Genomic DNA, 111,635 nt, shown 5'->3' on the forward strand with positions numbered 1-111,635 from the left:
GAAAACGCGGTGAAGTTCATCGACAGCGTGAAGCTGGCGAGCCACCTGGCCAACGTGGGTGATGCAAAAACGCTCGTCATTCATCCGGCATCGACGACGCACCAGCAGCTCAGCGCCGAGGAACAGGTATCGGCGGGCGTCACCGCCGATATGGTGCGCGTGTCGGTTGGTATCGAGCATATCGATGACATCAAGGCTGATTTCAGCCAGGCTTTCGAGAATTTAGCATGACCCGGATGGACCATAGATCGATCATTTCCGACACTACACAATATTTTGAATCGAACGAGCCGTTACAGCTCGAACTGGGAGGGGAGCTGCCCGGAGTGAGGGTCGCTTACCGTACCTGGGGTACGCTAAACGCAGAGAAAAGCAACGTGATTCTGGTCTGCCACGCGCTGACCGGCAACGCCGACGCCGACAGCTGGTGGTGCGGCATGTTCGGTGAGGGACGGGCGTTCGACGAGACTCGGGACTTCATCGTATGCAGCAACGTGCTTGGAAGCTGCTACGGAACGACCGGGCCGATGTCGGTGAATCCGCTGAGTGGCAGGCACTACGGTCCCGATTTTCCGCGCATTACCATTCGCGACATGGTGAATGTTCAGCGATTATTGCTTCGTTCGCTCGGCATCGACCGGATCCGGCTCATCGTTGGTGCATCGCTTGGCGGGATGCAGGTGCTCGAATGGGGCGCAATGTATCCCGAAATGGCCGGGGCGCTGATGCCGATGGGCGTTTCGGGTCGTCATTCGGCGTGGTGCATCGCGCAGAGCGAGGCGCAGCGGCAGGCTATCGCCGCCGATGCGGAGTGGCAAGATGGCTGGTATGATCCGGAGGTGCAGCCACGCAAAGGACTTGCCGCCGCGCGGATGATGGCGATGTGCACCTACCGCTGCTTCGAGAACTACCAGCAACGCTTTGGCCGCAAGCAGCGCGAGGACGGCTTGTTCGAAGCCGAAAGCTACGTGCGTCACCAGGGCGACAAGCTGGTTGGGCGCTTTGATGCAAACACCTATATCACGCTCACCAGAGCGATGGACATGCACGACCTCGGGCGCGGACGCGACTCCTACGAAGCGGCGCTCGGAGCGCTGAAGATGCCGGTCGAGATTCTCTCCATCGACTCGGACGTGCTCTATCCCAGGCAGGAGCAGGAGGAACTTGCCCGCCTCATTCCCGGCTCACGCCTGCTTTTCCTTGACGAACCCTATGGCCACGACGCCTTTCTTATCGACACCGAGACCGTCAGCCGCATGGTCTGCGAGTTCAAGAGGCAGTTGATAGTTGACAATTGATAGTTGATAATGAAAGAGGCGCGGTATTTTGCCGCGCCTCTTCTTTTGTATCCTGCCCACCTCGTTCAATCAGTTCACAACGTCCACCTTCACTCAATGATCTCAAATCCCGTGTAAGGCTTTAGCGCTTCCGGCACCATAAGCTTGCCGTCGGCGGTCTGGTAGTGTTCGAGCAGCGAGACCATCAGGCGCGAGGTGGCCAGGCCTGAACCGTTGAGGGTGTGCACGAACTCCGGTTTCGATTTGCTGTCGGGCTTGAAGCGGATGTTCGAGCGGCGCGCCTGGTAGTCTTCGAAGTTCGAGACGCTCGATGCTTCGAGATATTTGTTCTCGGCAGGTGACCACACCTCGATGTCGTAGCACTTGGCGGCGTTGGCACTGATGTCGCCGCTGCAGAGCGTGATGACGCGGTAGGGAATCTTCAGGGCGACGAGGATTGCTTCGGCGTGGCCGAGAATCTCTTCGAGCGCTTCGTACGACGCTTCGGGCCGCGTGAAGCGCACCATCTCCACCTTGTTGAACTGGTGAACCCGCAGGAAGCCGCGCGTGTCCTTGCCGTAGCTTCCCGCCTCGCGCCGGAAGCAGGCCGAGTAGGCGGCGTATGCGATTGGCAATTTGTCGGCATCGAGTATCTCGCCGCGATGCAGGTTGGTCACGGGAACCTCGGCTGTCGGGATGGCGTACAGCCCGTCCTCCGGCATGTGATAGACCTGGTCGGCAAATTTCGGCCACTGGCCGGTGCCGCGCAGCGACTCCTGGTTCACCATGAATGGCGGGAACACCTCGGTGTAGCCGTGGTTTGCGCTGTGCGTGTCGAGCATGAAGTTGATGAGCGCTCGCTCAAGCCTTGCGCCTTTACCAGTATAGACCGGGAAGCCTGCGCCGCTGATCTTCGCGCCGCGCTCGAAGTCGAGAATGCCAAGGCTCTTGCCAAGTTCGAGGTGGTTCTTAACAGGGAAGTCCAGATTGTGCTCAAACGAAACCGGCCCTTTGTAGAGCACGTTCTCCTCTGCCGAGCGCCCTTCCGGCACGCTTTTGTGGAGCTTGTTCGGCAGGGTGAGCAGCAGCTCTTCAATCTCGGCTTCGAGTGCCGAGAGCGCCAGATCGAGATCGGCGATTTCGTCGGAGACCTGTTTCATCTGGCCGATCAGCTCGTCGGCCGACCCCTGTCCGGTGCGCTTGATGTTGGCGATCTCTTTCGATACCCGGTTGCGCAGCGCCTTGAGGTCGTCGGTGCGTTGCACCATCGCCTTGCGTTCGGCGTCACGTTCGAGCAGACGGTCAACCTTCGGTGCATCGCCCTGTTGCTGGCGGCGGCGCAGCATCTCTTTGACATCATCCGGATTCTGGCGGATGTAAGTAATGTCGAGCATATATCTTGCGGAGAATGTGGGTTAGGCTGAGAGGAGCGATTTCACGAGGTTCTGGACTTTGCCGCCATCGGCTTTGCCCTTGAGGGTTTTCATGGCGAGGCCCATCACCTTGCCCATCTCCTTCATCGACGTCGCGCCGGTTTGCGCGATGATCTCGCGGATGGCCGCTTCGACCTCTTCGTCGGAAAGCTGCTGCGGCAGGTACTCTTCGAGCACTTTCAGTTCGGCTGCCTCGGTTTCGACGAGGTCGGGGCGGTTGCCCGCCGTGAACTGCTCTATGGCGTCGCGCCGCCGTTTTGCCAGCCCCATCAACACTTCAAGCTCCTGCTCCTCGTTCAGTTCGCCTTTGCCGCCAACCCGGATGGAAACCTCCTTTTCCAGCAGGGCGGCCCGGATAGAGCGGATGGCGTTGAGGCGAATCTTGTCGCCGCTTTTCATGGCTTCTTTCAGCTCCTGATCGATTCTTTCCTTGAGGCTCATGATGGTATAAAGCTGTTCGTTGGTTGTGGTTCAAGAACCGGAAGATAAGAGGAATAGTTGATAATTGATAATTGACAACGGAGAATGGAAACGGATGGATTATGAAATGAAAAGAGCTCTTTGTCCATTTTGCCCACAGCGACCAGCACCATCACATTCAATCGTCCTGAATATCTCCCGATGTTGGTCTCAGAATGATCTCTTCGACCACCGTTCTCGATGGTTGAAGGTAGGCCTGTACTACCGGAGCCGCGATGTCTTCCGGCATCATCATGAGGGCCTGCATCTCATCGTCAACTTTACCCCACATCGGCGTATATACCGCTCCCGGTTGGACGTCGGTGATACGCACGTTGCACTTCCTGGCGTACAGGCGCATTGTCTCGACCAGGCCGCGCTGGCCGAATTTGGACATGCAGTAGATCGACGAGTGTCTGAAAGCTTTTGTCGCGGCCACCGAGGTGATGAAGAAAATATGTCCCGAGTGCTGACGTTCCATGAGGGCGAACAGCGCCTGCGTCAGGAAAAAGGTCCCTTTCAGGTTTGTGTTCATGGTATAGTCGAAATCCTCTTCGGTCAGATCGCTCAGTGCTCCGAAACGGCCAACCCCGGCGTTGTTCACCAGACAATCGATGTGACCATAGCGCTCAACAATGTGTGTGGTTAACCTCCTTACATCAGCCATATCGGAGATATCAGCGGTGATGGTGTCGGTCAGGGCACCTTCGGCACGGCATTCAAGAGAGATTTTTTCGAGGTCTGCCGCTGTGCGCGAAGAGAGCACGAGCACCGGTTCGAAGTCGGGATGGTGTCTGGCGGCTCGGGCAAATTCGAGCGCGATAGCGCGGCCAATGCCTTTTCCTGCGCCGGTGATCAGGAGTATATGTTTCATGACTAATTTGAGAATTAAATTATATGTTTTGTATTTGGTGTGTTTAAAGCGAAAATATTATTGCGTTATATGACGCAATAATCTATATTAAACAATAAACTGATGTTTTTATTTTGTTAACATTAACCATCGAATGTCGTCATCATGGCTAAAAGTAAAGTCAAATGGTTTGATGGCAAAAAAGGGTACGGTTTTATTCTGAACCCTGATGGCGGGGAAGACATCTTTGTCCATTTTTCGTCGATCATCTCTGATCAGAGCTTCAAGGTCCTCAATCAGGATGCTGACGTGGAATATGATCTTGATAAGACACAGAAAGGTCTTCAGGCCAAAAATGTTCGTGAACTTTCTGTTTCCGCAGCTACCGTGGCTTCCGGCGTTGAGAATCCAGCGGTAAGGCTTGGGGTTCAGGGCGAATTCAATTCCTTGCCTCAGTAAGCCGTTTCAGCTGCTGTCCTTCCACCTATTTTCCAACAATCTCTTTTTTTTGATCCAGCAGACCAAATGCAGAAACTACGATTTTGAGATCGTAATTCTTTCGAGAGTTTACCGGGTCAAAACCCTTCAAAGCAGGGCGTGATCCCTGAAGCTGAACCAGTCATTGTTTCCAACGATCACATGGTCGAGCAATTCGATCTGGAGAAGGTCTCCGGCCTTTTTCAGGATCGACGTGACCTGTTTGTCGGCGTTGCTCGGTTGCACGTCGCCTGACGGATGGTTGTGCACCAGAATGATCGAGTGAGCACTTTCGCGGATCGCCGCCTTGAATATCTCTCTCGGGTGGATGAGCGAAGCGGTGAGTGTTCCGATGGTAATGGTTTCGTGTCTCAGAATCTGGTTTTTCGTGCTCAGGAAAAGCACGAACAGATGCTCTTTGGTTTCATCCGGGATTCTTCCTTTCATGTACTCAAACACGTCACGCGCGCCCTTTACTTTCAGGTTCATGTTGCGTGCAAAGTGCAGTCGTCGCTGAAGCTCGAAGATTGCCGCAATCTGCATTGCCTTGGCTTCGCCGATGCCCGGCGTTTTCTGCAGCTCCTGAATCGACAGGTCAGCGAGGCGTTCGAGACCGTGCTCCGAGATGAGCTTGTTGCAGGTGTCAATGATATTCAGCCCCGCTGTGCCGGAGCGGAGAATAAGCGCCAGCAGTTCCGCCGGGCTGAGGGACTCCTTGCCGGAACGGAGAAACCGCTCCCTCGGACGATTGTCGGGATCGATGTCGTGAATGCGCATGATGTTTCCTGTAGGGGGCAGGAGTGAATAATATGCTCAAGATAAGCCTGACGGGGCGATAGCTGCAAGCAGAGATGGGTGTGCTGCCGACATTTTCGGCAGCACTAAAAGTCGTTTTCAGCTATTCAGGGCCTCGCTGGCTGGAGCCGTTGCGGCCGCTTTCGACTGGTTGTAGAACAGGTAGTAGTTGATGCTGTCGTTGAGCGCCTGAAGACTCGCTTCGATGATGTTGGTCGAAACACCGACCGTTCCCCAGCTGTTCTGGCCGTCGCTGCTCTCGATGAGTACCCTCACCTTGGCGCTCGTACCGCTTTTTTCTTCGAGCACGCGCACTTTGTAGTCGATCAGTCTGATCATGCGAATATCCGGATAGAAGTGCAGCAGCGCCTTGCGGAGCGCCTTGTCGAGCGCGTTGACCGGGCCGTCGCCGTCCGCGACCGTCTGCTCGGTTTCATCGCCGACCATCACCTTCATCACGGCCTGATCGACCGCCTTGATCTCCTGCCCGTTCTGGATGACCACCTTTGATTCGAGTACCTCGAAATAGGGCTTGAACTGGCCCAGCTCGCGGCGCAGAATCAGCTCGAAGGAGGCTTCAGCCCCGTCGAACTGGTAGCCCTGGTGTTCGAGCTTTTTGACGTGGTTGACCAGATTCTTGAACACTTCGCCCTTTTCTGGCAGCGAAATGCCGAGTTCTTGCGCCTTGTAGCGGATGTTGCTCTGCCCGGCCAGCTCCGAGACCAGCACGCGCTGGCGGTTGCCGACCAGCATCGGGTCGATGTGCTCGTAGAGCGAGCTCTCCTTCATCACCGCGCTGACGTGGATGCCGCCCTTGTGTGCGAAGGCCGATTTGCCCACGAACGGCGCCTTGGAGTCAGGCGGGAGGTTCAGGATTTCATAGACGAACTTCGACATCGAGGTCAGCGATTTCAAATCCTGCACATGGCTGAACTCCGCGCCAAGCTTGAGCATGAGGTTCGGGATGATGCTCACCAGATTGGCGTTGCCGCAGCGCTCGCCGATGCCGTTGATCGTGCCCTGCACCTGAGTTGCGCCTGCCCTGACTGCCTCGATGGAGTTGGCCACGGCAAGGTCGCTGTCGTTGTGCGCGTGGATGCCCACCGACACGCCGATGATCTCACGCACCCGCGTGACGATTGCCGCGATCTCGTGCGGCAGCGTGCCGCCGTTGGTGTCGCACAGCACGACACGGCTTGCGCCGCCATCGACAGCCGCTGCGATCATCCGTTCGGCGAACCCTGCATTATCCTTCCAGCCATCGAAAAAGTGCTCGGCATCGAAGAATACCTCGCGGCCTGATTCGACAAGGAATTTTACAGAACGATAAATCAGCTCGGCGTTTTCGTCATCCGAAATGCCCAGGCTTTTGACTGAGTGGGCTTTCCAGGTTTTTCCGAAAATGGTGAGCACTGGAGCTTCGCATCTGACAAGGCCGACGAGGTTTGGATCATTTTCGACATTGTCGAGCGAACGCGCCGTCGAACCGAACGCCGTCAGACGGGCGTGTTTCAGGTTCAGCTTCCGTGCTTTAAGGAAAAACTCTTCGTCCTTCGGATTGCTGCTCGGCCATCCGCCTTCGATAAAGTCCACACCGAACTCGTCGAGCCGCTCGGCGATCAAGAGCTTGTCCTGTACCGAAAGATTGATGTGCTCACCCTGCGTACCGTCACGCAGGGTGGTGTCATACAGTTCTATTACCATGCTTTTGCTTATGCCTCAGTCGAAGCCATGAGGTTGTTTTTCCTTGCGTATTCAAAGATGCCGCCCGCCTGCACAATATTGATCACGTCACCCAGCGGCCGCAGCTCGTAGGTGATGTTCTGCGTGAGGTTGGTCAGCGTGTTGTTCTCCATGTCGAGCGACAGCTCGTCGCCGGTCATGATCGACTTGTTGAGCGGCTGCGCCGTCTCAAAGGGAATAACAAAACCGCCGTCCACGCAGTTGCGGTAGAAAATCCTCGCGTAGGATTCGGCGATGATCGCTTTGGCTCCGGCGACCTTCAGCGCGAAGGGCGCGTGCTCTCTCGACGAGCCGCAACCGAAGTTGGGTCCGGCGATGATGATCGAGTATGGCGAGGTGAACTCACCCTCTTCGACGAACGGAATATTGCCTTCCGGAAGTCCCGCCTGGTCGATCGGAACGCCGGAGAGCGCGTATTTGCCGTACATCTTCACCTCTTCCGGATCGGAGAGGCTGTAGACCAGGTGCTCGGCGGGAATGATCTGGTCGGTGTCGATATTCTTGCCGAGAACGTAGGCTTTACCTTGTATGATGGTATCCATGATGCTGTGTTTTCCTTGTCATTTGCTTCGTTCGATCAGAGGAAATCTCTCGGATCGGTGAGTTTGCCCGTTATGGCAGAGGCTGCCGCAGTCAGCGGCGAGGCCAGATAGACGCTCGCGAACTTGCTGCCCATGCGGCCAGGGAAGTTGCGGTTGGTGGTCGAAACGACGACGTCGTTGTCCACCGAGCGCCCGACCGTGTCCGAAGGGCCGCCGAGACACGCCGCGCACGATGGCAGGGCGATGTTGCAGCCAGCTTCCTCGAAAATATGGCGCAGTGTCTGGCCATCGTACATCTCGGTTTCGAGCTGCGATGCCACGAGCACGGTTGCCGGGACGATGTTGGTTGTGACCGCCACCTTCTTGCCCTTGAGAATCTTCGCTGCGAGCTTGAAGTCGGTCAGCTTGCCGCCGGTACAGGAGCCGATGTACGATTTGGTGATCGGCGTTCCGGCCACGCTGTGCACGGTGGCGCGGTTGTCCGGGCTGTGCGGCTTGGCGACGATCGGCTCCATCTTTTCGACGTTGTAGCGGTACATGCTGTGGTACTGCGCGTCGGGATCGCTCGTGAAGATTTCGTACGGCTTGCTGGTGCGCGCCTTCACGAAGGCTTCGGTGACCGCATCGGCAGCGATGATACCGTTCATGCCGCCCGCCTCGATGGCCATGTTGCAGAGCGTCATGCGCTCGTCGATCGGCAGCGAATAGACCGCTTCGCCATCGAACTCCATGGCGCGGTAGGTCGCGCCGTCGGTGGTGATGTCGCCGAGGATCTGGAGGATCAGGTCTTTGGCCGTCAGGTACTCGGGCATCTGGCCTTCAAAGGTGAACTTCATCGAATCAGGCACCTTCTCCCAGAGCTTGCCGGTGCCGAGGATGAAGGCTGCGTCGGTGTTGCCGATGCCGGAGCCGAACATGCCGAATGCGCCCGAGGTGCAGGTGTGCGAGTCGGTGCCGAACAGCACGGTGCCGGGGAGGTTAAAGCCCTCTTCGGCCAGCGCGACGTGGCAGACGCCGCGGTAGCGGTCGGTGCCTACATCATAGTAGTTCGGCAAGCCCTGCTCGGCGGCGAACTGGCGCAAGAGGTCGATATTGCGGTGCGCGTGCTCGTTGGCCGTGAAGATGTAGTGGTCGGGAAGCACCACCACTTTCGACGGATCCCACACCTTGGCGTTCGGGCCGAACTCCTGCTTGAAGATATCGAAGGTCGGCGGGCCGCAGACGTCGTGCGTCAAGAGAACATCGACATTGAGCCATACGCTCTGGCCGGGATCGACGAATTTGCGGTTCGCAGCCCTGGCGAAAATTTTCTGGGTTATCGTTTGTGCCATGGTTTCAAAGATTCCGTTATCGGATATATAATCTTGTCTGAATTTTTTCTTGTCCGGGCTAGCAGGCCCCGTCAAAAACTGAAAAGCCGGAGACCTGCAGAGCTCCGGCTTTTCTCGTTGCGGCTCACCGCCGCATGTGCTCTGTCGTTTTCTTTGCGTTGTTCGCCGTCAAATTCGGGCGACGATAGCCGCCGTCATTTCTGTTGTCGAAGAGATCGCCTCGCCCGCTGCGGCGATGTCGCCCGTGCGGAAGCCTGCAGCAAGCGCGCCTTCGATGGCCGCGTAAATGTCAGCCGCCACTTCGGGCCGGTTGAAGCTGTTCTCGAACATCATGGCCACCGATGCAATGGTCGCGATCGGGTTGGCCTTGTTCTGGCCCGCGATGTCGGGAGCGCTGCCGTGAATCGGTTCGTAGAGCGCGTGCTCCGAGCCGATGCTGGCCGAGGGCAACATGCCGAGGCTGCCGGTGATCATGCCGGAGATGTCGCTCAGGATGTCGCCGAAGAGGTTGCTCGTCACGATCACCTCAAACTGCTTCGGGTTGCGCACCACCTGCATTGCGGCGTTGTCAACGTACATATCGACCAGCTCGATTTCCGGGAAATCCTGGTGCACTTCATGCACGATGTTGCGCCAGAACTGTGAGACTTCAAGTACGTTGGCCTTGTCGATCGAGGTGACCTTGGCGTTGCCGCGTTTCTGCGCGTATTCGAACGCAAGCCGCGCGATGCGCTCTACCTCGTAACGCTCGTAAACCATTGTGTTCCAGCCGCGCGTTTCGTCGTAGCCTCTCGGCTGACCGAAGTAGATGCCGCCGGTCAGTTCACGGAACACCATAAAGTCAGTGCCCTGCACCACTTCAGTTTTCAGCGTCGATGATGCCACGAGAGCATCGTACACCCTCGCCGGACGCAAGTTTGCAAACAGGCCGAGCTCCTTGCGGATTTTCAGCAGGGCCGCTTCAGGCTTTTTGTCGTGCGGCAGGTTCTCCCATTTGTAGCCGCCGACGGCGCCAAGCAGCACCGCGTCGCAGTTCTTGCATGCCTCGAGCGTCTCGTCGGTCAGCATGGAGCCGTGCACGTCATACGACGCGCCGCCGAACAGGTGCTCCTCGACCGAAACTTCAAAGCCGTGCTTTTTCGCGACGGCGTTCAGCACGTCGAGCGCACCGGCTACCACTTCGGGGCCGATGCCGTCGCCGGGGATAGAGACAATTTTATACATCATCCTCCCGCTTATTTCTTTTTCAGCCAGCTCATCATGCCGCGCAGCTTCGCGCCGACGACTTCGATGGGGTGGTTGCGGTTGCTCTCACGCAACTCGTTCATCTTCTTGTAACCGGAGTTGCATTCGTCGATGAACTCTTTTGCGAAGCGACCGTCCTGAATCTCTTCGAGAATCTTCTTCATCTCGGCTTTCGCGGCGGAAGTGACGACGCGCGGGCCGCGGGTCATGCCGCCGTACTCGGCGGTGTCGCTGACCGAGTAGTTCATGCGCGACAGGCCGCCTTCGTAGTAAAGGTCAACGATGAGCTTCAGCTCGTGCATGCACTCGAAGTAGGCCAGCTCGGCAGGATAGCCCGCCTCGGTGAGGGTCTCGAATCCGGCCTTGATGAGTTCAGCCGAACCGCCGCACAAGACGGCCTGTTCACCGAAGAGGTCGGTTTCAGTTTCATCCTTGAAGCTGGTCTCGATCACGCCAGCCTTGGTGCCGCCGATGCCTTTTGCCCATGCGAGCGCAATTGCCTTGGCGTCGCCGGTAGCGTCCTGGTGCACCGCGATGAGGCAGGGCACGCCGTTGCCTTCGGTGTAGGTGCGGCGAACGAGGTGGCCGGGGCTTTTGGGCGCGATCATGATGACGTTCACGTCAGCCGGCGGCACGATCTGCTTGTAGTGAATATTGAAGCCGTGGCCGAAAGCGAGCGTCGCGCCCGATTTCAGGTTCGGCGCGATTTCGTTGTCGTAAACGCTTTTCTGGGTCTGATCCGGCAGGAGAATCATGACGATATCGGCCCATTTGACCGCTTCGGCCACAGTGTCAACCTTCAGGCCCGCTTCGCGTGCCTTGGCGCAGGAGGCGCTGTCGGTCTTGAGGCCGACGCAGACGTTCATGCCGCTGTCCTTCAGGTTCAGCGCATGAGCGTGGCCCTGGCTGCCGTAGCCGAGAATGGCGATATTCTTGTTCTGCAGTACCGCAAGATCGGCATCCTGCTCGTAATAGATATTCATTGACATATTCGTGTTGACTGGTTTTGGACGTACATAAAAAACTTCAGCTCTCGCCGCGATGGATGGCTACCGCGCCGGAACGGGCGAGTTCACGGATGCCGAAAGGCCTGAAAAGGTCGATGGCCGTGTTGATTTTGTCGGGTGAACCAACGAACTCAATAGTAATGGATTTTTGCTTTATATCCACGACTTTTCCCTTAAAAACATTGGCCAGCTCGAAAATCTCGTGTTGCGTGGATTTGCTGAGTTTCAGGCTCAGAAGCAGCAGTTCGCGCTCCACGTGCGGCTGATGGGTGAGGTCGGTCACCTTGATCGTATCAATCAGACGGTTCAGTTGCTTGAGCACCTGGCTGATGATGCGGTCTTCGCCCCGCGTCACGATGGTCATGCGCGAAATTTCCGGGTCTTCGGTTTCGCCGATGGAGATGCTTTCGAGATTGAAGCCGCGAGCGCTGAACATGGCGGCAACCCGGTTCAGCGTGCCGAACTTGTTCTCGACCAGAACGGATATAAGATGTTTCATAGAAGTAGCTTAAACCATTGTTTTCGGATTCAGCCGGGCCAACAGCATGTCTGAAATCGAGCCGCCGGCGGGTACCATTGGAAAAACCATATCCTTGCGGATAACCCTGAAATCAACCAGCACTGGCCCGTCGTTGTACGCGAGCGCTTCGGTGATGGCGGCGCGCGCTGCTTCCGGATTGCTGGCGCTCATCGCCTTGCAGCCAAAGGCTTCGGCAACCTTGACGAAATCGGGGTTGCTCGACGCCAGGTCGGTGAAGGTGTACTTCTCCTGATGGAACAGCTCCTGCCACTGGCGCACCATGCCGAGGTAGCTGTTGTTGATCAGGAAAATCTTGATCGGCAGTTTGTTGTAAACCGCCGTGACCATCTCCTGGATGTTCATCATCAGACCGCCGTCGCCACTGAAGAGCAACACTGGCCGGTCGGTGACGCCGAAGGCCGCGCCGATGGCCGACGGCAGGCCGAAGCCCATGGTGCCGAGTCCGCCACTCGTGATGATCGAGCGCGGTTCGGTGAACTTGTAGTACTGCGACGTCCACATCTGGTGCTGGCCGACGTCGGTAACAACCACCGCGTGACCTTTGGTCTGCCTGGAGACCTCGTCGATGACGAACTCGGTTTTGAGCGAATCCGGCTCGATCTCGTAGTCGAGCGGACACTGCTTGCGCCACTTCTCGATTTCGGCGAGCCACGCGCTGCGATCCTCCCTCGATTTCGGCATCGCTTCGATGAGCGAGGCGAGGAAGTCCTTCGAGTCGCCGACCACCGGCAGATCGACCTTGATGTTCTTGTCCACGTTGGTCGGGTCGATGTCGTTGTGGATTTTGTACGCATGGGTGGCGAAGGTGTCAACCTTGCCGGTGACGCGGTCGTCGAAGCGCGCACCGACGGCGATCAACAGGTCACAGTTGCTCACCGCCTGGTTGGCCCAGTAGGTGCCGTGCATGCCGAGCATTCCCATGGAGAGCGGATGGTCGCCGGGGAACGCGCCGAGTCCTTGCAGGGTCATGGTGACCGGAATCTGCTGGTCGATGGCCAGCTTGCGCAGCTCCGCCGATGCCTCCGCGCTGATGACGCCGCCGCCGACGTAGAAGAGCGGACGCTTGGCTTTGGCGATCATTTTCGCCGCTTTGCTGACCTGGTTGGCGTGGCACTTGATCGTCGGCTTGAAGCCTCGAATGTCAACGTTCTCCGGCCACTCGAAGGTGCATTCGGCGTTCAGCACATCTTTGGGCATATCGACCAGCACCGGGCCTGGCCGTCCGTTGGTGGCCAGGTAAAATGCCTTGCGGATGGTCGTAGCCAGCTCGCGCACATCCTTGACGAGGAAGTTGTGCTTGGTGATCGGCCGCGTGATGCCGACGATGTCCGCTTCCTGAAAGGCGTCGTTGCCGATCAGCGAACTCGGCACCTGGCCGGTGAAGACCACTAGCGGCGTGGAGTCCATGTAGGCGTTGGTGATGCCGGTGACGGTGTTGGTCGCGCCGGGGCCGGAGGTGACCAGCACCACGCCGGGCCTGCCGGTGGCGCGGGCGTAGCCCTCGGCCATGTGGGTCGCACCCTGTTCGTGGCGCGCCAGAATGTGCTCAATATCCTCGACATCGTGCAGGGTTTCATAGACTTTCAGCAATGCCCCGCCGGGGTAGCCGAAGATGTATTCGACGTTTTCACGCCTTAGACACTCGAAAAATATTTCGGATCCGATCAGTTTCTCTCCGTTGTTATGCATGGTTCAATCCTGTTGATCGATGGAAAGGCGAGTCATCCGGAAGCGCAATGGCCAGCCCCATATTCATATTAGTTAAAAATCGTTTTTCAGAACCGCACCGGTATTGGCCGAGGTGACCATTCGTGCGTATCGTGCCAGATACCCTTTTTTGATTTTCGGCTCGAACTTTGGCAACGCCTCGATGCGCTGGCGGATGGTCTCGTCATCGAGTGCTACCGTCATCGAACGAGCCGGTATGTCGATGGTGATCATGTCGCCGGTTTGTACCGCCGCGATCGGGCCGCGGTCGGCGGCTTCGGGCGAGACGTGACCTACACAGGCGCCACGCGATCCGCCGGAGAAGCGCCCGTCGGTGATGAGCGCGACTGAATCGCCGAGGCCGCGGCCTATGATGGCGCTGGTTGGCGAGAGCATCTCCGGCATCCCGGGGCCGCCGCGCGGGCCTTCGTAGCGGATCACCACCACATCGCCCGACTTGACGTCGCCATTCATAATGCCCGCAATGGCGTCGTCCTGGCAGTCATAGACCTTCGCCGGGCCGGTGTGCTTCATCATCGCCGGGCTGACCGCGCCGGTTTTGACAACTGCGCCGTTCGGCGCAAGGTTCCCGTAGAGCACTGCCAGACCGCCGGTGGTCGAATACGGCTCCTCGACGGAGCGAATCACCGTGCGGTCGAGCACCTCGGCGCTGGCGATATTCTCGCCGAGCGTCTTGCCGGTGACGGTCGGGGCGGAGAGGTCGAGCAGCCCCTCAACCTTCGACAGCTCCTTCAGAATGGCCGAAATGCCGCCCGCGCGATCAACATCCTCGATGTGTACCTCGGTGGTTGCCGGGCTCACCTTGCAGATATAGGGCGTTTTGGCTGACAGGTCGTTCAGCTCCGAGAAGTCGAAGTCGAGTTCAGCTTCGCTTGCGATGGCCAGCGTGTGCAGAATCGTGTTGGTGCTGCCGCCCATCGCCAGGTCGAGCGCGAAGGCGTTGAGCATCGACGTACGGGTCAGAATCTGGCGCGGGCGAACCTCCTTCTTCACCAGATCGATGATGCGTCCGGCAGCGGCTTTGACCAGCTCGTTGCGTCGCGGATCGGCGGCAAGGATCGTGCCGTTGCCGGGCAGCGCGAAACCGAGCGCTTCGCAGAGGCAGTTCATCGAGTTGGCCGTGAACATGCCGGAGCAGGAGCCGCATCCTGGGCAGCCGCACTCCTCGACGGTCTGGAGTTCATCCTCCGTGATTTCGCCGGTGCTGCACTTGCCGACCGCCTCGAAAACCGAGATAAGATCGACCGTTTTGCCCGATGGGGTGTGCCCGGCCTTCATCGGCCCGCCTGAGACGAAGACAACCGGCACGTTCGTCCTGAGCGCGCCCATCATCATGCCGGGGGTGATTTTGTCGCAGTTTGGGATGCAGACCAGGCCGTCGAGCCGGTGCGCTTCGACGACGGTCTCGACCGAGTCGGCGATCAGCTCGCGGCTGGCCAGCGAGTAGCGCATGCCGACGTGGCCCATCGCAATGCCGTCGCAGACGCCGATGGTGTTGAACTCGAACGGCACGCCGCCAGCCTCGCGCACGGCTTCCTTGGCGATGCGGCCCAGCTCCTGCAAATGCGCGTGGCCCGGAATCAGCTCGTTGAAGGAGTTGCAGATGCCGATGAACGGTTTCGAGAAATCATCTCGTGTCGAAACGCATCCGGTTGCCTTGAGGAGACTGCGGTGCGGAGCCTTTTCAAATCCTTTTTTTATGGTATCTGATCTCATGGGTCAAGTCGATGGTTAGTAATTGAAAAACAAAGAAAAACAAAAGTCCGGGCCTGCCTGTCCCGAAGCCTTGAAGTCTGATGTATTGTCGCGGAAAATACGATGGACCTGGAAACGGGCTGACGGCGGGTCAGGCTACGATAATTCGTACGTGTACAAGCGGTACCGATACGGTAAGGGTAATACCGGAGAGGAGGGGGGTGTGGTGTGCCGTGAAGCTTCTTGCCGCAGGTGTTTCAGGTCGTGAGGCCTCCCTGTGCCCTGAGGCTGCGATCATGGAGTGATGTTTAGTCTGAGACGGCATTGCAATGGATCGGTTGTCGAGCCAGTTCATGAAAAATTGCAATCAAGTTACATTTTCCCCGCTATTAAATCAAGAGCGCAAGTGCTCTCGAGCATAAAAGTCAATAAATATTTTCATGAGCCTGTTCAGCCAAGTGTGTCAACGGTCGTTGTCATAGAGGCACCAGGGGCACCCTTTCCTCGAATGTAATGGAAAACTGATTGATGACCGCCCCCCGGTTGCATAGCGGCATCGTCCATTTTTTGGCAATATTCTGCATGGCAAGATAGATCAGCTTGATCGCGTCGGTCACGCTGCTGATGAGCGCTTCGGAGACTTCGACCTGGTAGAGCTCCAAAGCAACATGGCCTGCATGTCGCGGACGCTTGTGCCGTGTTCGTTGCGGCTGTTGGCGGTGTTGGGCACGATGGGCAGATGCTTCGGATAGCCGAGCTGCCCGATCAGCTCGCCCTGAATGTCCGGGGTCTTGTCTTTCTTTCTGGTCATAGTTTTGCTCCTTTTTCAATGATAGGAAACTACGACCGTTTACACACTTTATCTTACAGACCCGCCGACATAGTCGAGCAGCATCCGGCGGCGACAGGCGGTCGAGGAGGCGAATGCCACCACCTTTGAGAGCGAGTCGAGCGCCCGCTGGCGCTCCGCTTCATCGATCATTGCGTCGATGAAGAAGCGCACCTTCGGAATATCGGACTGCGAAAAGAGCAAAATGCAGCGGGCCGCCTCGCCGTCGCGTCCGGCGCGGCCAGTCTCCTGGTAGTAGCTCTCGATGCTTTTCGGCAGGTCGGCGAGGATGACGAAGCGCACAGTCGATTTGTCGATACCCATGCCGAATGCAACGGTCGCCACGATGACCTCGACCTCGTCGAGGATGAACGCATCCTGGTTGTCGTGCCGCTCCTTATCACTCAACCCCGCGTGGTACGGCAAGGCGCGGAATCCACGCTTTTGCAGCATGGCCGCCGTATCGTTGACGCTTTTGCGGCTGGTGCGATAAATGATGCCCGACTGGCCCGCGAACTTTTTCAGGATCGAGACGAGCTGCGCTTCGCCAGCTTCCTTGAAGCGCACCTCATAGGTATAGATTGGGGCGGTCGAAGGAAGCTCGGAGTACGAACGGATCGCGCAGGCGGAGCTTGCCGACGATGTCGTGCTGCACCCGCTCCGTTGCAGTGGCGGTGAAAGCCGCAACCGGAATGCCGGGCAGAAGTTCGGGAATCGAGGAGAGGGCAAGGTAGTCAGGCCGGAAATCGTGGTCCCACTCGGAGATGCAGTGCGCCTCGTCGATCACCGCCATGCTGATCCGGCAGCGGCGCAGAATATCGCGGAAGTGGTCGAGCGCGAAGCGTTCCGGCGCAGCGTAGAGCAGATCGAGCTCGCCAGACTGGAGTGAGCGGAGCACGGCGGACTGTTCGGCGAAGTCGAGCGAGCTGTTCAGAACAGCCGCGTGGATGCCGTTCGCTCGCGCCCCATCGACCTGATCTTTCATGAGCGAAATGAGCGGGCTGACCACTATCGCCGTGCCCGGCATGAGCACCGCCGGAAGCTGGTAGCAGAGCGACTTGCCGCCACCAGTCGGCATAACGGCGAAGACGTCACGCCCATCCATCAATGCCCGGACAATCGCCTCCTGGTTGGGCCGAAAGGAGCGGAATCCGAAAATCCGGTGAAGCGACCCATCGAGTGATCCTGCGCCGGACAAGGGGTTTTGGGCGCTCATGCTTGCAACTCAGGAGTGAGCCAAATGCCTGATAGCAGACTCTACCTCATGGTCGCCGGTTTTGCTCCCTTCGACCGCCTGCCCGGACGCGCCCTTTTCAATTGGCGCGAGCAGCTCCGGCGAAATCGTGATTTCCACGCCCTGCATGATGCTGTCGAAATAGACCAAGAGCCGCTCTTCCCGACCCTCTTTTTTGACCACGCCTTCCATATCTTTGAACGGCCCGGCCAGCACGCGAACCTTCTTGCCGACAGGAATCGAAATCACAGTCTCGCCAATCGCGTCGGGTTCGTGAGCGAGGCGCTTCAGCCAGTCGATATCGCGCTCGGAAATCACCGACGGCGTCTTGCCGATACCGATAAACTTCACCACGCCATCGGTTTCGAGCACATGCACATGCTCTTTGTGATAGTTGATATTCACGAAAACGTAACCCCTGATGAGCGGCTCTTCGACCCTCTTTTTCCTGTCGCTCCACTGCCTGAGCGTTTCAATCAAAGGGAGAAAGCTGGAAAGTCCCTTTTCCAGGAGGTACTGGTGCACTTTTTTCTCGTAGCGGGAGCGAACGTAAACGGCATACCAGCAGCCATCCTTTTTAAGCGCATTGGTCATCGCAAACAAATCAAGTAGTTGTATTCAGCTGGAATGTACGCCATTGAACCGTCTTATCCTTGGTCTGGCGATGCAAGCAAATACCAAATAATCATTTATACGCTAATTTTCGATTCAAATATAAAAAACTTTGAAAAACGACCGATCAATCGACTCGACAATTCTCACCCTCGCGGGCGCAGCAAAACATGTGGCGCGTCACCTGGCCAATGTCATGAATCGCATTCCGGAGCTGTAAACAATTTGACCGATCATTTCGCGTAATGCCGTCGCCGAGTCGTTCATGGCATTGGCACTGGGAATAAAATCGAGTAGCGTCGTCCGGCTCTTCAGATCGGTTGCCCAGAAATCGACCGGGCAGGGTTCGACCTCGAAGCCCGCCGCCATGAAAAGCATCAGCGCTCGCTGCATATGAAACGCGCTGGTCACCAGAATGATCCGCTTCGGCTTGCCGGGTGACACGCCGAGGAGCAAGGCCGTGGCGAGCGCTTCTCCAGCGGTGTTGGCCACCGTCGAGGTCAGGCGGATGCTTCCGGCAGGCACGCCGCGCAACCGCGCTCGTGCAGCTAGAAGCTCGCCTTCGGGCACGCAGTCAGGATCCCAGGGCATCTGGCCGCCGGTAAAGACGAGAACCGGAGCTTTGCCCGCCTTGAAGAGATCAATCCCGCTCTCGAAACGATCCGCCGCCTCTCCGAATTCGCCGAGAGGCGCACCATGAATCTGCTGAAGCATTCCGCTCAGCACCACAATTGCGTCGGCTTTCCGCACCTGCTCGACCGGCACGCGATGCCAGGGTTCCTCCGTCCGATGCATCAGCGCCTGGCCGACGACTGGCAGGCTCAGCGCCCAAAGCAGCGCGAGGGAAATCCAGACGAGGGAGCGGCGCTTGAAAAGCAGGCCCGCAATAGCAAGCAGGAGGCAAATGCCCGGAGGCAGCACCAGCAGCGGCAGCAGTTTACTCAGGATCAGCATGGGGTATTTGATTGATGGGTGATGAGGTATCTGCAAGTCACCATAAAGACAACAAGAGCAAGCGAAATGCTCCGTTGCGATCACGCTGTTCCGCGCCGCTTGCCGGGCAACGACTGTACAGATGCGGCAATTTTCTGCCGGTACTCGGCAAGAATGGGCAAATCGGCCTCCGGAAAATCGTAGTCGTCGGCCTCGCCGATGTCGATCCATCGCAGCTCCTCGTGCTCACCGGCATTCGGAGCGCCAGCAGCGATACGGCAGTGAAACGCAATCAGCCGGAGCGACCGGTCGGCGTAGCAGTGCTCGACCGGCATGAGGCGTTCGACAATCTCCATGCGGACGCCAAGCTCCTCTATCAGCTCCCGTTCGAGTGCTTCGGCTTCCGATTCGCCGGTCTCCACCTTGCTCCCCGGAAACTCCCATTTCCGCGCAAGATGCTTGCCCAAGGGCCTTCGGGCTATCAGGAACCGGCCCTCGCGCTCGATGATGGCACACACGACGTTGCCGATATGGTATGAAGTAGTCAATGCTGAAAAAATTATGATAAAATCAATGATGAAGCGAGCCTGTTCAGCGAGGTGTGTCAACGGTCGTTTTCATAGAGTCACCCTTCCCTCGAATGTAATGGAAAACTGATTGATGACCGCCCCCCGGTTGCATAGCGGCATCGTCCATTTTTTGGCAATATTCTGCATGGCAAGATAGATCAGCTTGATAATCGATTCGTCGGCCGGAAACGAGCCTTTGGTTTTCAGCACGTTGCGCCTCGAGCGGGCGGCTCTGCCAGGCGCGCACGTCGTCGAGCACCGCGTCGGTCACGCTGCTGATGAGCACTTCGGAGACTTCGAGCTGGTAGAGTTTTCCAGCAACATGGCCTGCATGTCGCGGACGCTCATGCCGTGTTCGTTGTGGCTGTTGCCGGTGTTGGGCACGATGGGCAAGATGCTTCGGATAGCCGAGCTGCCCGATCAGCTCGCCCTGAATGTCCGGGGTCTTGTTTTTCTTTCTGGTCATAGTTTTGCTCCTTTTTCAATGATAGGAAACTACGACCGTTTACACACTTTATCTTACAGACCCTGTTGCTCGGATCGGCAAGTCGCGTCGTGTGTTTCGGGTAGCACAGTTTTTCTTGAAAATTGCAAGCTTGCGCTCCGGAACAGCTTGTATTTTGAAACCGGATAAACCCTTAACGACCGCTCCGTCCGCCCCGAATCGTGCGTTTTTCGGCAAGAGCGTGTCTGGCACGCAATTTGACGCTCCAAAAAGGAGCGTCAAGGATGCAAAATCAAAACAGGGGCAATAATGTCGGAACAAATGGTCGTCTGGTGGGATTCGGAATCGGAACCCGAACGGTGGAGAGTTGAAGTCCAGAGAAAAAATAGCCTGAGGCAGTATGAATCAGTTTAAGGAAACGACAGGGCCGATTTTCTGGTGAACTCTGGCAATTTTGGCCCCCTCGACGAAGACCTTCTGATTCAGTCAATCAAGACTTCGTTTCCTGAAGCGCATATCGCGCTGAAATTTCTAAGCTGTCTGCGGTGACCTCAAAATCGGGCAAGAGTGCTTTTTCGTTGTCTTTATTACTTCGGCCACAATAAATCGCACAGACCTCAATACGAGAGATTAAGCTAAAGCCCTTATTTGTTTTACTTTACCTGTACACCCAGGACTAAAGTCCGGGGCAATTGTTAAGAGTTTTACGGCCGGAGTGCCGGTATAACGCTCACCTTATCACTCCAGCACGGCGCTTTCGGCTTTCGGGACAGCTGCCGTATCACTCACCCTCCAGCTTCCGGAGCGCCTTGCCCCTGACGGGTTTTTATGGCCAGACAGTCGTAAATCACCCGCTCTCCTGCATACGCAGTTGAGCTTCTCCGCACGATCTGCCAGCCTTGCAGTTCGTAGTGGTTGCCGGAGGCGATGGCGGGGACGAGCTGGGTGTCCTGGGTGGCGAGTCTGGAGAGTTCCGCATTTTGTGACAAAACCAGCGGCTTTATATCCGGTCCAGCAACGACCAGCAGGGCGTCGATCTGCATTCCCTTCAGCCAGTAGTGCCCGGCATCCCCTGCGCTTTTGGTGAGCGTGTCGAGCTGGATCATCCTGGCTCGGTAGTTTTTGCCGCCTTCGCTCATCGCCTGATGCGTCATGTCGAGCAGGGTGTTTCTTACCTGGTCGAGGTCGCCAATCGGTTCGAGATTCTGAAACTCCGGGTTGCTTTTCAGCACCCGCGCAAGCGTCGAAACCTCCTTGAGATAGGTGTTGCGCTGGTTTTCGGGCACGAAAAACATCACCACCAAGCGCACGAGCGGTTCGCCCGCGATGCCGTAATCGATCCCCGCCGGACTCCAGCCGATGGCGCAGCAGAGGTCGCCGTCGAAGTTTACGCGCGCGTGGGGGCAGGCCCATCCGAAGCCGAGCGAGGTGTTGGAGTTTTTTTCGTGTTCGAGCACGATTTCGACGATATTGGAACCCGCCGGAATCGAGGGTACCGCTTCGAGTATTGTGGCCAGGAACTGCAAGGCGTCGCTCTTGTCGTTGTCGGGCAGCTCGACCAGCCGCCCGTTTTCAAGGGCGTCGAGAACGCTTTTTAACATGTTCAGTTACCTCCGAAACGTTTGAAAAACCAGGTTTTGATCTTGTGAGTCAATGCTGCGTAACTCAGCAGGAACAGCGCGATCCAGCCGAAATAGGCCAGCGGCAACGGCACCATCCCGAAGAGCGAAGCGAAAGGCGAGTACGGTAGCCAGACGGCTATCGCCATGACCGCGAGCGTCGTCAGCAGCATCGGCAGCGAGGCGTGGCTTTCCAGGAACGGGATTTTGCGCGTCCTGATGATGTGCACGATGAGCGCTTGCGTCAGGAGCGACTCGACGAACCAGCCGGTCTGGAAGAGCTGCACGGCGTGGGCTTTGGCCGCGCCGGTCGCCGCCGGATCGATGAACAGTTTCGAGTTGAAGAAAAACCACATCAGGGCGAAGGTGGCGTAATCGAAAATTGAGCTGATCGGACCTATGACGATCATGAACCACTTGATGTTGCCGATGTCCCACTTGCGCGGACTCCTGACCTGCTCCTCGTCCACGTTGTCGGTGGGAATGCCGGTTTGCGAAAAGTCGTAGAGCAGGTTGTTGAGCAGAATCTGGATCGGCTGCATCGGCAGGAACGGAAGCAGGTAACTCGCGCCGACGACGCTGAACATGTTGCCGAAGTTCGAGCTGGCCCCCATCCGGATGTACTTGATGATGTTGGTGAAAACGCGCCGCCCTTCGAGAATGCCGTCATCGAGCACCATGAGGCTCTTTTCGAGCAGCACGATATCGGCGGACTCTTTGGCCACGTCCACCGCCGAATCGACTGAAATACCCACGTCGGCGGCGCGCAGGGCGGGCGCGTCGTTGATGCCGTCGCCCATGAAGCCGATCACGTGCCCCTGTTTGCGCAGCGACTGCACCACCTCCTCCTTCTGCAACGGCGAGAGCTTGGCGAGCACATCGGCCTCCTCGACCGCCTTGCCGAACAGATCAGGCGACAGGCGGGCCAGCTCGTCGCCCGTCACCACGCGGTTGACCGCCATGCCCACATCCTTGCAAATCTTGCGGGTCACGAGAGCGTTGTCGCCGGTCAGAATCTTGACCTTGACGCCAGCCTCGCGAAGCTTCACCAGTGCCTGAGCGGTCGAATCCTTTGGCGGATCGAGGAACGCGATGTAGCCGAGCAGAATCAGGTTCTTCTCGTCGTCGTGGGTGAATCGTTTCCGGTCGGGCGGGAACTCGTTGTAGGCGATGGCGAGCACGCGGTAGCCGTTATTGTTCAGCGCCGCCACCTCCTCGAACAGGTCGTCGCGGATCATGCCGATGAGCGGGTAGATTTCGTCATCGATCTGGTAGCGGTCGCAGCAGGCGAAAATCTCCTCGACAGCCCCTTTCGAGATCAGCACGTGATCGCCCTCATAATCGACCACTACCGACATGCGGCGGCGCTGGAAATCGAACGGTAACTCATCGATGAGCTTGCAGTTACCATCGACCGCGAACTCCTGATGATCCAGCACCGCGCGGTCGAGCAGGTTGCGCAGGCCGGTCTGGAAAAAGCTGTTGAGATAGGCGTAGCGCAGCACATTGTCGCTCTGTTCGCCCATCACATCGACCGCCATTTCAAGCAGCACGTGATCCTGCGTCAGGGTGCCGGTCTTGTCGGTGCAGAGAATATCGATTGCACCGAAATTCTGGATCGACGAGAGTTGCTTGACGATCACCTTCTTGCGAGCCATGCTCAACGCGCCCTTGGCCAGGTTGACCGTCACGATCATCGGCAGCATTTCCGGCGTCAAGCCGACGGCCACCGAGAGGCTGAAGAAGAGCGATTCGAGCCAGTTTCCCTTGGTCAGCCCGACGATCAGGAACACCGTTGACACCATCACCACCATGAAGCGGATCATCAGCCAGGTGAACGACCGGATGCCCTTGTCAAAGTCGGTCTCATCGCGCCGCTGGTTCAGCCGCTCGGCGATAGCGCCGAAGAATGTGCGACTGCCGGTGTTGACCACCACCGCACGCGCCGAACCGCTGCTGACGCTGCTTCCCTGGAAGCAGGCGTTGCGCAGTTCGAGAATGCCGAGATTGCCGGTTTCGCCAGCGTCGGCACTCTTTTCGACCGGCATGGTTTCACCGGTCAGCGCAGCCTGGCCGACAAAGAAATCTTTCGCGGAGATGAGCCGGAGGTCGGCGGGAATGACCGATCCGGCCTGAAGCTGCACGATGTCGCCCGGCACCAGTTCCGAGAGTGGCACCTCGGCTTCGAGGCCGTTGCGAATGACGTGCGCGCGTGACTGCACGCGCTTGCCGAGCGCCTCGACCGCATTGCCCGAACGGCGCTCGAGCACATAGGAAGTGCCGACGCTCAACAGGATCATCATGCCGACGATGGCAGAAGAGGTCATGTCACCGGTGACGCCCGACACGACGGCGATCAGAACGAGCTGGATAACAAGTGGACTGGAAAGGCGATGCAGAATATCCTGCAAGAAGGAGGGGCGGGTGGCTAGGGATATTTCGTTTTTGCCGTATTTCGATAGCCTTTTCGACGCCTCTTGGCTGTCGAGACCATCAACGCGGCTCTCCATGAGTCGCAACGCCTCATCGACCGGGGCGTTGCAGAGTTTCAGAAGAAACTGTTCGTCCTCCGAGCGAACATGCGACTGCGCAGCCTCCTCGCGAATAGAGGTCGAGGAAATCTTGTTATAAAGGGTTCTGAACATGAAGTACTCATGGAAAAAAGTTTATTGACAGAAACCGGTGCATCCGGAGCGCGACAATCACATTATTCGAGCCTGTTCAGCCAAGTGTGTCAACGGTCGTTTTCATAGGGGCCCCGTTCCCTCTAATGTAATGAAAAACTGATTGATAACCGCACCCCGGTTGCGTAGCGGCATCGTCCATTTTTTGGCAATATTCTGCATGGCAAGATAGATCAGCTTGATAATCGATTCGTCAGTCGGGAATGAGCCTTTGGTTTTCAGCACGTTGCGCAGCGAGCGGGCGACTCTGCCAGGCATGCACGTTGTCGAGCACCGCGTCGGTCACGCTGCTGATGAGCGCTTCGGAGACTTCGAGCTGGTAGAGTTTTCCAGCAACATGGCCTGCATGTCGCGGACGCTCATGCCGTGTTCGTTGCGGCTGTTGCCGGTGTTGGGCATGATGGGTAGATGCTTTGGATAGCCGAGCTGCCCGATCAGCTCGCCCTGAATGTCCGGGGTCTTGTCTTTCTTTCTGGTCATAGTTTTGCTCCTTGTTACATGAGAGGACACGATGACCGTTTACACATGGTATCTTACAGAACAGACCCATTTTCATTTGATCGTAGTGGTGTAAAAACTTAATAATTGTATCTTTGAAACACAGGATTCTGTTTATGCGGCACCTGTAAACCAAATATCAGTACCATGGTGAACATCCAGTCTCCCTCTCCGCAGGATATGCCCTCTTTTTTTCTTCTTTTGACTCTCGTCGGATTTTTTTTGGTGCTTGGTGAGCTGTTGACCAGAAAATTCAGTGTTACTCCGCTTGTCGTCCGGAAGGTGATTCACCTGTGCATGGGGGTCGTGATGTTTTTCATTCCATCGTACTTCAGCTCGAATTTTTATCCTCTCGCCGCCGCTTTTCTGTTTGCCGTTGTCGGACTGGTGAGCCTCAAGGCCGGGATTCTGCAATCGTTGCACGGCGAGCCGGTCGTAACGCAGGAGGGGGAGAGGGTCATCAGTTACGGGCCGGTGCTTTTTCCGTTGGTATTTTTCTTGCAGGCACTGTTTCTGTGGGGTGAGCATGTCTGGATTCTCCAAATCTCAATGCTGGTGCTGGGTATTGGCGATGCGCTGGCTGCACTGGTGGGGACGGCAGCCGGTGGACGGCATATCGAGAACCTCACCAAAAGCCGGAAGAGCATTGAGGGGTCGATGGCCATGTTCATTTCCAGCCTTGTCATTCTTTCTGTATCAATCTTTGTTTTCCGGGACGCCTTTACCGGGGGGCTCGTTGGACAGCCGATCTGGAAGCTGCTTGCCCTGGCATTGCTTCTGGCGCTGCTGGTCACGGCTGTTGAAGCGCTGCTTTCGTGGGGTCTCGACAATCTTTTCATCCCGCTTGCGATTGCCTATGTGCTTTATGTGGTCGATGTCAACAGTATGGTGACGATTGACGGCTTACTTCTTGGCGGGCTTTTTGCACTTTTCATTGCGATCTTTTCGATCAAGGTCAAGTTTCTCAACAACAGCGGCGCCACGGCGACTTTTCTGCTCGGAACGACCATTTTCGGCGTTGGCGGCATGGTCTGGACCGTGCCGATGCTGACCTTCTATCTGCTTTCCTCCATTCTCTCCAAGCTCGGTCACAAGCGGAAGGCGAAGTTCGACCTGGTGTTCGAGAAGGGATCCCAGCGCGATGCCGGTCAAGTGTACGCCAATGGCGGCGTGGCATGGATCATGATGGTGATCTACTCGCTGACCGGCGATCCCTACATTTTCTTTGCCTATCTCGGCACGCTCGCCGCCGTGCAGGCCGATACCTGGGCGACCGAAATCGGCACGATGTGGCCCAATGCCAAAGCGCGCCTCATTACCACCTTCAAGGATGTGCCGGTTGGAACCTCCGGTGGCGTCTCCATTCCCGGCACGTTGGCATCGTTTCTCGGTTCGCTGCTCATCTGTTCAAGCGCCGTTCTGATGAATGTGTCATGGATCGATCAGGTTGGCATCGTGACGTCGCTTCTGGTGATTGGCGTTTCCGGACTTTTCGCCAGCCTCGTGGACAGCTTTTTTGGCGCGACGGTGCAGGCTCAGTATTACGATCCCATCCGCCAGAAGGTGACGGAACGGACGCACAGCATCGCTTCCGACGGCAGTCGTGTCGCCAACGAACTGCTCAAGGGATATGATTTTGTAAACAATGATCTGGTCAATACATTGTGTGCAATATCGGGTTCCGCTGTCGCCTACCTGGTTGTCCGGAATCTGGTCTCTTTATCATTGTGAACCTATCAGAGGGAATCGAACATGCTTGAACATGCGAGTGGCGGAATCGTCTCGATGATTGCCGGCTCCGGTCCGGTGGTGGTGATGGTGCTGCTGGTGTTGATCCTTTTTTCAATCATTTCCTGGGCGATTATCGCCTGGAAGTTCGGGTTTGTCAGAAAGTCGATGAATGAGTCGCAGGATTTTCTGGACTCGTTTTTCGACTTGAGGAATGCAGACAAGCTGTTCGCAGCGAGCGAAAACTACCGGAACAGTTCCCTTGCGAGAGTATTCCGCGCCGGTTACATCGAGTATAGCGGGATGCGTGACCGCGCCACCGCATCAAATGTGAAGGAGCGCATCATGCTTGCCGTCAAACGCGAGGTCAACGCCGAAAGCAAGCGCCTGACTCACATGGTGCCGTTTCTGGCTACGGTTGGCAACACCGCCCCCTTCATCGGCCTGTTTGGCACTGTCTGGGGTATTATGAGCTCTTTCCAAAATATTGGTCTGATGAAATCGGCCTCGCTTGCGGCAGTTGCTCCGGGCATCTCGGAGGCACTCGTGGCCACGGCGACTGGTTTGGTTGCGGCGATTCCGGCCGTGATGGGTTACAACTATCTGGCCCATCAGATCGGTCAGATAGAGCGTGACATGGAAGATTTCGCTCTCGACTTCGTCGACTCATATCTCAATCAGTAAGCGGGAGTTCGGCGATGATGACCGGTCAGAAAACCAGGCTCATGAGCGAGATCAACGTGACGCCTTTCGTTGACGTCATGCTGGTGCTGCTCGTTATCTTCATGGTGACGGCTCCCATGATGACCAGCGGTATGAAGGTGGATGTTCCGCAGACGACGCATGAGCGGATGGATATCGATCCAAAAGGGCTTGTGGTGAGCGTCGATGCGTCGAGAAAGATCATGATCAACAATTATCAGCTCGACGAATCGCAGATATCCGAGCGCCTGCCGAAAATTCTCGAATCAATGAAGGCTGAAGAGGTCTATCTCAAGGCCGACAAGACACTGCCGTACGGTTTCGTTATGTCGGTCATGGCAGCGATCAGGGATGCCGGGGTGGAAAAGGTCGGCATGGTCACTGAACCGTTGGTGACTGATAGCCAGAAACGTTGATTCGGCAGGCAAGGTATGCAGCGCAGGGTTGAACTGAAACTTGAACAGCGGCGGTTTTACGTCTGGCTTGGTATTGCCGCGGCAGCGCATGTGGCCGTTGTTGCTGCTGTCGTTGTTCTTCAGCTGCTTTACGTCCGGATGCATCCGCCGATGAAGATCGTCAATGTTTCGTTGGTGCAGATGCCCGGACTTCCCGGTCCCGCTGGCGGGCCGAAAAGTCCCGAAACACCGCCAGCCGCCATTGAGAAGCAGGCGGAAACTCCCGAACTGGCGTCGGCAAAGAAGGTGGCAGAGCCACCTCCTCAACCAGTGAAAAAGATTGCCAAGCCTGTGGCGGCAGTCAAGAAGATTCCTGAAAAGCCTCCGGTCAAAGCTCCAGTAAAGGCTCCCGAGCCAGCGTCGAAGACGCAGAGCGCAGCGGATGAACGGAAAAAGATTGCCGAGCCTGTGGCGGCAGTCAAGAAGATTCCTGAAAAGCCTCCGCTCAAAGCTCCGGTAAAGGCTCCCGAGCCAGCGCCGAAGACGCAGAGTGCAGCGGATGAACGGAAGAATCTTCAGGAAGCTCTTGAACGGCTGAAGAGTAAATCGGCCAGCCAGAAAGCAGAAACGGGCAAATCTGCGGCTCCGAGCAATCTCAGCAGTACATTGGCCAATCTTCAGAAAAAAGTTGCGTCCGGCGGCGGTGGTCCTGCCAGATCCGGTTCCGGCTCAGGCGCTGGTGGTGGACGTTACGGCACTGGTGGCGGGGGAGCGTTCGATTCCTACAAGGCCAGAATTGCCGACATTATCCAGAACAACTGGTCTTTTTCAAGCCAGATGGTTCGGAGCACTTCGGGCATGGAGGTCTACGTTTCCCTGCTGATTCTGCCGGACGGATCGGTCAACGAGATTCGCTATGACCGTAAATCATCGAGCGAATACCTGAACAATTCCGTCAAAAACGCGCTTGCCAAATCGATGCCATTTCCCTCGCTTCCCAGGGAATACGGTGCCAAAGGGATCTGGGTAGGGTTTGTTTTCACTCCCGAAGGTGTCGGGCGCTGAACATCTCTGTTGATAGGTTGCCTTGTATCGCAAAGTTGTTGTATACTCAGAAAGGCTGTCCCCCTGACAGTTTTGAGGTGTTTTTTACCGGTTTGCATGATTAAGGCCATGACTGTGTCCCGCCCGAACTGTTTTTACCTGTTACGAAAACATAAATTCATTTCCGACTGATATGAGAAGCACCAGAAATTCATTCGCCTGTCTCTGCATCATGCTGTTCGGTATGCTCTTCGTGCCATTCACGCTCAGAGCTGAAGAGGTTGGTGAATACATTGCTATCCGTAAAGAGGGTGCCAGCAGGATTGCGGTCGTCCTTGACAAAACATCTGCCGACGGTGGCAAGCAGAGGGAGTGGGCCAGAAGTCTTGATGTTACTATCAATAAGGGACTCGATTTCACCGGTCTGTTCAATCTGCTGCCGGCCCCTCTGAATATCAGGAATGGTCAGAATGGCGGGCTGAATTTTGCCTCCATTGCATCTGTTGGCGGCGATATTTACGCGGGCGGTTCTGTGACAAAGAGGTCGGGACGACCTGTTCTCGAAATGCATGTTTATGATTCATCCGGCAAGTCGCTGCTCGCTCGTACCTATACTGGGGAAGAGTCCCAGCTCCGGGCGATCGGCTTGCGTTTCTGTGCCGATCTTGTCGAGTTGCTTACTGGCAAACGCTCCGTTTTCGGCACCAGAATCGTTTTTGTCGCCAACCGCACCGGGAACAAAGAGATTTACATGTGTGATTTCGACGGAGAGAATGTCGTGCAGCTCACCAATTCGAGGTCAATCTCTCTTACGCCCGCAGTTTCGCCAGATGGTACTTACATCGCATGGACGGATTATACGAGCGGTAAGCCTAATCTCTATATCAAGAATATCGCCACTGGCGCGAAAGTTTCGGTCAACAAGCACGGGGTGTGCATCAGCCCGGCATGGCGTCCAGGCACGAACACGCTTGTGACAACACTCTCCTACGAGGGCGATCAGGACCTTTACCTCATCAGGGCCGATGGCACGGTCGAGCGCCGGTTGACCAAAGGCGGCGGCATCGATGTGTCTCCAACCTTTTCGCCAGACGGCTCGAAAATGGCGTTTGTCTCGACCCGGCAAGGTGGTCCACAGATTTTCATTCAGGATATGAATAGTGGCCAGGTTCGGCGACTGACCTACAGTGGCATCTACAATACCCAGCCCTCATGGTCACCAAACGGCGACAAAATCTTGTACTCTTCAATGCAAAAGAGTGGTGAAATCAATATATTTTCGATAAATGTCGACGGATCAGGTCTGCTTCAGCTGACCAGTGGTTCAGGCAATAATGAGCATCCGTCGTGGTCTCCTGATGGAAGCATGATTGTTTTTTCATCGACCCGGGATGGCAGAAGACGGCTCTACGTCATGAATGCTGACGGTTCGAATCAGCGCCCTTTGCTGAATATGCAAGGTGAGCAGCAGCAGCCATCATGGTCTGTAAGCAAGTAGTGGCTCATTTTGTCAGCCTTTACTAAAGAGAGGGATTTATGACCGTTCCAGAATTACGCTAGAAGGTGATGCGCAGCTCAGGAAAAATGCCGAGTAGATGGCTTCTCATGCAGGAAAAAGCATTGTCGTTGAAGGTCATTGCGACGAACGGGGTACATCGGAGTACAACATGGCACTTGGCGAACGTAGGGAATGCAAGTGCAAGGTATGATGAGTTTTGGTGCCGATCAGGCACGAATGACCACTATCAGTTACAGTGAAGAAAAACCGTTTGACCTTGGGCACGATGAAACAGCGGGGTCAAAGAACAGATGGGCGCATTTCGTGGAGAAGTAAATTTGCCATGAAGATATGGAGGGCATAAAAGCTTTCCAGTCTTTTTTTATTCCATCAACACAACGAGAGAATACCCATGAGACGTACGTTAACAGGAATTATCGGTGCGGCCATGATCATTTTGGCAGGCTGTTCTTCAAAAAGTGCAGTATCAACAGATGAAACCTCCAGAGCCGGTTATGGATCGGGAATGGGAGGCGGAACTGGAGCAGGAGCAGGAGTGAGTGTGGAAGATATCGGCCAAGGGGGCAAGGCCGGTTCAATTATTGGTGATATTTTCTTCGATTTCGACAGTTCGGCACTAAGCTCCGAAGCACAGGAACAACTCAATCAGAATGCCGCCTGGATGCAGAAAAACCCTACTTCTGCCGTGATCATTGAGGGACATTGCGATGAGCGGGGGACCGATGAGTACAACATCGCGCTTGGTGAGCGTCGTGCTGAAGCAGCCAGAATGTATCTGGTTAACCTTGGAGTAAGCGGAGGCCGTCTTTCTACCGTCAGTTACGGCGAAGAAAAGCCGTTTGACCCCGGTCATAACGAAGAGGCTTGGGCAAAGAACAGAAGAGACCATTTTGTCGTGAAGTAAATCTTCCGATCGAATGAGCACTATACCGGAGGCCGGGTTATGCCCAGCCCCCGGTTTTGTTATTCATGAACCAAATATCGATCCATGATGAAAACCAGACGTCTTTTGTTGGTTCCTGCCATTTTTCTTTCTGCATGTGCATCGCAGAAAGATCTGAGCTATGTTCAGGGGGAGGTTTCGCAGCTCAAGCAGGAGTCAACGGTTATAAAACAGCAGTCTGCGGGTTCCTATTCCGAAATGACCCAGTACCGTGAAGAGATCGCTTCTCTTAATGGGAAAATCGATGAATTGCAATACGATTATCGGACTTCAAAGAAAAGGCTCGATATGGAGGATTCCCTGCTGGTCAGAAAGGTCGATGATCTTGAAAACCGGATTGCAAGGATAGAACAATATCTCGGGATTGAGAGTACCGGAAAAGACAAGTCTTTGGTGCCGAAGGTTTTGCCGCCACCACCGTCATCTTCAATGTCAAGCAATTCTTCTGGAAGTACATCGGCTCAGTCTAAAGAAGAGGCTTCGGCTGCAACTGGTGAGGCATTACTCAGCGAAGGGTTGATCAAAATGAAGAGGGGAGATTACGCTGGCGCTCGCGAGAGTTTCAATGCTTTTATGACCGGTAATCCCAAATCGCCGAAAGTTGCCGACGCCCAGTTCTTCTTGGCTGAGACTTATTACAACGAAAAGTGGTACGAGAAGGCCATCCTTGAATATCAGACCGTGATTGCCAGATATACAAAGAGTCCGAAACGGCCCGCTGCGCTGTACAAGCAGGGACTTTCATTCGCGAAAATCGGAGATGAGGCCAACGCAAAAGCGCGTTACAAGGATGTACTCAATCTTTATCCGCAATCTCCTGAGGCGAAACTCGCCCAAAAGAATCTCGATAAGAAGTAATTGCAGGCACTCTGAAAAGCCCGGACATCACCGGGCGTTTTTTATGGGCAAAAAAAGAGCCACGCTGGTACATGGCTCTTTTTGAACAGATTTGCTTGAGAGAGGTGCTGAAACAAGCTTGTTTATTTGAAAAACTGGTCGAGGGTGTAAATCTTGTTATGAAGCTCCACGCACAGCCCCTTGCCTTCGTGGTAGAAAACAGGAATCTCCCGCATCGTCCACTTGACGCCGCGTTTGTCAAAATCAATGACATAGCGGTTTTCCATGTCGATGATCTCCTTGTTCATGTCGATGGCGATGTCAGGCTGGGTGGTGAGGATGTAAATCTCGATTTCGCCATCGATGAGCCGGCGGATCATCTCCGGGGTTGGCGACAGCTTGCGGCGGCCAGAAGCCGGAACAAGCTCGATCTGAAGCTTGCCGTCGCGATCGCGTTTTGCTGATGTAATGAAATACTTTTCGGCTTTGTGTACCGCATTTCCTGACCATGGGCCGGAAACAGCTTTGCGAACCTGGTTGGATGCGGTTTGTGGGCGGCTGAGCTGAGGTTGCATGGTTCTGCTCGGTTTGATTGGCTGACTGGGCACCTCTTGGTGGTGTAAACCTTAGTTGGTTCAAGTTAGCAAAAGGTCTGCAAATAAAAAAAGATTTCATAGCCTCGCTCACCTCCTTTACGGGAAGTTGTGTGTGATGATTTTCCGACTTTTTTCAGATAGTGCGCACTTCCCGTCCTTGCAATGCTGTCGTTAAGGGATGCTGCTCAAACACTTAGGCGTTAATGTTCATTGGTTGAGTATATTTACAGCTTGCCTGATCGTTTAAGCTATAAAATTTTTTATTTGCAGACCTTTTCCTAAATTAACCCGATTATCAAAATCTCTTTACCGTATAAATCCCATGCACAGAAAAGAAAGAGCTCTGGAACTGTTCAGCAATCGATGCAATTGCAGCCAAGCGGTGTTTGCAGCTTTTCGGCAGACCAAGGTGCTGGACGAAGCGAGCGCGCTGAGGCTGGCGACGATGTTCGGCGGCGGCGTGGCCGGGTCGGGTGGCGGGATGTGCGGCGCGGTGACCGGGGCGCTGATGGTGCTGTCGATGCGCTACGGCATGGGCGGCGTCGAGGAGCTGGTGAACAGAAAGAAAACGTACGAGCTTGGTCGGCAATTTATTGAAGAGTTCGAAAAGCGCATGGGTTCAGCCCGTTGCGAATCGATTCTCGGTCTCTGCATCGGAGAGCCGGAAAACCTGCAAAAAGCGCGTGAGCTGAAGCTCTTTGAAACGGTGTGCGTCAGTGCCGTCGCCACGGCCTCGGACATTCTGGAGGAGATGCTTTGCGCTGAGGGGTGAACTTGATTGGCCGAGCCGCTGCATTCTTCGCAATGACAGGTAGTGTTCAACCCGCTTCATCGTCATAAACGCAAAAAGCCCCGTTCTTACTGATACGGGGCTTTTTGATTGTGGTTGGCTCGATAGCTTTTACTTGTCGTCGCCGTCGATCACTTCGTATTCAGCGTTGACCGCTCCGTCGCCGCCTTTGCTGCCTCCGGCGTGGCCGTTGGTTTCGGGCTGCGGTTCCGCGCCAGGCTGGCCGTAAAGGTTCGAAGCAGCATCGCTCCAGACCTTGCTCAGCTCGTCCATTGCGGGTTTGATCGCATCAACTCTGCCGCTCTTGTGCGCCTCTTTCAGTTTTTCGAGCGCGCTCTCGATGGCAGCCTTCTTGTCCGCAGGAAGCTTGTCTCCAAGCTCGGTGAGCTGCTTTTCGGTGCTGAAGATCAGCGAGTCGGCAGAGTTCTTCAGCTCGATCTCCTCCTTGCGCTTCTGGTCTTCGGCGGCGTGGGCTTTCGCGTCCTCTTTCATTTTCTCGATCTCGGCCTCGGTGAGCTTGCCGCTGGCCTCGATCTTGATGCTTTGCTCTTTGCCGGTCGCCTTGTCCTTGGCCGACACGTTCAGGATGCCGTTTGCGTCGATGTCGAAGGTCACCTCGATCTGCGGAACGCCGCGCGGTGCCGGCGGAATGTCGCTGAGGTGGAACCTGCCGAGGGTCTTGTTGTCGCTAGCCATCGGGCGCTCGCCCTGCAGCACGTGCACCTCAACCGAAGTCTGGTTGTCTGCAGCGGTGGAGAAGATCTCCTGCTTGCGGGTCGGAATGGTGGTGTTGGCTTCGATCAGCTTGGTCATGACGCCGCCGAGGGTTTCGATACCGAGCGACAGCGGAGTGACGTCGAGCAGGAGCACGTCGGTGACGTCGCCCTGAAGCACGCCACCCTGAATCGCTGCACCGATGGCAACCACCTCGTCGGGGTTCACGCTCTTGTTGGGCTCCTTGCCGAAGAACTCCTTCACGAGCGCCTGTACCTTCGGAATGCGTGTCGAGCCGCCAACCAGCACCACCTCGTCGATCTCCTTTATGTCGAACTTTGAGTTTTTGATGGCGCGGCGGCACGGTTCGAACAACTTGTCGAACAACGCCGCACTCATCGCCTCGAACTTGGCGCGGGTAAGGTTGATTACGAGATGCTTCGGGCCTTCCTGGGTCGCGGTGATGAAGGGGAGGTTGATCTCGGTGTCGGTGCGTGATGACAGTTCGATTTTGGCCTTTTCGGCAGCCTCTTTCAAGCGCTGGAGGGCGATAGCGTCCTTGCGAAGGTCGATGCCTTCCTGTTTCTTAAACTCGTCGGCCAGATAGTTGATGATCACCTGGTCGAAATCGTCACCGCCGAGGTGGGTGTCACCATCGGTCGATTTCACCTCGAACACGCCACCGCCGAGTTCGAGAATCGAGATGTCAAACGTACCGCCGCCAAGGTCGAAGACGGCCACTTTCTCGTTTTCCTTTTTCTTGTCGAGGCCGTAAGCCAGCGCTGCAGCGGTCGGCTCGTTGATGATGCGCTTGACTTCGAGACCCGCGATTTTGCCTGCGTCCTTGGTGGCCTGACGCTGAGCGTCGTTGAAGTATGCCGGTACGGTAATAACAGCTTCGGTGACCTTTTCTCCGAGGAAGTCTTCTGCCGTCTGCTTCATCTTCTGCAGGATCATGGCCGAGATCTCCTGTGGAGAATACGTTTTGTCGCCGATCTTCACCTTGGCATAGCCACCTTCATTGACCACGTCGTACGAGGCAAGCTTTTTCTCGTTCGGCACTTCGTCGTATTTGCGGCCCATGAAGCGCTTGATCGAAAAAATGGTGTTTTTCGGGTTGGTAACGGCCTGGCGCTTTGCAGCTTGGCCCACGAGCCTTTCGCCCGTTTTGGTGAAAGCGACCATCGACGGAGTCGTGCGGCTGCCTTCAGAGTTTTCTATGACCGTCGGCTGGGTACCCTGCATGACCGCTACGCAGGAGTTGGTGGTGCCGAGGTCGATTCCGATAATTTTACCCATGATGTGTAATTCCTTTTTTTAATGGTTTTGATCTACGTTGAACGCCTCCTTTCTGTCAGGAGGCGTTCGGGAGAATCGGTTAGTTGATTGGAATTTCCTTGGTTTTCTTTGCCGGCTGGGTCTTCGGCAGTGTGACGTGCAGCACGCCGTTGTCGTAGGTCGCGCCGATGTGCTCCTGGTCGATGATCTCGCCGATATTGAAACTGCGCGAGAATGAGCCGTAGGTTCTTTCTACCCTGTGGTAATTCTTCTTTTTCTCCTCCTCTTTGTGCGTGCGTTCAGCCTTGATGGTGAGTACGTCATCCTCAATGTTCAGTGCGATCTGTTCCTTTGCAATGCCCGGAAGTTCGGCGTCGAGATGGTAGGCATTCTCGTCTTCAGAAATATCGACCTTGAATGACGGAGCTACAGCCATCTGGCTGCCGCTCCAGATATCATCGAACAGTCTCATTGGGTCTTTCGCTATTTTCATCAACATGGTGTTCTCCGTTATGGTTTGTTTGTTTTCAGTCGTTTTGGTTTGTGGCGATCCTTGATCACCTCTGTTATTGAAACATCAAAAGACGTGCCAAAGCGTTTTTTTCACTTTGATTCGCTCTGTGTCTGACAGATATGCGTGTATTTATCGGTGATATGACACGATGGTGGTCATTTTGTCAGACTGCGAGGCGGGGAGCAGTAAGAAAAACAGCGCAGGGTGAAGGGAAGAAGGTTGGTTAATCAGTACATGCCGCGTCTGTCAGGCGGCGTTATTATCTGGTGGATAGGGTCAGGCGAGTGGCGGAAACAAAAACAGGGCGATATTGAGTATCGCCCTGATATCTGTTCTATCTGCGCAAAACTGTTCAGGTTGTCAGGTTGGTGTTCACTTTCTGAATCCAGCTCAAACGGTCCTGAAGGTTTTCAACCACGCTTTTCGAGATGAGAAAGCAGGCGTAGACGATGCTGTCGTCCGAAATCCGGTAGTAGCACTTGAGTCCCTCTTTGCGGCGGTTGACGACACCGTTGTCGTGCATGAGTGCCAGATGCTTGGAGATGTTTGCCTGGCTTGCGCCGACCTCCTTGACGATCTCCTGAACCGTGTGCTCCCGGTCGCAGAGCGCTCGCAAAATTTTAAGCCGCATCGGCTCTGAAAGCAGTTTGAACCGGTTTGATACAGCGTCGAGCATCTCGTCCGGCATATTGAATTGCCATTTTTTTACTTCCTCTTCTGTAATCGTCATCGATTTGCTCATGTCATAATCCTGTTAATGCCTCTTTGCGTCATTCAATGGTGCGAATGAAAAAAATATTGAGATATATAGTTATTAAATCACATTAATCAAACCAAAAAACAACCTTTGCATTTATTGTATGACTGTGTGATTGCGAGGAAAATACTGTATTTATGGGGAGGGTACTTCAGGAAGTAATGGTGGTCAGCCTTGTAATTGACTCGATGAGGGTTGACGGTGCCTTGAACCGAACGATACGTTCTTTGATAATGATTTTGGTTTTTTTTGCATCCTGAAACTCGGCCCGGCATGCAGGACATTCAGCAAGGTGTTGGGCAAGTTCTTCCTCTTCTTTCGCGGAAAGTTCCCCGTCAATAGCTGCGCTCATGAGCACCATTGCTTTGTTACAGTTCATGGCTGTCAACTGATAAATTGTTTGAATGAAAGGGATCACTGATCGATTTCGGTGTCGTATCCATGCTTTTTGGCGTAATCTTCAAGTTTGGCACGCAACAGTTTTCTGCCTCTGTACAAACGTGATCGAACCGTTCCGATCGGGCTTTCGACCATGTTGGCAATCTCCTCATAGGTAAATCCTTCAATGTCACACAACTGTATGACTTCCCTGAACTCTTCGGGAAGTGACTGCAATGCCTGGTAAACCTCTTCGTGCAACAGGGAATGGAAAAAATCCGACTCGGCTTCGGTTGTGTCGCTCTGCACATCCTTGATCGTATGGTAAAAGTCCTTGATCAGGTCGTAATCGACTTTGCCGGGTTCCCTTGCGTTTTTACGAAATTTGTTGATGTAATTGTTTTTGAGAATTTTGAACAACCACGCCTTGCAGTTTGTTCCCCGCTCGAAGGAATCGAAAAATCTATATGCTTTCAGGTATGTCTCCTGCACCAGATCATGGGCATCGTCAGGGTTCATCGTGAGATGCAGCGCATAGTTGTAGAGTGAATTGATATGCGCGACAGCCTCCTTTTGAAACTCCTGCTGTTTGAGCTGTTCCTGAGCTGTGAGCGTCTGTTTGTTCTCTTTCATGGGGTGTGGTTTTGCCGAATGCTTTGAGAGGAGATCTCCTGAATAGAGCCGCGAATTCGATGACCTTTGATAAGGACGTTCATAACAACCAATATAAAAATATATCTTTAGAGAAATTTGAGTCAATCGCCAAATGATGGTTTTGTGGCGGATAGTTTGGCTCGGTACAAAAAAGTGTGAAAGATGGCTGAAATGGTTGATGTCATTGTCATTGGGGCGGGTATCGGAGGCCTGACGGCGGCTGCGTTGTTGCAGGAGCGAGGTTTTTCAACCGTCGTTTTCGAAAAGAACAGGTTTCCCGGTGGGAGCTGTTCGTCGTTTGAGAAGGGAGGTTACACCTTCGATGCCGGAGCTTCGGTGTTTTACGGTTTCTGCGATGACGACGCAATGGGCACGCTTAACCTGCATTCACGGATTTTCCGCAAGCTCGGTATTGCGGTCGAGACTATTCCCGATCCGGTGCAGATTCATTACCACATGCCGGGGGGCTTCGACGTCCCGGCCTGGTTTGACCGCGACCGTTTTCTCGAATCGCTCTGCCGCCGGTTTCCGCACGAACGGACGGGCATCCGGAAATTTTACGACGAGCTCGAATCGGTCTATGAGATTTTGAATTCATTGCCCGCTGGGTCGCTCGAAGATGTGATACACCTGGGCGTTGTCGGTGCCCGCCATCCGCTGAAGGTCATGGCACTTGGCGTCAAGACGCTCTTTTCGATGGGCAACGTAGCGCGGCGTTACATCAGCGACAAAGAGCTGCTGCGCTTCATCGATCTCGAAGCCTACTCGTGGGCGGTGCAGGACGCGGTTTCAACCCCGCTGGTCAACGCGGGCATCTGCCTGGCCGACCGGCACCATGGAGGAATCAACTATCCCGTCGGTGGCTCGGGAACCATTCCGGCGGCGCTGGTGAAGGGGTTCGAAAAATTCGGCGGGTCGATCCGGTTTGGCAGCGAAGTGTCGAAGGTGATCGTCAAGAACGGCTCGGCGGTCGGCGTTCGTCTCTCTGACGGCACGGAAGTGAGTGCGAAGGCGGTGGTCAGCAACGCCACGGTGTGGGACACCTTCAGTAAGCTCGTGGACGATCCCCGTTTGCGGATTCCGGATGATCGTTTCATCAAGGCTCCGAGCTGGTTCCAGATCTGGCTTGGCGTGGACGGTTCGATCGTGCCGCCGGGGTTCCACATGCATCACATCATTGTCGATGACTGGTCGAAGTACGACGAGCTTGGCGGCACGATCTACTTCTCTGCGCCCTCGGTGCTCGACCCGTCGCTCGCGCCGCCGGGCAAGCACGCCCTGCACCTCTTTGTGACTGCTGAGACGTGGCAGTGGGAGCAGTATGAATACCGGAGCCAGGAGTACAAGGCAGCCAAAGAGGCTTTCGCAAAATCACTCATCGCGAGAGCCGAGCGCCTCCTGCCGGGAATTCAGGATGCCACCGAACTTATGGTAACCGCCACGCCGCAGAGCCATGCGCGCTACCTCAATCGTCGCGACGGCTCGTATGGCCCGCTGCTTAAGCCGGGACAGAACATCCTTTTGAAGCCGCAGAACCGCACGCCGATAAAGAATTTGTTCGCCGCCGGAGACAGTACCTTCCCCGGCCAGGGGGTGATTGCCGTGACCTACTCCGGCGTGTCGTGCGCCTCGTACATCGCGCGGCAGTTGGGGAAAGCGCTCGATTACCTATGAGTTGGGAAGTGCGCGGACGACCTGAAATTGGCGGATGGGATCATGTTGGGGCGGTTCTTGTGGTCGCCCTTTTTTATGCAGTCGCGAGCAGCATGTCGATTTCGCGGAAAGGAAGATCGGTGAGTTCGGCGAGGATTTTCTTGGTGATGTAGCCTTTGTAAAGGTAGGTGCCCTTGCGCAGGCTGTGGCTGTTCCAGAGAATTTCCGGAATGGTCTGGTGCGCGTTCAGCTTCAGCAGGAATGGCAGAAGCGTGTTGGTCAGCGCGAACGTGGCAGTTTTGGCTACTGCCGACGGGATGTTTGGTACGCAGTAGTGCGTTACACCGTACTTGACGTAAATCGGGTTGGTGTGCGTTGTGTGACGGCTGGTGGCGAAACAGGCTCCCTGGTCGATCGAAACGTCGATGATCACCGACCCGGGTTTCATGGTTTTGACCACCTGCTCGCTCACCAGCGGTTTGTTCAGTTTCAGCTTGGGGCTGAGCGCGCCGATCATCACATCGGACATTTTCGCGAGCTGCGAAATGTAGTGTTCGTTGGCGATGGCCGTCACCAGGTGTCGGTTGAAGAACGCTTCGAATCGCCGCAGCCGGTTGATCTCCTTGTCGATGACCGTTACCTGCGCTCCCAGGCCGAGCGCGTCCTGCGCGGCGAACAGGCCGACCGTGCCCGCGCCGATGATCGTGACGTGTGCGGGTGGTACGCCCGCGATGCCGCCAAGCAGAATACCGCTGCCGCCATAGCCGGTTTCGAGGTATTTCGCCGCCGTCTGGATGGCCAGCGATCCGGCGATTTCGCTCAGCGTTCTGACGATGGGCAGCTCGCCATCCCTCGTTTCGATGAACTCGAAGCCGAGCGCGGTGATGTTCTTGTCGATCAGCGTCTTGAGCATCTGGCGGCTGACGGTGCCGAGATGCACCGCCGAGATGAGCATCTGGCCGGGTAAAAGGAGTTGCAGCTCTTCGGGTTGCGGAGGCGAGACCTTGACGATGACGTTGGCCTGCGGGTACAGTTCCTCAGGTGAGGTGACGATGATCGCACCGGCTTCGGCATAATCCTGATCATGGAAATTGCAGAAGCAGCCCGCGTTGCTTTCTACCACCACCCGGATACCCTGTTCGACCAGTATCTGCACTCCAGCCGGCGAAATGGCAACGCGCCGTTCGTCCTGGGCACGCTCTTTTGGAATGGCGATGGAGACGCTCATCGTCTTTTCCGGTTTGAGCAACCAGCGTTCGAGAGTTTTGACTCCGAGTTCGAATTCGATAGTTCCAAAATCGGATGAGTAGCCCATCGTCAGTAAAATCGTCAGGATTGCTGAAACAAGCTTTGCAGAAAGCCGAGTGCTCCCCGGAGCCTGTTGTTGGCGCCGGGGGGGCTGGTCAAAGGTTCGTGTGGCTTATTTTGCCGAGATGGTAATGCGCTCGATGGCTTCCGCCGGTTTGTCGTGCGCGGTGCAGGTTGAACCCGGCAGGTGCAGTCGACCGCCGCTGATCGTGCACAGCGCGCCAGACGCATTGTCGATAGCGCTTTTGGCAACACCGCTCACCATGTTGACTGGTGCTTGCATGAAGGGAAAGGCCTCGATGAAATTATTGTACACAAGCTGTGATGCCGGGCTGAGGCCGCTGGCGATTTTGCCGATTGTATCGACAGGATTGAGTCGCCCGCTCTGCACTCTCGACACGATGCTTGAAACGCCGGACGGGAGTTTGTTTGTCACATTGTAGCCGATCGTCTGTGCGTAGGTGATGAAGCCTGGGACGTTCAGGCCGAGCACGATCCGCCGGAATTTTTCGGCACGGGTCAGCACCCGGATCGTTCCTTCCTTGACGATGGTGGTGCGGCAGGCGAGGCGTCCGCCCTCCGCAAAAAGTTTGTCGGAGATAAAAGCCTTTTCGTCCTCGCCCGGTTCAGAGAGGCATTCAGCGCCTTCGAGTACATAGACGAAGCAACTCTGGCAGATGCCGTTGCCGCCGCAGATGTAGCCGATATGCGCTTTATTGAGCTTTGCGGTGTTGAGCAGCAAGTCTCCGACCTTGGCGTTGCAAGGTTTGTCATTGATGTAGATAATCATGGCGGTGAGATTTTCATTGGTGAGCGATGACTCTCAGAAATAAGTGCGGGCAGGTTTGCCTACTTTGAAATATACTTCCGGTTCGATGGGTTTCAAAGAGTACTTTCAGTGGTACTTTGCTAAACAGATAAAAAGAAAAAAGCCGGGGGATCCGGCTTTTTTCTTCCGCGGGTCAGTTACAGACCGCGCTTCTCTCCTGATGGAGCTGGAGTACTTCAGGAGAGACAATCCTTCCGTGACCGTTGTCACAAGTTGCCGTTTTTGCCAGGAGCGTGGTATCGCAACCGCATCCTTTGTCTGCTTTGATCTCGGGTTTGTCAGTGGAACGATTCACGCCGAAGGCGGCCTGAACTGCGTTGAACACCAGTTGAATCGCGTCGCTGATCGCTGCGGCCACATCGTGAAGCAGCTGCGTTGGCTCCAGTGCATGTTCTCCCTGTTCACGCCTTGCCTGAAATGCAATTGTATCGGTGAACTTGACTGCGGCCTCCCAGCCCATTTTGCCCATATATGCCGGAAGCTGGAGCGGATTTTCGAGAGTCAACCTTTTTGCCGCCTCGACCTCGGAGAGCACTGTGATCTTGCCGGGTTTCTCTATAAGTGTCTGACAGGCCATTCGCGTGCCCTCCTTGATCAGTTTGTCCGAAAGCATCGCCTTTTCGGCGTCGCTCATCGGCGAAAGCAGCTCAGCCCCTTCGAGCACCCTGACGTAGCAGGTCTGGCAGATGGCGTTGCCGCCGCAAAAGTAACCGATATGGCTGTGATTGGCGCGAGCTATATCAAGCAATCTATCTCCAACCTGGGCGGAACACTCTCTATCGTTTACGGTGATGTTCATTACTGTATGTTTTTATGTTTATCAAGTGAATGTCGTCATATCCACCATAACAGCAAAGGTTCGGGAAATAGTTTCTAAACAATTGTGAAAAGTTAGGAAGGAGGAGGAAGAACAGCTCTTACAAGCCGCCGTGCAAGACTTATAGAAAGGGTAGAAGGAAGAGCAGATTTTATCTCTCCGCGATCTGTTTCAGCAGCGCTTCGTAGCGGGCGATGAGCGCGAGGGGAGCGGTGTCGGCGGTTTCAGGGTGCCGGAAGACGAGCTTCATCTTTTTTTCGTGCTTGAACTGCGGGTGATACTCTTTGATGGAGCCGTCCTGCAATGCTACGATCAGGTTCTGGAAGAAGGCACTGTCGTAGAACTCCTTGTCCTCGTCGGACGGTAGGAAGATGGTTGCGCTCGATTGCTGGAGGTCGATCTTTTCGAGGCCGAGCGACGAGCCGAGATGCTTCAGGCGGGCGAGTGCGAGCAGGTTCTGCACCTCGGCGGGCATTGCGCCGAAGCGGTCTTCCAGCTCTTTGGCAATGTTTTGGAGTGCCGTGTTGTCAGCAGCTTTCGAGATGCGGTCGTAGCACGAGAAGCGCTCCTGCGTGGCGGTGATGTAGTAGTCGGGAAGGAGCGCGTCGAAGAAGAAGATCATGTCGCACGGCCTCTGCGGTTTGAGCGCAGCCTTTTCGCTGTCGCTGAAGAGGTGGTTGAACTCGGTGAGTTTCAGCTCGGCGACGGTCTCTTCGATCATCTTCTGGTAGAGGTCGAAGCCTATTTCGTGGATGAAGCCTGACTGCTCAGCGCCGAGCAGGTTGCCCGCGCCGCGGATGTCGAGATCGCGGAGAGCGACGTTGATGCCGGAGCCGAGTTCGGTGAAGGTCTCGATCACCGCAATGCGTTGCACCGCCTCGCGCTTGAGCGTGTGCAGCGGTGGCGTGATAAGGTAGCAGTACGCCTTGCGCTCGCTTCGCCCGACGCGCCCTCGGAGCTGGTACAGATCCGACAGGCCGAACATGTCGGCGCGGTTGATGATGATCGTGTTTGCGTTGGAGATGTCGAGGCCAGAGCCGATGATGGAGGTCGAAATCAGCACGTCAAGCTCCTGCTGCATGAAGTCCATCATGACGTTTTCCAGCTCCTTGGCGGGCATCTGGCCGTGAGCTGTGGCCATGCGGGCGTAGGGCACCAGCTCGCGCAGTTTCAGCGCGGTCTCTTCGAGGCTGGTGATGCGGTTGTGAAGAAAAAAGACCTGACCCTCGCGCTGGATTTCGCGCTTGATGGCTGCCCGCACAGTTTCCGGATCGAACTCGGTGATGATCGTTTCGACCGGCTGGCGGTTCTTCGGCGGCGTCGAAACAATTGAGATGTCGCGCGCTCCGAGCATCGAGAACTGCATGGTGCGCGGAATCGGCGTGGCCGACATGGTGAGCGTATCGACGCCGGGAAACTGGTGGCGTAGCTTCTCCTTGACCTCCACGCCGAAATGCTGCTCCTCGTCGATGACGAGGAGTCCCAAGTCCTTGAATACCACATCTTTCGAGACCAGGCGGTGCGTGCCGATAACGATGTCCATCGCGCCCGACGCGATGCGCTCGATCGTCTCTTTCTGTTCCTTGCGCGGCACGAAGCGGCTCAGGACGGCGATGTTCACAGGGAAGTTGGCGAATCGACGCGCGAACGACTCGCCATGCTGGTGGGTCAGAATCGTGGTCGGCGTCAGGATCGCCACCTGCTTTTTGTTTTCGACCGCCTTGAATGCTGCACGCATCGCGATTTCGGTCTTGCCGAATCCCGCGTCGCCGCAGATGAGCCGATCCATCGGCGATGGCGATTGCATGTCCTTTTTCACCTCCTGGATCGCCTTGAGCTGGTCGGGGGTCTCCTCGAACATGAAGGAGGCCTCGAACTCACGCTGGAATATCGAATCCGGCCCGAACGCAAAGCCGGGCGTCATTTTGCGCTTCGCGTACACGCGGATCAGCTTGGCGGCGATGTCGCGCAGCTTTTTGCGCACTCTCTCCTTTTTGGCGCTCCACTTCGAGCTGCCGAGCTTCGAGAGATTCGGCAGCGAGCCTTCCGAAGCGGTGTACTTTGAGAGGAGGTTGATGTTCTGCACATTGACGTAAAGCTGGTCGCCGCCTTCGTACTCGACCAGCACGCACTCCTGCTCCGAATCGCCCACCTGGATCGTTTCGAGTGACCGGAATACGCCGATGCCGTAATCTTCGTGCACGACGTAATCGCCCACCTTGAGGCGCTGAAGCTCCTTGAGCGAAATGCCCCGAACCTTGCGCTTGCGGTGCGCTTTGTGGGTGTGGAACTTGCCGAAAATGTCCGACTCGGTATAGAGATTCAGCTCGCCGAAGGCGAAGCCGGAGTGCAGGTTCGCCGGAATCCATTCGATGGCGTCCGGCGATTTACTGGTGTTTTCATCGGCGATGAACTCTGCCAACTCCTCGATTTCCCGGCGTGACGCGCAGGCGAAGAGTGGCTTCAGTCCGCGCTCAGCCTCCTCTTGCAAGCGCCCGGCCAGCAGGCGAAAATTGCCTTGCAACCGCTGTTGCTCGCTGGAGTTGAAGTCGATGCCCTGCTTGTTTATCCGCTGGATGACCACATGCCGGAAGCGGGGGAGCGCCGCTTCGAGCAGGGCGCGGTGATCCGAGCCTTGCATGGCGGTGGCGTCGTCGATGATGACGATCGCGGTGTCTGGCAGGTAGTCGAGGATTCCTGCCGGTTTCGACTCCGCCGCGCTCTCCTGCGTGAAGCTGCCGAACAGATCGACTGACTCGATGGCCGAGGTCGAGAGCTGGCTGTCGGTGTCGAAATTCCTGAGCGAGCTGACCGTGTCGCCGAAAAACTCGATGCGCACCGGCTCGCGGCTGCCATAGCAGAAGACATCGATGATCGAACCGCGCACCGAAAACTCGCCTTCGTTCTCGACGAACTCCCGCTTCTCGAAGCCGTTGCTTTTAAGGAACTGCATCAGTGCATCGTACCCGGCATCGCTTCCGGCGGCGAGCGAAAAGAGCCGTTCGTTCGACGACTCCGTGCCGCATACCTCGATGCTGAGGTCTTCGAACGCGGCGAGCACGACGAGCGTTTCTCGACGCGAGAGCATTCCGAGCGCCGGAGAAAGCTCATCGGCGGTGTTGCGGAAGGGCTTGCCGCCAAGCAGGAGCGGCAGGTCGTTGTCGTACAGCTCCTGCTCGTCGGCGTTGCAAAAGAGCACCACCGGTGCGTCGAAATCCCGGAACAGCTTGGCGGCGATAAACGGCGCGAGCGAACCCCGAACGCCGCAGATGTCCACAGCCCGGTGCTCTCCTGTCGTTGCTACCGAAAGCGCCTCGCGGAGCGCACGATACGGAGCCGACGCGGCAAGGCTGTCGAGCACGAGATCGACCGGTCTTTTGATGATGCTGGCGAACTGGGGCGTGGGATTAGCGGAAAATTTCATAAAACGGCGTCGATACGGATTTCGGGCAAAAGAGGAAAACTCCAGGGAGGCATTCCGTGGAGCAGACAACCCAGCTGTTAGTCGCTCATGCGGATGGCCGGTTGTACCTGTTGAGATTTATACAACGGGCAATATAATAAACAGCCTTTATTCAGGGAGCAATCGTAGTGACGACGAGTTACGAGTACCAGCGGGAGAACGTGATTTGCCGGTAGATGGCATCGCAGGAGCTTCGCGATGCCGCTCTTCGGAAGCCGGAAATGAGTTGACGGCCATACGGACTGGCAGGGTGTGAGCGCGGCAAAGTGTTGGTATAACCGATAACCTTCGTTATGTCTATAATTGGTTGGTCTGTATGAACCTGACGGTTTGAAGTAACTGTCAATTGTCAGGTCTTTGATTATGATTTTTAGGTTGTCTTAAAAAGGAATTCATTCTTGTTTTCGGTTCTTCGCAGAATTTCGTGGGTGACATGAAGGATGCTCACATGACCATCCCTGATGAACAAGTTTAACAGTTCGGTCAAAGCCATTTATAACCACCATTTACCCACGATATTCTGCGAAGAACCCATTTTTCTTGTATCCTTTGCTGCTAGCCAGTAAGGCTTTACCAACCCGATGAGCAAATCTGTTGGACAGAGTGGTCAGTTCCGCTGTTTTGGTCGTATATGTACAATACTCAGCGGAGGCTAATCTGAGGCTTAACCACGCGCAGACGAGAGCGGATGTTGTGGCCTTGGTGGCAGTTGCCCGTAACGTTTATAACGTAGATGGCGGTGATGAGTCTGGCGGCTTCAGCTCACAACAGCTCCCCATTGATCCCCCCGCAACTTTCCGCCCGCGAACTTTGTGAAATTTGTGCAAATTACCGCTTGGCAGGCTTGCGTGGCCTGCATTAACATCTTTGTCTGTCGTACATTCAATCTCGTAAAATGTCAAGAGCGTCACTGGCTGACTGGCTCGGCGTAATCGAATTATGGAGCATATTCTCGAACTCAAGGATCTGAAAACCTGGTACCGCACCGATAGCGGTATCGCCAAGGCTGTCGATGGCGTCAGCTTTTCGCTCGCGCAGAACTGCATCATCGGCATCGTCGGTGAGTCGGGGTGCGGCAAGTCGGTGACGGCGCTGTCGATCATGCGCCTCGTGCCGATGCCGCCGGGCTACTTCGCCGGGGGCGATATTCTCTGGAAAGGGCGCAGCATCGTCAAGGCTACCGAGGCCGAGATGCGCAAGATTCGCGGCAACGAGATCGCCATGATCTTTCAGGAGCCGATGAGCTCGCTCAATCCGGTCTTCACCTGTGGCGACCAGATCATGGAGCAGATTCTCAACCATCGCGACGTGAGCAAGCCGGAAGCGCGGCGGCAGGCGGTCGAGCTGCTCAACATGGTCGGCATTCCGAATCCTTCCGAGCGCATCGACTCCTACCCGCACGAGATGTCCGGCGGAATGCGGCAGCGGGTGATGATCGCCATGGCTTTGTCCTGCGGGCCTGAGTTGCTCATCGCCGACGAGCCGACCACGGCGCTCGATGTGACGGTGCAAGCGCAGATTCTGGAGCTGATCGGCAAGTTGCGCGAGGAGCGGGGCATGAGCGTGATGCTCATCACGCACGACTTTGGCGTGGTGGCTGAACTGTGCGAGGAGGTGGTCGTGATGTACGCTTCGCGCATCGCCGAGAGCGGCACCGTGCGGCACATTTTCGAGAATCCGCTCCATCCTTATACGCAGGGGTTGCTGAAATCGATTCCGCGTCTCGGCGCGAAAAAGGAGCGCCTGAACGTGATCGAGGGCAACGTGCCGAGCGCCACCCGTTTGCCGGATGGCTGCCGGTTCGCCGGGCGCTGTCCGCTGGCCGATGACCATTGCCGCCGGGAGCAGCCGCCGATTCTCGAATATGAACCGGGTCACCGGGCGGCCTGCTGGAAAATCACCTGAACTGAACACAACTGAACGAGCATGGCTGAAACCTCCATACTGATCGTCGAAGATGACCGGAACCTTGCCGGACTCCTGAAGTACAACCTTGAAAAAGCCGGTTACGGCTGCATTCACGCCGCCAGTGGAGAGGAGGCGCTCGACGAGTTGCAACGCCATGCCGTGAACCTCGTGCTGCTCGACATTATGCTGCCGGGCATTGACGGCTTCGAGGTGTGCCGCCGCATCCGCCAGAATGTGCAGTGGAGCGATCTGCCCATCGTGATGCTGACGGCCAAGGGCGAGGAGATCGACAAGGTGTTCGGTTTCGAACTCGGTATCGACGACTATGTGGTCAAGCCCTTCAGTCCCCGCGAGCTGAATCTCCGAATTCGCGCCATTCTCAAGCGCGATCGTCGCAACCGCAGCAATGTGCAGGAGGTGCTCCGTTCGGGCGGTATCGAGCTCGATATCGGCCGCCACGAGGCCACGCTCGACGGCCGTCCCCTCGTTCTGACCTTGATGGAGTTCAAGCTGCTGGCGCTTCTGATGAAACGCAAAGGGCAGGCGCAGACGCGCGAGGTGCTCCTGAGCGACGTGTGGGATGTGGACAAGAGCATCAATACTCGCACCATCGACACGCATGTCACGCGGCTTCGCGAAAAGCTCGGCGACGCCGGGCGCTTCATCCGAACCGTGCGCGGCCTCGGCTACAAGTTCGACGAAAACGGAGACAATTTGAATGAAAGCTAAGCTCTCATTCAGACTTGGTCTGGTTTTTGGCCTGATCATCTTTTTTTCGCTCGCCTTCAGCTATGTTTACCAGGGGCGTCAGCTCCGCAAGGTGCTTTTTCAGAACGTCCGGACAAGCCTTCTGCACGACCTTCGCCTTACCGCAGAGATGCTGGAGAGCCGCCCGCCGGGGTGGGCCGATCCGGCGATCTCCGACCAGTGGACTGGCCGGGTCGGCAAGATGCTCGACGTTCGGGTTACGTTGATCGATCTCAGCGGCAAGGTTATTGGCGATTCCTACGTTCCCGCCGCCAAACTCGACAAGCTTGAAAACCACCGCAACCGCGATGAGTTCAAAGCGGCGCTCTCCGGAGGTATTGGAGAGGCGCAACGTTTCAGTGTTTCCGTCCGCGAAAATATGCTCTACATGGCCATGCCGGTCGGCAAGCCCGTTCCCTGGGCGGTGCTCAGCTGGCCAAGCCGTTGCACGACATCGCTGCCGTCGAAGCGCAGATCGACAAAGGCATCGAGAGTGGCCTCTACTGGGCGCTGCTGATTTCCCTGACTGCTGGAGCGCTGTCGGCCATGTTTCTTTCCCGCCCGCTCGTCAGGATTGCCAGCGCAGCCGACCGCTTCCTGCATGGCGAGACGGAGGTGAAGATTCCCGTCAAGCATGACGACGAGATCGGGCGCCTGGCGCGGGCGTTCAACTATCTTTCCGAAGAGATCGTGCGGCTGACCCGCAAGGAGGAGTGGCTGCGGGAGGTGCTGTCGAGTATTCGCGAGGCCATTATCGTGACCAACGCTTCGGGCGAGATCGTACTTGCCAACCCCGCCGCATCGCGGCTGTTCATGATCGAGGCGGCCCGCAAGCGTTCGATTCCCGTGACCAACATCGAGGATGCGGCGATGCGGGAGCTGTTCGAGCGGGTGCAGAAGCGGCAGAGTGGCATCTACAACGAGGAGCTGACGGCCATGACCTCCAAAGGAAAGCGCACGCTCAAGGTGACAGCCGTACCGGTCATGCGGCGGGGGGCGCTGTTCGACGGCACTGTGCTGGTTATCAACGATGTGACCCGACTGCGCAATCTGGAGCGCACCCGCCGGGACTTCGTTTCGAGCGTGTCGCACGAACTGCGCACGCCACTGGCGAGCATCAAGGGGTACACTGAAACCCTGCTCGAGGGGGCGATGAACGATCCGGAAAACGCCACGGCATTTCTGAATATCATCCATCAGGAGGCCGAGCAGCTCACGGCGCTGGTCAACGATGTGCTCGACCTGTCGCGCATCGAATCGGGCAAGATTGCTTACTCTTTCGAGCCGGTCGATGTCAAGCCGCAGCTCGAAAAAACGGCGGCGCTCTTTGAACCAGCCGCTGCACGCAAGGGCGTGCGCATCGAGCTGAATGCGCCTGAAGGGCTTCCGGCGGTTCTGGCCGACCGGAGCTACTTTGACATCGTCGTGCGCAACCTTATCGACAACGCGATCAAATATGTCGATGCAGAGAGCGGTCGGGTACGAGTCAGCGCTTACGCTACGGGCGATAGTGTCAGCATCGAGGTGGCGGACAACGGCATCGGCATTCCGCAGGCCGATCTCGACCGTATTTTCGAACGCTTCTACCGCGTGGACAAGGCGCGTTCGCGCGAACTTGGTGGCACGGGGCTTGGTCTCTCCATCGTCAAGCATATCGTACTTGCACATAAAGGCAAGGTCGAGGTTCGCTCCAGAATCAATCGTGGTACGACTTTCACCGTTACGCTTCCCGTCGCCGGAGCCTGAACGCGAGGCTGTTGAAACGGCTGGAACTGGCTATTTTTTCGGTTAATCGCCATTTTTTTTTGTCACATAACCCTACAGGCTATGAAAAAACGCTGATCCTCTTGAACCCCGCAATAGTTCAATTCCGCTATGCTCGACTCTCTTTTGCTCTATATAGAATCCTTCAACGTTGACCGGTCGATCGCCGTACCTGTGGCCACGCTGCTTGCCGTTCTTGTGGCCATGCTGCTTATCGCCATTGTCGAGCTTGTCACGAAAAAAATTCTCCTGCGATCCATCGATCACTTTGTTGCCAAAACAGCAAGCAACCTGGACGATCTGCTGGTCAGATATGGCGTGTTCAACTGGATCGCCCACCTGGTGCCGCCTCTGCTCGCATACCGGATGGCCGGTACTGTTCTGCAGTTCTATCCCGCTGCGGTGCCGCAGGTAACGGATGGGCTGGTCATCTATTTTGCCGTGGTCGTTATTCTGCTGCTGCTCGCCGTGCTCGATGTCGTTTACGAATTCTACTCGGGGCACCCGATTGGCATGAAGCTGCCGATCAAAAGCATCGTGCAGGTAATCAAGACGGTTGTCGTTTCGATTGGCGTGGTGATTGTCATCTCCCGCCTGCTCGGCCAGTCTCCCGTGGTTTTCATCAGCGGTATCGGCGCGTTCACGGCGGTGCTGCTGCTCATTTTCAAGGATTCGATTCTCGGTCTCGTGGCGGGTGTGCAGCTTTCGACCAACGACCTGGTGCGCATCGGCGACTGGATCACGATGCCCAAATACGGCGCTGATGGAGAGGTGATCGACATTTCGCTCGTGACCGTGTCGGTGCAGAACTTCGACAAGACCATCGTGGTGCTTCCGGCCTATACGCTCATTTCCGAGGGGTTCAAGAACTGGCGGGGGATGCAGGAGTCGGACGGGCGGCGGATCAAGCGCTCCTTCAATATCGACATGCAGAGTATCCGTTTTCTCGACGGCGAACTCATGAAAAAAATCGAGGCGGTCCAGCTGCTGAAGCCTTACCTGCAGGAACGTTTTCAGGAGATCACCAGCCACAACCGGGCGGTGGGCGCTGATGAAGACTCGCCGGTCAATGGCCGCCGACTTACCAATCTCGGTACTTTCCGCGCCTATCTCCAGGCTTATGTGCACAGCCAGTCCAGAATCAACACCGACATGATGATCATGATCCGGTACCTGCAACCGGATGCCTTCGGATTACCGTGCGAGATCTACTGCTTCACCAGAACGAAAGAGTGGGCGGAATACGAAGGGGTACAGGCGGATATTTTCGATCATATTTTCGCTGTGCTGCCCTGGTTCGATCTCAAGGCCTATCAGCTCCAGGGCGCAGCGGTTCCTCCGCCAGCCGTCACAGCGTGAGCGACAGGTCGCGCTCCGGCCAGCGGCTCTCTGCGATGATCTGGCGATGCAGCGGAATCCTTACTGGCGGCATGTTGTCGGGCCGGTAGAAGCCCGCCTCGAACACTTCGTGGTTGATCGAGATGCGCTCGTGAGCTGCAATCACGCGGTAAGCCACCGCTATCAGCGATCCGTACAGCCCCGATTCAAGGTGCCACACCCCGATCAGTTTGTCGATGGTTCCCTCCAGCGAGGTTTCCTCGAACAGTTCCCGCAGACACCCCTCCTCGGGCCGTTCGCCCGCTTCGAGAAATCCGCCGGGCAGCGCCCATTCGTTGAAGGCCGGTTCGTGCGCACGCCGGATCATCAGGAGCTCGTTGTTCCGGTTGACTGTCAGGGCAATGGCGACCGGCAGGGGATTGATGTAATGCACCCATCCGCACCGTGGACAGCTCATCCGGTCGCGGCCACCGATGAAGGACTCGTTCAGTGGTGTGGCGCACAGCGGGCAGAATGCAAATGACTTCATGCAGGCAACAGTAAAGAGTCGGTGTCGGTTTCATTTTCAAACGGAAGCGCAATGCAGCCGTTCGATTCCATCCGAAAAAACCGGACGCGTGTTCAAATAATTTCTGAAGATAGGTGATCCTGTTCCGGTGCCATGAAAAATCCGGGAAACTTTTTGTGGGCGGATATGAGTTCACGATGCTGAAAACCCTATGAAAATGTAATGATAAATTCACCAGTCATGGCACTATTGCAGGCGGGCCAGAAAGCTCCGGAATTCACCGCGAAAGACCAGGATGGCAAGGAAGTTTCCCTTCGCGACTACACAGGCAGGAAGGTCGTTCTCTACTTTTATCCGAAGGACGATACGCCGGGTTGTACCAAGGAGGCTTGTGCTTTTCGTGACAATTTACCTAACTTTGAAAAGGTAGATGCAGTGGTGCTCGGGGTGAGCGTCGATGGGCAGAAAGCCCACCGGAAATTCGCAGACAAGTATGAGCTGCCGTTCACGCTTCTGGTCGATGACGAGAAAAAAATCGTCGAAGCATACGGAGTCTGGGGACTGAAAAAGTTCATGGGCAGAGAGTACATGGGGACGAACCGGGTCACCTATCTGATTGATGAACAGGGCACCATCGAAAAGGTGTGGTCAAAAGTCAAACCTGAAACGCACACAGCAGAGGTGCTCGACTGGTTGCAGCAAAAAACGTGACACATGACAAACGAATTTGAAATACTCAAGCCGGGCAAGCTTCTGCTGGCTTCAGCGAATCTGCTTGACCCCAATTTCAAGCGGACAGTTCTTCTCATGTGCGAGCACAACGAAGAAGGGTCGATCGGTTTCATTCTGAACAAACCGATGGAATTCAAGGTGTGCGAAGCCATCAGTGGATTTGACGAGATAGACGAACCATTGCACATGGGCGGGCCGGTGCAGGTTGATACCGTGCATGTTCTGCACACTCGGGGTGATGTGATCGATGGGGCTGTTGAAGTGATTCCGGGCCTTTTCTGGGGCGGCGACAAGGAGCAGCTCAGTTACCTCATCAATACTGGCGTTATCAAAGCCTCAGAGGTGCGTTTCTTTCTCGGTTATGCCGGATGGAGCGCGGGGCAGCTCGAAGCGGAGTTTGAAGAGGGCTCGTGGTACACCGCCGACGCATCGAGCGAGCAGGTATTCACGGATGAATACGAACGCATGTGGAGCCGTTCCGTGCGCTCCAAGGGTGGCGAGTACTGCTATGTTGCCAACTCGCCGGAGCTTCCGGGTATGAACTGATTTTTGCAATGTTCGCCGGAACTCTCCCCAGATTCCGGTTGTTGTCAATATCAGTAGAAAATGGTATCTACGACTGACTACCATCGTTCTTTGACCTACTGGGGATGACAGGCTATCGACAGGATAGGTGTGAGATGTCGTTGCACTCCGAGTTTCAGCATGGACGGACTCGTTAAACAAGTCTATGTACCAATAGATGCAGACGATTATTCGTATGCAATGGCTGCCTGATTAGCACAAGTTAATTCAGAAGCCATCGTCCTGCGGTGAATGCGCTTACTCTGAAGCCGCCGGATGGCATAACCCGCGCTTGAGCCTACGGGTTCGCGCAAGTAAGCTCCGTACATTCATGCCCGAGGGGGTGTGCGGGTAACCAATCGGGATAAGGGGACGAACGCTGCTGGCGGTGTAATCGGACCACGAAAAACCAACCACCAGAGATGAGTGTGGTAACTGCATCGAGCAGTGTCCTGGACGCGGGTTCAAGTCCCGCCATCTCCACCATTTAGAAAAGACAGACCCGTCCACTAACCGCGTCCGGTTATTGGGCGGGTTTTCTTTTTCTACGTATTGTCAGCGACGTATGTCGCTTTCAGGGTGTCGGCGCTGCCGCTCCGATCACTCCCTTTTCGGGAAACTTGTTACCCCCTGCTTCTCTTTCGCCTCAAAATTCTCCGCATTCTTACCTCCATTCTTCGGACCTCGTCCGGTGTCCTGCATTTTTTCCTGCAACCGCTGCTCGGCGATCTCGTCGGCAAACTGGTTGATACTCTTCATGATTTTGTCAAACAGGTCGTTGATGTCCATTGTCGGTCGCTCCTTGTTGTGGTTTATTCCCTTACTTTTGCACGCCGCATAGCAGATGTTCTATTGTCGGATAGTTTCGAATGGCCTTTGTGCGCCCTGCAGTTTCGGTTGACTACGGCCAGGTAGGGAAATCAGGTTATTGGAGGTTGAGCGATGAACAGAGAACGTGCCCTTGACCTGCTGACCAGCAGCAAGCCGGAGTTGCAGGCCCGTTTCGACGTAACCCGGCTGGCCCTGTTCGGCTCCACCGCTCGCGACACAGCGAGCAGCGGCAGCGCTGTCGATGTGCTGGTGGCATTTGACGGACCGGCCACCTCCAAGCGCTACTTCGGCGTGCAGTTCTATGGAGGATTTGCTCGGCTGTCCGGTCGACCTGGTTACCGAAAAGGCCTTGCGGCCGGAGCTGCGCCCCTACATTGAACAGGAGCGGGTCAATGTCTGATTCCAGCCGGCGCGAATGGCGCTTCTACCTTGACGACATGATCGACTTCGCCGGGAAGGTGCTCGCCGATGACCGCCGAGACCAGAGCGATGACGAGCAATTGGACCGCCAGGGGACTTTTGAGCCGATTGAACATGTCGGCCCGGAAACCCAGACGTTTCTGATGGGTCAACTCGTTGGGACCGTATTCGGCAAGGCGTTTTTTCGCCTCTTTGGTGCTCAGTCCGTCCAGAGAGGTATTGAGAGAATCAAGCGTATTCTCGACTGGCGCGGTGCAGAGGTCCGCCAATCTTTGTTCATGCTCGTTCAAAGTGTTCCGGGCGGATGGTTTCGCAGAGGAACTGTTTTACGGCTTTTGTGAGCAGTTCTTTCATCATGGCACACCCCTCTCATTACACGCCATAAAGTCGATTGTTCCGAGAGGGGAGATCTCATTGGGACCAATAATTCGGTGGGCAAGGAAAACTGCTCAATCATGACGACGGGACAGACCGCCTGGCAGATCCCGCGCAGGGCTTTGGTGTTGTTGTGGGAAAAGGATTCCCGGAATTCCGGGACAAGGATGGGATTTTTCATGGTTCACCTCCTGTCCGGCCGCACGGCAGACCGAGCGGCTCGAGGCGAAACCGGTTTCAGCTCAAAGGAGGAGGGATGAGGACGTCAGTATAATATGGCCCATAGAGCCGCGTTAAACCATACTTTTAGCGTCACTTTTGCAAGAGAAAATTAGAAAAATGCTTCGGTTTCGTCGACTCCCTCGACGCCTGAGGCAAAGCTGTTCTGGCCCGGCTGAACGCCGCCCGCTGAAATTCGCCGTCACCCTCCGACATCTCCCGATAAATCAACATATTCAGACATGTATGGCACATTATTGTGAGAAGCTGGTTAGGAACGAGTGTTGGCTTATTCGTCACGGACCCAAAACATCGCAGAGGAAGGCAGAGCGATGGTGAGCCGGGGAGAATCATTCGCGATCCTGAAGCGATTTACTAACCGTCGCGGGGCTATGATCTCGATGATTGAAGACAGTTGTGGGGAATGGAAATGCATCGCCACGTTCACGCCCATATCAATCAGTCGGATCGTTCCGGAAAGCACGCAATCATTCGGACAGGGTGGGTGGTCTTCATCGCAAACCATGACATTTTCAGGGCGGATGCCAACGCGGATCGCTGTGCCTACCGGGGCATGGCCTTGAAGCCGAAAGCTGTGCGCCAGAGCGGGGCAATCGGCTTCGATGCCCTCTTCCGACGATTTCACCACGGTGGCAGGAAAGAGGTTCTTGATACCGAGAAAACGGGCCACGGCAAGATTGGCCGGATGCTGGTAGATTGTTGTCTTGTTATCACTTTGCTCCTGGCGGCCGTTGATCAAGACGGTAATCTTATCGGCCAGAAAATAGGCTTCGGTCAGGTCGTGAGTGACGAGCAGGGCCGAAAGGCCGCGCTCCCGCTGCAACTCCTTGACCAGCCACCACAGCTCCTTGCGCAGGGTCTCGTTCAGGGCAGTGAAGGGTTCATCCAGCAATACCAGCCGGGGATTGGCCGCCAGGGCACGCACAAGCGCCACGCGCTGGCGTTCGCCTCCCGAAAGGGTGCCGATTTGTCGGTTGAGGAGTTTACCGATATTTGTAATCTCGACCAGTTTGTCGAGCAGTGGCTCAAAGTCGTTACGAGCGAGTTTGCGGGCACGGGCGCTGTATCTCAGGTTGTCACGGACCGATAAATGCGGAAAGAGCCCTAGATGCTGCGGAACATAACCCAGTCGGCGCTGTTCCATCGGCCAGTAGGTAATCTCGTCGTCCCCCAGGCGTATGTGACCCGAGGTGACGGGTGTTGCCCCCAGTATGGCACTCAACAAAGTGCTCTTGCCGGAACCGGACGGTCCCAGTACGGCCTGGCACTCGCCCTCGTTAAGCGAGAGAAAAATGTTTTCCAGGCGGAAGCTGCCCACCCCTGCGCTCAGTGCTTCGACTTCAAACATGCGTATTCATCCTCAACAGGCGGCGCGCTGTGTACAGAGCGGTAAGGCCAATACCGACCAGGACGAGGATCAGTGCCACCGTTCCTTCTATGTCGGCACTGGACAAGCGCATAAAAATGGCGATGGGCAGCGTTTCAGTTCGCATCGCCATGCTTCCGGCCACCATCAGCGTCGCCCCAAACTCACCCAGCGCCTTCGCCCAGGTAAGGATAAAAGCCGCGATGAGGCCGTTTCGCGCCAGCGGCAGCGTGACAGTAAAAAAAACATGGCGCGGGCTTCCACCCAGCGTTCGGGCCACGGTCTCCAACTCCGCCGGCACTTCGTCAAAGGCGGTCTTGAGCATGCGTACTGCCAGGCCAAGAATGGTGACGAACTGCGCCAGCACAATGCCCGCGAAGGTAAATACAAAATACATCACATGAGTCTGCACCCATTCTCCCAGCGGATTGTTGAAAAAAATCAGGATAATCGCGCCAAGCGCCGCCGGAGAGACGATGATGGGAAATTCAAGAATGGTTTCGGCCGCTCCTTTGCCCATGAAGTTGAAACGGGAGAGGGCATAGGCGGCTGGAATGGCCAGCAGTAATGCAAGGGCTGTGGCCACGGTGGCCGCCATCAGCGACAGGTTCACGGAAAACAGGGTGCGATCCGAAAGCAGTGTTTCCCGCAGCGTTGTTCCGTTCAGAAACCAGGCAAGCGAGACGATCAAAGCGCCATACAAGATCAGGACCGCAAGAGCGGCCCCGACACTGATTTGTTTCAGACTGATCACGAAGTTATTTCTTCAACCAGTCGGCGGGTACCACGTACTCGCCGCCCACGGGTTTTTTCTCCCCCAGCCAGGCGAAGGCTTCCTTGGGCGTGGCGAAGTAATGGTACTTCGCAAATATTTTTTGCCCCTCCGGCCCGGTCAGGAAATCGATGAATGCCTGAGCCGCCGCACGATCATGGGTGAATTTGGAGACGGCGATGGGGATATAGCCAACACGCGGAATCAGCTCTTTGGGCAACTTAATGGTCTCGATGCGCTCCGGGTCCCAGTATTGAAAAACCCTCCAGCCGATGACCGCATCGGCCTGCTTCAGGGAGATTGCCGTGGCGGTCTTTTCGCAAGAACCGGTGTAATTGACGAGATTCTTCTTGAACGCGGCTAACTCTTTCGGGCTGAAATTCTTTTCCACGATCTCCACCGCATAAGCCCCGACACAGACCCCTTCGGGATTGGCGATAGCCACGCGCAGTCCCGGTTTAGTGAGATCCTTCAGCGTGTGGATATTGTGCGGGTTACCCTTTTGCACATTGATGGCGGGCACCAGGTAGACGATCACCTTCTCGGTTTCAGGAAAGACATCGCCCTCGCGCTTCGCTTTGTCCATGTAATCGGATGAGCCGGGGAAATAGAGATCACCCTGCTTGGCGAGTTTCATCTGCGACAGTACGTAACCGGAACCGCCAAAGATCACATCAACCTTGACGCCCGTTTTCTCTTCATAGGCTTTGGCGGCTTCCTCGGTGGGCGGCTTCGAGGCCGCACCCGCATAAATCAGCAGTCGCTCGGCCGCCTGGGCGGAAAAAGCGGAAACCCACAAACAAAAACCAACCACCAGGGCAAAAATTGGTTTAACTGCTTTCATGTTCGCTTACTCCTCTGTTTGCTACCATTTTGTTGAATCCACCCACACAAAAACGTATGCCCTTGCCCAATAATTAGGCGCATTGCCACCTTTTACGGTGAACAATGACCTCTCTGGGGTCGCAAAACCAGAATCTGTGTCAGCATGCTCAACTATTTTCTTTTGGTTTGCTTGCTGATAGCCAGATTCTTTCCCCTCAGCCGACAGGATTCGGGCAAAGATGTATTTCGTGTTGAGTTTTCGTTATGTAGAAAAGAATATATCGATAACCATGTAAACTGTCAAAAAGAAAATTCCCGGCTGAACCCCGCTCGCTGAAATTCGCCGTCACCCCCCGACACATCGCCGACGCTCCCATGACGCATAGGGATGGGCGAAGTAAAAGTCAGCCCGTAGCGCGCTTGCAACCTTCTCATGCCCTAAGAACTCCTTGCCGTTGTCGGAGGTGATGGTGTGTACCTGCCGCCCATCGACCGGCTGGAAGGCTTCCGGACCGGCGGGCACAGCATGTACCAGCGGGTGATGGTGGCGGTGCTGTGCGGGCGAACCTCTATTCCGGCCTGGATCTGCTGGATGCTCCGTGTTGAAAACGGCACCCGGCTTGACTCCGGCGTCTGGCATCGAGCGTGATAGAAAATAATCGGCTCATATCGGCAAAGATCGTTTGACAGAGCACATGCTACCATTGTATATTGATGAAGTTTTTTCACCGGGGAGAGGTGCGCCCAGTCCCTCCCGGTTCGCCTCTGGCGGACGTGGCAAACAACCAAAGCGCCCGTGGAGCAAGAGAATGAACGAGATGGAAGACCGTTGGTTATCAATAACCGAGATTTGCAAGTACCTCGGGGTCAGCAACGACACCGTTTACAAGTGGATCGACAAGCATGGCATGCCCGCCCACCGCATGGGCCGCCTTTGGAAGTTCAAGAAGGATGAGGTTGACGAATGGGTGAAGGCCGGCGGCGCGGCGGAATCTTCAGATGCTGGGAAGAGCCGCAACCTATGATTATAAGGATCGTTACGTATGGCAAGATCTGATAGTGACAAGAACGGCAATGGGGGCAACCTCGGCTTCGAGGCTGAACTGTTCAAAGCCGCCGACAAGCTGCGCGGCAACATGGAGCCCAGCGACTACAAGCACGTCGCGCTGGGTTTGATCTTCCTGAAGTACATCTCCGACGCCTTCGAGGCCAAGCACAAGGCGCTGCTGGCCGAAGATGCACTGGCCGCCGAGGACAAGGACGAATACCTCGCCGACAACGTGTTCTGGGTGCCAAAGGAGGCGCGCTGGTCGCACCTGCAAGCCAACGCCAAGCAGCCCACCATCGGCACCCTGATCGACGACGCGATGCGCGCCATCGAGAAGGACAACGCATCGCTCAAGGGCGTGCTGCCCAAGGATTACGCCCGCCCTGCGCTCAACAAGGTGATGCTGGGGGAACTCATCGACCTGATCTCCGGCATTGGCCATCTGCTCCCCTCGCCCTCCGGGAGAGGGGCCGGGGGTGAGGGGCAATCCTTCGACATCCTCGGGCGCGTCTATGAGTACTTCCTCGGCCAGTTCGCCGGGGCCGAAGGCAAACGCGGCGGCGAGTTCTACACCCCGCGTTCCGTGGTGCGCGTGCTGGTGGAAATGCTGGAGCCGTACTCCGGCCGCGTGTACGACCCCTGCTGCGGTTCAGGCGGGATGTTTGTCCAGTCCGAGAAGTTCGTGCAGGAGCACGGCGGCCGTATTGGCGACATCGCCATCTACGGCCAGGAATCGAACTACACCGCCTGGCGGCTGGCCAAAATGAACCTGGCCGTGCGCGGCATCGACGCCGACATCCGCTGGAACAACGAAGGTAGCTTCCACAAGGACGAACTGCGCGACCTCAAGGCCGACTACATCCTGGCCAACCCGCCCTTCAACATCTCCGACTGGGGTGGCGATCGCCTGCGTGAAGACGTGCGCTGGCAGTTCGGCGTACCGCCCGTGGGCAACGCCAACTACGCCTGGCTCCAGCACATCTACTGGCACCTGGCCCCCAACGGCACGGCGGGCGTGGTGCTGGCCAACGGCTCCATGAGCTCCAACCAGTCGGGCGAGGGCGAGATTCGCCGCGCCATGCTCGAAGCCGACGCGGTGGATTGCATGGTGGCGCTGCCCGGGCAGCTCTTTTACTCCACGCAAATCCCCGCCTGCCTGTGGTTTCTGGCCCGCAACAAAAACCCCGCGAATGGCAAAACCGGGGGGCTGCGCGACCGGCGCGGGCACGTGCTGTTCATCGACGCCCGCAAGATGGGCGTGCTGGTGGACCGCACCCGGCGCGAACTCAGCGACGAGGAGATCCAGAAAATCGCCCGCACCTACCACGCCTGGCGCGGCGAACCCGACGCGGGCGACTACGCCGACGTGGCGGGCTTCTGCAAATCCGCCACGCTGGACGAAATCCGCAAACACGGCCACGTGCTGACGCCCGGCCGTTACGTGGGCGCAGCGGAAGTGGAAGACGACGGCGAACCCTTCGAGGAGAAGATGGCGCGGCTGGCGGCGCAGTGGCGGCAGCAGCGGGACGAGGCGGCGAAGCTCGATGCGGCGATTGAGGCGAACCTCAAAGAACTGGGTTTCTGGGAGTGACTTCGATGAACCCAGAGGCGCTACGCAAGCTGATCGACACTGGGGAAACCCAAGCCGTCGAATTCAAAGGCGAAGAACGTACGCCGCTGAACGATCGCACGCTGGTTGAGGCAGTGGTGTGCCTCGCCAATCGCAGCGGCAGCGACACCGGCTGGTTGCTCGTCGGTGTCGAGGACGATGGCCGTATCACCGGGGCCCGGCAGCGCCATGACCATGGCACCGATCCCGACCGATTGGCCGCGCTCATCGCTGCGCGCACGCGGCCGAGCCTGTCGGTACGGGTGTACACCGTCACGCTCAATGGTGTTCCGGTGCTTGCCATCGAAGTGCCGCCCCAGCGCGTGCCTGTGGCCACGAGCGAAGGCGTCTTCCTGCGTCGCGCACTCGGTGGTGACGGCCGCCCGGCCTGTTTGCCGATGGATGCGGCCGCAATGCAGTCATTGCAGGCCGACCGTGGTCTGCTCGACCCCTCGGCACAGGTCGTCGCTGCGGCAGGTTGGCATGACCTCGACCCGCTGGAGTTCGAGCGCTTCCGCCGCAGTGTCCGCGAGCGCCGCGGGCGTAGTGACGAGTCGTTGCTCGATCTGCCCGATCTGGAGCTGGCCAAGGCGCTCGGTGTCGTCGATGCCAACGGCCAGGTGCGCGGTGTGCGGCTCGCGGCGCTCCTGCTGTTCGGGAAAGAAGACGCCTTACGCCGCTTGGTGCCCACACATGAAGTCGCATTCCAGGCGCTGCGCGGGCTGGAGGTCGAAACCAACGACTTCTTCCGTTGGCCGCTGCTGCGCGTGATGGAAGAGATCGAGGTCCGCATCCGCGCACGCAACCGCGAACGGGAACTGATGGTGGGGCTGTTGCGTGTCGGCGTTCCCGACTACGCGGAGCGCGCCCTGCGTGAAGCGCTGGCCAACGCCCTCATCCACCGCGACTACCAGCGTTTGGGCGCCGTGCACTTCCAGTGGCACGCCGACCATATCGAGATCAGCAATCCCGGCGGACTGCCGGAGGGTGTGCGCCTTGACAACCTGCTCGTCACCGCGCCGCGCCCGCGCAACCCGCTGCTGGCCGATGCTTTCAAGCGCGCCGGCATCGTCGAGCGCACCGCGCGCGGTATCGACACCATCTTCTACGAACAGTTGCGCAACGGCCGCCCGGCGCCCTCCTATGCCCGCAGCGACGCCACGACGGTTGTCGTTGTCATCCCGGGTGGCGAAGCGAACCTCGATTTCGTACGCCTCCTCGTCACCGAAGCGCAAAGCGGCCGGGTACTGGGGCTGGATGAACTGCTCATCCTCAACGCCCTGTGGCAGGAGCGTACGCTCGCCACGGACGCCGCCGCTCGCCTCATCCAAAAGCCCGAAGCAGACGCCCGGGCAACCTTCCGTCATCTCGTGGAGGCTGGGCTTGTCGAGGAGCGCGGCCAAAAGAAAGGCCGCACCTGGCACCTTTCCGCCGCCGCCTACCGCGCCCTGGGCGACCGGGCCGCGTACGTGCGCCAGCACGGCTTCGAGCCGCTGCAACAGGAGCAGATGGTGTTGCAATACGTCCGGAAGCATGGCTCCATCAGCCGGGGCGAGGCGGCTGACCTGTGCCGTCTCGGCCCGATGCAAGCATACCGATTGCTCAAGCGGCTTGAGACAGAGGGCAAGATAGCACGGACTGGAGGCTCTACAAAGGGTGTCCGATATGCCATGGCGAGCAAATAATCGCTCGCGCGCAATTCATAATTGCACGCGAGCAAATAATACGACGGAAGCAGCCGCCATAATTGAACGGTCGCCAAATAAGGAGCCTCTTGTGAGCTGAGGTCATAAACTATGAGCGCGCACGAAAAAGATTTGACCGCGTTCATCAATATGAGCACCCGGCCAAAAACCACGCGTGCAAAGAACGACCTTCTGTTCACTTGGGCATTGCCCGGTCCAGCAGGTCAGGAATACATGCCGCTTATTAAACGAAAAGCCGTTTTCGTTTAATAAATCCCAGTACTATTTAACGAACGCTAAACAAGGATCCGGGATAGCATGAAGCGAGGACTCACAGGAAGACACGAAACCACCTCCATGAGCGGTGAAAACGTTCGGGCCTTCGTACCGGCTCCACTACCACCCGATCCGCCGCTTGAGGACACCCCCGCGCGGCGCAAGCTGCTCGAGGAGGTGACGCTGGCGTTGGGACGATTGGACAGCATCACCCTGTTGCTTCCCGACCCCGAACTGTTTCTCTATTCCTACGTGCGTCGCGAGGCGGTGCTCTCTTCGCAGATTGAAGGCACCCAATCCACCCTGACCCAGTTGATGCTGTTTGAGCTGGAGGAGAGTCCGGGGGTACCTTTCGATGATGTGGTGGAGGTCTCCAACTACGTTGCGGCACTCGACCATGGCGTTGCGCGACTCAAGGAGGGCTTCCCGCTCTCCAATCGTCTGATTCGGGAAATGCACACCGTGCTCCTCTTCCGTGGGCGAGGGAGCAACAAGGGCCCGGGGGAATTCCGCCGCTCCCAAAACTGGATCGGCGGCACGCGGCCCGGAAATGCCCTTTTTGTTCCGCCGCCCCCGCACCTCGTGCCGCAGTGCATGGCGGATCTTGAGCGCTTCTTGCACGACGAGAACAACCCGTACCCCTCGGTGCTCAAGGCCGCGCTGGCCCACGTGCAGTTCGAGACCATCCATCCGTTCCTCGACGGAAACGGGAGGATCGGGCGGTTACTGATCGCGTTCATTCTGCATCACGACGGGATTCTTTCCCGTCCGCTGCTCTACCTCAGTCTCTACTTCAAGCGGCACCGTGAAACCTATTACCGCTTGCTCGATCGGGTGCGGACCGAAGGCGATTGGGAAGCCTGGACCGACTTTTTCCTCGAAGGCGTGCGGGAAACAGCGGGTAACGCGGTGGACACGGCCAGGAGGCTCATTGCGCTCTTCGAAGCGGATCAGCAGAAGATTCAATCCCTGGGACGATCGGCCTCCAGCACCTTGCAGGTGTTTCAGGCGTTCAAGGAGCGCCCCCTCCTTACCGTGGGCCGCATTTCGGAGCGCACCGGATTGTCCTTTCCCGCTGCGAATCAGGCTGTTGGGCGGATGGAAAAAAAGCTTGGCATCGTGCGCGAGATCACCGGCCGCCGCCGCGAGCGTGCCTATGCCTACGATCAGTACGTGGCGATCCTGAACGAAGGGGCGGAGGAATGAGGAGGGAGTTGGGTATGGGGAGTGAGTGGCTGGGTGAAGAATGCGAGATCGTGATGGGTCAGTCGCCGCCCAGCGAAACTTGCAACACAGTTGGAATTGGCATTCCGTTACTTAACGGACCGACTGAGTTCGGCCCGCATCATCCTTCTCCGGCGCAGTTCACCACTGACGTGCGCAAGCGTGCGATACCTGGTGACATTCTCTTTTGCGTTCGAGGGTCAACGACCGGCCGCATGAACTGGGCGGACCAAGAGTACGCAATCGGGCGCGGCATAGCCGCAATCCGGCATAAGTTCAAACCAGAACTCCAACCGTTCGTTCGGGCTGTTATCGAATGCTATCTCCCGGAGCTTCTGGCTCAGGCCACCGGCTCAACATTCCCGAACGTTTCGGCTCAACAACTTTCGAATCTCAAGTGGCCCGAGTTGGCTGCAGACGAACAACGCGCCATCGCCTACATCCTCGGCACGCTGGACGACAAGATTGAACTCAACCGCAAGCAAAACGAAACGCTGGAGGCCATGGCCCGCGCCCTGTTCAAGGCGTGGTTCGTGGATTTCGAGCCCGTGCGCGCCAAACTGGAAGGCCGCTGGCAGCGCGGCCAGTCGCTCCCCGGCCTGCCCGCCCACCTCTACGACCTCTTCCCCGACTGCCTCGTCGATTCGGAATTGGGGGAGATTCCGGAGGGGTGGGAGATTGGCAGCTTTGCTGATGTTGTAGAAATTATCGGCGGCAGCACGCCGAAAACTTCGGTTAGCGAGTACTGGGGTGGTGATATTCCGTGGTTTTCAGTCGTTGATACGCCAGCGTCAAGCGATGTTTTTGTTGTTCAAACCGAAAAGTCGATTACCCAATCTGGATTGAATGAGAGTTCAGCGCGGTTAATTTCCAAAGGGACGACGATTATTTCTGCACGTGGGACAGTTGGCAATTTAGCGATAGCTGGGTGCGACATGACGTTTAACCAATCTTGCTATGCGCTCCGCAGCAAAAATAGTCTAGGAAGCTATTTTGTCTTTCTGTCTGCGCAGCGTATGGTTGAACAGCTCAAAGCAATGGCCCACGGCTCGGTGTTCTCGACTATCACTCGACAAACCTTCGAAGCCGTACAAACCGTGCTTCCGCCAGAAAATGTGCTTCAACAATTTGAGCGAAGTTTCGCCAGCCTGTTCGATGAAATTCTCAACAACGTTAATGAATCCCGCACCCTCGCCAAACTCCGCGACACCCTGCTGCCCAAGCTGATTTCCGGCGAGCTACGGGTGAATGACGCAAAAAGAATTCTGGCTCGCATTGAACTTGATACAGCCACGCAAAGGAGAGAGCAATGAGTGTTAACACAGTCACCGTCCCAGCTTGGAATAATGCCGGTGTATTGCCACCAATTCGGCCGAACGCGTCAGGAAATAGTGGAGACCGATCACCCTATGTTGTCGATCTTGCAACGGTTTTTGATTATTTTTCTACGTCGCCTGAGCGCAAAACGATTTTGGATGGGCTGCTACGCTTTCGCGCCGACCTACATACCGCAGGTATCACCTCAGGGTTCCAATGGCTGGATGGCAGCTTCTTCGAACAGATCGAGACTTTGGAAAAAAGGCCACCAAAAGATATGGATGTGGTAACTTTTTTCCATCTTCCACAAGGGTGGGATCAACGCTCACTCGTTCAGCATCACGGTTCCCTGTTCGATCAGAAGCTGGTCAAAAAAAACTACGCAATGGATGCCTATTTCATCGTTCTCGGCCAGCCAACTAATAACTGGCATGTGAAGAACATTACCTATTGGTACAGCATGTGGTCGCATCGGCGTGACGGGCTATGGAAGGGGTTTGTGCAGGTTGATCTCGACCCCGCGCAAGATGGCCCGGCGCGTGCAGTTTAGAATCTCGCAGGAGGTCTCCATCATGGCTAAGGATTATTTGTCTATCGCCTCCGAAATCAAGGAGCTGGAGGACTTGTTGGCTGCCATCCCAGAAGACAACGTGATCGAGCGCTTGAGTCTTGAATCGCGTCTGGAATCAGCTCGAGCTGCTTTGACTGTATTGCCACAGCAGATCGCCCCAAAAGCACGATTGACGTTTCGTGGTCGACCAGTTTTTGGAAGTCACGGCATTGCGGCGGACTTCGGCAGCAAGGCGGCCGGTGCCTTTTCCGATGCCTTTGCCGCCGTCTGCGCCGGACTGAGTGAAGGCTTGCGTTACATGGGTCCCATTCCCAACCGTGACGAAAACCAACTGTTGATTACGGGTACGGCCATCGGCTCGTTCGGGTTCGAGTTTGAGTTGCCCGCGCCGGACCCATCGCTGTTTCCTCCAGAAACGGAAAAGACCCAGGAGGCCATGGTCAAAATCGAAGAGTTGTTCAGGCTTTCGGCTGAAGGAACGGATGACGAAATCGCCGAGGTCATCGAGGAGGTTCACCCGCGCGCGATTAAGAAAGTGTATGAGTTTCTTGAGCTGTTGGTTCAGCAGGAGGCATATTGTGGTCTTGAATTTGCCGATCGATTCTTCCGATTCGCCGACTATAAGCAAATCAAGGCATCTTGCGAGCGACTGAAATCCGACAACATTCAGGAGCGGGAAGAAACTTATCGCGGCGAGTTTCAGGGCGTCCTGCCTACGGCGAGAACGTTTGAGTTCCAAGTTATGGATCAAAAGGGGCCAATCAAAGGCAAAATTGACCTAACCATCGCTGACCCTGATGTTCTCAACCGGGAATGGCTACACAAGCCTGTTACCGTGAAATTCAATGTTATGCAGGTAGGTCAGGGCCGGCCACGATTCACCCTAATGACATTGGATGACCTCAGGCCATGAGTATCGACTGGTGCCCTGGCATTCGCGAAGCCTGCGGCTATTGGCGCGACGCGCCGATGTTGCAACAGACCTTCGAGGCAATGGAGCGTAATCTGGAACAGAACAACGATGCGTGCATCGACTGCGCCAAAACTGTCGTTGAAGTGGTTTGTCGTGTGGTGGTGGAGAGCTTCCACACCCAGCAAGCTCCGCTCAAGCTGACGGAGGAAACACCTTCGCTATCCAACTGGCTGACGGCTGCAATTCGCGCGCTCAAGCTCGGTGACGTGCGTGACGACCGGTTCAAGAAGCTGGTGTCCAGTCATCACAAGTTAGCCGACGCACTGAACGACCTACGTAACAAGGCGGGCCCTGCCAGCCACGGCAAAGACCCCTATCTGGCGCGGTTGGCAGAGCATCACCGCCGCAGCGCGGTTCTGGCGGCCGATGCCATCGTGGCATTTCTGCCTCAGGCCTATTTGGATGCACAGCTCGACCCGATCAGCTCCCGCGAGCCGTGGGAGCGTTTTGCGGCAGACAACGCGCTGATCGACGCCCACGTGGGGCTGGCGGTGGACGCCGAAGATGGCGACACACCGACTTTGCGATTCCTGCTGCCGAGCGGCGATGAGATCCCCATCAACATTGAAGTCAGCCGACTGCTTTACCTGCTGGATCGGGACGCCTATGTCGAAGCCCTGAACGCGGCGCGCGGCGCACCTGCTCCTGCAGCTGAGATCGTCGAAGGACAAGGAGAGTCGGCATGAAGTTGACGCGCATCGCCAAGCTACGGCTCCGAGTGTTCCGCGACTTTGCTTGGCCAACGGAACTGCACCCGTTCGCGCGGTTTAATGTCATCTATGGATGGAACGGCAGCGGCAAAACGACCCTATCATGGCTGCTTTCGCTCGTTGAGAAGAAAGCGACACTCCCTGAAGCTGAAGGTGAGGCGCGGCTGGAGTTCGATGGCACAACGAAGGTCGCAGGTTCCGCGTTCGCTTCGGCGCATCTCCCTCAGGTGCGGGTTTTTAACCGCGATTTTATCAATGCTACCCTTTCGCAGACGAGCGGTATTGCGCCGATTTACTTTCTTGGTGAAGACAGCATCGAGAAGCAGGCACGGGTAGAGCAGCTCAAGCAGGAACTCGCCACAATCATTAGTAAATTAAAGGCGTCCGAGGCCGGCAAGACAAAAGCAGAATCGACACTCGACGACTTCTGTAAGGGCAGAGCGAAAGTCATCAAAGAGCTATTGACCTCCGCGAACAGCCAGACCTACAACAACTACGATAAGCGAAACTTCAAGCGCGCAGTCGAAGCAATGGATTCGCAGCGCGCCGCAGGAGCTGTGCTATCCGACGATCAGAAGGCACAGCTCCATAGCCAGAAGAACGCCCAGCCAAAGCCCCTAGTCGGCAAGGTTGTTGCGCCATCCATCGAGCTTGATGCGTTGACTAGTAAAGTAGATACGCTGGTCGGTCGCTCTGTCGTTGCGCAGACGCTCGATGAACTGACCAGCAATGCCAAGCTTGCCGTGTGGGTGCAAGAAGGGCTTCATCTGCACTCGGGTGAGCACGCCACCGACACCTGCCGCTTCTGCCAGCAGCCGCTTCAGGCAGCGCGTCGCGCCGCGCTCGAAGCTCACTTCAACGATGCGTTCGCGGGCTTTCAGAAAGATCTTTCCGAGCTTCTCTCAAAACTGAATAAGGCCAAGCAGTCTGTGGCTTCGCTGTCGTTGCCAGATGATTCACGCTTCTATGAAGCACTCGAACATGAAGTGTCCACGGCGCGCGCAAAGGTTTTATCGGCGAAAGAAGAGACCGAAGCCGCGCTCGATGCCCTCATCGCGCGTGTCGAGGCTAAGCGCGATCAGCCGTTCGCACCCATCACCACGCAGGAACAAGCTACGGCGAATCCTTCCTCGATGACCGACTCAGTCGCCGCATTCAACGAGATCGTGGAAAGGCACAATCGCATCTCCCAAGACTTCACGGCGTCAGTCAACAGTGCGTGCGAAAAGCTCGAAGCCTCGTATGTCGCGGAGGCATACGCCGAGTTTGTCCGGCTCACGGATGCGGTAAAGGCCGCGGCTACCGAGCTGAATGTATTAACTGCTAAACAGGCCGAAATCAAGGCACAGATCGCTGAACTGGAACGCGCGATCCTCGACCATCGCCGTGGCGCTGACGAGCTGACTGCAGAGCTACGCGCTTACCTTGGGCGCGACGAGCTGCGATTCGAGGTGAAGGGCACTGGCTACGCGCTGACCCGCGGCGGCCAGTATGTCGCGCACTTGAGCGATGGAGAGCGCACGGCGATTGCGTTCCTGTATTTTCTGAAGTCGTTACAGGACAGAGCATTCGACTTGAAGAATGGGATTGTCGTCATTGATGATCCGGTATCGAGCCTCGATGACAACGCACTGTTCTCAGCCTTCGGTTACATGAAGGATCGCACCAAGGATGCGGGGCAGCTTTTCATCTTGACGCACAGCTTCTCGTTTTTCCGGCTGGTGAAAAACTGGTTCCATCACTTGCCGGGGCAACGAAAGAAAAAGATCGAAGACAGACCCGGTCGTTTCTTCTTGCTTCGTACCCGACGTCACACGGACGGGTCACGCACCAGCGAGTTAGGCCATCTTGATCCTCTGCTTGAGGAGTACGAATCGGAGTACCAGTACCTGTTCAAGCGCGTCCACGACGAGGCTCAGCGTAATGATGTAGTTGAGCTCGAACACCACTACGGATTGCCCAATGTCGCACGTCGCTTGCTTGAGGCTTTCCTTGCCTTCAAGTTCCCCGAGATAAGAGGTGAGGGGGTGCTTTACAAGCGACTCGAGCGGGTAGATTTTGACGGAGCAAAGAAGACCCGCATTCTCCGCTTGCTCGACACGTACTCACATGCTGATGCAATCCCCGATCCTGAGCACGACCTTTCTCTCCTTGCTGAGACGCAGCCCGTACTGCGTGAGGTACTAGAGCTGATGGAGGCTGTCGACAGGGATCATTACCTCGGGCTTATCAAGATGGTTGCTCCGTCTTCCGTCGAAGAACAAGGAGAACCGTAATGGCGTTTCTGTCGGAGGCCGCCGTGGAGCAAGCGCTGTTGGATCAGCTGCGCGATCTCGGTTACGGCATCGAGCGCGAGGAGGACATCGGCCCCGATGGACACCGACCGGAGCGAGAGAGCCACGACGAGGTCGTGCTGAAAAAACGCTTCGAGGCGGCCGTTGCCCGCCTGAACCCCGGCCTGCCAGCGCAGGCGCTGCAGGAGGCGGTGTGGCGGGTGATGCAGTCCGAGCTGCCCTCGCTGCTCGAAGAAAACCGCCGCCTGCACAAGCTGATGACGGAAGGTGTGGACGTGGCTGTACAGACCGTTCTGCAGCAGGCTGAGGCGCTGTCTTCTGAATGGGCTGTGCCAAAATCAAGAACTGGTGGTGCACGTGGTTAACGTCATTCTCATAAAGATTCATACATATAGATCGTTTGCCAGCAAATCATTAGGCTGCGTAATCAGGGCGAGCTATGGACGTTAAAACGGCGGCTGGGCCCATCGGGCATCTTGGGCAGGTATTTGACACCGACAGGCATCAACGCTTTCAGGTTGGCGACGCCATGCCTGGCCGCCAGCTGACTTGCCGACAGGCTGGAGCTCTGAATTGCCCGACGGATCGCCGGTGTTATCCGCCCGTTCTGGTGAAGTTTAACCGGCATGACCGATTGGCCGTAGGGGTTCCCGTTCGCCTTCACGAGCTGTCTGCTTGAAAACAAGCATCCCTTCTCACAAGTATATATTCTTCCGTGCCCCAACACGTAACGGCAGCACAGTTCTCAGACCAGCCGGGTGAATTCAGTGAAAATCAATACCTTGAAAAAAGCAGTCACTCAGCTCAGTATCGGAGATTCATGATGAACCCATCAAAAATTTTCGCCTTGGCCATCGCGTGCGGTATCGTTCTGTTGACGTTCAACTGGATGGCTCAGGCTCAGGTAATGTATGAACCGCTTCAGAACAAGGCGCCGCTGAGCATCTACAAGTATCCGAGAGTCAAGCTGGGTGCTGACCTGGAAGCAAATCTCACCCTGATCAAAGCCGATAACGGAAGGCTCAATATTACCGGCACAGTAACAAATGTGGGCAAAAGCAGTTGCAAGACAGCATCCGTGGCTGAACTGATTATGAATCTGGGTTATGCTCCACAGTATTCTTACGCGAAAACCGGTGTGTCGGACATTCTTGTTTCCAGGTCTTTCAACAATCTCAAGGCGGGCGATTCCATAGTGGTCAATGCGGTTTACCAGATTCCGGATTTTGGCGGCTGGGCATCCGCCAATCTGCCAGGCAATGCCAAACGCCTTTTCACCCTCCGCGTCATCAAGCAGGATGCTTCATCCTACAAACCAGATGAAGACAGCAATATCGAGAACAATGTCGCAGACGACGTTGTGTTCTATCGGGATTTGACACACTGAAAGAGTGGCGCAATGAATGACTTTGAGGCATTGGTCAAGATGGCATGGTCGCAATATGGCCATAAGGTTGGCTTGATCGATATCCAGGTTGAAGGAAGACCCGGCATCGGTTTCAGGTACAAATTTTCGGAATCAGGTTTGGCCGGCCGCTTTATGCGCCTGAGGCGGCTTCATAACAGCTATGAGCCAATGTTTGCCAATACCCCCTCAGGTACGAAGGGTACGAAGGGAATGATGCCGTGGAAATCTGGGAGCAACTGACAAGGGATACTGAGCCTTTGATGGAGAGGTGAGGTTTCGTTGGCCGAACTTTTTCTTCCTTTTTCCCTTCCTTGAGTGCGGTTTGCGAATTGTGCCTTCCATAACTTGGAACTGAAATAATGGTTATCGGCGACGTCGTTTGCGCCATCATCGAGCGTGATGGCCGGTTTCTCATAGCCCGGAGACCGGAGGGGAAACATCTTGCACGGAAATGGGAGTTCCCGGGCGGCAAGGTCGAGGCTGGCGAATCGGAGGCAGCAGCGCTTGATCGGGAGCTCCAGGAAGAGCTTGGAGTGAGGGTGGAAATTATCGAACGCCTCACTCCGGTCGAGCACAGCTACCCGGACCGGTCGCTTCGGTTGATCGCTTTTCGTTGCAGGATTGTCGATGGAGTGCCGGATGCTGGCGAGCATGAGGAGCTGCGATGGATCGAAATCGATGAAGCCGGCGCATACGATTTTCCGGAGGCAGATCTTCCCATTCTTGCCGAGTATCGCCTCAAAATCGCCGCTGTGCCACCGGGTGCTCCCGATCAGCTGCATAAAGCGGATTGAGTACAGCTCTTTTCAGGGAGGGCAAGGTTCATTGTTCCGGCTGAACGGGCGCAGTTCCGTGTCGTGCCTGGTGAACGCTCGCGTGATTTTTCAGCATTGATTGTTCTTAAGGCTTATATTTCAGGCGAGTGCAAATATGCGGTGATCCTTTTGCACCGACCAATGAGGCACGAAAGAGCGTATGCGGGCATTCCGGTTATGATTGAAACAATCACCTGGCGGAGTGACCGGGGATAAGGAGGATCGCCGTACTGCGGATCAATGGTCGTGCTTTTGTGAGCCGCTATCACAAAGAGCATATTCAGCTGTTCGAAACTGCCGGCGTGTTGGCGTTCATACCCTCGCCGAACTGAGTGCTATCAAGCCTGCAACACGCGACGAAATGCTCGCTGTTTCAGGAATTGGCGAGGTGAAGTTGGAGCGTTATGCGGAGGCTTTTTGCGGGTGATTGGTGGGGAGTAGGGGGAAAATTGTTGCGTTGGAGGTTTAAGATGAAAACTGAAAATATCGGCACCAATTTCGATGATTTTCTTCAAGAGGAAGGGCTTCTTGACGAAGCAAACGCCGTGGCGATCAAACGGGTGATTGTCTGGCAGATCGGTCAGGAGATGAAAGCACAGAAGCTGAATATTATCGCGAGAAACGACGATACTGAGAAAGAAATTTCGTTTTGAGCTGGAGGGGTAAGGCTTGGTTTTGAATGCGTCGTTATTTACCTTTTAAAGGAGATTGTTCGCAGAATATCGTGGGTAAATAGTGAATATGGGTCAATCGACTGAGGCACGGCCAAAACGAATGCGCTCTGCAAAGAGTGTCCGGCCAAAGGATAAATCACCTTAACGCTTTATCATATGATGAGTTATAAATGTCTTTGACCGAACTGTTAAACTTGTTCATCAGGGATGGTCATGTGAGCATCCTTCATGCCACCCACGAAATTCTGCGAAGAACCTAATTATGAAGTATTTGGATGTTGTAAAAAAGGCTGACACCATAGGGCTTTTTACTATAAAAAATGATATCGATATGGAATCGGTACAAAAAGATTATGAGGCATATAAGCTCAACCCAGAATAAATCACATAACAAGGCGCTGCACCGGGCGGCAATTCCGCTGCGCTCCATTGCCGCCGGTGAGCTTGGTCGTTAGCTTTCGAACGAGATCATTAAGGACGGTGGCATGGACTTGCTGGTTGTTCTTGCAATAGTCTTAGGCGTAGCTGCAATTTTTGTTCTCCTCCACCTCCGCCCGCTCACGGATGATGAGGTCCGAGTGTTGGCAGATCGGCGGAGAACAAAGACTATCAATTCCTATTACACGTTCGACAGAAAAGAATACTCCGTCAGCGCAGAATTTAAGAAGCGTATGGCGGCAAATGGTTCGTTCTATAATATTTCAGAACGATTGTTCGAGTTTCCCGCTCTCGCCGCGGGGCTACTGAAATACAAAAAACACGAATGGATCATAGTAGCGTTTGAACGAAACAAAGTCATCGCCAAGATGTGGGTCAACAAAGGGCCGGATCGATCGCAGGTTCATTTTGGAATTAGTCTGCCGAGTGTTCAGCAAATAGCGGCAAATGGTAACTACCGCTCCGTTTTGGTCTTTCACAATCATCCAAACTCAGATCCGTCGCTGTACTCAACCCGGCAAGCAAGCGATCGAGACAAGCAGACCGCTGGCGAACTGGCGGCTCAACTGAGATCGGCAGGGGTAAACCTCATAGAGTTCGTCTGTGAACGAGGCAGACATTACGAGTACTGGCGCTCGGTGTGCGATACGTTCTTGCCTCTCGAGGGCTTCCGTGAAGAGATCTGTAAGGTTAACGGCTCCAGCCGAGGTCAAAACTTTTCTCTTCATTGGGAGCGTCTGTTCGGATAATAGTGGCGCTATGCGCGGACAAACACGAAAGCTAACAAGCGCCTGCACGCGGATGGCCTACAGCCTTTTGCTTCCGGCCACCCGTGAGGCGCACCGTTAGACTCCTGCATCAATCCCTTCTCTACAAAATCCACACCCAGCATTCTACCGCACCGTCATCTTTCTGAAACTCATCGTGAGCGCGTCGAACATCAGCAGCGCGTCGTGACTTATCTTTATCTTCCGAACCAGCCAGTCATAGCCGTTTAATCGTCTTATAAAATATCGGAAGATCATATTCTACAATATCATAAACCATCTCGTCGCTGACAACATCATATCCGTGAGACAGAACATTCCTGAAGCCAATGATGTCCTTTGCTGATGGGATTTTGCTCAAAGAGTTCAGGCATTTCATCTCTTATTCTGCGCAGAATTTCGCCGATGATTTCAAACTCTCGTTCGACAGCCCTTTTTACAATCAAGTTATCAGAATATTCAACAGCCGTTAAATCACCAACAAACTGCTGGATGTGCTCGCAAGCTTCTCGCAGATCGATAAGCCAAGTCTCTTTGTCACGCTTCATAAATCACCTTCTCGTCTTGCAAGACACTGGCCTCGAATCGTTTGTTTCTCATGGCTGATCGTTCGATAAGATCGACCTTTCGGTGAAACAGCTTCTCGAATCTCTTCTTTGTTTCCATGTACTGCCTCAAAGGACTGCCCTGACGTTTGAACTCTACCAGCAAGTCAACATCGCTCTCAGGCCCTTCATCGCCTCTGGCAATCGAACCGACGATGCTTAATTTCCTGACCGAACACTCTTTGCAAATGGTTCGGAGCATATCGAGTGGTATTTCCATGAGTTGGCTACCCGGATTCTTGGTTTGCACTTTTGCTTGAAACGCTGTGCCTCGGTGTAAAGTAGCATTAATCCCGAATATCGTCAACGAGTCGATGCCGCGTTCAACTCGTGCGAAAATCAGGGGATGCTCACCGCAGTGCTCTCAGGCAGCAGTTTTTCATCCACACAACGCACATCTTGAATTCCTCCGTACCGCGACTTTGCGGAAACTCATCGTGAGCGCATCGAACGTCATCAGCGCGTCGGTCAGCAGTGTGCCGATGTTGAGCAAATATTTGATCGCTTCGATGGCTTGAATCGATCCGATGACGCCCGGCAGTGCGCCGATAGGGCCTTGTGGAATAGCCTCTTTTGATTCGTCCTCTTCGTGGAAGATGCAGCAGTAGCAGGCTGTTTGCCCGGGGATGATGGTCATGGTCTGGCCGTGGAAGTTACGGATTCCGCCGTGAGACCATGGTTTCGATGCTTCGTGGCAGGCGCGAGCGATGAGGAAGCGGGATGCGAAGTTGTCCGTGGCGTCGATGACGAAGTCGTATCTGGCGAGAATTTCCGTGGCGTTCTCTTTTCTCAGCCGGAAGGGGTGAGTTTCGATGCGGATCGACGGGTCGAGCGCTTTGAGACGCTCCTGCGCCGAGGCGGTTTTATTCGCACCGACCGAGGCGGTCGTGTGCAGAATCTGCCGTTGCAGGTTCGAGAGATCGACCGTGTCGCCGTCCATGAGGCCAATGGTGCCGACACCTGCTGCGGCAAGGTAGAACGCAGCAGGGGAGCCGAGGCCGCCTGCACCGATGACCAGCACTTTCGAGTGCAGCAGCTTCTCTTGCCCCGCCTCGCCAACTTCCGGCAGCGCGAGGTGGCGGGCGTAGCGCTGGCACTGCTCGTCGCTGAGGCTCACGTGCACTCCTCTGCGGGCAGGGGGTTGTTGTAGGCCGCGTCCCAGTTTTTGAACACTGGTTCCAGATCTTTTGCGCGCAATGCGGCGCAAAACGCTTCGACGCTTCGGTTGTCGCTCACCTCGAACTGGCTGGCTCCAGCCGTCTCCTTTTCGACGTAGCCGCCAACGGTGGTGCGGCTGGCGATGCTCATGCGGGTGATGCCGAGGCCAGCCATGCCGTCCCGAAAATTCGAACTCTCTCGCGTCGAGAGCACCAGATCGACATCCGGCATTCCGATGCGGAAGGCGAAGATCATTCGTGCGAGGAAGCGATCCGAGACCGTGAAGCTGGGCTGAAAGCCGCCCTCCTGCGGGCGGATGCGGGGAAAGGAGACCGTGACGCCTGCTTTCCAGTACGTTTTGCACAGATACCGCGCGTGGCGCAACACGGCGAGCGCTTCGCCGACCGGCTCCGACAGGCCGAGCAGTGCGCCGATGCCGACGCTCCGGATGCCGCCGGTGATGGCGCGTTCCGGCGTTTCGAGCCGTTCGAGGAAATCCTGCTTCGGCCCCCAGCGGTGCAGCTCGCGGTAATGATCCGGATCGTAGGTTTCCTGGTAAATCGTCAGGCCGGTGCACCCACATTCGGCCAGGCCGCGATACTCTGCGACGCTCATCGGAAACGCCTCGACGGCTACGCGCGGCATGTGGCGGGCGGCGATATCCACGGCGCGACGCAGATAGTCGAATCCCACCGAGTTGGTGCGCTCGCCGGTGAGCAGCAAAACGTCGCTGACGCCGAGAGCCTTCATTGCGAGCAGCTCCTTTTCGATTTCGTCAGTATCCAGCTTGCGGCGCGGCGAACGTCTGTCCGAAGCGAAGCCGCAATAGACGCAACCGCTCGAGCAGAAGTTGGAGAGGTAGAGCGGCGTATAGAGCGAAATGACGCGCCCGAAACGGCGCAGTGTCACTGCCTGCGCTTCGGCGGCAAGCCGTTCGAGCGACTCGTTATCCGTTTGTCGCAACAGCGGTTCGATATCTTCCGACAGCCGCTCGTCGGTCAGCCATGCGGGCAGCGCAATCATCGAGTAGCTCCCAGGAACGAGGTGAGCGGGCTGGTTGCGACCGCCGATCCCGAACGTGGCATCAGCCCTGCGTTCCGTGCCTCGAATCCCGCCTCGACCGCCTTGGCGAAGGCCAGCGCCATCGCCGCCGGATCGCGGGCGACCGCCACGGCGCTGTTCACCAGCACCGCCTCGCATCCCATCTCCATCGCCGCGCACGCTTCTGATGGCGAGCGCAAACCCGCATCGACAATCACCGGAACCGAGCTCTCGCGGATGATGATTTTCACCATCTCGGCGGTCGAAAGTCCCTGCCCGCTGCCGATGGCCGAGCCGAGCGGCATTACCGAGCTGCACCCCACCTCTTCGAGGCGCTTGGCCAGCACCGGATCCGCCGGAATGTAGGGCATGACGATGAACCCTTCTGCGGCGAGAATCTTGCACGCTTCCCAGGTCTCGATCGGGTCGGGCATCAGGTGGTGCGGGTTCGGGTGAATCTCGACCTTGATGAACGGGCTGCCGGAGAGTTCGCGCGCAATGTGCGCCGCCTTGATGGCCTCTTTGGCCGTCGCCGCGCCGGAGGTGTTAGGCATCAGCGTGAGTCCCTCGATTTCCGACAGCGGGCCGAACAGATCATCCTCGGCCTGTTCGCGATTGAAACGTCTCAACGCCACGGTAACGAGCTGCGTACCCGACGCGCGGACGGCCTTGATCATCGCCGAAGTGCTGCTGAATTTGCCGGTGCCGAGAATCAGGCGGGATGAGAAGGTGTATGTGCCTAAGCGAAGTGAATCCATGGAGTTACAGTAACAGACTTTAAGCTGGCGACGATCAGCCTCCGCCAGCGAAAACAAGAATTTCGACCTGATCGCGCTCCTGCAAGATATACGAGTCTCGCTGGTCGGGACGCACGATATGTTCGTTGACCACGACAGCCACCGGCTGACGATCAGCGTCCGCGATGACCAGCAGCTCCGAGACCGTCGATCCCGCCGGCACCTCCTTGCGCTCGCCGTTCAGGGTGATGTGGATCGTGGACATGGGAAATGGATAGTGATAAACGGTTTGTTTCGTGCCTGACGACAAATATACATGTTCCGCGTTGGCCTCAAAACGAATTGTACATGCCAGAGTTATTGCTCCGGCCATTAAAGCTCTTAAACAATTGCCCCGGACTTCAGTTTGGGGTATGCGGATAAGATACAATGAATCAGGGCTTTAGCCTAAGATTTTACTACAGCGTCGATTGCGATTTTTTGTTGCCAGAGTCGTAATGACAGATCGAAACCGGACGGAGGGTGTTTACTCTTCTTTTGAACCCCGGCTTGAAAGCCGGGGCAATGTGAATGTAAGATTTTCAAATATCCGTCGGGTTGAAACCCTCCTGAATGATAAAAGCGGATTTCTCACGCTTCGATGTCTTCAAACAGCGCAGTGCTGAGGTAGCGTTCGCCGGTGCTCGGGATGATGGCGACGATGGTTTTGCCTGCGGATGACGAGCGTTTCGCCACTTCGATGGCTGCGTGAACCGCCGCGCCGGAGGAGATACCGCAGAGGATGCCCTCCTGCGAAGCGAGTGCCCGCGCGGTCGAGATCGCGTCGTCGTTGCTCACCGTCACCACCTCGTCGAGCAGCGAGACGTCGAGCACATCGGGCACGAAGCCCGCGCCGATGCCCTGGATTTTGTGAGGCCCCGGCTGCCCGCCGGAGAGCACAGCTGAATCTTTGGGCTCCACGGCGATGCTTTTGAAGTTGGGCTTCAGCGCCTTGATGAAACGTGATGTGCCGGTGATGGTGCCGCCCGTGCCGACGCCTGAAACAAGCATGTCAACGCGCCCTTCGGTGTCGTTCCAGATTTCGGGGCCGGTGGTCGCCTGGTGAATCAGGGGGTTGGCCGGGTTGCGGAACTGGCCGGGGTTGAAGCTGTTTTTCTCCGCCTCGACGATCCGCGCCGCCTCTTCAATCGCCCCTTTCATCCCCTGCGCTCCGGGAGTGAGCACCAGCTCCGCGCCGAGGTAGCGCAGCAGTTTGCGGCGCTCGATGCTCATGGTTTCGGGCATCGTGAGCAGCAGCCGGTAGCCGCGCTGGGCGCAGACGAAGGCGAGCGCGATGCCGGTGTTGCCGCTGGTCGGCTCGACGATGAGCGTCCGGGCGTCGATTTTCCCCTCGGCTTCGGCAGCTTCGATCATGGCGCGCCCGATGCGATCCTTCACGCTGCCGAGCGGGTTGAAGTATTCAAGCTTGAGGAGAATATCGGCGTCGAGGCCCTTGGCGAGCTTGTTGAGCCGCACCAGCGGCGTGCGTCCGATGGTGTTCGTGATATTTGCGATGGTGGCCATGTTGTTGAATTTTAGATGGTTGCAAGGGCTTGCAGGAGGTCCGCTTCGAGATCCTCCGCGTTTTCGAGGCCAATCGAGAGCCGCACGAGGTCGTCGGTGCAGGCGCGTCGGTCGCGCTCGGCCTGACTCAGTGGGCCGAGAGTCATCCGCGCGGGCGAGGCGACGAGTGACTCCACGCCGCCGAGGCTGTCGGCGATGACGAAGAGTTTCAGGCTCTCGATCATTTTGCGGACTGCCGGAAGTCCGCCTTTCAGCGCGATGGTCAGCATTCCGCCGAAGCCGCTCATCTGGCGTTTGGCCAGCTCGTGCTGCGGGTGAGACTCTAGTCCGGGGTAGATGACGCGGCTCACCGCCGGGTGCTTTTCGAGCGCTCGCGCCAGATGCAGCGCGTTTTTCTGGTGCTCCTCCATACGGATTTTCAGCGTCTTGATGCCGCGCGAAATCAGCCAGCAATCCCACGGGCCGGGAATCGCGCCCGCCGCGCCCTGGTAGTTGCGGATCGTGAGATTGAGGTTGTCGTCCGACGCGACGACCGCGCCGCCGATCACGTCGCTGTGCCCGCCGAGATACTTGGTGGTGCTGTGCACGACAATGTGCGCGCCGAGGTCGAGCGGGCGCTGGAAGTAGGGGCTGGCGAAGGTGTTATCGACCGCGAGTACGATGCCACGTTCGTTGGCGATCTCGGCGAGGGCGCGGATGTCGCAAATCTGCAAAAGAGGATTCGAGGGCGATTCGATCCAGATCATGCGGGTTTCCGGGCGGATGCACTCGATATAACTCTCCGTTGCTTCGCTCGCCGCGTAGGAGGTTTCGACGCCCCACGGACGCATGAGCTGCTCGAAAATCCGGTAGCTGCCGCCATAAACGTCGAGGCTCGAAACGACGTGATCGCCCGGTTTGAGCACCTGCATAGCGGCCATCATCGCCGCTACGCCGGAGGCAAAGGTCGTTGCATGTTTGCCATTTTCAAGCAGCGCGAGGGTCGATTCGAGCGCCGAGCGCGTCGGGTTGCCGATGCGCGAATAGAAAAATTCACCCCGCTCGTCGAGGCTGGGACGCGCGAAAGTCGAGGTCTGGTAAACCGGCGGCGTCACCGATCCGGTGCAGCTCTCCGGCGTATTGCCGTCATGGATGGCGATGGTTTCAAAGTGCATGGGTTGTTGTGCTCGTTCGTTTTTGCGGATGTACGGACAAGGTAAGCACAATTCGCGGTTTCCGGGCTACCGCGTTTACGGTATATTTATGGTATGATGTTAGTCGTTCAGCCCATCCATTGCTTCAATACAAAAAAGCCTCCATAATTCGGAGGCTTTTTTGTGTCGGAAACGAATGGCTAAAGAATTATACAATCATATCCTCGCCGTTTGCATAGAAAGCTTTTGAAATCATCGGAATGCAATTCATTCCTCATGGAATAAAGTTATCAAGTTGATTGTTGCTCAATCCCATTTTCTTGAGTTCTTTGAATTTTTCCATCCTTCTTGCTTTTGCATTGTCAGCGTTAGCTGTCGCTTGGGCGGCCTCAGCTTGAGCAAGGCAAAGAGCGGCCTGCATCGCTTGGTTGAAAAGTGTTACGGTCAAGAAAACCGGCATCTCCAGCCGGTCTTCTGTCTATCATTCACAACAAATTCATACTCCCGCCAGTACGTCGTCGAGCGCGGCGATGAGGTCGTCGGGGTGCTCCAGGCCGATCGAGAGGCGGATGAGGTCGGACGACAAACCGCTTGCGACTCGCTGCTCCTCTGTCATTTGGCTGTGCGAGGTGCTTGCCGGGTGCAGGATCAGGCTCTTGGCGTCGCCGACGTTGGCCAGGTGCGAGAAGAGGTCGATGGTGTCGATGATCTTCACCGCCGCGTCGTAGCCACCCTTAACCCCGAATACCACCATGCCGCCGAAACCGCGCTTCAGATCGCGCGAGGCGAGTGCGTACGACGGGTCATCCGGCAGACCGGGGTAGCGCACCCAGGCGACCTTCGGGTGATTTTTCAGATGCCCGGCCACCTTCAGCGCGTTTTCGGAGTGGCGGATCATGCGCACCGGCAGCGTCTCGACGCCCTGGATGAAAATCCACGAGTTGTCGGGTGAGATTGCCGCGCCGAGGTTCCTGAGTGGCACGGTGCGCACGCGGAGCGCGAAGGCGATTGGCGCGAGCGGTTCCGGCAGGTCGATGGCCCAGCGCAGGCCGTGGTAGTTGGCATCCGGCTCGGTGAAGAGCGGATGGCGTCCGGCCTCATCCGTCTGTCGATCGGCATCGAAGATCCGGACGATCTGGTCGCCGACCTTCGCCAAGCGCTTGCCTGAATCATTCCCGAATATCCCCGTTTTCTCCCACTTCTGTGCAACGCAGGTTTCCCGGCTTTTCCGCTGCCCGACAGGTGCTGGCGGAGCGCCGGGAAGGGGATATCCGCTTTTTTTATCTTGCGCGGCTGGTTATACTCCGGGAGCATTTCCGCAACGATCATTCTGTTCCGCCCAGCATGTCCGCTCTCTCGTTTCGAGGCAACTCGCCCGGCATCGAATACACCGTCAAGGTGAGCCAGCGGGCGCGCTATGCCCGCCTGAAAATGTCGCCGGTGGAGGGGTTGACGGTGGTGGTGCCGGTCGGCTTCGACAAAAAACAGGTGCCCGCGCTGGTCGAGAGCAAGAGGGAGTGGATTCTGAAGGTGCGGCGAACCTTCGACAAGCATCGCGCTGCCGCACCCGCGCAGGGCGACGCGGCGTTGCCGACGGTGATCGAGCTTGCAGGAATCGGCGAATCGTGGCGGGTCAGATATCGCAGCGAGCCACGTCAGCGCATCACGATCACGGAAAAGGGCGAAGGCGAGCTTGAGGTTTCCGGTCCGGTCAGTGAGCACGCCATGTGCTTTGCGGCGCTCGAACAGTGGCTGAAACATCGCGCGAAGCTCAAGCTCGGGGCGCAGCTCATGCGGCTGGCGTCGATTAACGGCTTCAAGGTTTCTGGAGTGTCGGTGAAAAAGCAGAAAAGCCGGTGGGGGAGTTGTTCGTCACGGGGCAACATCAATCTCAATCTCAAGCTGATCTTCTTGCCGCCGCTGCTGGTGCGCTACATCATGATTCACGAGCTGTGCCACACGCTGCATATGAATCACTCCGCCCGCTACTGGGAGACGGTTGCGCGGTTCGATCCGGACTGCGTCGTCCATGATCGCGAGATGAAACATGCGTGGCGCTTCGTGCCTGCGTGGTTTTCCAACGCTCGCTGACGGCGGTCGCGCGTTTCAGCGCTTTTCGAAGCGCTGGTTCGGCATCGATTTGATGCCCGAAAAGATGAGCGATGCGACGAGCAGTATCACCCCCCAGACAGCAGAGATCAGGGTCGTCGCCACTCCGGGCAGCAGACCGAACTGCCAGAGGGTCGTGATGCAGAGCGCGAGCCAGAGCGCCACGATGGCGATGGCTTTTCCTTTGGCAATCGAACGCATCAGGGCCGGGATCGATGCGATGCACAGGCATCCTGCCGTCAGGAGCCAGTATGCGGGTTCGTGCGGAATAGTCATCATTCGGGATTTCGTGCAGGATTTTTTCAGGCCGCATCTTCACTTGCCACTGTTCCTGAAAACAGGCTGAAACAGTACATTGAAAAGAGAGGCGGAGAATCCTAATCATTTTTCTGCCATGAATATAGGAATTCCAAGGGAAATCAAGATTCGCGAGACCAGGGTGGCCTGCACTCCCGCGGGCGTGCGGCAGCTCGTCGGTGCGGGGCATCGCGTGGTTGTCGAGCGCGGCGCGGGCGAGGCGAGCGGGTTCAGCGACGAGAAGTACCGGTTGGCCGGAGCGGTGCTCGCTTCCTCGGCTGAGGAGGTCTGGAAGAGCGAGCTGGTCGTCAAGGTGAAAGAGCCGCTGGCGGAGGAGTATCGCTTTTTCCGGAAAGAGCTGGTCATCTTCACCTATCTGCATCTGGCCGGAGTGCCGGGTCTTGCCAAAGCGCTTGTGGATTCAGGCGTTACCGCCATTGGTTATGAGACCGTCGAGGTCGGCGGGCGTTTGCCGCTGCTCGCGCCGATGAGCGAGGTCGCCGGAAAGATGAGCGTGCTCATGGGCGGATACTATCTCTCGAAGCACAACGGCGGCGAAGGAAAGCTGCTGTGCGGCGTGCCGGGTGTGCTGCCCGGCAGGGTGCTCGTGCTTGGCGGAGGCGTCGCCGGCATGAGCGCCGCACGGATTGCTGCAGGACTTGGCGCGGAGGTGACGGTCATGGAGACCAACCACGACCGGATGCGTGAGCTGGAAGCCCAGCTTCCCGCCGAAGTGCATACGATCTACTCGAACGAGCAGCATCTCGAAGAGCTGTTACCGGGAACCGACCTGTTGATCGGTGCGGTGCTGCTTCCCGGCGCGACTGCGCCGAAGCTCGTCACACGCGGCATGGTGCAATCGATGAAGCCCGGTGCGGTGATCGTCGATATCGCCATCGACCAGGGTGGCTGCGTCGAGACCTCGCGCCCGACCTCGCACGTCGATCCGGTTTTCATCGAAGAGGGCGTTGTCCATTATTGCGTGACCAACATGCCTGCCGCCTATCCCGCCACCTCGACCGAGGCGCTGACCGGCGTGACGCTGCCCTACGTCCGGCGGCTCGCCGACCTCGGGCTGGAGAGCGCGATGGTGGTGATGCCCGGTCTCGCGGGCGGGTTGAATGTCTGGAACGGCAAAATCACCCAAGAAGCGGTAGCCCGCTCGCTTGGAATGGCGTGTGGGGAGAATCCGTTCGCGTGAGGGTGGGGAACGAGAATGAGACGGATGGGAGTTATGGGACTCGTGAGAGAAGCGTTGGATGCTTTTTACAATTCATAATTCAGCATTCATAATTCGCCTTCACGGTACGAGCAGTTTGAAGCCGGTTGCCTTGTCGGGCAGGCGGCGGGCTTGGGTGCCGAGCAGTTCCACCAGAATGACCTCCATGACGTGCCAGACTTTCACGCCGTTGCGCACGCAGCCGGTCACGGTGTTTTCCTCGCGGCCACAGGCCATGTGCAGGTGCACGACCGGCGCGCTGGTGTCGTCGGGGAACAAGGTGCCCGTGCCGACGATTTCGTGCGCGTCGTACAGTTCGTGCTCCATCGGATTGACCGGGTAAGTGCGGCTCTCTTCCGGGCCGACGACCAGTTTGCTCTCTTTGTCCGCTCCGCCGACCACGTTCAGGTAGGCCCGCTCGATCCCTTTTTCCTTCGCAAATCGTTCGATCTCTTCGTGAAAGATGTCGCCATCTTCAAGCCGGATGACGAAGACCCTTCCTTGTTGTGCTTCCGAGTATTTCATGCGCTGTGAATTCAAAAGATTGTAACTGTCGTTGCCGGTCTGCCGGTAAGGTAGCGATTCGGCTGCTTCCGGCAAGCGCGGGTCGGTGGATTTAGCGCTTGCCGGGATTGAGCCGCCAGATGCCAAAATTCAGCCAGGTGGCCAGAAGGCTCCAGCAGAAGTAGGGAGCGAGCAGCGCCGCCGCGAGCGGGTTGGTGTTGGCGAAGAAGACGATGATGGCGGCAAGCGTCGCGTCCATGAAGAGCAGATCGATGAGGGCTGCCAAGATTTTCTTTTTTCCGAAAAAGATCGAAGTCCATGAAAATCCTGCCAGAAAGTGCGCAGCCAGAATGACAAGTACCGTCGTGGCGTGAGGTTTGACCGGAGTCCGGAAATAGACAATCAGTGCTATGGCGATGAGCACGTACAGCGTTGACCAAACTGGCCAGAACACCTTGTTGGGTGGCGTCAGTTTCGGCTTGTTAAGCCCGTCATACCAGCTTTGCATGGTTCACTCTCCTTTTTCCGGAATAATGTTACGCCGCTGCAAATGGTTCCGATAACCGAAGTCGCCGTCAGGGATTGAAGGTGATTTGCAGGTTGTCGCTTTCGGCTTCCGTCATGGTGTAGGTGCCTTTTCTGCGGATGATGAGGCCTTTTTCTATTCCTTCGGGAATCATGCGAGCGGCGACATGGTCTGCCTCAGCGGCGTTGCACTCGGTGTTGAAGAACAGAGCCAGCGCATTGGGCTCGGCAGCGTCGAACTGTAGCAGGAAGTCGTTGTGATTGATGAAGACCAGGTCATCATAGGCGTAGGTGACCTCGTGGCCGAGCGCCTCGATCATTGCCATGACTTCGCCCAGCGGGCGTAACGGAGTTTGTTCCATGTTTATCGGACGGTTGGATTGCGGTTGCTTCCTGTCGCTTCTTACTAACGCGGAAGAGTTTGTTTTTGTTTAATAAATAAGATATAATTTTAATATCGACTAAAAAAATAAGTCGATTATTGACAATAATGTATGAAAAGGGGGGGGGTATGGCCGGAAGCGCATTGCAGACATGGGAGAAGGTGCTTGAATACGCATCGGTTCCACTGCATGGCACCATGTCGAGAAAAATCAGGAAAGGGGTCAAGTTGCAGATCAATGAGGGCACGGTCTATGAAAATGCCGTACTGTTTATCAGCGACCTGTTTCTGCGGGTGACCGAGGACTCTGCTGACACTTCGGTTAACACCTATTACAGCATCGATTCGATCGCGAGCATACGAACCTACAGCACCAAGGAGTGACGCTGGCCGGTTTCCTTCGATGTTTATGTACGGTAAGCGTGTTTGATCATGACACTTGACCCCGGTGTTGGCAAAAACTGCTGAAGTTTTACCGGACATGTCACGGAAGTAAATGACCGAAGTGACCGTTTTGCGGCGCTTCGGTCATTTACTTCAATATAGTTGGCTCTGTTCTTTACACGAGAGAACTCATCTTGATGGTTAGCACAACGCAGACAAGAATCAAAAATGCAATAAAGGACGCGATGAGCATGTAGGTTTTTCTTGACCATCCTCTCGAAATACCGACATTCAGCAAGTAGCTTGCGAAAACTCCAACGATTATTCCGCCAGCGATGTAAGCGAGCATCGCAAGTATGGCCAGCTTGCTCCAGACCAGCACAAGCTCGAAAATTATGACTACGGCTATCAGCAACAGCAAGGCAAAAAGGTAAATTTGGCGAGAGAGCGGGGTGGTATGTCGAATATCGAACGTTGCTGTCCGTTCGGCGTCGTTTGCCGATCCCGGCCAGAGCCGTGGCAGCCACAACATGCTGTAAAATGTTCGCATGACAGCGGTTAGCATCATGATTGTCAGAGTGAATGATGCGGTCAAACCCGAGCCAAGGATAATCTTTTTGTACAGTTCTCTGGTCGCTTTATTGGCATCAGGCACAGGAAGCGCCGAGAGCTTGTCTTTTCCGTCGGCCGTTTTTGCATACTCGTTATAGTAGGTGATTTTGGCGTTGTCGAGCAATTCTTGCATTGCTTTCGACAGCGCCTGATTTCTCTGATTGGCTTCAATCATCGCGGCTGCCGCTCTTCTTGCCGGATCGCCTTCGAGGGGAGCCGGAATTGCATCATGCAAGACCAGTATCACAGAGACCTTGTCTCCCGATCGTACAACCTGGGGTGTGTTCGGTTTAAGCTTGTTTAAAACTGCGAGAATGGGGGCGGGGAGCTGTTCGGAGGTCAGCGCTTTGAGTGAGCTGTTGAATGGTTTCTTTTTGGCTTTCAGTTCATCGAGAAGGCCGCTGAGTGGTGCTCCATTGGTTGCCATGGCGTCCAGCGACTCCAGAAGCGGCATATCGACGCCGGGAAAGATGACTTCTTCAAAGACATAGAGCTTTCGTCCCGCAAACAGTTGGGGCGCATTCTGAACAACCGATTCTGCCTGGTCGGGAGTAACCGGTGCCTGATTTCCCGCAAGCTTTCTTTCGGCCAACCCTGCCAGCACGTTTTTCTGTGCGGCATACAGCGCCATGCTGTAGTCCGGGTTATTGTCGAGCTTCATCTCTTTGGCTTTTCCGGCCAGAAGTTCGATACGAATCAGGTCAGAAAGAATACGCCTTTTCAGATTGGCGGAATCTTCTGCACTCATGCCAGGCATTGCGGTGCGTTGGTAAAAATAGTCTATCTGGCGATTGGTAATTTCTACGCCATTGACAACTGCCGCCACGCCGCTATTCGACTCTTGAGCGGATTTCTCAGAGCAGCCGACAAGAATGGCGAATAGCAGCACAAAAAACAGAGAGGTGATTTTTTTCACGGTTTTATGAAATAAGTTATGCTCTCATTACGAACAAGATACACGGCAAATATAAAGTGAAACCTGCCAAATAATGAAGTTAAACTTACTGCTATTTCTTTTTTCCATTCCCTTGACCCAGAACAACGAAAACCCGGAAAGTACCGGGTCTTCGTTTCTCTCACAACAGTCATCAGCAAGAGCTGTCAAAAAGCAACCTCTTCTTTTCTGCTCTCATACAGCTTGCGTCCGCCAGCGAGAAGTCCGCCAATGCCAAGCAGCATCACGGTAGCCGGTTCAGGCACCGGGCCGGCGGTTGTGCCGCCCCCACCTGTACTAACAGTCCAATTTACAGTCTCGTTGGGAGCTGATGAGGTAACATAGAAACCATTAATAGTAACAGATCTTCTATTTGGATTAATTCTTCTTGTCACGGTCTATACCGCGGTATAAGCATCTGCGAGTGTACTATTAATCATGTTTGATGAATCGCCGATGCCAGTCATTATGCCTGTTGTCGTTAGCGTAATGGTATCGCCTGGATTCAAAACAGAAGTACCATCGACCGTAAGTTTATAGTTCCACTGGTTGGGGCCTGTGCTGGTGTTAACAAATGTGATGTTGGCTAAAGCCTGAGAAGGCTCGAAGCCGGTCATTAGGGCTACGCCCAAGCCGATTGTTGATAAGAGTTTTTTCATGATCGTCTTTTTTTTGTTATCGAAAAGCCGATAACAAAAAAAAGCGCAACGCTAACCACTGTTGTTCGGGAAGGGGTAAAAGGACTGCTTAACGATTAGCCCTATTCTACCGTCGAGAGGTTTGCAGTGATTCAAGGGTACTGCATTATTTGATACTGCAAATTAAGTGTAAGAAATATGATTCGGATTTGGAAGAAAAATTTTGACTTTTCTGTTGATTCATGCAGAAAGAAAGATATTTAAGGAATATGATTTTCTTGTTTTTTTATCAAGACGTCATAATGTTATAGTTATTTTATATTCACTGGATATAAAATTAGTATTCTGATTTGCCCCTTTCCCGTTCGCCAAGAACCATGATTTGCTCTGCTGGCGCGTCACCCTTTCCATGCCAGATTCCCGCTCCGAACGTTGCCGGAGCGGGAATCTGCTTTGAGCGGGTTACTTGCCGGAGCCTTTGCTTTCGATCTTCGCCTGCAACTCTTTCTCTCGTTTGACGCTGGCGACGAAACCCGCCGGGCGTCCCTGTACGGGCAGGCCGAGCAGGCTTCGCGCGCGGTCGAGGGCGTCGTCGATGTTCCCGAAGATGTTCTCCTCGCCGATTTCATCCGCGAGGCCGTATTGCTGCATCGCAAAGAGCGGCTGGGTGTGAACTCCGGAAAGAATGAGTGTTGTGCCCGATTTCCGGCAATCGTTGAACAGCTCCTTCAGCATGTTCAGGCCGGTGGCATCGATGCTCATCACCTTGCGCATTCTGAGAATCCGGATCGACGGCGCCTTCTCGACCACGTGCATGGCATCTTTGAACTTTGAGGCTGCACCGAAAAAGAGCGGGCCACTGATTTCGAAAACATCCACGCCTTCAGGGATGCTCCGGTTGACGATGGCGTTCGGATCGGCCTCGTCCTCCTCGTCCTTCAGCTCGCCGGTGATGACGCCGACGTTGGCCAGACTCGCCATGCGCTTCATGAAGAGGATCACCGAGAGCAACATGCCGACCTCGATGGCGATGGTGAGGTCGAAGATCACGGTAAGGCCGAAGGTGGTCAGCAGCACCGCCACGTCGCTCTTCGGGCTTTTGAGCAGCTGTCGGAAGACGTGGTGCTCGCTCATGTTCCAGGCGACCACGATCAGAATCGCCGCCAGAGTCGGCATCGGAATCAGCTTGGCCCACGAGCCGAACACCAGCATGATGCCGAGCAGCGTGATGGCGTGCACGATGCCCGCAATCGGTGTCCGCCCGCCGTTTTTGATGTTGGTCGCCGTGCGGGCGATCGCGCCGGTGACGGGAATGCCGCCGAAGAGCGGCGAGACGATGTTCGCCACGCCCTGAGCGACAAGCTCCATGTTTGACTTGTGTCGGGCGCCGATCATGCCGTCGGCGACCACCGCCGAGAGTAACGCCTCGATGGCTCCGAGCAGGGCAATGGTGGTGGCGGGCATGATGAGGTGGCGGATGGTCGCCATGTCGAGCGACGGAAAGCTCGGCGCGGGAATCGAGGCCGAAATGTCGCCGAAGCGGGTTTCGATGGTGTCAACCTGGAGATGCAGCATGTGCACGGCCACGGTGGTGACGATGAGGGCGATCAGCGGGCCGGGGATTTTCCGCGAGACTTTCGGCCAGAACACGATAATCAAGAGGGCCACCGCGCCGACGAGAATCGTCTCCGGGCTGGCCGTCGGCAGGGCTTTGAAGTAGGCGGCCCACTTGTCGATGAAGTCGGCGGGTACGCTGGCCATGTGCAGACCGAGAAAGTCCTTGACTTCACTCGAAAAGATGATGATCGCGATGCCGCTGGTGAAGCCAACCACGACCGGATAGGGGATGAACTTGATGAGCGAGCCGAGGTGTGACAGGCCCATGATGATAAGAATCACGCCCGCCATGATGGTGGCGATCATGAGGCCGTTGAGGCCGTACTGCTGCACGATACCGTAGAGAATAACGATGAACGCACCGGTCGGCCCGCCGATCTGGACGCGGCTGCCGCCGAGAAAGGAGATGAGGAAGCCGCCGATGACGGCGCTGATGAGGCCCTTTTCGGGCGAAACGCCCGAGGCAATGGCGAAGGCGATGCCAAGCGGCAGGGCCACGATGCCGACGAGAATTCCGGACACGATGTCACGGCCAAGCTGCTCCTTGGTCAGCTCTGGAAGAACGGTAAACAGTTTTGGTTTGAACATTTGCTGGAAATGGTCTGATGTGAAGGAACGGCAGTTCCCTGCCACCGGCGGACGGCAAATCGACGGGTCGCCCGAACGGATAATGCCCGGAAGGGTTCGACTCTCCGGGCTCATTCGGGTTGACGATGTCGTCGGGTTGCTTTTCCCCAGTCAGCCTTGAATTCTGCCAGGGATTCGTTCAAGAGCTTTCCGGCAAGCGTTGCCGCACTGGTGCAGGAACTGTCAACTGGTTGATAATGTATGATTTTCACCGGATTATCAATGGCTCAGTCAAAATATTTGAGGTGCATTTGCGCCTTTTCTCTTGGTATCTTACACTGAAGCAGACCTGACGCACCACCGCTTGTGCATGGCGCGCATACTGAGTTGCAATGATTCTTCTCTGTTTTCCCGGTTCTGAACAAGGTATTGGAATGCATCAGTTTGAATTTCTTGGACAACTGGTCCTGATCGGGGCGCTTGCCATTGTCAATATTCTCGTGTTCCAGAAGATCCGGATTCCTCCGGTGATCGGCCTGATCTTCACGGGTATCATGCTCGGGCCGACGGGGTTCCATGTTATCCGGAACAGCGGGCTGATTTCGACGCTTGCCGAAATGGGCGTCGTGCTGCTGCTTTTTACCATCGGGCTGGAGTTTTCGGCCGATGATCTGAAAAAACTCCGGAAGATCGTCCTGTTCGGCGGAACGGCGCAGATTCTCCTGACCGGTCTGGTGATCGCCATGTTTTCGTACTGGCTGATGGATGCAATCGGCAAGTCGGTTGGCAGCAAGGAGGCGCTCGTGCTTGGCTTTTCGTTTTCGGTTAGCAGTACCGCGCTGTGCCTGAAAATTCTCTCTGACCGGGGCGAACTTGGTTTCGATCACGGCAAGATCGCCCTTGGCATCCTGATCTTTCAGGACATGGCCATTGTGCCGCTGATGTTCGGATTCAGCTTTCTGACCCGCGGCAGCTCGATGCCGCTCGAATCATCGTTTGAGGAGATCGCGCTCTTGCTGCTCTTCGCCATCGGCATGTTCGGCGGATTCCGGCTGCTGATGCCGAAAATCGTCCGGATCATCACCGAGCTGCACGCGGGCGAGGTGCTGGTGCTGGGCGCACTGGTGCTCTGCTTTGGCGCGGCATGGCTCGCCTCGCTCATCGGCCTTTCCCTTGCGCTCGGCGCGTTTATGGCCGGAATGGTGATCGCCAGTACCGACGGCAGCCACCGCATCAGCCGCACCATCGATCCTTTCAGGGAGGCGATGACCAGCATCTTTTTCGTCTCGGTCGGTCTGTTGCTCGACGTGAACATGATCGAGCTGCCGTGGCTCATCGCTATCGCCCTCGTGGTGCTGGTGGTCAAAGGGTTGATCATGACCGGCATTTTGATGGCGCTTGGTTTTTCGTTGCGGGTCAGCCTCATGTCGGGCATGGTGCTGGCACAGATTGGCGAGTTTTCCTTTGTGCTCGCCGGTACAGCCAAAGATGCCGGGCTGCTTGACCAGCACATGTTCCAGTCGATGCTGGCGGTCATTGTCGTTACCATGATCGTCACCCCGGCGCTGATCTCCGCCGCGCCGAAATTTGCTGCCCAGGTCGCGCCAGCGCTCGGCTTTATGCCACTCGCATCCAAACCAGAGCCGAAACAGCCAGCGCGCGCCGCTGCCGGGCCGATTGTCTGCCGGGGTGAAATTCACGCCGCCATTATCGGATTCGGCCTGATCGGCAGGAATATCGCCGCCGTGATGAATGCCACAAACCTGAACTATACGGTGCTTGATACCGACCGCAAGACTGTCAAGACGATGCGCCGCCAGGGCGAGCCGCTTTTTTATGGTGACTGCACGGAGCGCAAGTCACTGTTGCGTATTGGCGTCGATCACTCCCGCGCCGTGGTGATCTGCATTCCGGAAATCGACGCGGCCATTCAGTGCATCCGCCTCGTGCGGGAGATCAATCCCGGCGCGTTCATCATTGTGCGTTCCCGTTCACTCGAATCGACGAACCGTTTTTACCGCGCCGGAGCCGATGCTGCCGTGACCGAGCTGTTCGAGACATCGATCCAGATGTTTTCCGAACTGCTCAAACACTTCAGGGTCGAACCTGAAACGATTCTCGCTCAACAGGAAATTATCAGGCGCGAGGGCGGCAACATTTTCCGTGAACTGGTAACTGAAACGGATGGTTCCGGCGACGATCCAGCTAAAAAATCTCAAAATGGCGCGGGCTTCGTCACTTCTGAAACGTGATGGCAACATAGCGTGCAATCGTGATTTTTACATACATTGAACGGTAGTGTCCATCTGAACTTCTTTTGAAAAGTCATGGATAACGTGCCGGAACCATCGTCTGAAAAATTCAGAGCTTATCGGCAGAAGCTGCTCGATCAGCTCGAAACTTCGAGCCAGGGCGAACGGCACCGGGCTCAATACGAGCTTGAGCTGATGCGCAACAGCCATTTCGTCAAAGTCGGCGGCCTGCTGCATCACTATCACGATTCGGGGCCGGAAAATCCGCGCGGTACCGTGCTGCTCATCCATGGCTGGGATTGCTGGTGGATGTGGTGGCATCGCATCATCCGTGAGCTGAATGCCGCGGGATACAGGACGGTAGCCTACGACATGAAAGGGCATGGCTGGTCGGAAAACGATCCCGAGAACCGTTATCAGATCGCTGATTTTGTGCGTGACCTCGATGAGCTGATCCGGGCGATCGGACTGAAAGATTTGCATATCGCGGCATTTTCGTTCGGGCCGTTCGTGGCGCTCGACTATGTCAACACGTACCCGAACAGCGTCCGGTCAATGGTGTTTTTCAACTTCGGTTATCTTCCGAACAGCGAATTCATTTCAAAAGTCGCGCCTGCCACGATCATTTTCATCTTCAATATCATGATGCGGAAGCTTACTTGGTGGCTTCCCGCCTACATCTTCGCCCGGCTCGTGCTTTCGAGAAACTCGGTCATGATGCATGACATCAAGGTCGGTTTTGAGAGCCTCGGATTCTGTGCATCAGAGGCCATTGAGCAGACGGCACAGCAGATTACAGCCATGGAAACGACCCAGATGCTTCCCGATATGGTTCGGGCTGTCAGGGTGCCCATACTGTTCGCGGCTGGAGAGGGAGATGTGATCATGACCTGCGAAAACGCCAGAAAATTGCAGGAAATGACCCCATCAGGCAGCTATCTCTGCGTGCCGGATTGCGGCCATCTCATCACGCTGGAGCTTCCACAAACTGCTGCGGAGATTGTGCTTCAGCACATCAGCAGCAATTCGTGAGCGACCGGTCGGCCTTGCGCACTGCTTCGACGAACTGCCTGATCTTCAGCGCATCCTTGATGCCTGGTCCCGACTCGACGCCGCTGGCCGTATCGACGCCCCAGGGCCTTATCAGCGTCACGGCGTCACCGACGTTCTCCGGCTTCAGTCCGCCCGCGAGCAGCGCCCAGCTGAAATCACGAGTTTCATCAAACAGCGACCCCGCTGTTTGTGCCTCGATGCTCTGGCCGGTGCCGCCAGCCATCGCCGGGCTGTAAGCGTCGAACAGAAAGCTCCTGCATCCCGTTTTTTCAGTGAACTTTCTCACCTGCGAAACCTCAAAACCCGGACTTGGCCGGAACACCCGGATCACCCGAACGCCCTTGATCTGCAAAGTCTTTTCAGCATCGTAGTCATCCGAATGGAGTTGCGCGACCAGCAAGCCGCAGTGGCGGCAGATGTCGTTGATCTCCTCGGGCGACTGCTCAACGAAGACACCGACCGGCGTGACCAGCGGAGGCAATCCGGCGATAATGCTTCGGGCCGTTTCGGCATCAATCCTGCGGGGGCTTTTGCGGCTGAAGTTGAAGCCGAGGGCGTCGGCACCAGCGAGCGCTGCTTCCAGGGCATCTTGCGCGCGGGTGATGCCGCAGATCTTGATTTTCGTCATGAGCGAGCCGGAATGTATGTTACAGAAAGCTGAATAGAAAGGTAAAAAAGCCCGCTCTCTTTTTCGCGCTCATTCGGGCTTCATTTTGTGTTTTAAGCTATTTATCCGTATAATTAAAGCCGTTTTCAGAACGATCTTCCGCGAATGATGGGGCGTCGCCAAGTGGTAAGGCATCGGCCTTTGGAGCCGACATCCGCAGGTTCGAATCCTGCCGCCCCAGCAAAAGAGTCGGATATGATAACTTTCCATCCGGCAGGAGCATAGCCCGCCATCTCCTTGAATATTCCATTCCCGGCACTTGCGCCCGTCAGGAACCTCGATGAACCGAACCGACCCCACCACTGAATCATGAAAGTGCTTGAACCGAACCCTGTTGCCGCCTCGTTTCGTGACGCCGTCCGCCGGCAGATTAGCGAGGAGCAGCTTACGATCAACATTGTTGGTATTCTCGCCTCAGACGACCCCGCCTCGATCACTTATGCCGACTATACCCGCGCCGGATGCGAAGATGTTGGCATTCATTTTGATCTCAGGAAGTGCGAGCCGGAGTCGGTGAGAGCCACCCTCGAAGCGGCTAATCGCGACAGCGCTGTTCACGGCATTTTCGTCTATTACCCGATCTGGGGCGACAAGCGCGACGCGGAGTTGCGCGACCTGATTTCGCCACACAAGGATGTTGAGGGGTTGTCGCCGCACTGGATCAAAAAGCTCTACGCCAACGAGCGTTTCGACGACACGGAACGGAGATTCAAGTCGATTTTGCCCTGTACGCCGCTGGCCATTATCAAGCTGCTCGAAGTCACTGAAGCTTACGCACCCTTCGGCTTGCCGTTTGGCGGCCAGCAGATCACCATTTTCAACCGCTCGGAGGTCGTCGGCAGACCGCTTGCTTACATGCTCTCGAACGACGGCGCACGTGTTTACTCTTTCGATATTAACGGCGGTTTTGTCGTCGACGTCAACAGCTCTGACCACGAATCGCGCCCCGTCACGCGTGAGGAGGCGCTCAGCCAGTCGGATATCGTTATCACTGGCGTGCCGTCGCCGCACTTTGAAAAGGTGAGGGCTGAGGAGCTGAAGCCGGGCGCGATCTGTCTCAACTTCTCCTATATCCAGAACTTCGAGCCGGAGGCCAAAGAGGCTGCGTCGCTTTACATTCCGAGGGTCGGCCCCATGACGGTGGCCATGTGTATGAGAAACGCCCTGCAACTCTATCACAACTACCACCATGAAGTCTGACGGAACGCTCGGGTGGAGCGCAATCTCCACCTATCTCGACAGTCTTGCCAGCGCTGACCCCACTCCCGGCGGCGGCGCGGCGGCGGCAGTCACGGCGGCACAAGGCGCGGCGCTGCTCTCGATGGTTTGCAACCTGACCATCGGCAAAAAGAAGTTCGCCGATGTCGAGCATGAAGTCCACTCGATTCTCGACCAGTGCGAAACCGCCCGCCGCCAGATGCTCAACCTCGGCGACCGCGACATGGAGGTGTTTGGCACGATCATGCAGATCTACAAGATGCCGAAAGCGACGCCGGAGGAGGCCGATGCTCGCCGGGCTGCGATCCAGCAGGCGCTCAAGGCCAGCGCCGAAGTGCCGTTCGAGCTGTTCAAGCGCTGCCTGGCCATGTTGCCTCTCGCAGATCGCCTCGAAAAGATTGGCAACCCCAAGGTGTTGAGTGACGTAATCGTTGGCCGCTATCTACTGGTTGCCGGGCTGATGAGTGCCATGGCAAACGTCGAGGTCAACCTCGCCAGCATCGACGATGCCGAATTCTGCAAAGCCAAACGCGAGGTTATGCTTCCAGCAATCGCAAGCATGGGCGTGAGCTGGCGGGGGCTGGCGGGCGTTTAATTGGATCTGACTGATTCGTCTGATCTGTCCGATTTTTAAACAAAAAAAGCCGCCCTTTTTCGGGCGGCTTTTTTGGCGTTGATCCAGCGGTGAACCGCAGATCAGTAGCGGTAGTGTTCGGGCTTGTAGGGGCCTTCGACCGGTACACCGATGTAGTCGGCCTGCTCTTTGGTGAGCGTGGTCAGCTTGGCGCCAATCTGGCCGAGGTGCAGCCGCGCAACCTCTTCGTCAAGCTTCTTCGGCAGGCGATAGACACCAACTTTGTAGTCGTTCTGCCAGAGTTCGATCTGGGCGAGCGTCTGGTTGGTGAAGGAGTTGCTCATCACGAACGACGGGTGGCCAGTGGCGCAGCCGAGGTTCACCAGGCGGCCTTCGGCGAGCAGGTAAATGCAGTTGCCGTTTTCGAAGACATACTTGTCAACCTGCGGCTTGATGTTGATTCTGGTCGCGCCCTTGAAGTTGTTGAGCGCATCGACCTGGATTTCGTTGTCGAAGTGGCCGATGTTGCAGACAATCGCTTCGTCGCGCATCTGCTTGATGTGGTCGAGGGTGATCACATCCTTGTTACCGGTGGCGGTGACGAAGATGTTGCCTTCCTTGACAGCCTCTTCCATGGTGGTGACTTCAAAACCCTCCATGGCGGCCTGCAATGCGCAGATCGGGTCGATCTCGGTGACGATCACGCGAGCACCGTAGGAGCGCATCGAGTGGGCGCAGCCTTTGCCGACGTCGCCGTAGCCAAGCACAACGACCACCTTGCCGGCGATCATGACGTCCGTGGCGCGCTTGATGCCGTCAGCGAGCGACTCTCTGCAGCCGTAAAGGTTGTCGAACTTCGACTTGGTGACCGAGTCGTTGACGTTGATGGCCGGGAAAAGCAGTTCGCCCTTTTCCATCATCTGGTAGAGGCGATGCACGCCGGTGGTGGTCTCTTCGGAGACACCCTTCATGCCGGCGGCAACCTTGTGCCAGCGCTGGTTGTCTTCGGCGAAGACAGCCTTGAGCTGCTGGAGGAGCGCTTTCTCTTCGGCGTTGCCCGGGGTTTTGTCGAGCATCGAAGGATCATTCTCGATCTTGTAGCCGAAGTGGATCATCAGGGTTGCGTCGCCGCCGTCATCGACGATGAGGTTCGGGCCGAGGCCGCCTTCAAACTCAAGAATCTGACGGGTGCACCACCAGTACTCGTCGAGGGTCTCGCCCTTCCAGGCGAACACCGGCACACCGGCGGCAGCGATAGCCGCTGCGGCGTGATCCTGCGTCGAGAAGATGTTACAGCTCGCCCAGCGCACGTCCGCGCCGAGTTCGACGAGCGTTTCGATCAGGACGGCAGTCTGGATGGTCATGTGCAGGGAGCCAGCGATGCGGGCGCCTGCCAGTGGCTTCTTGCCTTCGTATTTCTTGCGCGTAGCCATCAGGCCCGGCATCTCTTTTTCAGCGATTTCGATCTCTTTGCGGCCCCATTCGGCAAGCGAAATATCGGCCACCTTGTAGTCGAGCACTGCTGCTTCTGTTGTCATGATGTCAGCGTGTTTTCAGTTTTTTCAGAATAAGGGAAAGCCTCCGGGACGCAAGTCCGCAGAGGCTTTCAGAGGGTTTTTGATCAGAGGCCCAAAGCGGCTTTCAGCTCGGCAACCTTCTCGGTCTTTTCCCACGGGAACTGTTCGCGACCGAAATGGCCGTAAGCAGCCGTGTCGCGGTAGCACCAGCCGTGCGGACGGTCGAGGTTGAAGCGGCGGATGATGGCCAGCGGGCGGAGATCGAAGATCGCCTCGGCTTTCTCCTGGATCTGCTCGTCGGAGAGGCCGTGCTTGCTGGTGCCGTGGGTGTTGATGTAGATCGAGATGGGACGGGCAACGCCGATGGCGTAGGAGACCTGCACGGTGCACTTGTCGGCCAGACCTGCGGCGACGATGTTCTTGGCCACGTGGCGGGCTGCGTAAGCCGCGCTGCGGTCAACCTTCGACGGGTCTTTACCGGAGAACGCGCCACCGCCGTGCGGAGCTGCGCCGCCGTAGGTGTCAACAATGATCTTGCGGCCAGTCAGACCGGTGTCGCCGTGAGGACCGCCGATTTCAAAACGACCGGTCGGGTTGATGTGGAACTTGGTGTTCTCGTCGATCAGCTTGGCGGGGATCACCTTCTTGATGACGTTTTCGATGACGTCATTCTTGATGACGGCCTGGAACTCGGCTTCGCTCATGCCTGCCGGTTCGGGATCGTGCTGCGTTGAGACCACCACGGCCTCAACGCGGAGCACGTTATCGTTTCCGTCGTATTCGAGCGTCACCTGGCTCTTGGCGTCGGGGCGGAGGTAGGTCATGATCTTGCCCTCCTTGCGGATTTCGGCGAGCAATCTGACCAGCTCCTGCGCGTACTGGATGGCGGCAGGCATCAGCTCCGGGGTCTCGGTGCAGGCGTAACCGAACATCATGCCCTGGTCGCCAGCGCCAACGCGGTCGAACTCGTCGGCGATCTCTTCCTTGCGGTCAACGCCACGGTTGATGTCGGGCGACTGCGAGTGCAGGGCCGAGAGGATGCCGCAGGAGTTTGCGTCAAACATGTATTCTCCCTTGGTGTAACCGATCTCGGTAATGGTTTTGCGGGCGATGGTCTGGACATCAACGATGCCTTTGCTGGTGACTTCGCCGCCGACGATCACCTGACCGGTGGTAACGAACGTTTCGCAGGCGACGCGGGAGTTGGGGTCCTGTTTGATGAACTCATCCAGCACGGCGTCGGAAATCTGATCGGCCACCTTGTCCGGATGGCCTTCTGAAACTGATTCCGAGGTAAAGTAATACCTTGAATGTGACATAGTTTCCCTTTCGGTTTTTTGTTAATCGAACGACAAGAACGGCAGGTGTCCGGCGGTTTGCCGATGCGGTTTTCTCGTGAAGGTGAATGTCGCGGAGGGACAAACGGGACACGGGAAACCTTTCGGCAAGCTCCGGGGACAACTCCCGCAAGAGAGCTTTTGGCACCGTGTCCATAGGTAATGGGGATGCCGGAAAATCAACGACAAATGTACGAATTCGAAATTTGCCATGCAAGTTCAATGTGGAGGGCTAGGTGAATTCTTCTGTGGCAGGAACCGGTGGACGATGTGGATAAAAGAGAGGTAAATAGTTAGCATGAAGTTCACAATACTGAGTGGTAATGGATGGCGTCAATGGTTTATTTTCTCGGGTGATGAGGGTGTTTTGCGGAAAAACCTTACCAGACAATAATAATAATCATCTGTGATGAACATTGGTGGCTTGTTCAGGAAAACCGGCGTGGTGTTTGCGCTGTTCGTGCTGCTTTCGGGGCGGCCGTCGGTGCTTTGGGCCGAGGCGTGGAAGTTCGGGGTGATGGGGGATACGCAGTGGACAACGGCCGATCCTTCGGGGCAAAATCCGCACACTGTGCCGGTTTCGATCATCCGGCAGGTGAACCGGCAGTTCATTGATGCTGGCGTGAAGTTCGTCATTCAGGTCGGCGACCTGAGCGACGACGGCAAGGAGATTTCCGAAGAAGAACGGGTGGCTGCCGCTCAACCGCTGATCGATGCAGGCATCGGTTTTTTTGCTTTCCGGGGCAATCATGAGGCTAAAAGTGCGGAGAACGGTTACGGTGCGCCCGGCTTCCGGCAGCGTTATCCCCAAAATCGCGACGGCGGTTTCACGAAATCGGATGGCGGCTCGTTTACCGTTGGTTCGAATTTTAGCAGTCCGGTCAAAATCAGCCGCGATCTCGACGGATTGAGCTACTCGTTCGATTTCGGCGAGGGCCAGGAGCGGGCGCGTTTCGTCATCATTGACAACTGGCCGCTGCCGGGTCGCCTGGTCGCCAATTCGACGCACTATCCTTCAGGCTACACCATTGCCGACCAGCAGCCCTGGATTAGCGCCCAGCTCGACAAGCACAACAGGAAAACGCCCCACGTTTTTGTCTTGTCGCATCAGCCGCTGATTGGCGAGGGGCACCAGGACACGCTTTTCAGCGGCTTCGCCAATGAGCATCCGGAATGGCAGAACCGGTTTTTTGAGAGCCTGCAAAGCAACGGCGTGCGCCTGTTCATCTGCGGCCACGATCACATCCACCAGCGCTCGGTCATTACGAGTCCCGACGGCAAATCGAAGGTCGAACAACTCATCGTGCAATCGAACAGCAGCAAGTTCTACACGCCGAAATCCCTCGACGACACCAACTGGTTCGGCCAGAAAAGCCGCGAGATTTCGGTTTCACAGGAGCGCGAGTCGGTCGGTTACTATATCTTTACCATCGACGGCCCGAGCGTGACGGTCGATTATTGGGCCGACGACCACGGCCACTGGCAATCCGACGCCAACTTTCCGCAAGGGGCGGGTCGTGCCGACACCGGCGTGACGCCGCAGTTTCACTTCGTCAAAAAGGAGCGCTGGAGCTACAGCCTGAACGGCAAGCAGTTCCTCGTTCCGCAGGGCGCGAGCTACACGGTGGTGCGGGATCGGTTCAATGGCTGCGAAGCGCGGATTCTCGATGGCCTCAACACGAGCGAGTCGCGAGATGCCAGCCTCGACAGCACCGGCCAGGGGCGGCCTCTGACGAAAGTGGTCAACACCGGCTGGATTGCTGCCAAACCGTCCAGGCATAGCGGCAAAAATCCGGCAATCCCTGTTTTTCAACTCAGCGGACTTGGCGAGTCGGGCAGTGATCACACCGATCATTATGTACTGTCGATGAGCTATGACCCGGCAACGGTTCGTCAAAAAAACATTGCCAGCGGCGGGTTCGGTCTTGTGACGCAAGACGCCGCCGGGCGGTGGCTCAACGCAGTCGAGGCCAATTCCGGCGGCGCGGCAACCTTCATCGACGGGCCGTGGAGGCGCGGTTACGCGCTCGGCTCGCATGGCATCGACCGTAAGCATCACCGCGCTTGGGCGGTACTGAACCATGAGGGCGCTTTTGCCGTGGCGAATTTTTCTGCACATTGAGGCTCAAGCCCTCGCCGTCAATTCAAGAATGGATAACTGAAATGGAGGTCTGATAACCGGAAATGTCCTGCAACCGGAGACAACCATGCTGCTGCAAAAATCCAAAGTTCTGGTACTCAACGCGAGTTACGAACCGCTGAGCATCTGCGATGCCCGCAATGCCGTGCTACTGCTCTTTTGCGGCAAGGCGATGATGGTCGCCAGCCATCCGGAGCACCGTATCCGCACGGTAACGGAGAACTTTCCGCTGCCGAGCATCGTCAGGCTGATGGTGTACGTACGAATCGATTACCGGGGCGCGGTGCTGAACCGTAAAAACCTCTTCAGGCGGGATGGATTCAGGTGCCAGTATTGCGGCTGCAAGGATGGCTCGCTGACGGTCGATCACGTCATGCCGAAATCACGCGGCGGCGAGGACACCTGGGAGAACCTCATCACCGCCTGCAAGTCCTGCAATACGAAAAAGGGAAACCGCACGCCATCAGAAGCAGGTATGGCCATGCTGAACAAGCCGTGCAGGCCGAGCAATATCACCCTCATGCGCCAGCACTACCGCTCGATCTCCGACGAGTGGAAGCCCTACCTCTTCATGAGCTGACCGGCAAGCAAGCCGCTCTGCCCGCCGGTTGCGAATCATCCGCTCAGCCCATCCGTATTTCCGAATAGTCGCCGATGTTCAGCTCGTGGCCCATCGCCGAAACGATGGCGTTGTTGCCGACGATCGACCGGTCCAGCATGATCTCGCTGACCTGCGACTTGCGTCCGATGATGGAGTTCATGATGATGGAGTCCCTGACGACCGCATGTTCGGCGATGGTGGCGTTCGGGCCGATGATGGAGTTGGTGACGGTGGCGCTGTCGGCAATGAAAACCGGCGGGTTGATGATGCAGCCGGGAAGTGATTTTTGCCGGGTATCCCTCTGCAAGAGAACTTCGTTCGTTGAGAGAAGCGTTTCAGGTTTGCCGCAATCGTACCATCCCTGCACCGGGAAGGTTGAAAATGGTTCGCCGAGATCGATCATGTGCTGCAGGGCGTCGGTAAGCTGGAATTCGCCTTTGGTCCGGATGTCGTTGGTGATGATGTAGTCAATGCTGTTGAAAAGCGTGCCTGCCCTGTGCAGAAAATAGAGTCCGACGATTGCCAGATTGCTCACCGGTTGCTCCGGCTTTTCCACGAGCCGCACGATCCTGTCGCCCTCGGTGACCACCACCCCGAAGCGTCTCGGATCATCAACCTCTTTGACCCCGAGCGTCGAAATACTGCTGCCGAGTACCAGCTTCAGGTCGACATCAAAAATGGTGTCTCCGAGGATGATGAACAGTGGCTCTTCATCGATCACATGCGGTCTGCACATATGGACCGCATGGGCGAGACCGAGCTGGTCGGCCTGGGTGACAAAGGTCAGTTTGATAGCATAGTGTGAGGTGAGGTACTCCTCGATTTTGCCTCCGAGATAACCAACGATGATCACGGCCTCATCAATGCCCGATTCGATGAGTTTGTCCATGATATGCCCGATGATCGGCTTGCCGGCTACATTGAGCAGTACTTTCGGTTGGGAAAAGGTATGCGGACGAAGACGGCTTCCGACACCGGCAACGGGAATGATGGCTTTCATGTCAGGGGTCGCTTTTGATTGACTGAAAATATGCGCATCAATTTACTTCAATTGCAGGAGATTATCATGATTTGAAAGTCGGTGAAAAAACATCGTTCAGGTAATCGGAGAAATTGCGTTCTTGCAAGTGGTGTTGTGTTTGCGGGCTTTTGTGCGGTAAAAGATCATTGTGACATCATAGTGAAACAGGCATGGAAAAAAGCTGAAATCTTGTATCTTTTGCACGGTTCTTTCCTATAACAATCGTTATAGGAAAGGTTGTTCATGTAACGTTTTACTTCTTTCGGGCAATCATGGCCAATGGAACGGTTAAAATAGCGGAACAGTCAGGCGTGCTGCCAATTGCCGGTGACAAGATTGTGCTGATTACGGCCCGCGGTTCCGGGCGCTGGATCATCCCCAAAGGGTATATCGAGAAAGGCATGTCGCCCGCCGAATCTGCTGCAAAGGAGGCATGGGAGGAGGCTGGTATTGTCGGAAGCGTTCGGCATGAAGAGATCGGCACCTACTCATACCGCCGTCCGTCGGGTATCTTTTCGGTCAGGATTTATCCCCTCGAAGTTGAGTCCTTGCTTGAGCAGTGGGATGAGATGCATGTCCGTCAGCGTCGGCTGGTCACGCCATCGGAAGCTATAGAGATGATTTGTCTCAAGGAGCTGAGGAGTCTCATAACTGATTATCTGATAAAGCGTTTCGATTTTTGATCCGCTGATCATTGTGCTGTTTGCTCTCGGTTTTTTGTGAAGGGTTTCTGAAAATTTTGTTTGGTGATTTCGGCTCAAGTCGTATATTGCAAGCCTTCCGTTAAGACGGGGCATGGCGCAGCTGGTAGCGTGCCTGCTTTGGGAGCAGGAGGTCCCGAGTTCGAGTCTCGGTGCCCCGACCAGGGAGAGCAATAACTGATTGAAAAGCGTTATGTGCCCGTAGCTCAACCGGATAGAGCATCAGCCTTCTAAGCTGAGGGTTACAGGTTCGAGTCCTGTCGGGCATACAGGAAGAGGATTTTTCGCTTTTCATGGTGATTGTAGCTCAGTTGGTTAGAGCGCCAGGTTGTGGCCCTGGAGGTCGGGGGTTCGAGTCCCCTCATTCACCCCGGTTCTGTAATGGGCTTCCGCAATTTAACGGGAAGCGTTTTTGGAATTGAACGGCCCCATCGACTAGTGGTTAGGTCATCACCCTTTCAAGGTGGTAGCACGGGTTCGAATCCCGTTGGGGTCACACTATAGCTCCGATAAACTTCGCGGTTTTGACGTGAGTTGAGTATACACGCTGGTTATCAAGCTCTGTGCTGTTGCAGGTTCAGAGCTTTTTTTGTTAGGTTGCGGCATCTCTGAACATTGCCGGTCATTCGATTGCGCGGCCTCGGCTGGCATGCTGGCGCATCGGCTCTGCATCGTTCCTGACGATTTTCCGAGATGCTTTTCATGAATGCATTGCACTAATACCCGCCCATGAAAATCTCCGTCAACTGGCTCAAGGAGTTTGTTCCCTCTCTTTCATTTGATTGTTCTGGACTCGTCGATTACCTGACCTTTCTTGGTCTCGAAGTTGAAGATGTTTTTGAACAAAAGCTGCCCGACCAGAAGGTGATTGTCGGTAAAATTGTCGAGGTCAGACCCCATCCGAATGCTGACCGGCTTCGGATCTGCATGGTCGATACGGGCGAAGGTGAGCTGCGGCAGATTGTCTGTGGCGCGCCGAACGTCGAGGCTGGCATGATGGTGCCGGTGGCTACCATTGGCGCTGTGCTGACGGCTGTTTCCGGTGAAACCTTCACCATCAAGCCTGCGAAAATTCGCGGCGAGCACTCGTCCGGGATGATCTGCGCCGCTGATGAACTCGGATTATCGGATGATCATGATGGTGTGATGGTGCTCGACGAGGCGTGTGAGATTGGCCAGCCGCTTGCCCGCTACCTCGAAACCGACACGGTGCTTGACATCGCTGTGACGCCGAACCGTCCCGATGCGCTTTCGCATCTTGGCGTCGCCCGCGAGCTGGCCGACTGTAACGAGATTGTCTATCCGCAAGCACCGGTGATCGAGTTCACTCGTGGCGGTGGTCTTATCGAGGTACAGGACGAGGAGTCGTGTCCTTACTACACGGCCACGGTCATCAAGGGCGTGACGGTTGGTCCGTCGCCGCGATGGCTTGCCCGCCGACTCGAACAGATCGGCCTACGCCCAAAGAACAACATCGTCGATATCACCAACTACATTCTTCATTCGTTTGGCCAGCCGCTGCACGCTTTCGACTATCACCAGCTTGCCGGTAGCCGCATTGTCGTGCGCAGCGACGCCGAGAGCAGCTTCATGGCGCTCAATAAGGTGGAGTACCAGCTCCAGCCAGGTATGACGGTTGTTTGTGACGCGCGTGAGCCGGTGGCTATTGGTGGCGTGATGGGCGGCCTTCATTCGGCGGTTACCGATAAAACCACCGACATTCTGCTCGAAGCTGCGTACTTCAATCCGGCCTCGGTCAGGAAAACCGCCAAGCAGCTTCAGCTCTCTTCTGATTCCTCTTATCGTTTTGAGCGCGGTGTCGATCCGTGCAACGTGAAGCGGGCCGCCGAATACGCCATCGCCATGATTCTTGAAATCGCTGGCGGCAATGTCGATTCCGCCGAGGCGTGGGGCGACATGCCTGCCGCACAGAAAATCGTGTCACTCAGGCCCAAACGTGTTAATGCTGTGCTCGGCAGTTCGATCACCGCCTCCCGGATGGTTCGATTGCTGGAGAAAATCTGTATCAAGGCGGTCTCGCAAGAGGCTGTGTCGGACGATGTTGATTCTATCGCGTTTTCTGTGCCCTCCTTCCGGGTCGATATCGAACAGGAGATCGACCTGATCGAAGAGGTCGCACGCCTGTACGGGTACAACAATCTGGAACCGGCACCTGTAATGGTTTCCAGCTATCCGGTTAGCCGCAAGGTGCCTGAATATTTTCCCGATTATTTGCGTAGCATCATGATCGGCCTGAATTTCAGGGAGGTGCTCACCAACCCTCTGATCAGGAAAGCCGAAGCTGACTGCTTCAGCTCGATGCTGGTCAACGTGCTCAATCCGATCAGTGAAGAGCTCGAAGTGCTTCGCCCGAACCTTGCCCCCTCGCTGCTCAAAGTCGTTGGGTACAATATGCGGCACGGCAATCGCGAGCTTCGCCTTTTCGAGGTTGCACACGGATTTGAGAAGCAGCCGGAAGCCGGGCGCGGCAACGAGGGGCCACTGTCGGCATTTCTTGAAAAGGAGTTGCTTTCGATGGTGATAACCGGTCGACGTGAACCCAGAAGCTGGAACCGCCAGGACGAGAACGTCGACTTTTACGATCTCAGGGGCGTAGTGGAGATGTTGCTTGAAAAGCTGAACTTACTTGAAAAATCAGCTTTCAATATTTATAATGCTCGAACTATTGGTATTGAAATCACCTCGACGGAAAACGGGAAAACGTCCGTTCTGAAGGCGGGGACGGTTCAGCAGGTCAACCGGGAGGTGCTCGATGTTTTTGGTCTTGATCAGGATGTGTATCTGGCTGAGCTCGATGTTACGCTGCTGGAGCGATGTTTTGAGTCAGGCGTGATCTATGAGCCCCCGTCGAAGTTCCCCGTGGTTGAAAGAGATCTTTCATTCGTGCTTCCCCGTCATATTCCGGCCCAGCGCCTGATCGATCTTGCAAAGGCGAGCGATCCGCGGGTCAGGTCGGTTCGGATTTTCGATGTGTTCGACCGAGGAACAACTCAGGGAGAACCCTCAACGCGAAGCGTGGCGCTTTCGCTTGAGCTTGCCGACAGGTCGGGAACCATGAACGAAGAGGCGATCAGCGCCGTCATCTCGAAGGTGATTGACAATGCCAGGAGTGAACTTGGTGCGGTAATTCGGCAAGTTTGATCCAGCCCGGTTTTATGGATGCAGCAAACGAGCATAATGATCATCAGTTGCTTGCGGGCCTCGAAAAGAATGTGGGGCGGCTTGTGGAGCAGTTGTCCGAGTGCCGAAAAGAAAATGAGTTATTGAAATCTGAGGTTTTGAGCCTTCAGAACATATTGCGGTCATTCAAGCTGCCTGGTACCGAAGGGCCAGAGCCAAAGGTTTCGGGGACTTCAGGCGAAGGATTTTCCTACGCCGACAAGCTTCAGATCAAACAGAAGCTGGTGATGATTCTGCAAAAGATCGAGAGGGAACTGAGGGGAGAGAAAGCCGGATTTTAATGCCCATGGAAAAGATCAGCGTCAATGTGTATGGCGACAGCTACCCTTTGCGGGTAGAGAACAGCGAACTGACCGGAAAGGCGGCAAAGGATGTCGATGGTGTCATGAGGCGTTTCGCCGCCAAAGCTCCGGATCTGGAAGCAAAAAAGCTGGCCGTTTTGGCTGCGATCCAGTTTGCTGAAAAAAAGAACGAACTTGAGGAGGAGCTGTCGCAGCTCAGGCAGAAAATGGCTCATATCAATGAATTTATCGAGCAGAATTTGCACTAAAGCGTTACATTGAAAGCAAGCGAAATATCCGCACCACAGCGAGAGGTGTTTTGTAAGTAAAAGAACTAACAGGATAGAACAGGGAGTCAAACTCTTCATTTTGATTGCAGGCCTTGCTGCCTGGCGGTGATGAGCCGTTGGCATCGACACTTTTCGAAGCGTCGCATTGGAAGCAAAAAACCTGAAGGAGACGCCCACCGTGGTTAAACGGGTTCTTGAATCTTACACATCTCTTGAGGGTGCGGTTTTTTTTGTTCAATTTTGAAAGGCCGGTCTCATTTTGGCCGGTTGAAAAAGGAGGATAGTTAATGGGAATAGTCATAAATCTGTTTCTCATTATTGCGGCATCCATAGTCTTTTTTGTGGTCGGTTTTTACATCGGTCGATTCTTTCTGGAGCGCATCGGTACCACCAAGGTACTCGAAGCTGAAGAACGTGCCGTGCAGGTCATCCAGGAGGCTCAGAAAGAGGCCAATGACTACAAGGAACTCAAGGTCAACGAGGTGAACCAGGAGTGGAAGAAGCGCAAGCGTGAGTTTGACAGCGAAGTAACCATCAAAAACAACAAGTTTGCCCAGCTGCAGAAGCAGATTCGCCAGAAAGAGGTGACTCTGGCTAATCAGATGCGGGACATCAAGGAAACTGAAAAGAAGCTTCAGGAGCAGAGAGAGGAGCTGAAGCATCAGACTCAGAACGTACAGAATCGATCCGCGGAGCTTGAAAAGACCATTTTAGAGCAGAACCAGCGGCTGGAGAGTATCTCGAACCTGACCGCCGAAGAGGCTCGTCAGATGCTCATCGACAACATGATCGCCAAGGCCAGGGAAGAGGCGGCCGAAACCGTTCACCAGATTCACGAAGAGGCCACGCAGAAGGCCGACCGGATCGCCGAAAAGATCATGCTGACCGCTATCCAGCGTATCTCTTTCGAGCAGGCGACCGAGAGTGCCCTGTCGGTGGTACATATCCAGAGCGACGAGTTGAAGGGGCGTATCATCGGACGCGAGGGACGCAACATCAAGGCGTTCGAGAATGCAACCGGCGTGGATATTATCGTCGATGACACTCCCGAGGTGGTCATTCTCTCCTGCTTCGATCCGCTCCGCCGCGAGATGGCCAAGCTGACTTTGCAAAAGCTGCTTGTTGACGGCATTATCCATCCGGTGGCGATCGAAAAGGCCTACCAGGACGCTAAGAAAGAGATCGAGGATGTCATCATGTCTTCCGGCGAAGAGGCGATTTCGTCGCTTCAGATTCCCGACATGCCAGCAGAAATCGTCAACCTGATCGGTAAGATGCGTTTCCATACGGTTTACGGTCAAAACCTCTTGCAGCACAGTCGCGAGGTTGCTATGCTGGCGGGTTTGATGGCCGCCGAACTGAAGCTCGACGCCAAGCAGGCTAAGCGCGCCGGCCTCTTGCACGACATCGGTCTGGTGCTGCCTGAGACCGAAATGCCGCATGCGCTGGCGGGCATGGAGTTTCTCAAGAAATTCAATATGTCGCCGGTGGTGCTCAACGCCATTGGCGCTCATCACGGAGAGGTCGAGAAGGCGTCGCCCATTGCTGACCTGGTCGATGCGGCTAACATTGTGTCACTGTCGAGGCCCGGCGCGCGCGGCGCGGTTACGGCCGAGGGTAACGTCAAGCGTCTCGAAAGCCTCGAAGAGATCGCCAGGACCTTCCCCGGCGTGATCAAGACCTACGCTCTGCAGGCGGGCCGCGAGATCAGGGTGATCGTCGAAGGCGACAATGTTAGCGACTCTCAGGCCGATGTGCTCGCCCACGACATTGCCAGCAAGATCGAGTCGGAGGCGCAATACCCCGGCCAGATCAAGGTGACCATTTTGCGCGAAAAACGCTCGGTCGCCTTTGCAAAGTAAAAAATCTGACTGATCGAATAAAAAAGGCTGCTTCGGGAAAATACTGGGCAGCCTTTTTTATTTGTGTTGTACTTCTTATCTCAGATTGCCCCTTTGGTCGATTTGATTTCTGTGCTTTCGACCTTCACTGCCTGCTTCATCGCGTAGGCCAGCGACTTAAAGAGCGCCTCGATCATATGGTGCGTATTCCGGCCCTCCAGAACCGCGAGGTGCAGGTTTGCGTTCATCGTTCGCGAGAGCGACACAAAGAAGTGCTCTACCATCTCGGTTGAAAGCCCCTGGATCACCGGGCGCTGAAATTCTGCCCTGAAGACGCAATAGCTACGCCCACCGAGGTCGATCGAGCACTGTGCCAGCGCTTCGTCCATCGGGATGATCGCCCAGCCGTAGCGTCCGATACCTTTTTTGTCGCCAAGCGCGTCCACGATGGCTTTGCCGAGCACCAGCGCTACATCTTCTACGGTGTGGTGGTCGTCAACTTCCAGATCGCCGCTGCACCGTAACTGCACGTCGATGCCGGAGTGGCGGCTGAAGTTGGTGAGCATGTGATCGAGAAAAACCACGCCGGTCTCGATGGCCGACGTTCCTGAACCGTCGAGATTGACGGTGGCGGAAATGTCCGTTTCAGCAGTTTTGCGGCTGTGAGATGCGATGCGCTGGGTCATGGGTGTTGATTCTGACATGAATGATGCTATCTGAAAAATTTGTTGATAAGGCCAATGACGAGGCTCAGGATGATTGACAGGACGATGGAGCTTCCGAGCGGAAAATAGAGCCGGAAATTCTCTTTTTCGATATGAATGTCGAACGGCAGGTGGCCGAACCATCCCAACCATCCATTTCCGCCCGATTTCTGAACAAGCATGATAAGCAAACCGAGTGCAGCGATCGATGCGCCAAGCAAAATGAGCATTTTGCCAATTCCTGAAAACGGGTCTTGCATATTGTGAAAAAGTTGCTAAATTAAGGGCACATTATTGAAAGATACGATAGTTAGCGGAAATTTCATCAGATAGCTGGACATGCTCAACAGTTTTGTCGTCATTTTTGCCTTGCTTGCAGCACTTCTGCTGATCGTATCAGTGCTGTTGCAAAGCCCCAAAGCTGGCAGTGGTCTGACTGGAGGTATTTCGAGCCTCGGCACCGTGCAGACTCTCGGCGTCAGGCGTACCGGTGATTTTCTGAGCAAGACTTCGGCGATTCTGGCTGGTCTGGTTATGGTTCTTTGCTTCATTGCTCAGTTCACGCTTCCTGCCCGTCATCAGGAGGGCACAGGCAGCAGCATCCTGCAGAAGAGCGCTCCAGCATCGCTTCCGGTTAACAATCTTCCGCAGTCGCTTCCGACTGGCAATATTCAGCCTGCGGCGGCTCCAGCAGAACAACCGGCAGCACCGGCAAAATAAGATTTGCACTCGTAGCTCAGTTGGTAGAGCAACTGACTCTTAATCAGTGGGTCCAAGGTTCGAGTCCTTGCGAGTGCACCAGAGAGAGAAAGCCTTACAGAACGTTACTGTAAGGCTTTTTTGTTTTATCTATGTTTCGGTAAATAATGCATAGGCAGATTACCGGTGGATACGTTCAGAGCGCTCTCTTGCGCCTTCGGGAGAACGACATTCTTTTGGCTCGGAAATATGTCGTACTAAAAGCACTGACTCGTATTACGGTTGTTCCACTGCGAATGACAATGGTTGATGGTGTTCAGATAATTCGCTTACCACTCTGCCGAGTGCAGCCCGACGATCTCCTTGTACGCAATTGCGGTGGCGCAGGCTGTTACCGGAGCCGAAACCAGCAGGCCGACGCCGAGGGCGAGCGCGCCCAGCACATTGACAAGGAACAGCACAACCGCGAAGACGAAAAAGGCGAACCAGTTTTTCGTGATGATCTTGCGGCTCGTCTCCATTGCCTGCCAGAACTCCATGCCGTGGTCGATGATGAGGAATGTGGCCAGCATGTAGCCGATGGCGAGATAAATGCCCGGCAGGATGAGCAGCACCAGCCCGACGGCTACGAGGATGCCGCTTGCCAGCCCGGCGAGGAAGAGTGGCAAGAAATAGTTGAATCCCTTGAAAAAGTCGCTGAACTGAAGCTCCTGGCCGGTCATGATTCTGAACGCCGCGATGGTGTATCCGGCGTAAAGCGGCGCGGCTATGGCTGAAAAGAGTAGCGAGCCGAATGCGGCCATTTTCGAACTCACGATCGAGGCCGCAAAGCAGATGAGTGTGAAGCCGATGAACTCGCCAATGTTCCCCTTGAACATCTCCCACCCCTTCCGCACATAATCGGAAGTGTTGACCTGATAGCCATCCTCGATGAGCTTGTCAAAAAGCGCGGGGTCGACTTTTTGTCCGAAATCAAACGGTGCCATGATTTTTCTCCTGTTTTTTTCTTCACTTCTGCCGATGGTCGCAATCAGGAAAAACAGCCTCTCCTTTCCGATCCACCGTTACAGAGCGCAAGGCTATGTTCTTTTGGACGTAATTTACTCAAGCCTTGTCAGAGCGCAAAGTGTCATTCCGTATTCCGGCGGGGCGGCTCTCGGCAGCCACTATTGCAGAAACTGCGTTCCGCTGTATATTGTGAGCGGTCTGCGTTCCTGAACGGGGGATGCGGCTGAAAAAGGTTAACAGACATGTCATGAAAATTTTTGATCGATACATTCTCAAGGAGCATCTCGGCACCTTCTTTTTCGCGTTTGTAACGATCATGTTTGTGTTCATTCTCACCTTTCTTACTCAGTTTCTTGAACGCCTGATAGGCAAGGGGCTCGATTTCAGAATCATACTCGAAGTGGTGGCGTTGCAGTCGGCCTGGATGGTTGGACTGGCGGTGCCGATGGCGGTGCTGGTTTCGACAGTCATGGCCTTCAGTTCCCTGACCAACAGCTCGGAGCTGACGGTGATGCGCGCTGGCGGCATCTCGATCTATAGGCTTGTTGCGCCGGTGCTGCTCGCCGCGCTTGCCTTGTCGCTTATGATGGAGCGCTTCAACAACGTGCTGATGCCCGAGGCCAACTACAAGGCCAATGCCCTGTTTGCCGACATCACCCGCATGAAGCCCGGTCTCGGCATCGACAAGAACGCTTTTTCCGATGTGATTCAGGGTTACTCCATTATGGTGCGGGATATTGACAACGAAACCGGAGAGCTTCGTGACATCGTGCTCTACGATCGCGGACGGCCGGATGTTCGCACCGTGATCATGGCGGCAAGGGGGCGTATCCAGTTT

Annotated in this window: 112 protein-coding genes, 6 tRNA genes, 1 other RNA gene and 9 pseudogenes (2 of these 128 only partly in view); 61 read left to right on the top strand and 67 right to left on the bottom strand. The window is 56.0% G+C overall.

Translation table 11 applies throughout. The features are described from left to right. Together AYT24_RS02830 and metX are read left to right on the top strand one after the other, a co-directional pair. Positions 1–231, top strand: partial view of an O-acetylhomoserine aminocarboxypropyltransferase/cysteine synthase family protein gene (locus AYT24_RS02830; RefSeq protein WP_010932291.1) — the 3' end only. It extends 1,059 nt beyond the left edge of the window; the window shows 231 of its 1,290 coding nt (coding positions 1,060–1,290); the start codon falls outside the window, past its left edge; it ends in the stop codon at positions 229–231. After that, complete coding sequence (gene metX / locus AYT24_RS02835; protein ID WP_010932292.1) at positions 228–1,298, top strand: homoserine O-acetyltransferase MetX; 1,071 nt, start codon at positions 228–230, stop codon at positions 1,296–1,298. The genes AYT24_RS02830 and metX overlap by 4 nt, the downstream gene beginning before the upstream one ends. An 89-nt stretch (positions 1,299–1,387) precedes the next feature. On the opposite strand, the gene serS is transcribed toward metX, so the two are convergent. From serS to AYT24_RS02850, 3 genes are all read right to left on the bottom strand, one after another. Beyond that, complete coding sequence (gene serS, locus AYT24_RS02840; protein ID WP_010932293.1) at positions 1,388–2,671, bottom strand: serine--tRNA ligase; 1,284 nt, start codon at positions 2,669–2,671, stop codon at positions 1,388–1,390. 21 nt (positions 2,672–2,692) lie between these two features. Continuing rightward, positions 2,693–3,151, bottom strand: a complete 459-nt coding sequence (locus AYT24_RS02845) for a GatB/YqeY domain-containing protein (protein WP_010932294.1) — start codon at positions 3,149–3,151, stop codon at positions 2,693–2,695. 157 nt (positions 3,152–3,308) lie between these two features. Next, a complete protein-coding gene (locus AYT24_RS02850) occupies positions 3,309–4,043 on the bottom strand; it encodes an SDR family oxidoreductase (RefSeq protein ID WP_010932296.1) in 735 nt (244 codons plus the stop codon). A 144-nt stretch (positions 4,044–4,187) separates the two neighbouring features. On the opposite strand from AYT24_RS02850, the gene AYT24_RS02855 reads away from it, so the two are divergent. Next, positions 4,188–4,481, top strand: coding sequence for a cold-shock protein (locus tag AYT24_RS02855; RefSeq protein ID WP_010932297.1), 294 nt, complete (start codon positions 4,188–4,190; stop codon positions 4,479–4,481). A gap of 126 nt (positions 4,482–4,607) precedes the next feature. Here the strand turns inward: AYT24_RS02855 and radC are convergent, their stop codons facing one another. The 20 genes and pseudogenes from radC to AYT24_RS10725 form a co-directional block, all read right to left on the bottom strand. Beyond that, on the bottom strand, positions 4,608–5,276 hold the full coding sequence (gene radC / locus AYT24_RS02860; RefSeq protein ID WP_010932298.1) for a RadC family protein: 669 nt from the start codon (positions 5,274–5,276) through the stop codon (positions 4,608–4,610). 117 nt (positions 5,277–5,393) lie between these two features. After that, positions 5,394–6,998 carry a citramalate synthase gene (cimA, locus tag AYT24_RS02865; protein ID WP_010932299.1) on the bottom strand — a complete coding sequence of 535 codons (1,605 nt, stop codon included), beginning with the start codon at positions 6,996–6,998 and terminating at the stop codon, positions 5,394–5,396. 8 nt (positions 6,999–7,006) lie between these two features. Then, the gene (locus tag AYT24_RS02870; RefSeq protein ID WP_010932300.1) at positions 7,007–7,579 is read right to left on the bottom strand and encodes a 3-isopropylmalate dehydratase small subunit; all 573 of its coding nucleotides are present in this window, start codon (positions 7,577–7,579) and stop codon (positions 7,007–7,009) included. A 35-nt stretch (positions 7,580–7,614) separates the two neighbouring features. Beyond that, positions 7,615–8,910 (bottom strand): 3-isopropylmalate dehydratase large subunit, encoded by a 1,296-nt coding sequence (locus tag AYT24_RS02875; protein WP_010932301.1) that lies wholly within the window; start codon positions 8,908–8,910, stop codon positions 7,615–7,617. A 168-nt stretch (positions 8,911–9,078) separates the two neighbouring features. Next, the gene (gene leuB / locus AYT24_RS02880; RefSeq protein WP_164927220.1) at positions 9,079–10,134 is read right to left on the bottom strand and encodes a 3-isopropylmalate dehydrogenase; all 1,056 of its coding nucleotides are present in this window, start codon (positions 10,132–10,134) and stop codon (positions 9,079–9,081) included. A gap of 11 nt (positions 10,135–10,145) precedes the next feature. After that, positions 10,146–11,138: a ketol-acid reductoisomerase gene (gene ilvC / locus AYT24_RS02885; RefSeq protein WP_010932303.1), complete on the bottom strand. Its 993-nt coding sequence runs from the start codon at positions 11,136–11,138 to the stop codon at positions 10,146–10,148. A 43-nt stretch (positions 11,139–11,181) separates the two neighbouring features. After that, positions 11,182–11,661: an acetolactate synthase small subunit gene (gene ilvN / locus AYT24_RS02890; RefSeq protein ID WP_010932304.1), complete on the bottom strand. Its 480-nt coding sequence runs from the start codon at positions 11,659–11,661 to the stop codon at positions 11,182–11,184. Between the two features lie 9 nt (positions 11,662–11,670). Beyond that, positions 11,671–13,392, bottom strand: coding sequence for a biosynthetic-type acetolactate synthase large subunit (gene ilvB / locus AYT24_RS02895; protein WP_010932305.1), 1,722 nt, complete (start codon positions 13,390–13,392; stop codon positions 11,671–11,673). A 72-nt stretch (positions 13,393–13,464) separates the two neighbouring features. Continuing rightward, positions 13,465–15,147 carry a dihydroxy-acid dehydratase gene (ilvD, locus tag AYT24_RS02900; protein ID WP_010932306.1) on the bottom strand — a complete coding sequence of 561 codons (1,683 nt, stop codon included), beginning with the start codon at positions 15,145–15,147 and terminating at the stop codon, positions 13,465–13,467. Between the two features lie 455 nt (positions 15,148–15,602). After that, complete coding sequence (locus AYT24_RS02905) at positions 15,603–15,743, bottom strand: hypothetical protein (protein ID WP_164926781.1); 141 nt, start codon at positions 15,741–15,743, stop codon at positions 15,603–15,605. Beyond that, the gene (locus AYT24_RS02910) at positions 15,740–15,937 is read right to left on the bottom strand and encodes a transposase (RefSeq protein ID WP_010932307.1); all 198 of its coding nucleotides are present in this window, start codon (positions 15,935–15,937) and stop codon (positions 15,740–15,742) included. The genes AYT24_RS02905 and AYT24_RS02910 overlap by 4 nt, the downstream gene beginning before the upstream one ends. A gap of 63 nt (positions 15,938–16,000) precedes the next feature. Further along, positions 16,001–17,171, bottom strand: a pseudogene (locus tag AYT24_RS02915) (RecQ family ATP-dependent DNA helicase); the annotation flags it as partial. A gap of 9 nt (positions 17,172–17,180) precedes the next feature. Continuing rightward, entirely contained in the window at positions 17,181–17,783 is a 603-nt protein-coding gene (locus AYT24_RS02920; protein ID WP_010932308.1) for a UpxY family transcription antiterminator, read from the bottom strand. 198 nt (positions 17,784–17,981) lie between these two features. Then, entirely contained in the window at positions 17,982–18,755 is a 774-nt protein-coding gene (locus tag AYT24_RS02925) for a YdcF family protein (protein WP_010932310.1), read from the bottom strand. A gap of 80 nt (positions 18,756–18,835) precedes the next feature. Further along, a complete protein-coding gene (locus tag AYT24_RS02930; protein ID WP_226986851.1) occupies positions 18,836–19,282 on the bottom strand; it encodes a (deoxy)nucleoside triphosphate pyrophosphohydrolase in 447 nt (148 codons plus the stop codon). 238 nt (positions 19,283–19,520) lie between these two features. Further along, positions 19,521–19,654 (bottom strand): annotated as a pseudogene (locus AYT24_RS10720) (transposase); the annotation flags it as partial. 879 nt (positions 19,655–20,533) lie between these two features. Next, the gene (locus tag AYT24_RS02940) at positions 20,534–21,349 is read right to left on the bottom strand and encodes a PTS sugar transporter subunit IIA (protein WP_010932314.1); all 816 of its coding nucleotides are present in this window, start codon (positions 21,347–21,349) and stop codon (positions 20,534–20,536) included. A gap of 2 nt (positions 21,350–21,351) precedes the next feature. Further along, entirely contained in the window at positions 21,352–24,012 is a 2,661-nt protein-coding gene (gene mgtA / locus AYT24_RS02945; protein ID WP_010932315.1) for a magnesium-translocating P-type ATPase, read from the bottom strand. 102 nt (positions 24,013–24,114) lie between these two features. Next, entirely contained in the window at positions 24,115–24,309 is a 195-nt protein-coding gene (locus tag AYT24_RS02950) for a hypothetical protein (RefSeq protein WP_193331659.1), read from the bottom strand. Further along, positions 24,287–24,417 (bottom strand): annotated as a pseudogene (locus AYT24_RS10725) (transposase); the annotation flags it as partial. The pseudogene AYT24_RS10725 and the gene AYT24_RS02950, both read right to left, overlap by 23 nt. 279 nt (positions 24,418–24,696) lie before the next feature. On the opposite strand from AYT24_RS10725, the gene AYT24_RS02960 reads away from it, so the two are divergent. The 7 genes from AYT24_RS02960 to ybgF all read left to right on the top strand — a co-directional run bounded on the left by AYT24_RS02960 (position 24,697) and on the right by ybgF (position 31,738). After that, positions 24,697–26,280 carry a DUF92 domain-containing protein gene (locus AYT24_RS02960; RefSeq protein ID WP_164926895.1) on the top strand — a complete coding sequence of 528 codons (1,584 nt, stop codon included), beginning with the start codon at positions 24,697–24,699 and terminating at the stop codon, positions 26,278–26,280. Positions 26,281–26,301: 21 nt separating this feature from the next. Next, a complete protein-coding gene (gene tolQ / locus AYT24_RS02965) occupies positions 26,302–26,961 on the top strand; it encodes a protein TolQ (protein ID WP_010932317.1) in 660 nt (219 codons plus the stop codon). 14 nt (positions 26,962–26,975) lie between these two features. Beyond that, positions 26,976–27,395 carry a protein TolR gene (gene tolR, locus AYT24_RS02970; RefSeq protein WP_010932318.1) on the top strand — a complete coding sequence of 140 codons (420 nt, stop codon included), beginning with the start codon at positions 26,976–26,978 and terminating at the stop codon, positions 27,393–27,395. A 15-nt stretch (positions 27,396–27,410) separates the two neighbouring features. Further along, the gene (locus AYT24_RS02975) at positions 27,411–28,439 is read left to right on the top strand and encodes a cell envelope integrity protein TolA (RefSeq protein ID WP_010932319.1); all 1,029 of its coding nucleotides are present in this window, start codon (positions 27,411–27,413) and stop codon (positions 28,437–28,439) included. A 172-nt stretch (positions 28,440–28,611) separates the two neighbouring features. After that, on the top strand, positions 28,612–29,916 hold the full coding sequence (tolB, locus tag AYT24_RS02980) for a Tol-Pal system beta propeller repeat protein TolB (protein ID WP_010932320.1): 1,305 nt from the start codon (positions 28,612–28,614) through the stop codon (positions 29,914–29,916). A 412-nt stretch (positions 29,917–30,328) separates the two neighbouring features. Then, on the top strand, positions 30,329–30,841 hold the full coding sequence (gene pal, locus AYT24_RS02985; protein WP_010932322.1) for a peptidoglycan-associated lipoprotein Pal: 513 nt from the start codon (positions 30,329–30,331) through the stop codon (positions 30,839–30,841). 84 nt (positions 30,842–30,925) lie between these two features. Continuing rightward, on the top strand, positions 30,926–31,738 hold the full coding sequence (gene ybgF, locus AYT24_RS02990) for a tol-pal system protein YbgF (RefSeq protein ID WP_164926896.1): 813 nt from the start codon (positions 30,926–30,928) through the stop codon (positions 31,736–31,738). Positions 31,739–31,860: 122 nt separating this feature from the next. Here ybgF and pscD read toward each other — a convergent pair whose 3' ends face one another. After that, positions 31,861–32,292 (bottom strand): photosystem P840 reaction center protein PscD, encoded by a 432-nt coding sequence (gene pscD, locus AYT24_RS02995; protein ID WP_010932325.1) that lies wholly within the window; start codon positions 32,290–32,292, stop codon positions 31,861–31,863. A gap of 343 nt (positions 32,293–32,635) precedes the next feature. Between pscD and AYT24_RS03000 the strand changes: the two genes are divergently transcribed. Next, entirely contained in the window at positions 32,636–33,085 is a 450-nt protein-coding gene (locus AYT24_RS03000; RefSeq protein WP_010932326.1) for a C-GCAxxG-C-C family protein, read from the top strand. Positions 33,086–33,214: 129 nt separating this feature from the next. Here AYT24_RS03000 and dnaK read toward each other — a convergent pair whose 3' ends face one another. From dnaK to AYT24_RS03025, 5 genes are all read right to left on the bottom strand, one after another. Then, positions 33,215–35,116 (bottom strand): molecular chaperone DnaK, encoded by a 1,902-nt coding sequence (gene dnaK / locus AYT24_RS03005; protein WP_010932327.1) that lies wholly within the window; start codon positions 35,114–35,116, stop codon positions 33,215–33,217. A 79-nt stretch (positions 35,117–35,195) separates the two neighbouring features. After that, entirely contained in the window at positions 35,196–35,594 is a 399-nt protein-coding gene (locus AYT24_RS03010) for an Hsp20/alpha crystallin family protein (RefSeq protein ID WP_010932328.1), read from the bottom strand. A 367-nt stretch (positions 35,595–35,961) separates the two neighbouring features. Further along, positions 35,962–36,351: an ArsR/SmtB family transcription factor gene (locus tag AYT24_RS03015; protein WP_010932330.1), complete on the bottom strand. Its 390-nt coding sequence runs from the start codon at positions 36,349–36,351 to the stop codon at positions 35,962–35,964. Between the two features lie 166 nt (positions 36,352–36,517). Beyond that, complete coding sequence (locus AYT24_RS03020; RefSeq protein ID WP_010932331.1) at positions 36,518–36,745, bottom strand: anti-sigma factor family protein; 228 nt, start codon at positions 36,743–36,745, stop codon at positions 36,518–36,520. A 35-nt stretch (positions 36,746–36,780) separates the two neighbouring features. After that, complete coding sequence (locus tag AYT24_RS03025) at positions 36,781–37,377, bottom strand: sigma-70 family RNA polymerase sigma factor (protein WP_010932332.1); 597 nt, start codon at positions 37,375–37,377, stop codon at positions 36,781–36,783. Between the two features lie 183 nt (positions 37,378–37,560). On the opposite strand from AYT24_RS03025, the gene AYT24_RS03030 reads away from it, so the two are divergent. Further along, the gene (locus AYT24_RS03030; protein ID WP_164926897.1) at positions 37,561–39,072 is read left to right on the top strand and encodes an FAD-dependent oxidoreductase; all 1,512 of its coding nucleotides are present in this window, start codon (positions 37,561–37,563) and stop codon (positions 39,070–39,072) included. Between the two features lie 73 nt (positions 39,073–39,145). Here the strand turns inward: AYT24_RS03030 and AYT24_RS03035 are convergent, their stop codons facing one another. The 4 genes from AYT24_RS03035 to mfd form a co-directional block, all read right to left on the bottom strand. Next, the gene (locus AYT24_RS03035) at positions 39,146–40,366 is read right to left on the bottom strand and encodes an alanine dehydrogenase (RefSeq protein ID WP_164926898.1); all 1,221 of its coding nucleotides are present in this window, start codon (positions 40,364–40,366) and stop codon (positions 39,146–39,148) included. Positions 40,367–40,471: 105 nt separating this feature from the next. Further along, positions 40,472–41,149 (bottom strand): 2Fe-2S iron-sulfur cluster-binding protein, encoded by a 678-nt coding sequence (locus AYT24_RS03040; protein WP_010932335.1) that lies wholly within the window; start codon positions 41,147–41,149, stop codon positions 40,472–40,474. A 172-nt stretch (positions 41,150–41,321) separates the two neighbouring features. Beyond that, on the bottom strand, positions 41,322–41,987 hold the full coding sequence (locus AYT24_RS03045; RefSeq protein WP_010932336.1) for a 2Fe-2S iron-sulfur cluster-binding protein: 666 nt from the start codon (positions 41,985–41,987) through the stop codon (positions 41,322–41,324). A gap of 169 nt (positions 41,988–42,156) precedes the next feature. Next, positions 42,157–45,429: a transcription-repair coupling factor gene (gene mfd / locus AYT24_RS03050; protein WP_164926899.1), complete on the bottom strand. Its 3,273-nt coding sequence runs from the start codon at positions 45,427–45,429 to the stop codon at positions 42,157–42,159. A gap of 978 nt (positions 45,430–46,407) precedes the next feature. Between mfd and AYT24_RS03055 the strand changes: the two genes are divergently transcribed. From AYT24_RS03055 to AYT24_RS03070, 5 genes are all read left to right on the top strand, one after another. After that, entirely contained in the window at positions 46,408–47,373 is a 966-nt protein-coding gene (locus tag AYT24_RS03055; RefSeq protein ID WP_010932339.1) for an ABC transporter ATP-binding protein, read from the top strand. A gap of 21 nt (positions 47,374–47,394) precedes the next feature. Further along, positions 47,395–48,105 (top strand): response regulator transcription factor, encoded by a 711-nt coding sequence (locus AYT24_RS03060; protein ID WP_010932340.1) that lies wholly within the window; start codon positions 47,395–47,397, stop codon positions 48,103–48,105. Continuing rightward, the gene (locus tag AYT24_RS10670) at positions 48,095–48,640 is read left to right on the top strand and encodes a hypothetical protein (protein WP_010932341.1); all 546 of its coding nucleotides are present in this window, start codon (positions 48,095–48,097) and stop codon (positions 48,638–48,640) included. The genes AYT24_RS03060 and AYT24_RS10670 overlap by 11 nt, the downstream gene beginning before the upstream one ends. Continuing rightward, positions 48,568–49,869 carry a HAMP domain-containing sensor histidine kinase gene (locus tag AYT24_RS03065; RefSeq protein ID WP_319792424.1) on the top strand — a complete coding sequence of 434 codons (1,302 nt, stop codon included), beginning with the start codon at positions 48,568–48,570 and terminating at the stop codon, positions 49,867–49,869. Before AYT24_RS10670 ends, AYT24_RS03065 begins: the two co-directional genes overlap by 73 nt. Before the next feature lie 129 nt (positions 49,870–49,998). Then, entirely contained in the window at positions 49,999–51,246 is a 1,248-nt protein-coding gene (locus AYT24_RS03070; protein WP_010932343.1) for a mechanosensitive ion channel family protein, read from the top strand. Here AYT24_RS03070 and AYT24_RS03075 read toward each other — a convergent pair. After that, on the bottom strand, positions 51,236–51,754 hold the full coding sequence (locus tag AYT24_RS03075; RefSeq protein ID WP_164926900.1) for an NUDIX hydrolase: 519 nt from the start codon (positions 51,752–51,754) through the stop codon (positions 51,236–51,238). The genes AYT24_RS03070 and AYT24_RS03075 overlap by 11 nt on opposite strands. A 219-nt stretch (positions 51,755–51,973) precedes the next feature. Here AYT24_RS03075 and bcp point away from each other — a divergent pair, with 219 nt between their 5' ends. From bcp to ssrA, 3 genes are all read left to right on the top strand, one after another. Beyond that, positions 51,974–52,444 (top strand): thioredoxin-dependent thiol peroxidase, encoded by a 471-nt coding sequence (gene bcp / locus AYT24_RS03080; RefSeq protein ID WP_010932346.1) that lies wholly within the window; start codon positions 51,974–51,976, stop codon positions 52,442–52,444. A gap of 3 nt (positions 52,445–52,447) precedes the next feature. Continuing rightward, a complete protein-coding gene (locus tag AYT24_RS03085; RefSeq protein WP_010932347.1) occupies positions 52,448–53,011 on the top strand; it encodes a YqgE/AlgH family protein in 564 nt (187 codons plus the stop codon). Between the two features lie 100 nt (positions 53,012–53,111). Then, positions 53,112–53,515, top strand: a transfer-messenger RNA (tmRNA) gene (gene ssrA, locus AYT24_RS03090). Between the two features lie 114 nt (positions 53,516–53,629). On the opposite strand, the gene AYT24_RS03095 is transcribed toward ssrA, so the two are convergent. Further along, the gene (locus AYT24_RS03095) at positions 53,630–53,818 is read right to left on the bottom strand and encodes a hypothetical protein (protein ID WP_010932348.1); all 189 of its coding nucleotides are present in this window, start codon (positions 53,816–53,818) and stop codon (positions 53,630–53,632) included. A 153-nt stretch (positions 53,819–53,971) separates the two neighbouring features. On the opposite strand from AYT24_RS03095, the pseudogene AYT24_RS03100 reads away from it, so the two are divergent. Continuing rightward, positions 53,972–54,260: pseudogene (locus AYT24_RS03100) on the top strand (nucleotidyltransferase family protein). On the opposite strand, the gene AYT24_RS10730 reads toward AYT24_RS03100, so the two are convergent. The 5 genes and pseudogenes from AYT24_RS10730 to AYT24_RS03125 all read right to left on the bottom strand — a co-directional run. Beyond that, entirely contained in the window at positions 54,250–54,570 is a 321-nt protein-coding gene (locus AYT24_RS10730) for a cation-transporting P-type ATPase (RefSeq protein WP_010932349.1), read from the bottom strand. The pseudogene AYT24_RS03100 and the gene AYT24_RS10730 overlap by 11 nt on opposite strands. A gap of 593 nt (positions 54,571–55,163) precedes the next feature. Continuing rightward, entirely contained in the window at positions 55,164–56,243 is a 1,080-nt protein-coding gene (locus tag AYT24_RS03110) for an ABC transporter ATP-binding protein (protein ID WP_010932351.1), read from the bottom strand. After that, positions 56,236–57,015 (bottom strand): molybdate ABC transporter permease subunit, encoded by a 780-nt coding sequence (locus AYT24_RS03115; RefSeq protein WP_010932352.1) that lies wholly within the window; start codon positions 57,013–57,015, stop codon positions 56,236–56,238. Before AYT24_RS03115 ends, AYT24_RS03110 begins: the two co-directional genes overlap by 8 nt. 4 nt (positions 57,016–57,019) lie before the next feature. After that, positions 57,020–57,877, bottom strand: a complete 858-nt coding sequence (gene modA, locus AYT24_RS03120; protein WP_010932353.1) for a molybdate ABC transporter substrate-binding protein — start codon at positions 57,875–57,877, stop codon at positions 57,020–57,022. A gap of 348 nt (positions 57,878–58,225) precedes the next feature. Beyond that, positions 58,226–58,336: pseudogene (locus AYT24_RS03125) on the bottom strand (IS30 family transposase); the annotation flags it as partial. Here AYT24_RS03125 and AYT24_RS03130 point away from each other — a divergent pair. The 17 genes and pseudogenes from AYT24_RS03130 to AYT24_RS03215 form a co-directional block, all read left to right on the top strand. Further along, positions 58,337–58,507: pseudogene (locus AYT24_RS03130) on the top strand (gamma-glutamylcyclotransferase); the annotation flags it as partial. Positions 58,508–58,667: 160 nt separating this feature from the next. Further along, complete coding sequence (locus AYT24_RS03135) at positions 58,668–58,883, top strand: helix-turn-helix domain-containing protein (RefSeq protein ID WP_010932357.1); 216 nt, start codon at positions 58,668–58,670, stop codon at positions 58,881–58,883. Between the two features lie 18 nt (positions 58,884–58,901). Further along, positions 58,902–60,497 carry a type I restriction-modification system subunit M gene (locus tag AYT24_RS03140; protein WP_010932358.1) on the top strand — a complete coding sequence of 532 codons (1,596 nt, stop codon included), beginning with the start codon at positions 58,902–58,904 and terminating at the stop codon, positions 60,495–60,497. Between the two features lie 5 nt (positions 60,498–60,502). Then, on the top strand, positions 60,503–62,200 hold the full coding sequence (locus tag AYT24_RS03145) for an ATP-binding protein (protein WP_010932359.1): 1,698 nt from the start codon (positions 60,503–60,505) through the stop codon (positions 62,198–62,200). 318 nt (positions 62,201–62,518) lie between these two features. Continuing rightward, positions 62,519–63,682, top strand: a complete 1,164-nt coding sequence (locus AYT24_RS03155) for a Fic family protein (protein WP_164926901.1) — start codon at positions 62,519–62,521, stop codon at positions 63,680–63,682. Between the two features lie 14 nt (positions 63,683–63,696). Beyond that, entirely contained in the window at positions 63,697–65,013 is a 1,317-nt protein-coding gene (locus AYT24_RS03160) for a restriction endonuclease subunit S (RefSeq protein ID WP_164926902.1), read from the top strand. Next, positions 65,010–65,567, top strand: a complete 558-nt coding sequence (locus AYT24_RS03165) for a DUF6932 family protein (RefSeq protein ID WP_010932363.1) — start codon at positions 65,010–65,012, stop codon at positions 65,565–65,567. Before AYT24_RS03160 ends, AYT24_RS03165 begins: the two co-directional genes overlap by 4 nt. 22 nt (positions 65,568–65,589) lie before the next feature. Continuing rightward, a complete protein-coding gene (locus tag AYT24_RS03170; protein ID WP_164926903.1) occupies positions 65,590–66,501 on the top strand; it encodes a hypothetical protein in 912 nt (303 codons plus the stop codon). Continuing rightward, a complete protein-coding gene (locus AYT24_RS03175) occupies positions 66,498–67,247 on the top strand; it encodes an abortive infection family protein (RefSeq protein ID WP_010932365.1) in 750 nt (249 codons plus the stop codon). The genes AYT24_RS03170 and AYT24_RS03175 overlap by 4 nt, the downstream gene beginning before the upstream one ends. Further along, complete coding sequence (locus tag AYT24_RS03180; protein WP_010932366.1) at positions 67,244–69,547, top strand: ATP-binding protein; 2,304 nt, start codon at positions 67,244–67,246, stop codon at positions 69,545–69,547. The genes AYT24_RS03175 and AYT24_RS03180 overlap by 4 nt, the downstream gene beginning before the upstream one ends. Then, positions 69,547–69,843, top strand: a pseudogene (locus tag AYT24_RS03185) (type I restriction endonuclease); the annotation flags it as partial. The gene AYT24_RS03180 and the pseudogene AYT24_RS03185, both read left to right, overlap by 1 nt. A 542-nt stretch (positions 69,844–70,385) precedes the next feature. Continuing rightward, positions 70,386–70,952: a hypothetical protein gene (locus AYT24_RS03190; protein WP_010932369.1), complete on the top strand. Its 567-nt coding sequence runs from the start codon at positions 70,386–70,388 to the stop codon at positions 70,950–70,952. A 12-nt stretch (positions 70,953–70,964) separates the two neighbouring features. After that, positions 70,965–71,213, top strand: coding sequence for a hypothetical protein (locus AYT24_RS03195; RefSeq protein WP_164926904.1), 249 nt, complete (start codon positions 70,965–70,967; stop codon positions 71,211–71,213). Between the two features lie 119 nt (positions 71,214–71,332). Then, positions 71,333–71,767, top strand: coding sequence for an 8-oxo-dGTP diphosphatase MutT (mutT, locus tag AYT24_RS03200; RefSeq protein ID WP_010932370.1), 435 nt, complete (start codon positions 71,333–71,335; stop codon positions 71,765–71,767). A 382-nt stretch (positions 71,768–72,149) separates the two neighbouring features. Then, complete coding sequence (locus AYT24_RS10605; protein WP_264357667.1) at positions 72,150–72,215, top strand: hypothetical protein; 66 nt, start codon at positions 72,150–72,152, stop codon at positions 72,213–72,215. 43 nt (positions 72,216–72,258) lie between these two features. Further along, positions 72,259–72,393 (top strand): annotated as a pseudogene (locus AYT24_RS10735) (Fis family transcriptional regulator); the annotation flags it as partial. Between the two features lie 554 nt (positions 72,394–72,947). After that, positions 72,948–73,649: a hypothetical protein gene (locus AYT24_RS03215; RefSeq protein ID WP_164926905.1), complete on the top strand. Its 702-nt coding sequence runs from the start codon at positions 72,948–72,950 to the stop codon at positions 73,647–73,649. A gap of 235 nt (positions 73,650–73,884) precedes the next feature. On the opposite strand, the gene AYT24_RS10740 is transcribed toward AYT24_RS03215, so the two are convergent. The 11 genes and pseudogenes from AYT24_RS10740 to AYT24_RS03270 all read right to left on the bottom strand — a co-directional run. Beyond that, positions 73,885–74,028, bottom strand: a complete 144-nt coding sequence (locus AYT24_RS10740; protein ID WP_164926906.1) for a HepT-like ribonuclease domain-containing protein — start codon at positions 74,026–74,028, stop codon at positions 73,885–73,887. Beyond that, positions 73,964–74,215 (bottom strand): HepT-like ribonuclease domain-containing protein, encoded by a 252-nt coding sequence (locus AYT24_RS03225; protein WP_164926907.1) that lies wholly within the window; start codon positions 74,213–74,215, stop codon positions 73,964–73,966. The genes AYT24_RS10740 and AYT24_RS03225 overlap by 65 nt, the downstream gene beginning before the upstream one ends. Next, entirely contained in the window at positions 74,205–74,492 is a 288-nt protein-coding gene (locus AYT24_RS03230; RefSeq protein WP_010932377.1) for a nucleotidyltransferase family protein, read from the bottom strand. The genes AYT24_RS03225 and AYT24_RS03230 overlap by 11 nt, the downstream gene beginning before the upstream one ends. Before the next feature lie 159 nt (positions 74,493–74,651). Beyond that, positions 74,652–75,389, bottom strand: a complete 738-nt coding sequence (locus tag AYT24_RS03235; protein ID WP_164926908.1) for a HesA/MoeB/ThiF family protein — start codon at positions 75,387–75,389, stop codon at positions 74,652–74,654. Beyond that, entirely contained in the window at positions 75,386–76,453 is a 1,068-nt protein-coding gene (gene thiH, locus AYT24_RS03240) for a 2-iminoacetate synthase ThiH (RefSeq protein WP_010932379.1), read from the bottom strand. The genes AYT24_RS03235 and thiH overlap by 4 nt, the downstream gene beginning before the upstream one ends. After that, entirely contained in the window at positions 76,450–77,229 is a 780-nt protein-coding gene (locus AYT24_RS03245; RefSeq protein WP_010932380.1) for a thiazole synthase, read from the bottom strand. Before AYT24_RS03245 ends, thiH begins: the two co-directional genes overlap by 4 nt. 34 nt (positions 77,230–77,263) lie before the next feature. Then, entirely contained in the window at positions 77,264–77,473 is a 210-nt protein-coding gene (gene thiS, locus AYT24_RS03250) for a sulfur carrier protein ThiS (protein WP_164926909.1), read from the bottom strand. A 365-nt stretch (positions 77,474–77,838) separates the two neighbouring features. Then, positions 77,839–78,771: a cysteine synthase A gene (gene cysK / locus AYT24_RS03255; RefSeq protein ID WP_010932382.1), complete on the bottom strand. Its 933-nt coding sequence runs from the start codon at positions 78,769–78,771 to the stop codon at positions 77,839–77,841. Positions 78,772–78,782: 11 nt separating this feature from the next. Then, positions 78,783–79,925: a trans-sulfuration enzyme family protein gene (locus tag AYT24_RS03260; RefSeq protein WP_010932383.1), complete on the bottom strand. Its 1,143-nt coding sequence runs from the start codon at positions 79,923–79,925 to the stop codon at positions 78,783–78,785. Positions 79,926–80,178: 253 nt separating this feature from the next. Next, the gene (locus AYT24_RS03265; RefSeq protein WP_010932384.1) at positions 80,179–80,364 is read right to left on the bottom strand and encodes a hypothetical protein; all 186 of its coding nucleotides are present in this window, start codon (positions 80,362–80,364) and stop codon (positions 80,179–80,181) included. Positions 80,365–80,400: 36 nt separating this feature from the next. Further along, positions 80,401–81,003, bottom strand: a pseudogene (locus tag AYT24_RS03270) (PLP-dependent transferase); the annotation flags it as partial. Between AYT24_RS03270 and AYT24_RS03275 the strand changes: the two are divergent. Beyond that, positions 80,989–81,072, top strand: coding sequence for a PLP-dependent transferase (locus AYT24_RS03275; protein WP_226986886.1), 84 nt, complete (start codon positions 80,989–80,991; stop codon positions 81,070–81,072). The pseudogene AYT24_RS03270 and the gene AYT24_RS03275 sit on opposite strands and share 15 nt — an antisense overlap. A 176-nt stretch (positions 81,073–81,248) precedes the next feature. Beyond that, on the top strand, positions 81,249–81,995 hold the full coding sequence (locus AYT24_RS03280) for a M48 family metallopeptidase (RefSeq protein WP_010932386.1): 747 nt from the start codon (positions 81,249–81,251) through the stop codon (positions 81,993–81,995). Positions 81,996–82,010: 15 nt separating this feature from the next. Here the strand turns inward: AYT24_RS03280 and AYT24_RS03285 are convergent, their stop codons facing one another. Next, positions 82,011–82,292, bottom strand: a complete 282-nt coding sequence (locus AYT24_RS03285) for a hypothetical protein (RefSeq protein ID WP_010932387.1) — start codon at positions 82,290–82,292, stop codon at positions 82,011–82,013. Positions 82,293–82,407: 115 nt separating this feature from the next. Here AYT24_RS03285 and ald point away from each other — a divergent pair, with 115 nt between their 5' ends. Continuing rightward, positions 82,408–83,511 (top strand): alanine dehydrogenase, encoded by a 1,104-nt coding sequence (gene ald / locus AYT24_RS03290; RefSeq protein WP_164926910.1) that lies wholly within the window; start codon positions 82,408–82,410, stop codon positions 83,509–83,511. 99 nt (positions 83,512–83,610) lie between these two features. Here the strand turns inward: ald and AYT24_RS03295 are convergent, their stop codons facing one another. From AYT24_RS03295 to AYT24_RS03305, 3 genes are all read right to left on the bottom strand, one after another. After that, positions 83,611–84,054: a PPC domain-containing DNA-binding protein gene (locus AYT24_RS03295; RefSeq protein WP_010932389.1), complete on the bottom strand. Its 444-nt coding sequence runs from the start codon at positions 84,052–84,054 to the stop codon at positions 83,611–83,613. A gap of 91 nt (positions 84,055–84,145) precedes the next feature. Beyond that, the gene (locus tag AYT24_RS03300) at positions 84,146–84,541 is read right to left on the bottom strand and encodes a TspO/MBR family protein (RefSeq protein ID WP_010932390.1); all 396 of its coding nucleotides are present in this window, start codon (positions 84,539–84,541) and stop codon (positions 84,146–84,148) included. Between the two features lie 67 nt (positions 84,542–84,608). Then, positions 84,609–84,920 carry a hypothetical protein gene (locus tag AYT24_RS03305; protein WP_010932391.1) on the bottom strand — a complete coding sequence of 104 codons (312 nt, stop codon included), beginning with the start codon at positions 84,918–84,920 and terminating at the stop codon, positions 84,609–84,611. A 149-nt stretch (positions 84,921–85,069) separates the two neighbouring features. Here AYT24_RS03305 and AYT24_RS03310 point away from each other — a divergent pair, with 149 nt between their 5' ends. Then, entirely contained in the window at positions 85,070–85,324 is a 255-nt protein-coding gene (locus tag AYT24_RS03310) for a hypothetical protein (RefSeq protein ID WP_164926911.1), read from the top strand. A 175-nt stretch (positions 85,325–85,499) separates the two neighbouring features. Here the strand turns inward: AYT24_RS03310 and AYT24_RS03315 are convergent, their stop codons facing one another. From AYT24_RS03315 to AYT24_RS03330, 4 genes are all read right to left on the bottom strand, one after another. Next, the gene (locus AYT24_RS03315; RefSeq protein WP_010932393.1) at positions 85,500–86,852 is read right to left on the bottom strand and encodes an EpsD family peptidyl-prolyl cis-trans isomerase; all 1,353 of its coding nucleotides are present in this window, start codon (positions 86,850–86,852) and stop codon (positions 85,500–85,502) included. Positions 86,853–87,037: 185 nt separating this feature from the next. After that, the gene (locus AYT24_RS10610; protein WP_164926912.1) at positions 87,038–87,136 is read right to left on the bottom strand and encodes a PEP-CTERM sorting domain-containing protein; all 99 of its coding nucleotides are present in this window, start codon (positions 87,134–87,136) and stop codon (positions 87,038–87,040) included. A gap of 132 nt (positions 87,137–87,268) precedes the next feature. Further along, complete coding sequence (locus AYT24_RS03325; RefSeq protein WP_164926913.1) at positions 87,269–87,529, bottom strand: hypothetical protein; 261 nt, start codon at positions 87,527–87,529, stop codon at positions 87,269–87,271. 441 nt (positions 87,530–87,970) lie between these two features. Then, a complete protein-coding gene (locus AYT24_RS03330) occupies positions 87,971–89,713 on the bottom strand; it encodes a SulP family inorganic anion transporter (protein ID WP_164926914.1) in 1,743 nt (580 codons plus the stop codon). Between the two features lie 413 nt (positions 89,714–90,126). Here AYT24_RS03330 and AYT24_RS03335 point away from each other — a divergent pair, with 413 nt between their 5' ends. Beyond that, positions 90,127–91,944, top strand: coding sequence for a cation:proton antiporter (locus AYT24_RS03335; RefSeq protein WP_164926915.1), 1,818 nt, complete (start codon positions 90,127–90,129; stop codon positions 91,942–91,944). A gap of 75 nt (positions 91,945–92,019) precedes the next feature. After that, entirely contained in the window at positions 92,020–92,976 is a 957-nt protein-coding gene (locus tag AYT24_RS03340; RefSeq protein WP_010932399.1) for an alpha/beta fold hydrolase, read from the top strand. On the opposite strand, the gene AYT24_RS03345 is transcribed toward AYT24_RS03340, so the two are convergent. Then, positions 92,960–93,625 carry a phosphoribosylanthranilate isomerase gene (locus AYT24_RS03345; protein WP_010932400.1) on the bottom strand — a complete coding sequence of 222 codons (666 nt, stop codon included), beginning with the start codon at positions 93,623–93,625 and terminating at the stop codon, positions 92,960–92,962. The genes AYT24_RS03340 and AYT24_RS03345 overlap by 17 nt on opposite strands. A gap of 148 nt (positions 93,626–93,773) precedes the next feature. Here AYT24_RS03345 and AYT24_RS03350 point away from each other — a divergent pair. The 3 genes from AYT24_RS03350 (at position 93,774) to AYT24_RS03360 (ending at position 95,477) form a co-directional block, all read left to right on the top strand. Then, positions 93,774–93,845: transfer RNA gene (locus AYT24_RS03350), tRNA-Gln, on the top strand. A 128-nt stretch (positions 93,846–93,973) separates the two neighbouring features. Continuing rightward, positions 93,974–94,864 carry a bifunctional methylenetetrahydrofolate dehydrogenase/methenyltetrahydrofolate cyclohydrolase gene (locus tag AYT24_RS03355; RefSeq protein WP_010932401.1) on the top strand — a complete coding sequence of 297 codons (891 nt, stop codon included), beginning with the start codon at positions 93,974–93,976 and terminating at the stop codon, positions 94,862–94,864. After that, positions 94,854–95,477 carry a cyclodeaminase/cyclohydrolase family protein gene (locus AYT24_RS03360; protein ID WP_010932402.1) on the top strand — a complete coding sequence of 208 codons (624 nt, stop codon included), beginning with the start codon at positions 94,854–94,856 and terminating at the stop codon, positions 95,475–95,477. The genes AYT24_RS03355 and AYT24_RS03360 overlap by 11 nt, the downstream gene beginning before the upstream one ends. 101 nt (positions 95,478–95,578) lie before the next feature. Here AYT24_RS03360 and ahcY read toward each other — a convergent pair whose 3' ends face one another. Together ahcY and metK are read right to left on the bottom strand one after the other, a co-directional pair. Beyond that, entirely contained in the window at positions 95,579–96,994 is a 1,416-nt protein-coding gene (ahcY, locus tag AYT24_RS03365; protein WP_010932403.1) for an adenosylhomocysteinase, read from the bottom strand. A gap of 83 nt (positions 96,995–97,077) precedes the next feature. Further along, a complete protein-coding gene (gene metK / locus AYT24_RS03370) occupies positions 97,078–98,292 on the bottom strand; it encodes a methionine adenosyltransferase (RefSeq protein WP_010932404.1) in 1,215 nt (404 codons plus the stop codon). 427 nt (positions 98,293–98,719) lie between these two features. Between metK and AYT24_RS03375 the strand changes: the two genes are divergently transcribed. Both AYT24_RS03375 and AYT24_RS03380 read left to right on the top strand, forming a co-directional pair. After that, positions 98,720–100,432 (top strand): metallophosphoesterase family protein, encoded by a 1,713-nt coding sequence (locus AYT24_RS03375; RefSeq protein WP_164926916.1) that lies wholly within the window; start codon positions 98,720–98,722, stop codon positions 100,430–100,432. Positions 100,433–100,517: 85 nt separating this feature from the next. After that, the gene (locus AYT24_RS03380; protein ID WP_010932408.1) at positions 100,518–101,030 is read left to right on the top strand and encodes an HNH endonuclease; all 513 of its coding nucleotides are present in this window, start codon (positions 100,518–100,520) and stop codon (positions 101,028–101,030) included. Positions 101,031–101,073: 43 nt separating this feature from the next. Here the strand turns inward: AYT24_RS03380 and AYT24_RS03385 are convergent, their stop codons facing one another. After that, entirely contained in the window at positions 101,074–102,051 is a 978-nt protein-coding gene (locus AYT24_RS03385) for a sugar phosphate nucleotidyltransferase (protein WP_010932409.1), read from the bottom strand. Between the two features lie 293 nt (positions 102,052–102,344). Between AYT24_RS03385 and AYT24_RS03390 the strand changes: the two genes are divergently transcribed. The 8 genes from AYT24_RS03390 (at position 102,345) to AYT24_RS03425 (ending at position 106,524) form a co-directional block, all read left to right on the top strand. Further along, on the top strand, positions 102,345–102,755 hold the full coding sequence (locus AYT24_RS03390) for an NUDIX hydrolase (protein ID WP_010932411.1): 411 nt from the start codon (positions 102,345–102,347) through the stop codon (positions 102,753–102,755). A 106-nt stretch (positions 102,756–102,861) separates the two neighbouring features. Then, positions 102,862–102,937, top strand: a tRNA-Pro gene (locus tag AYT24_RS03395). 31 nt (positions 102,938–102,968) lie between these two features. Then, positions 102,969–103,042, top strand: a tRNA-Arg gene (locus tag AYT24_RS03400). Positions 103,043–103,068: 26 nt separating this feature from the next. Continuing rightward, positions 103,069–103,144, top strand: a tRNA-His gene (locus AYT24_RS03405). Between the two features lie 53 nt (positions 103,145–103,197). Further along, positions 103,198–103,269: transfer RNA gene (locus tag AYT24_RS03410), tRNA-Glu, on the top strand. A gap of 233 nt (positions 103,270–103,502) precedes the next feature. Continuing rightward, complete coding sequence (gene pheT, locus AYT24_RS03415) at positions 103,503–105,935, top strand: phenylalanine--tRNA ligase subunit beta (protein WP_010932412.1); 2,433 nt, start codon at positions 103,503–103,505, stop codon at positions 105,933–105,935. A 14-nt stretch (positions 105,936–105,949) separates the two neighbouring features. After that, on the top strand, positions 105,950–106,255 hold the full coding sequence (locus tag AYT24_RS03420) for a hypothetical protein (RefSeq protein WP_164926917.1): 306 nt from the start codon (positions 105,950–105,952) through the stop codon (positions 106,253–106,255). Positions 106,256–106,260: 5 nt separating this feature from the next. Continuing rightward, a complete protein-coding gene (locus AYT24_RS03425) occupies positions 106,261–106,524 on the top strand; it encodes a cell division protein ZapA (RefSeq protein WP_165439255.1) in 264 nt (87 codons plus the stop codon). 4 nt (positions 106,525–106,528) lie between these two features. On the opposite strand, the gene AYT24_RS03430 is transcribed toward AYT24_RS03425, so the two are convergent. Continuing rightward, complete coding sequence (locus AYT24_RS03430; protein WP_164926918.1) at positions 106,529–106,846, bottom strand: hypothetical protein; 318 nt, start codon at positions 106,844–106,846, stop codon at positions 106,529–106,531. Between AYT24_RS03430 and rny the strand changes: the two genes are divergently transcribed. Next, positions 106,833–108,407: a ribonuclease Y gene (gene rny, locus AYT24_RS03435; RefSeq protein WP_010932416.1), complete on the top strand. Its 1,575-nt coding sequence runs from the start codon at positions 106,833–106,835 to the stop codon at positions 108,405–108,407. The genes AYT24_RS03430 and rny overlap by 14 nt on opposite strands. 80 nt (positions 108,408–108,487) lie before the next feature. On the opposite strand, the gene hisB is transcribed toward rny, so the two are convergent. Next, entirely contained in the window at positions 108,488–109,072 is a 585-nt protein-coding gene (hisB, locus tag AYT24_RS03440; protein WP_010932417.1) for an imidazoleglycerol-phosphate dehydratase HisB, read from the bottom strand. A 26-nt stretch (positions 109,073–109,098) separates the two neighbouring features. Then, on the bottom strand, positions 109,099–109,350 hold the full coding sequence (locus tag AYT24_RS03445; protein ID WP_164926919.1) for a DUF2905 domain-containing protein: 252 nt from the start codon (positions 109,348–109,350) through the stop codon (positions 109,099–109,101). 79 nt (positions 109,351–109,429) lie between these two features. Here AYT24_RS03445 and secG point away from each other — a divergent pair, with 79 nt between their 5' ends. Both secG and AYT24_RS03455 read left to right on the top strand, forming a co-directional pair. Continuing rightward, the gene (gene secG / locus AYT24_RS03450; protein ID WP_010932419.1) at positions 109,430–109,810 is read left to right on the top strand and encodes a preprotein translocase subunit SecG; all 381 of its coding nucleotides are present in this window, start codon (positions 109,430–109,432) and stop codon (positions 109,808–109,810) included. A 5-nt stretch (positions 109,811–109,815) separates the two neighbouring features. Further along, a tRNA-Lys gene (locus AYT24_RS03455) sits at positions 109,816–109,891 on the top strand. A gap of 227 nt (positions 109,892–110,118) precedes the next feature. On the opposite strand, the gene AYT24_RS03460 is transcribed toward AYT24_RS03455, so the two are convergent. Then, the gene (locus AYT24_RS03460) at positions 110,119–110,775 is read right to left on the bottom strand and encodes a hypothetical protein (protein ID WP_164926920.1); all 657 of its coding nucleotides are present in this window, start codon (positions 110,773–110,775) and stop codon (positions 110,119–110,121) included. A gap of 269 nt (positions 110,776–111,044) precedes the next feature. Between AYT24_RS03460 and AYT24_RS03465 the strand changes: the two genes are divergently transcribed. Continuing rightward, positions 111,045–111,635, top strand: partial view of an LptF/LptG family permease gene (locus AYT24_RS03465; RefSeq protein ID WP_164926921.1) — the start only. Its footprint extends 738 nt past the window's final position; the window shows 591 of its 1,329 coding nt (coding positions 1–591); the start codon lies at positions 111,045–111,047; the stop codon falls past the right edge of the window.

This window comes from Chlorobaculum tepidum TLS (assembly GCF_000006985.1).
In the GTDB taxonomy this organism is placed as follows: Bacteria; Bacteroidota; Chlorobiia; order Chlorobiales; family Chlorobiaceae; genus Chlorobaculum; species Chlorobaculum tepidum.

Coding starts and splice junctions, on each gene's coding strand:
- metX (WP_010932292.1), top strand. CDS start 228: ATGACCCGGATGGACCATAGATCGATCATTTCCGACACTACACAATAT.
- serS (WP_010932293.1), bottom strand. CDS start 2,671: ATGCTCGACATTACTTACATCCGCCAGAATCCGGATGATGTCAAAGAG.
- AYT24_RS02845 (WP_010932294.1), bottom strand. CDS start 3,151: ATGAGCCTCAAGGAAAGAATCGATCAGGAGCTGAAAGAAGCCATGAAA.
- AYT24_RS02850 (WP_010932296.1), bottom strand. CDS start 4,043: ATGAAACATATACTCCTGATCACCGGCGCAGGAAAAGGCATTGGCCGC.
- AYT24_RS02855 (WP_010932297.1), top strand. CDS start 4,188: ATGGCTAAAAGTAAAGTCAAATGGTTTGATGGCAAAAAAGGGTACGGT.
- radC (WP_010932298.1), bottom strand. CDS start 5,276: ATGCGCATTCACGACATCGATCCCGACAATCGTCCGAGGGAGCGGTTT.
- cimA (WP_010932299.1), bottom strand. CDS start 6,998: ATGGTAATAGAACTGTATGACACCACCCTGCGTGACGGTACGCAGGGT.
- AYT24_RS02870 (WP_010932300.1), bottom strand. CDS start 7,579: ATGGATACCATCATACAAGGTAAAGCCTACGTTCTCGGCAAGAATATC.
- AYT24_RS02875 (WP_010932301.1), bottom strand. CDS start 8,910: ATGGCACAAACGATAACCCAGAAAATTTTCGCCAGGGCTGCGAACCGC.
- leuB (WP_164927220.1), bottom strand. CDS start 10,134: ATGTATAAAATTGTCTCTATCCCCGGCGACGGCATCGGCCCCGAAGTG.
- ilvC (WP_010932303.1), bottom strand. CDS start 11,138: ATGAATATCTATTACGAGCAGGATGCCGATCTTGCGGTACTGCAGAAC.
- ilvN (WP_010932304.1), bottom strand. CDS start 11,661: ATGAAACATCTTATATCCGTTCTGGTCGAGAACAAGTTCGGCACGCTG.
- ilvB (WP_010932305.1), bottom strand. CDS start 13,392: ATGCATAACAACGGAGAGAAACTGATCGGATCCGAAATATTTTTCGAG.
- ilvD (WP_010932306.1), bottom strand. CDS start 15,147: ATGAGATCAGATACCATAAAAAAAGGATTTGAAAAGGCTCCGCACCGC.
- AYT24_RS02910 (WP_010932307.1), bottom strand. CDS start 15,937: ATGACCAGAAAGAAAGACAAGACCCCGGACATTCAGGGCGAGCTGATC.
- AYT24_RS02920 (WP_010932308.1), bottom strand. CDS start 17,783: ATGACCAATGCGCTTAAAAAGGATGGCTGCTGGTATGCCGTTTACGTT.
- AYT24_RS02925 (WP_010932310.1), bottom strand. CDS start 18,755: ATGCTGATCCTGAGTAAACTGCTGCCGCTGCTGGTGCTGCCTCCGGGC.
- AYT24_RS02940 (WP_010932314.1), bottom strand. CDS start 21,349: ATGTTAAAAAGCGTTCTCGACGCCCTTGAAAACGGGCGGCTGGTCGAG.
- mgtA (WP_010932315.1), bottom strand. CDS start 24,012: ATGTTCAGAACCCTTTATAACAAGATTTCCTCGACCTCTATTCGCGAG.
- AYT24_RS02950 (WP_193331659.1), bottom strand. CDS start 24,309: ATGCCTGGCAGAGTCGCCCGCTCGCTGCGCAACGTGCTGAAAACCAAA.
- AYT24_RS02960 (WP_164926895.1), top strand. CDS start 24,697: ATGGTGAACATCCAGTCTCCCTCTCCGCAGGATATGCCCTCTTTTTTT.
- tolQ (WP_010932317.1), top strand. CDS start 26,302: ATGCTTGAACATGCGAGTGGCGGAATCGTCTCGATGATTGCCGGCTCC.
- tolR (WP_010932318.1), top strand. CDS start 26,976: ATGATGACCGGTCAGAAAACCAGGCTCATGAGCGAGATCAACGTGACG.
- AYT24_RS02975 (WP_010932319.1), top strand. CDS start 27,411: ATGCAGCGCAGGGTTGAACTGAAACTTGAACAGCGGCGGTTTTACGTC.
- tolB (WP_010932320.1), top strand. CDS start 28,612: ATGAGAAGCACCAGAAATTCATTCGCCTGTCTCTGCATCATGCTGTTC.
- pal (WP_010932322.1), top strand. CDS start 30,329: ATGAGACGTACGTTAACAGGAATTATCGGTGCGGCCATGATCATTTTG.
- ybgF (WP_164926896.1), top strand. CDS start 30,926: ATGATGAAAACCAGACGTCTTTTGTTGGTTCCTGCCATTTTTCTTTCT.
- pscD (WP_010932325.1), bottom strand. CDS start 32,292: ATGCAACCTCAGCTCAGCCGCCCACAAACCGCATCCAACCAGGTTCGC.
- AYT24_RS03000 (WP_010932326.1), top strand. CDS start 32,636: ATGCACAGAAAAGAAAGAGCTCTGGAACTGTTCAGCAATCGATGCAAT.
- dnaK (WP_010932327.1), bottom strand. CDS start 35,116: ATGGGTAAAATTATCGGAATCGACCTCGGCACCACCAACTCCTGCGTA.
- AYT24_RS03010 (WP_010932328.1), bottom strand. CDS start 35,594: ATGTTGATGAAAATAGCGAAAGACCCAATGAGACTGTTCGATGATATC.
- AYT24_RS03015 (WP_010932330.1), bottom strand. CDS start 36,351: ATGAGCAAATCGATGACGATTACAGAAGAGGAAGTAAAAAAATGGCAA.
- AYT24_RS03020 (WP_010932331.1), bottom strand. CDS start 36,745: ATGAACTGTAACAAAGCAATGGTGCTCATGAGCGCAGCTATTGACGGG.
- AYT24_RS03025 (WP_010932332.1), bottom strand. CDS start 37,377: ATGAAAGAGAACAAACAGACGCTCACAGCTCAGGAACAGCTCAAACAG.
- AYT24_RS03030 (WP_164926897.1), top strand. CDS start 37,561: ATGGCTGAAATGGTTGATGTCATTGTCATTGGGGCGGGTATCGGAGGC.
- AYT24_RS03035 (WP_164926898.1), bottom strand. CDS start 40,366: ATGGGCTACTCATCCGATTTTGGAACTATCGAATTCGAACTCGGAGTC.
- AYT24_RS03040 (WP_010932335.1), bottom strand. CDS start 41,149: ATGATTATCTACATCAATGACAAACCTTGCAACGCCAAGGTCGGAGAC.
- AYT24_RS03045 (WP_010932336.1), bottom strand. CDS start 41,987: ATGAACATCACCGTAAACGATAGAGAGTGTTCCGCCCAGGTTGGAGAT.
- mfd (WP_164926899.1), bottom strand. CDS start 45,429: ATGAAATTTTCCGCTAATCCCACGCCCCAGTTCGCCAGCATCATCAAA.
- AYT24_RS03055 (WP_010932339.1), top strand. CDS start 46,408: ATGGAGCATATTCTCGAACTCAAGGATCTGAAAACCTGGTACCGCACC.
- AYT24_RS03060 (WP_010932340.1), top strand. CDS start 47,395: ATGGCTGAAACCTCCATACTGATCGTCGAAGATGACCGGAACCTTGCC.
- AYT24_RS10670 (WP_010932341.1), top strand. CDS start 48,095: ATGAAAGCTAAGCTCTCATTCAGACTTGGTCTGGTTTTTGGCCTGATC.
- AYT24_RS03070 (WP_010932343.1), top strand. CDS start 49,999: ATGCTCGACTCTCTTTTGCTCTATATAGAATCCTTCAACGTTGACCGG.
- AYT24_RS03075 (WP_164926900.1), bottom strand. CDS start 51,754: ATGAAGTCATTTGCATTCTGCCCGCTGTGCGCCACACCACTGAACGAG.
- bcp (WP_010932346.1), top strand. CDS start 51,974: ATGGCACTATTGCAGGCGGGCCAGAAAGCTCCGGAATTCACCGCGAAA.
- AYT24_RS03085 (WP_010932347.1), top strand. CDS start 52,448: ATGACAAACGAATTTGAAATACTCAAGCCGGGCAAGCTTCTGCTGGCT.
- AYT24_RS03095 (WP_010932348.1), bottom strand. CDS start 53,818: ATGGACATCAACGACCTGTTTGACAAAATCATGAAGAGTATCAACCAG.
- AYT24_RS03110 (WP_010932351.1), bottom strand. CDS start 56,243: ATGTTTGAAGTCGAAGCACTGAGCGCAGGGGTGGGCAGCTTCCGCCTG.
- modA (WP_010932353.1), bottom strand. CDS start 57,877: ATGAAAGCAGTTAAACCAATTTTTGCCCTGGTGGTTGGTTTTTGTTTG.
- AYT24_RS03135 (WP_010932357.1), top strand. CDS start 58,668: ATGAACGAGATGGAAGACCGTTGGTTATCAATAACCGAGATTTGCAAG.
- AYT24_RS03140 (WP_010932358.1), top strand. CDS start 58,902: ATGGCAAGATCTGATAGTGACAAGAACGGCAATGGGGGCAACCTCGGC.
- AYT24_RS03145 (WP_010932359.1), top strand. CDS start 60,503: ATGAACCCAGAGGCGCTACGCAAGCTGATCGACACTGGGGAAACCCAA.
- AYT24_RS03155 (WP_164926901.1), top strand. CDS start 62,519: ATGAAGCGAGGACTCACAGGAAGACACGAAACCACCTCCATGAGCGGT.
- AYT24_RS03160 (WP_164926902.1), top strand. CDS start 63,697: ATGGGGAGTGAGTGGCTGGGTGAAGAATGCGAGATCGTGATGGGTCAG.
- AYT24_RS03165 (WP_010932363.1), top strand. CDS start 65,010: ATGAGTGTTAACACAGTCACCGTCCCAGCTTGGAATAATGCCGGTGTA.
- AYT24_RS03170 (WP_164926903.1), top strand. CDS start 65,590: ATGGCTAAGGATTATTTGTCTATCGCCTCCGAAATCAAGGAGCTGGAG.
- AYT24_RS03175 (WP_010932365.1), top strand. CDS start 66,498: ATGAGTATCGACTGGTGCCCTGGCATTCGCGAAGCCTGCGGCTATTGG.
- AYT24_RS03180 (WP_010932366.1), top strand. CDS start 67,244: ATGAAGTTGACGCGCATCGCCAAGCTACGGCTCCGAGTGTTCCGCGAC.
- AYT24_RS03190 (WP_010932369.1), top strand. CDS start 70,386: ATGATGAACCCATCAAAAATTTTCGCCTTGGCCATCGCGTGCGGTATC.
- AYT24_RS03195 (WP_164926904.1), top strand. CDS start 70,965: ATGAATGACTTTGAGGCATTGGTCAAGATGGCATGGTCGCAATATGGC.
- mutT (WP_010932370.1), top strand. CDS start 71,333: ATGGTTATCGGCGACGTCGTTTGCGCCATCATCGAGCGTGATGGCCGG.
- AYT24_RS03215 (WP_164926905.1), top strand. CDS start 72,948: ATGGACTTGCTGGTTGTTCTTGCAATAGTCTTAGGCGTAGCTGCAATT.
- AYT24_RS03225 (WP_164926907.1), bottom strand. CDS start 74,215: ATGAAGCGTGACAAAGAGACTTGGCTTATCGATCTGCGAGAAGCTTGC.
- AYT24_RS03230 (WP_010932377.1), bottom strand. CDS start 74,492: ATGGAAATACCACTCGATATGCTCCGAACCATTTGCAAAGAGTGTTCG.
- thiH (WP_010932379.1), bottom strand. CDS start 76,453: ATGATTGCGCTGCCCGCATGGCTGACCGACGAGCGGCTGTCGGAAGAT.
- AYT24_RS03245 (WP_010932380.1), bottom strand. CDS start 77,229: ATGGATTCACTTCGCTTAGGCACATACACCTTCTCATCCCGCCTGATT.
- thiS (WP_164926909.1), bottom strand. CDS start 77,473: ATGTCCACGATCCACATCACCCTGAACGGCGAGCGCAAGGAGGTGCCG.
- cysK (WP_010932382.1), bottom strand. CDS start 78,771: ATGGCCACCATCGCAAATATCACGAACACCATCGGACGCACGCCGCTG.
- AYT24_RS03260 (WP_010932383.1), bottom strand. CDS start 79,925: ATGCACTTTGAAACCATCGCCATCCATGACGGCAATACGCCGGAGAGC.
- AYT24_RS03265 (WP_010932384.1), bottom strand. CDS start 80,364: ATGCCGGTTTTCTTGACCGTAACACTTTTCAACCAAGCGATGCAGGCC.
- AYT24_RS03275 (WP_226986886.1), top strand. CDS start 80,989: ATGGCGTCCGGCCTCATCCGTCTGTCGATCGGCATCGAAGATCCGGAC.
- AYT24_RS03280 (WP_010932386.1), top strand. CDS start 81,249: ATGTCCGCTCTCTCGTTTCGAGGCAACTCGCCCGGCATCGAATACACC.
- AYT24_RS03285 (WP_010932387.1), bottom strand. CDS start 82,292: ATGATGACTATTCCGCACGAACCCGCATACTGGCTCCTGACGGCAGGA.
- ald (WP_164926910.1), top strand. CDS start 82,408: ATGAATATAGGAATTCCAAGGGAAATCAAGATTCGCGAGACCAGGGTG.
- AYT24_RS03295 (WP_010932389.1), bottom strand. CDS start 84,054: ATGAAATACTCGGAAGCACAACAAGGAAGGGTCTTCGTCATCCGGCTT.
- AYT24_RS03300 (WP_010932390.1), bottom strand. CDS start 84,541: ATGCAAAGCTGGTATGACGGGCTTAACAAGCCGAAACTGACGCCACCC.
- AYT24_RS03305 (WP_010932391.1), bottom strand. CDS start 84,920: ATGGAACAAACTCCGTTACGCCCGCTGGGCGAAGTCATGGCAATGATC.
- AYT24_RS03310 (WP_164926911.1), top strand. CDS start 85,070: ATGGCCGGAAGCGCATTGCAGACATGGGAGAAGGTGCTTGAATACGCA.
- AYT24_RS03325 (WP_164926913.1), bottom strand. CDS start 87,529: ATGAAAAAACTCTTATCAACAATCGGCTTGGGCGTAGCCCTAATGACC.
- AYT24_RS03330 (WP_164926914.1), bottom strand. CDS start 89,713: ATGTTCAAACCAAAACTGTTTACCGTTCTTCCAGAGCTGACCAAGGAG.
- AYT24_RS03335 (WP_164926915.1), top strand. CDS start 90,127: ATGCATCAGTTTGAATTTCTTGGACAACTGGTCCTGATCGGGGCGCTT.
- AYT24_RS03340 (WP_010932399.1), top strand. CDS start 92,020: ATGGATAACGTGCCGGAACCATCGTCTGAAAAATTCAGAGCTTATCGG.
- AYT24_RS03345 (WP_010932400.1), bottom strand. CDS start 93,625: ATGACGAAAATCAAGATCTGCGGCATCACCCGCGCGCAAGATGCCCTG.
- AYT24_RS03355 (WP_010932401.1), top strand. CDS start 93,974: ATGAAAGTGCTTGAACCGAACCCTGTTGCCGCCTCGTTTCGTGACGCC.
- AYT24_RS03360 (WP_010932402.1), top strand. CDS start 94,854: ATGAAGTCTGACGGAACGCTCGGGTGGAGCGCAATCTCCACCTATCTC.
- ahcY (WP_010932403.1), bottom strand. CDS start 96,994: ATGACAACAGAAGCAGCAGTGCTCGACTACAAGGTGGCCGATATTTCG.
- metK (WP_010932404.1), bottom strand. CDS start 98,292: ATGTCACATTCAAGGTATTACTTTACCTCGGAATCAGTTTCAGAAGGC.
- AYT24_RS03375 (WP_164926916.1), top strand. CDS start 98,720: ATGAACATTGGTGGCTTGTTCAGGAAAACCGGCGTGGTGTTTGCGCTG.
- AYT24_RS03380 (WP_010932408.1), top strand. CDS start 100,518: ATGCTGCTGCAAAAATCCAAAGTTCTGGTACTCAACGCGAGTTACGAA.
- AYT24_RS03385 (WP_010932409.1), bottom strand. CDS start 102,051: ATGAAAGCCATCATTCCCGTTGCCGGTGTCGGAAGCCGTCTTCGTCCG.
- AYT24_RS03390 (WP_010932411.1), top strand. CDS start 102,345: ATGGCCAATGGAACGGTTAAAATAGCGGAACAGTCAGGCGTGCTGCCA.
- pheT (WP_010932412.1), top strand. CDS start 103,503: ATGAAAATCTCCGTCAACTGGCTCAAGGAGTTTGTTCCCTCTCTTTCA.
- AYT24_RS03420 (WP_164926917.1), top strand. CDS start 105,950: ATGGATGCAGCAAACGAGCATAATGATCATCAGTTGCTTGCGGGCCTC.
- AYT24_RS03425 (WP_165439255.1), top strand. CDS start 106,261: ATGGAAAAGATCAGCGTCAATGTGTATGGCGACAGCTACCCTTTGCGG.
- rny (WP_010932416.1), top strand. CDS start 106,833: ATGGGAATAGTCATAAATCTGTTTCTCATTATTGCGGCATCCATAGTC.
- AYT24_RS03430 (WP_164926918.1), bottom strand. CDS start 106,846: ATGACTATTCCCATTAACTATCCTCCTTTTTCAACCGGCCAAAATGAG.
- hisB (WP_010932417.1), bottom strand. CDS start 109,072: ATGACCCAGCGCATCGCATCTCACAGCCGCAAAACTGCTGAAACGGAC.
- AYT24_RS03445 (WP_164926919.1), bottom strand. CDS start 109,350: ATGCAAGACCCGTTTTCAGGAATTGGCAAAATGCTCATTTTGCTTGGC.
- secG (WP_010932419.1), top strand. CDS start 109,430: ATGCTCAACAGTTTTGTCGTCATTTTTGCCTTGCTTGCAGCACTTCTG.
- AYT24_RS03460 (WP_164926920.1), bottom strand. CDS start 110,775: ATGGCACCGTTTGATTTCGGACAAAAAGTCGACCCCGCGCTTTTTGAC.